112 protein-coding genes and 5 tRNA genes (1 of these 117 running past the window's edge) are annotated in these 115,343 nt (G+C 40.8%); 18 read left to right on the top strand and 99 right to left on the bottom strand.

Going from position 1 to position 115,343, the window contains the following annotated elements; all coding sequences use genetic code 11:
* The 22 genes from C7384_RS04000 to pepV all read right to left on the bottom strand — a co-directional run.
* Nucleotides 1-658: the 5' portion of a D-2-hydroxyacid dehydrogenase gene (locus C7384_RS04000; RefSeq protein ID WP_089938406.1), read on the bottom strand. It extends 338 nt beyond the left edge of the window; only the first 658 of its 996 coding nucleotides appear in the window; the start codon lies at nt 656-658; its stop codon lies off the left edge, out of view.
* Nucleotides 659-745: 87 nt separating this feature from the next.
* Nucleotides 746-1,348, bottom strand: a complete 603-nt coding sequence (locus tag C7384_RS03995) for an ATP-dependent Clp protease proteolytic subunit (RefSeq protein WP_089938410.1) — start codon at nt 1,346-1,348, stop codon at nt 746-748.
* Nucleotides 1,349-1,440: 92 nt separating this feature from the next.
* A complete protein-coding gene (gene whiA / locus C7384_RS03990) occupies nt 1,441-2,385 on the bottom strand; it encodes a DNA-binding protein WhiA (protein ID WP_089938412.1) in 945 nt (314 codons plus the stop codon).
* A 1-nt stretch (nt 2,386) separates the two neighbouring features.
* Nucleotides 2,387-3,352 carry a gluconeogenesis factor YvcK family protein gene (locus C7384_RS03985; RefSeq protein ID WP_089938413.1) on the bottom strand — a complete coding sequence of 322 codons (966 nt, stop codon included), beginning with the start codon at nt 3,350-3,352 and terminating at the stop codon, nt 2,387-2,389.
* A gap of 88 nt (nt 3,353-3,440) precedes the next feature.
* A complete protein-coding gene (locus C7384_RS03980) occupies nt 3,441-4,049 on the bottom strand; it encodes a JAB domain-containing protein (RefSeq protein WP_089938415.1) in 609 nt (202 codons plus the stop codon).
* A 34-nt stretch (nt 4,050-4,083) separates the two neighbouring features.
* Nucleotides 4,084-5,478: an MFS transporter gene (locus C7384_RS03975; RefSeq protein WP_089938417.1), complete on the bottom strand. Its 1,395-nt coding sequence runs from the start codon at nt 5,476-5,478 to the stop codon at nt 4,084-4,086.
* Entirely contained in the window at nt 5,457-6,650 is a 1,194-nt protein-coding gene (locus C7384_RS03970; protein WP_089938418.1) for a bifunctional folylpolyglutamate synthase/dihydrofolate synthase, read from the bottom strand. The genes C7384_RS03975 and C7384_RS03970 overlap by 22 nt, the downstream gene beginning before the upstream one ends.
* Before the next feature lie 56 nt (nt 6,651-6,706).
* Nucleotides 6,707-8,242: a degradosome RNA helicase CshA gene (gene cshA / locus C7384_RS03965; RefSeq protein WP_089938420.1), complete on the bottom strand. Its 1,536-nt coding sequence runs from the start codon at nt 8,240-8,242 to the stop codon at nt 6,707-6,709.
* Nucleotides 8,243-8,282: 40 nt separating this feature from the next.
* The gene (locus C7384_RS03960; RefSeq protein ID WP_089938422.1) at nt 8,283-9,461 is read right to left on the bottom strand and encodes a serine hydrolase domain-containing protein; all 1,179 of its coding nucleotides are present in this window, start codon (nt 9,459-9,461) and stop codon (nt 8,283-8,285) included.
* Nucleotides 9,462-9,472: 11 nt separating this feature from the next.
* The gene (locus C7384_RS03955; protein WP_089938424.1) at nt 9,473-10,810 is read right to left on the bottom strand and encodes a UDP-N-acetylmuramoyl-tripeptide--D-alanyl-D-alanine ligase; all 1,338 of its coding nucleotides are present in this window, start codon (nt 10,808-10,810) and stop codon (nt 9,473-9,475) included.
* Nucleotides 10,807-12,186 carry a 23S rRNA (uracil(1939)-C(5))-methyltransferase RlmD gene (gene rlmD / locus C7384_RS03950; protein WP_089938426.1) on the bottom strand — a complete coding sequence of 460 codons (1,380 nt, stop codon included), beginning with the start codon at nt 12,184-12,186 and terminating at the stop codon, nt 10,807-10,809. The genes C7384_RS03955 and rlmD overlap by 4 nt, the downstream gene beginning before the upstream one ends.
* A gap of 63 nt (nt 12,187-12,249) precedes the next feature.
* Entirely contained in the window at nt 12,250-12,507 is a 258-nt protein-coding gene (locus tag C7384_RS03945; protein WP_089938429.1) for a type B 50S ribosomal protein L31, read from the bottom strand.
* 91 nt (nt 12,508-12,598) lie between these two features.
* A complete protein-coding gene (locus C7384_RS03940) occupies nt 12,599-13,885 on the bottom strand; it encodes a UDP-N-acetylglucosamine 1-carboxyvinyltransferase (protein ID WP_089938430.1) in 1,287 nt (428 codons plus the stop codon).
* A gap of 75 nt (nt 13,886-13,960) precedes the next feature.
* Entirely contained in the window at nt 13,961-16,414 is a 2,454-nt protein-coding gene (pheT, locus tag C7384_RS03935; protein ID WP_089938433.1) for a phenylalanine--tRNA ligase subunit beta, read from the bottom strand.
* Between the two features lie 2 nt (nt 16,415-16,416).
* A complete protein-coding gene (gene pheS, locus C7384_RS03930) occupies nt 16,417-17,466 on the bottom strand; it encodes a phenylalanine--tRNA ligase subunit alpha (protein WP_089938435.1) in 1,050 nt (349 codons plus the stop codon).
* Nucleotides 17,467-17,745: 279 nt separating this feature from the next.
* Nucleotides 17,746-18,684, bottom strand: a complete 939-nt coding sequence (locus C7384_RS03925) for a phosphoglycerate dehydrogenase (RefSeq protein WP_089938436.1) — start codon at nt 18,682-18,684, stop codon at nt 17,746-17,748.
* 9 nt (nt 18,685-18,693) lie between these two features.
* Nucleotides 18,694-20,481 (bottom strand): oligoendopeptidase F, encoded by a 1,788-nt coding sequence (pepF, locus tag C7384_RS03920; protein WP_089938438.1) that lies wholly within the window; start codon nt 20,479-20,481, stop codon nt 18,694-18,696.
* A gap of 68 nt (nt 20,482-20,549) precedes the next feature.
* Nucleotides 20,550-21,554 carry a competence protein CoiA gene (locus C7384_RS03915; protein ID WP_089938440.1) on the bottom strand — a complete coding sequence of 335 codons (1,005 nt, stop codon included), beginning with the start codon at nt 21,552-21,554 and terminating at the stop codon, nt 20,550-20,552.
* 44 nt (nt 21,555-21,598) lie between these two features.
* Nucleotides 21,599-23,050, bottom strand: coding sequence for an ABC transporter substrate-binding protein/permease (locus tag C7384_RS03910; RefSeq protein WP_089938442.1), 1,452 nt, complete (start codon nt 23,048-23,050; stop codon nt 21,599-21,601).
* A 51-nt stretch (nt 23,051-23,101) separates the two neighbouring features.
* Nucleotides 23,102-23,851, bottom strand: a complete 750-nt coding sequence (locus tag C7384_RS03905) for an amino acid ABC transporter ATP-binding protein (protein WP_089938444.1) — start codon at nt 23,849-23,851, stop codon at nt 23,102-23,104.
* Nucleotides 23,848-25,260, bottom strand: coding sequence for an ABC transporter substrate-binding protein/permease (locus tag C7384_RS03900; RefSeq protein WP_243400711.1), 1,413 nt, complete (start codon nt 25,258-25,260; stop codon nt 23,848-23,850). Before C7384_RS03900 ends, C7384_RS03905 begins: the two co-directional genes overlap by 4 nt.
* A gap of 95 nt (nt 25,261-25,355) precedes the next feature.
* Nucleotides 25,356-26,804: a dipeptidase PepV gene (pepV, locus tag C7384_RS03895; protein WP_089938447.1), complete on the bottom strand. Its 1,449-nt coding sequence runs from the start codon at nt 26,802-26,804 to the stop codon at nt 25,356-25,358.
* A 140-nt stretch (nt 26,805-26,944) separates the two neighbouring features.
* Here pepV and C7384_RS03890 point away from each other — a divergent pair, with 140 nt between their 5' ends.
* Complete coding sequence (locus C7384_RS03890) at nt 26,945-27,934, top strand: sugar transferase (protein ID WP_089938449.1); 990 nt, start codon at nt 26,945-26,947, stop codon at nt 27,932-27,934.
* A 36-nt stretch (nt 27,935-27,970) separates the two neighbouring features.
* On the opposite strand, the gene C7384_RS03885 is transcribed toward C7384_RS03890, so the two are convergent.
* From C7384_RS03885 to C7384_RS03845, 9 genes are all read right to left on the bottom strand, one after another.
* Nucleotides 27,971-28,690 carry a DUF4352 domain-containing protein gene (locus C7384_RS03885; RefSeq protein ID WP_089938451.1) on the bottom strand — a complete coding sequence of 240 codons (720 nt, stop codon included), beginning with the start codon at nt 28,688-28,690 and terminating at the stop codon, nt 27,971-27,973.
* Nucleotides 28,691-28,701: 11 nt separating this feature from the next.
* Nucleotides 28,702-29,109 carry a hypothetical protein gene (locus C7384_RS03880; RefSeq protein ID WP_133240780.1) on the bottom strand — a complete coding sequence of 136 codons (408 nt, stop codon included), beginning with the start codon at nt 29,107-29,109 and terminating at the stop codon, nt 28,702-28,704.
* Between the two features lie 70 nt (nt 29,110-29,179).
* A complete protein-coding gene (locus C7384_RS03875) occupies nt 29,180-29,782 on the bottom strand; it encodes an ATP-binding cassette domain-containing protein (RefSeq protein WP_089938455.1) in 603 nt (200 codons plus the stop codon).
* A 37-nt stretch (nt 29,783-29,819) separates the two neighbouring features.
* Entirely contained in the window at nt 29,820-30,395 is a 576-nt protein-coding gene (locus C7384_RS03870; RefSeq protein ID WP_089938457.1) for a hypothetical protein, read from the bottom strand.
* Entirely contained in the window at nt 30,395-31,198 is an 804-nt protein-coding gene (locus C7384_RS03865) for a hypothetical protein (protein WP_089938459.1), read from the bottom strand. Before C7384_RS03865 ends, C7384_RS03870 begins: the two co-directional genes overlap by 1 nt.
* 57 nt (nt 31,199-31,255) lie before the next feature.
* Nucleotides 31,256-31,669: a hypothetical protein gene (locus C7384_RS03860; protein WP_089938461.1), complete on the bottom strand. Its 414-nt coding sequence runs from the start codon at nt 31,667-31,669 to the stop codon at nt 31,256-31,258.
* Nucleotides 31,670-32,134: 465 nt separating this feature from the next.
* The gene (locus C7384_RS03855) at nt 32,135-32,578 is read right to left on the bottom strand and encodes a chemotaxis protein (protein ID WP_089938463.1); all 444 of its coding nucleotides are present in this window, start codon (nt 32,576-32,578) and stop codon (nt 32,135-32,137) included.
* A gap of 6 nt (nt 32,579-32,584) precedes the next feature.
* Complete coding sequence (locus tag C7384_RS03850) at nt 32,585-35,245, bottom strand: calcium-translocating P-type ATPase, PMCA-type (protein WP_089938465.1); 2,661 nt, start codon at nt 35,243-35,245, stop codon at nt 32,585-32,587.
* A 233-nt stretch (nt 35,246-35,478) separates the two neighbouring features.
* On the bottom strand, nt 35,479-36,051 hold the full coding sequence (locus tag C7384_RS03845) for an SAP domain-containing protein (protein ID WP_089938467.1): 573 nt from the start codon (nt 36,049-36,051) through the stop codon (nt 35,479-35,481).
* Nucleotides 36,052-36,475: 424 nt separating this feature from the next.
* Between C7384_RS03845 and C7384_RS03840 the strand changes: the two genes are divergently transcribed.
* From C7384_RS03840 to C7384_RS03825, 4 genes are read left to right on the top strand one after another with little or no spacing between them, the layout of a single operon-like run.
* Nucleotides 36,476-37,315, top strand: coding sequence for a MetQ/NlpA family ABC transporter substrate-binding protein (locus C7384_RS03840; protein WP_089938468.1), 840 nt, complete (start codon nt 36,476-36,478; stop codon nt 37,313-37,315).
* Nucleotides 37,316-37,351: 36 nt separating this feature from the next.
* Complete coding sequence (locus tag C7384_RS03835; protein WP_089938470.1) at nt 37,352-38,677, top strand: M20/M25/M40 family metallo-hydrolase; 1,326 nt, start codon at nt 37,352-37,354, stop codon at nt 38,675-38,677.
* Nucleotides 38,678-38,713: 36 nt separating this feature from the next.
* Nucleotides 38,714-39,799 carry a methionine ABC transporter ATP-binding protein gene (locus C7384_RS03830; RefSeq protein ID WP_089938473.1) on the top strand — a complete coding sequence of 362 codons (1,086 nt, stop codon included), beginning with the start codon at nt 38,714-38,716 and terminating at the stop codon, nt 39,797-39,799.
* Complete coding sequence (locus tag C7384_RS03825) at nt 39,796-40,491, top strand: methionine ABC transporter permease (protein ID WP_089938475.1); 696 nt, start codon at nt 39,796-39,798, stop codon at nt 40,489-40,491. The genes C7384_RS03830 and C7384_RS03825 overlap by 4 nt, the downstream gene beginning before the upstream one ends.
* 30 nt (nt 40,492-40,521) lie before the next feature.
* On the opposite strand, the gene C7384_RS03820 is transcribed toward C7384_RS03825, so the two are convergent.
* Nucleotides 40,522-41,220, bottom strand: a complete 699-nt coding sequence (locus C7384_RS03820; RefSeq protein WP_089938477.1) for a GntR family transcriptional regulator — start codon at nt 41,218-41,220, stop codon at nt 40,522-40,524.
* 166 nt (nt 41,221-41,386) lie between these two features.
* Between C7384_RS03820 and C7384_RS03815 the strand changes: the two genes are divergently transcribed.
* Nucleotides 41,387-41,458 (top strand) — tRNA-Gln (locus tag C7384_RS03815).
* A gap of 58 nt (nt 41,459-41,516) precedes the next feature.
* Nucleotides 41,517-42,032, top strand: coding sequence for a GNAT family N-acetyltransferase (locus C7384_RS03810; protein ID WP_089938479.1), 516 nt, complete (start codon nt 41,517-41,519; stop codon nt 42,030-42,032).
* 13 nt (nt 42,033-42,045) lie between these two features.
* Here the strand turns inward: C7384_RS03810 and C7384_RS03805 are convergent, their stop codons facing one another.
* Nucleotides 42,046-42,513, bottom strand: coding sequence for a glutathione peroxidase (locus C7384_RS03805; RefSeq protein WP_089938481.1), 468 nt, complete (start codon nt 42,511-42,513; stop codon nt 42,046-42,048).
* 122 nt (nt 42,514-42,635) lie between these two features.
* Here C7384_RS03805 and C7384_RS03800 point away from each other — a divergent pair, with 122 nt between their 5' ends.
* The gene (locus C7384_RS03800; RefSeq protein ID WP_089938485.1) at nt 42,636-42,947 is read left to right on the top strand and encodes a hypothetical protein; all 312 of its coding nucleotides are present in this window, start codon (nt 42,636-42,638) and stop codon (nt 42,945-42,947) included.
* Nucleotides 42,948-43,038: 91 nt separating this feature from the next.
* On the opposite strand, the gene C7384_RS03795 is transcribed toward C7384_RS03800, so the two are convergent.
* The 12 genes from C7384_RS03795 to pth all read right to left on the bottom strand — a co-directional run bounded on the left by C7384_RS03795 (nt 43,039) and on the right by pth (nt 54,847).
* A tRNA-Thr gene (locus C7384_RS03795) sits at nt 43,039-43,111 on the bottom strand.
* 4 nt (nt 43,112-43,115) lie between these two features.
* Nucleotides 43,116-43,188: transfer RNA gene (locus tag C7384_RS03790), tRNA-Asn, on the bottom strand.
* Between the two features lie 119 nt (nt 43,189-43,307).
* Nucleotides 43,308-43,380, bottom strand: a tRNA-Asn gene (locus C7384_RS03785).
* 61 nt (nt 43,381-43,441) lie between these two features.
* Nucleotides 43,442-44,929 (bottom strand): lysine--tRNA ligase, encoded by a 1,488-nt coding sequence (gene lysS / locus C7384_RS03780; protein WP_089938487.1) that lies wholly within the window; start codon nt 44,927-44,929, stop codon nt 43,442-43,444.
* A gap of 82 nt (nt 44,930-45,011) precedes the next feature.
* On the bottom strand, nt 45,012-45,920 hold the full coding sequence (gene hslO / locus C7384_RS03775) for an Hsp33 family molecular chaperone HslO (protein ID WP_089938489.1): 909 nt from the start codon (nt 45,918-45,920) through the stop codon (nt 45,012-45,014).
* Between the two features lie 50 nt (nt 45,921-45,970).
* Entirely contained in the window at nt 45,971-48,064 is a 2,094-nt protein-coding gene (ftsH, locus tag C7384_RS03770) for an ATP-dependent zinc metalloprotease FtsH (RefSeq protein WP_089938491.1), read from the bottom strand.
* Nucleotides 48,065-48,100: 36 nt separating this feature from the next.
* The gene (gene hpt, locus C7384_RS03765) at nt 48,101-48,637 is read right to left on the bottom strand and encodes a hypoxanthine phosphoribosyltransferase (protein WP_089938493.1); all 537 of its coding nucleotides are present in this window, start codon (nt 48,635-48,637) and stop codon (nt 48,101-48,103) included.
* A 15-nt stretch (nt 48,638-48,652) separates the two neighbouring features.
* Nucleotides 48,653-49,945: a tRNA lysidine(34) synthetase TilS gene (gene tilS, locus C7384_RS03760; protein WP_089938495.1), complete on the bottom strand. Its 1,293-nt coding sequence runs from the start codon at nt 49,943-49,945 to the stop codon at nt 48,653-48,655.
* A 42-nt stretch (nt 49,946-49,987) separates the two neighbouring features.
* Entirely contained in the window at nt 49,988-50,386 is a 399-nt protein-coding gene (locus C7384_RS03755; protein WP_089938497.1) for an FtsB family cell division protein, read from the bottom strand.
* A gap of 85 nt (nt 50,387-50,471) precedes the next feature.
* Nucleotides 50,472-50,744 carry an RNA-binding S4 domain-containing protein gene (locus tag C7384_RS03750; protein ID WP_089938500.1) on the bottom strand — a complete coding sequence of 91 codons (273 nt, stop codon included), beginning with the start codon at nt 50,742-50,744 and terminating at the stop codon, nt 50,472-50,474.
* Nucleotides 50,745-54,278 (bottom strand): transcription-repair coupling factor, encoded by a 3,534-nt coding sequence (mfd, locus tag C7384_RS03745; protein ID WP_089938502.1) that lies wholly within the window; start codon nt 54,276-54,278, stop codon nt 50,745-50,747.
* Nucleotides 54,279-54,280: 2 nt separating this feature from the next.
* The gene (gene pth, locus C7384_RS03740) at nt 54,281-54,847 is read right to left on the bottom strand and encodes an aminoacyl-tRNA hydrolase (RefSeq protein ID WP_089938504.1); all 567 of its coding nucleotides are present in this window, start codon (nt 54,845-54,847) and stop codon (nt 54,281-54,283) included.
* A gap of 123 nt (nt 54,848-54,970) precedes the next feature.
* Here pth and cbpA point away from each other — a divergent pair, with 123 nt between their 5' ends.
* Entirely contained in the window at nt 54,971-55,618 is a 648-nt protein-coding gene (cbpA, locus tag C7384_RS03735) for a cyclic di-AMP binding protein CbpA (RefSeq protein WP_089938506.1), read from the top strand.
* A 35-nt stretch (nt 55,619-55,653) separates the two neighbouring features.
* On the opposite strand, the gene C7384_RS03730 is transcribed toward cbpA, so the two are convergent.
* From C7384_RS03730 to C7384_RS03705, 6 genes are all read right to left on the bottom strand, one after another.
* On the bottom strand, nt 55,654-56,541 hold the full coding sequence (locus tag C7384_RS03730) for a prenyltransferase (RefSeq protein ID WP_089938508.1): 888 nt from the start codon (nt 56,539-56,541) through the stop codon (nt 55,654-55,656).
* A gap of 22 nt (nt 56,542-56,563) precedes the next feature.
* Entirely contained in the window at nt 56,564-57,232 is a 669-nt protein-coding gene (locus C7384_RS03725) for a DUF421 domain-containing protein (protein ID WP_089938510.1), read from the bottom strand.
* Nucleotides 57,229-57,672 (bottom strand): DUF3290 domain-containing protein, encoded by a 444-nt coding sequence (locus tag C7384_RS03720; RefSeq protein ID WP_089938513.1) that lies wholly within the window; start codon nt 57,670-57,672, stop codon nt 57,229-57,231. The genes C7384_RS03725 and C7384_RS03720 overlap by 4 nt, the downstream gene beginning before the upstream one ends.
* Nucleotides 57,673-57,766: 94 nt before the next feature.
* Nucleotides 57,767-59,386, bottom strand: a complete 1,620-nt coding sequence (gene groL, locus C7384_RS03715; RefSeq protein WP_089938515.1) for a chaperonin GroEL — start codon at nt 59,384-59,386, stop codon at nt 57,767-57,769.
* Between the two features lie 101 nt (nt 59,387-59,487).
* On the bottom strand, nt 59,488-59,772 hold the full coding sequence (gene groES / locus C7384_RS03710; RefSeq protein ID WP_089938517.1) for a co-chaperone GroES: 285 nt from the start codon (nt 59,770-59,772) through the stop codon (nt 59,488-59,490).
* Nucleotides 59,773-59,872: 100 nt separating this feature from the next.
* Complete coding sequence (locus C7384_RS03705) at nt 59,873-60,616, bottom strand: nitroreductase family protein (protein ID WP_089938519.1); 744 nt, start codon at nt 60,614-60,616, stop codon at nt 59,873-59,875.
* A gap of 80 nt (nt 60,617-60,696) precedes the next feature.
* On the opposite strand from C7384_RS03705, the gene C7384_RS03700 reads away from it, so the two are divergent.
* Nucleotides 60,697-61,182, top strand: a complete 486-nt coding sequence (locus C7384_RS03700) for an FUSC family protein (protein WP_089938521.1) — start codon at nt 60,697-60,699, stop codon at nt 61,180-61,182.
* Nucleotides 61,183-61,191: 9 nt separating this feature from the next.
* Here C7384_RS03700 and C7384_RS03695 read toward each other — a convergent pair whose 3' ends face one another.
* The 13 genes from C7384_RS03695 to C7384_RS03635 form a co-directional block, all read right to left on the bottom strand.
* Nucleotides 61,192-62,016: a Cof-type HAD-IIB family hydrolase gene (locus C7384_RS03695; protein ID WP_089938523.1), complete on the bottom strand. Its 825-nt coding sequence runs from the start codon at nt 62,014-62,016 to the stop codon at nt 61,192-61,194.
* Between the two features lie 90 nt (nt 62,017-62,106).
* Nucleotides 62,107-63,144 carry a lipid II:glycine glycyltransferase FemX gene (locus C7384_RS03690; protein WP_089938525.1) on the bottom strand — a complete coding sequence of 346 codons (1,038 nt, stop codon included), beginning with the start codon at nt 63,142-63,144 and terminating at the stop codon, nt 62,107-62,109.
* A gap of 6 nt (nt 63,145-63,150) precedes the next feature.
* Nucleotides 63,151-63,801 (bottom strand): redox-sensing transcriptional repressor Rex, encoded by a 651-nt coding sequence (locus C7384_RS03685; protein ID WP_089938527.1) that lies wholly within the window; start codon nt 63,799-63,801, stop codon nt 63,151-63,153.
* 103 nt (nt 63,802-63,904) lie between these two features.
* Complete coding sequence (gene tsaD, locus C7384_RS03680; RefSeq protein WP_089938529.1) at nt 63,905-64,921, bottom strand: tRNA (adenosine(37)-N6)-threonylcarbamoyltransferase complex transferase subunit TsaD; 1,017 nt, start codon at nt 64,919-64,921, stop codon at nt 63,905-63,907.
* Complete coding sequence (locus C7384_RS03675) at nt 64,914-65,327, bottom strand: GNAT family N-acetyltransferase (protein ID WP_089938531.1); 414 nt, start codon at nt 65,325-65,327, stop codon at nt 64,914-64,916. The genes tsaD and C7384_RS03675 overlap by 8 nt, the downstream gene beginning before the upstream one ends.
* On the bottom strand, nt 65,317-65,862 hold the full coding sequence (gene rimI, locus C7384_RS03670; RefSeq protein WP_089938534.1) for a ribosomal protein S18-alanine N-acetyltransferase: 546 nt from the start codon (nt 65,860-65,862) through the stop codon (nt 65,317-65,319). Before rimI ends, C7384_RS03675 begins: the two co-directional genes overlap by 11 nt.
* Nucleotides 65,846-66,559, bottom strand: a complete 714-nt coding sequence (gene tsaB / locus C7384_RS03665) for a tRNA (adenosine(37)-N6)-threonylcarbamoyltransferase complex dimerization subunit type 1 TsaB (protein ID WP_089938537.1) — start codon at nt 66,557-66,559, stop codon at nt 65,846-65,848. Before tsaB ends, rimI begins: the two co-directional genes overlap by 17 nt.
* A gap of 89 nt (nt 66,560-66,648) precedes the next feature.
* A complete protein-coding gene (locus tag C7384_RS03660) occupies nt 66,649-66,918 on the bottom strand; it encodes a phosphocarrier protein HPr (protein ID WP_089938540.1) in 270 nt (89 codons plus the stop codon).
* Nucleotides 66,919-67,097: 179 nt separating this feature from the next.
* Nucleotides 67,098-67,661 carry an LOG family protein gene (locus C7384_RS03655; RefSeq protein ID WP_089938630.1) on the bottom strand — a complete coding sequence of 188 codons (564 nt, stop codon included), beginning with the start codon at nt 67,659-67,661 and terminating at the stop codon, nt 67,098-67,100.
* Nucleotides 67,662-67,680: 19 nt separating this feature from the next.
* Nucleotides 67,681-68,703 (bottom strand): L-threonylcarbamoyladenylate synthase, encoded by a 1,023-nt coding sequence (locus tag C7384_RS03650; RefSeq protein ID WP_089938542.1) that lies wholly within the window; start codon nt 68,701-68,703, stop codon nt 67,681-67,683.
* On the bottom strand, nt 68,693-69,595 hold the full coding sequence (prmC, locus tag C7384_RS03645) for a peptide chain release factor N(5)-glutamine methyltransferase (RefSeq protein ID WP_243400710.1): 903 nt from the start codon (nt 69,593-69,595) through the stop codon (nt 68,693-68,695). The genes C7384_RS03650 and prmC overlap by 11 nt, the downstream gene beginning before the upstream one ends.
* Nucleotides 69,595-70,671: a peptide chain release factor 1 gene (prfA, locus tag C7384_RS03640; protein WP_089938546.1), complete on the bottom strand. Its 1,077-nt coding sequence runs from the start codon at nt 70,669-70,671 to the stop codon at nt 69,595-69,597. The genes prmC and prfA overlap by 1 nt, the downstream gene beginning before the upstream one ends.
* An 8-nt stretch (nt 70,672-70,679) precedes the next feature.
* Nucleotides 70,680-71,273 (bottom strand): thymidine kinase, encoded by a 594-nt coding sequence (locus C7384_RS03635; RefSeq protein ID WP_089938548.1) that lies wholly within the window; start codon nt 71,271-71,273, stop codon nt 70,680-70,682.
* A 134-nt stretch (nt 71,274-71,407) separates the two neighbouring features.
* Here C7384_RS03635 and C7384_RS03630 point away from each other — a divergent pair, with 134 nt between their 5' ends.
* Nucleotides 71,408-72,766 carry a Mur ligase family protein gene (locus C7384_RS03630; protein ID WP_089938550.1) on the top strand — a complete coding sequence of 453 codons (1,359 nt, stop codon included), beginning with the start codon at nt 71,408-71,410 and terminating at the stop codon, nt 72,764-72,766.
* Nucleotides 72,766-73,497 carry a type 1 glutamine amidotransferase gene (locus C7384_RS03625; protein WP_089938553.1) on the top strand — a complete coding sequence of 244 codons (732 nt, stop codon included), beginning with the start codon at nt 72,766-72,768 and terminating at the stop codon, nt 73,495-73,497. The genes C7384_RS03630 and C7384_RS03625 overlap by 1 nt, the downstream gene beginning before the upstream one ends.
* 53 nt (nt 73,498-73,550) lie before the next feature.
* On the opposite strand, the gene C7384_RS08115 is transcribed toward C7384_RS03625, so the two are convergent.
* The 3 genes from C7384_RS08115 to C7384_RS03615 form a co-directional block, all read right to left on the bottom strand.
* Nucleotides 73,551-73,706 (bottom strand): hypothetical protein, encoded by a 156-nt coding sequence (locus tag C7384_RS08115; RefSeq protein ID WP_165806772.1) that lies wholly within the window; start codon nt 73,704-73,706, stop codon nt 73,551-73,553.
* A 23-nt stretch (nt 73,707-73,729) separates the two neighbouring features.
* Nucleotides 73,730-75,574, bottom strand: coding sequence for an APC family permease (locus C7384_RS03620; protein WP_089938554.1), 1,845 nt, complete (start codon nt 75,572-75,574; stop codon nt 73,730-73,732).
* Nucleotides 75,575-75,668: 94 nt separating this feature from the next.
* Complete coding sequence (locus C7384_RS03615) at nt 75,669-76,490, bottom strand: methylenetetrahydrofolate reductase (RefSeq protein ID WP_089938557.1); 822 nt, start codon at nt 76,488-76,490, stop codon at nt 75,669-75,671.
* An 86-nt stretch (nt 76,491-76,576) separates the two neighbouring features.
* Here C7384_RS03615 and C7384_RS03610 point away from each other — a divergent pair, with 86 nt between their 5' ends.
* Entirely contained in the window at nt 76,577-76,906 is a 330-nt protein-coding gene (locus tag C7384_RS03610) for a thioredoxin family protein (RefSeq protein WP_089938558.1), read from the top strand.
* Nucleotides 76,907-76,944: 38 nt separating this feature from the next.
* On the opposite strand, the gene C7384_RS03605 is transcribed toward C7384_RS03610, so the two are convergent.
* The 11 genes from C7384_RS03605 to C7384_RS03555 all read right to left on the bottom strand — a co-directional run bounded on the left by C7384_RS03605 (nt 76,945) and on the right by C7384_RS03555 (nt 86,324).
* A complete protein-coding gene (locus C7384_RS03605; protein ID WP_089938560.1) occupies nt 76,945-77,805 on the bottom strand; it encodes a S1C family serine protease in 861 nt (286 codons plus the stop codon).
* Nucleotides 77,806-77,821: 16 nt separating this feature from the next.
* Nucleotides 77,822-79,150 (bottom strand): sensor histidine kinase, encoded by a 1,329-nt coding sequence (locus C7384_RS03600; protein WP_089938561.1) that lies wholly within the window; start codon nt 79,148-79,150, stop codon nt 77,822-77,824.
* Nucleotides 79,116-79,832 (bottom strand): response regulator transcription factor, encoded by a 717-nt coding sequence (locus C7384_RS03595; protein ID WP_089938563.1) that lies wholly within the window; start codon nt 79,830-79,832, stop codon nt 79,116-79,118. The genes C7384_RS03600 and C7384_RS03595 overlap by 35 nt, the downstream gene beginning before the upstream one ends.
* A gap of 68 nt (nt 79,833-79,900) precedes the next feature.
* Nucleotides 79,901-80,266, bottom strand: a complete 366-nt coding sequence (locus tag C7384_RS03590; protein WP_089938565.1) for a type II toxin-antitoxin system PemK/MazF family toxin — start codon at nt 80,264-80,266, stop codon at nt 79,901-79,903.
* Between the two features lie 36 nt (nt 80,267-80,302).
* Nucleotides 80,303-81,430, bottom strand: a complete 1,128-nt coding sequence (gene alr, locus C7384_RS03585; RefSeq protein WP_089938567.1) for an alanine racemase — start codon at nt 81,428-81,430, stop codon at nt 80,303-80,305.
* A complete protein-coding gene (gene acpS, locus C7384_RS03580; protein ID WP_089938569.1) occupies nt 81,427-81,837 on the bottom strand; it encodes a holo-ACP synthase in 411 nt (136 codons plus the stop codon). Before acpS ends, alr begins: the two co-directional genes overlap by 4 nt.
* 62 nt (nt 81,838-81,899) lie before the next feature.
* A complete protein-coding gene (gene dltD, locus C7384_RS03575) occupies nt 81,900-83,186 on the bottom strand; it encodes a D-alanyl-lipoteichoic acid biosynthesis protein DltD (protein WP_089938571.1) in 1,287 nt (428 codons plus the stop codon).
* Between the two features lie 4 nt (nt 83,187-83,190).
* Nucleotides 83,191-83,427 (bottom strand): D-alanine--poly(phosphoribitol) ligase subunit DltC, encoded by a 237-nt coding sequence (gene dltC, locus C7384_RS03570; protein WP_089938573.1) that lies wholly within the window; start codon nt 83,425-83,427, stop codon nt 83,191-83,193.
* Nucleotides 83,428-83,443: 16 nt separating this feature from the next.
* Nucleotides 83,444-84,646, bottom strand: coding sequence for a D-alanyl-lipoteichoic acid biosynthesis protein DltB (gene dltB / locus C7384_RS03565; protein WP_089938575.1), 1,203 nt, complete (start codon nt 84,644-84,646; stop codon nt 83,444-83,446).
* The gene (dltA, locus tag C7384_RS03560; protein ID WP_089938577.1) at nt 84,639-86,168 is read right to left on the bottom strand and encodes a D-alanine--poly(phosphoribitol) ligase subunit DltA; all 1,530 of its coding nucleotides are present in this window, start codon (nt 86,166-86,168) and stop codon (nt 84,639-84,641) included. The genes dltB and dltA overlap by 8 nt, the downstream gene beginning before the upstream one ends.
* Before the next feature lie 15 nt (nt 86,169-86,183).
* A complete protein-coding gene (locus tag C7384_RS03555; RefSeq protein WP_089938579.1) occupies nt 86,184-86,324 on the bottom strand; it encodes a teichoic acid D-Ala incorporation-associated protein DltX in 141 nt (46 codons plus the stop codon).
* A gap of 385 nt (nt 86,325-86,709) precedes the next feature.
* Between C7384_RS03555 and C7384_RS03550 the strand changes: the two genes are divergently transcribed.
* From C7384_RS03550 to C7384_RS03535, 4 genes are all read left to right on the top strand, one after another.
* The gene (locus tag C7384_RS03550) at nt 86,710-87,675 is read left to right on the top strand and encodes a PTS sugar transporter subunit IIC (RefSeq protein ID WP_207771555.1); all 966 of its coding nucleotides are present in this window, start codon (nt 86,710-86,712) and stop codon (nt 87,673-87,675) included.
* Nucleotides 87,676-87,752: 77 nt separating this feature from the next.
* Nucleotides 87,753-88,526, top strand: coding sequence for an alpha/beta hydrolase (locus C7384_RS03545; RefSeq protein WP_089938632.1), 774 nt, complete (start codon nt 87,753-87,755; stop codon nt 88,524-88,526).
* A 33-nt stretch (nt 88,527-88,559) separates the two neighbouring features.
* The gene (locus tag C7384_RS03540) at nt 88,560-89,441 is read left to right on the top strand and encodes a TPM domain-containing protein (protein ID WP_089938582.1); all 882 of its coding nucleotides are present in this window, start codon (nt 88,560-88,562) and stop codon (nt 89,439-89,441) included.
* A 30-nt stretch (nt 89,442-89,471) separates the two neighbouring features.
* Nucleotides 89,472-90,098 carry a LemA family protein gene (locus C7384_RS03535; protein WP_089938584.1) on the top strand — a complete coding sequence of 209 codons (627 nt, stop codon included), beginning with the start codon at nt 89,472-89,474 and terminating at the stop codon, nt 90,096-90,098.
* Nucleotides 90,099-90,147: 49 nt separating this feature from the next.
* Here C7384_RS03535 and C7384_RS03530 read toward each other — a convergent pair whose 3' ends face one another.
* The 21 genes from C7384_RS03530 to C7384_RS03430 form a co-directional block, all read right to left on the bottom strand.
* Nucleotides 90,148-90,522 carry a hypothetical protein gene (locus C7384_RS03530; protein WP_089938586.1) on the bottom strand — a complete coding sequence of 125 codons (375 nt, stop codon included), beginning with the start codon at nt 90,520-90,522 and terminating at the stop codon, nt 90,148-90,150.
* On the bottom strand, nt 90,501-91,172 hold the full coding sequence (locus C7384_RS03525; protein WP_089938588.1) for a DUF6287 domain-containing protein: 672 nt from the start codon (nt 91,170-91,172) through the stop codon (nt 90,501-90,503). Before C7384_RS03525 ends, C7384_RS03530 begins: the two co-directional genes overlap by 22 nt.
* A 133-nt stretch (nt 91,173-91,305) precedes the next feature.
* Nucleotides 91,306-92,298, bottom strand: coding sequence for a hypothetical protein (locus C7384_RS03520; RefSeq protein WP_089938591.1), 993 nt, complete (start codon nt 92,296-92,298; stop codon nt 91,306-91,308).
* 125 nt (nt 92,299-92,423) lie between these two features.
* Nucleotides 92,424-93,974 carry a zinc ribbon domain-containing protein gene (locus tag C7384_RS03515; RefSeq protein WP_089938593.1) on the bottom strand — a complete coding sequence of 517 codons (1,551 nt, stop codon included), beginning with the start codon at nt 93,972-93,974 and terminating at the stop codon, nt 92,424-92,426.
* Nucleotides 93,975-93,980: 6 nt separating this feature from the next.
* Nucleotides 93,981-94,907, bottom strand: a complete 927-nt coding sequence (locus C7384_RS03510) for a hypothetical protein (protein ID WP_089938596.1) — start codon at nt 94,905-94,907, stop codon at nt 93,981-93,983.
* A gap of 217 nt (nt 94,908-95,124) precedes the next feature.
* A complete protein-coding gene (locus tag C7384_RS03505; RefSeq protein ID WP_089938599.1) occupies nt 95,125-96,285 on the bottom strand; it encodes a metal-dependent hydrolase family protein in 1,161 nt (386 codons plus the stop codon).
* Nucleotides 96,286-96,323: 38 nt separating this feature from the next.
* Entirely contained in the window at nt 96,324-97,505 is a 1,182-nt protein-coding gene (locus C7384_RS03500) for a hypothetical protein (protein ID WP_089938601.1), read from the bottom strand.
* A gap of 262 nt (nt 97,506-97,767) precedes the next feature.
* Nucleotides 97,768-97,851: transfer RNA gene (locus C7384_RS03495), tRNA-Leu, on the bottom strand.
* 145 nt (nt 97,852-97,996) lie between these two features.
* Complete coding sequence (locus C7384_RS03490; RefSeq protein WP_089938603.1) at nt 97,997-98,458, bottom strand: universal stress protein; 462 nt, start codon at nt 98,456-98,458, stop codon at nt 97,997-97,999.
* A gap of 9 nt (nt 98,459-98,467) precedes the next feature.
* Nucleotides 98,468-99,871, bottom strand: coding sequence for an Nramp family divalent metal transporter (locus C7384_RS03485; protein WP_089938605.1), 1,404 nt, complete (start codon nt 99,869-99,871; stop codon nt 98,468-98,470).
* Between the two features lie 350 nt (nt 99,872-100,221).
* The gene (locus C7384_RS03480) at nt 100,222-101,136 is read right to left on the bottom strand and encodes a cation diffusion facilitator family transporter (RefSeq protein WP_089938607.1); all 915 of its coding nucleotides are present in this window, start codon (nt 101,134-101,136) and stop codon (nt 100,222-100,224) included.
* 21 nt (nt 101,137-101,157) lie between these two features.
* Entirely contained in the window at nt 101,158-101,865 is a 708-nt protein-coding gene (locus tag C7384_RS03475; RefSeq protein ID WP_089938608.1) for an NAD-dependent protein deacylase, read from the bottom strand.
* A gap of 8 nt (nt 101,866-101,873) precedes the next feature.
* Complete coding sequence (locus C7384_RS03470; RefSeq protein WP_089938610.1) at nt 101,874-102,827, bottom strand: nitrate ABC transporter ATPase; 954 nt, start codon at nt 102,825-102,827, stop codon at nt 101,874-101,876.
* Nucleotides 102,817-104,049 (bottom strand): hydroxymethylglutaryl-CoA reductase, degradative, encoded by a 1,233-nt coding sequence (locus C7384_RS03465; protein ID WP_243400709.1) that lies wholly within the window; start codon nt 104,047-104,049, stop codon nt 102,817-102,819. Before C7384_RS03465 ends, C7384_RS03470 begins: the two co-directional genes overlap by 11 nt.
* Nucleotides 104,042-104,971, bottom strand: a complete 930-nt coding sequence (locus C7384_RS03460) for a Ppx/GppA family phosphatase (RefSeq protein ID WP_089938615.1) — start codon at nt 104,969-104,971, stop codon at nt 104,042-104,044. Before C7384_RS03460 ends, C7384_RS03465 begins: the two co-directional genes overlap by 8 nt.
* 80 nt (nt 104,972-105,051) lie before the next feature.
* The gene (locus tag C7384_RS03455; protein ID WP_089938617.1) at nt 105,052-106,233 is read right to left on the bottom strand and encodes an LCP family protein; all 1,182 of its coding nucleotides are present in this window, start codon (nt 106,231-106,233) and stop codon (nt 105,052-105,054) included.
* 106 nt (nt 106,234-106,339) lie between these two features.
* Nucleotides 106,340-108,322, bottom strand: coding sequence for an ABC transporter ATP-binding protein/permease (locus tag C7384_RS03450; RefSeq protein WP_089938618.1), 1,983 nt, complete (start codon nt 108,320-108,322; stop codon nt 106,340-106,342).
* Between the two features lie 205 nt (nt 108,323-108,527).
* A complete protein-coding gene (locus C7384_RS03445) occupies nt 108,528-109,328 on the bottom strand; it encodes a CAP domain-containing protein (protein WP_089938620.1) in 801 nt (266 codons plus the stop codon).
* 167 nt (nt 109,329-109,495) lie between these two features.
* Nucleotides 109,496-110,467 (bottom strand): beta-ketoacyl-ACP synthase III, encoded by a 972-nt coding sequence (locus tag C7384_RS03440; RefSeq protein ID WP_089938622.1) that lies wholly within the window; start codon nt 110,465-110,467, stop codon nt 109,496-109,498.
* Nucleotides 110,468-110,551: 84 nt separating this feature from the next.
* Nucleotides 110,552-113,233 carry a valine--tRNA ligase gene (locus C7384_RS03435; protein WP_089938624.1) on the bottom strand — a complete coding sequence of 894 codons (2,682 nt, stop codon included), beginning with the start codon at nt 113,231-113,233 and terminating at the stop codon, nt 110,552-110,554.
* Between the two features lie 254 nt (nt 113,234-113,487).
* On the bottom strand, nt 113,488-114,312 hold the full coding sequence (locus C7384_RS03430) for an NEAT domain-containing protein (protein WP_089938626.1): 825 nt from the start codon (nt 114,310-114,312) through the stop codon (nt 113,488-113,490).
* Between the two features lie 247 nt (nt 114,313-114,559).
* Here C7384_RS03430 and C7384_RS03425 point away from each other — a divergent pair, with 247 nt between their 5' ends.
* Complete coding sequence (locus C7384_RS03425) at nt 114,560-115,222, top strand: hypothetical protein (protein ID WP_089938628.1); 663 nt, start codon at nt 114,560-114,562, stop codon at nt 115,220-115,222.
* Nucleotides 115,223-115,343 lie beyond the last annotated feature (121 nt).

The following is a 115,343-nucleotide window of genomic DNA, read 5'->3' as shown; positions in this document are numbered from 1 at the left end:
AATCAGCGTTAATCAAATGCTGGTTTTCAGGAACACCAGGAACATAAAGTGAAATGGCATCAGCTTGGGCAAATAATTCATCCAAACTATCAACGTAAAGTCCTTCAGCTTGAAGCTCAGCATTAGGATACTTATCGTAAGCAATTACCTTAGCGCCAAAGCCCTTCAAAATATTGATTGCGACACGACCAATGTGGCCAGTTCCAATAATTCCAACTGTTTGCATCCGCATTTCACGACCAATAGTTGGAGCCCAACGCAAATCATGACGGGCCACCTTTTCATCCATTGGCTTAGTGCGACGTAGCAAACGAGAAAGCTGAATCATTGAGTGTTCAGCAATCGCATTTGGAGAATAAACTGGCACGTTTGAGATATTGAACTTTAATTCACGGGCAGCATCGAAATCAATGTTATCAGTTCCAACGTTACGCAATGACAAGTTCGTTACGCCAACAGCAGCCAAAGCTTCCAAAGTTTCGCGAGTATAGTCTAATTGTTGATAAACTACAGCTGAATCTGCCCCGGCAGCCAACTTAGCTGTTTCGGGTGTCAATAATTCTTGAGTATAATCAACCTCGATTTCAGGATTAGCAGCTTCCCAATCCTTCAAAGAAGGCTTCTCATCGTCACGAATTCCATAAGCAAAAATCTTCATTGTATCCTCCTGAGATAACGCAATATGAATCTTATTTCACAACATCATTATACGCCTGACAGCAGCAAAAAGCATCTATCAGATCGTTTACTTACTAATTGGATTTTGTCCTGATTTTTCTAAGATACCATCAATAAAACCATAGTCTAAGGTCTCTTGGGCGCTCATCCAATTGTCACGTTCAGTGTCGTGAGCAATCGTAGCCAAATCTTTACCAGAAGCATCGGCTAAAATCTTATTTAACTTAGCCCGCGTCTTAGTTAATTGTTCAGCGATGATGGCCATATCAGTTTGTTGCGTACCACCAGCAGCACCACCCATTGGTTGGTGAATCAAGTATTCCGCATTGGGCAACATGAAGCGATGACCCTTTTCACCTGATGCGGCAATAATGGTTCCCATGGAGGCAGCTAGGCCCATCACAATCGTCGTTACCGGCGCCTTAATAAAGTTCATGGTATCAGTAATTGATAGACCAGCGGTCACCGAACCACCAGGAGAATTGATATACATAGAAATTTCTTTATCTGGGTCTTGTGCTTCTAAGAATAGTAGCTGGGCTACGATTGAAGTAGCCATACCATCTTCAACCTCGCCTTGTACTAAAATAATTCGATCTTTTAACAAACGAGAAGGTAAATCATAACTTTCCCGTCCATTGGCAGTCTGTTCAATTACACCTGGCCACATAGTCTGTACTCCTTTTATTTCATGATTTAATCTGTCACATTAAACATTCATTATAACGTATTTTATTTAATTCCAACAATGATCCTGATGGTTTATAATTTCGACAAATCATACGACTGTCCGGTCTGAATTTTCTCGGCCAAATTAGTCAATTTACGCATTCGGTGGTTGGCACCCGACTTGCTAATTTCTAAAAGATTACCTAGTTCACCCAGTGATTCATCTGGATGTTGCCGACGCACTTTGGCTAGCGCTTCTAATTTGGGAGGCAAAAGACTTAAACTTCCCAATTCTTCTTCAATCAAAGCAATCTGAGCCAATTGTTTATTGGCCGCAATCGCTGTCTTTTGCATATTAGCCGTTTCCGCGTTAACTAAACGATTGACTGAATTACGCATATCCCGCATCATCCGAATATCTTCGTAACGTAACATCGACTGAGTTGCCCCAATGGTCGATAGGAAATCTACTATTTTTTCTGCGCGTTTGAGATAAACGATAAAACCAGTATGCCGGTCAATAATTTTAGCTGGTAAAGCAAACTCTTGCATCAAACTTAATAATTGTTCCACCAGGTCTTCATGGTTCGTGTAAATTTCCAAATGATAATTTGCTTTTTCGGGCGAATTTACCGAACCAGCAGCCAAAAAAGCCCCGCGTAAAAACGAACGCTTCTTTTTGGGTTGATTCAAGATCCGACTAGGAATTTCTTGATTAATACCAAAGGGGTCCACCCCTAAATCTGCTAGAATTTCATCAACTTGGGTACTTAATCGCACGCCAAAAGACTTATGCTGATTTAAATGTAATTGTTCTGTAACAGTCACTTCCACACTAGCCGTAGGATAAATTTGTTTCAAGAGCGTGTAGATTCGTCGGGCAATCGCAGCGTTTTCAGTTTGGATGTTGATGGCCTGGTTAGAACCTAGCTGATTTACCCCATTCATCCGCATTAACGCGGATAATTCTGCCTTGGCATTGCCGTTATCCACAATTAAACTAGTCAACTCTTTTTTTACTTCTGCGGCATATGACATATTACAACTCCAAAATTTTCATTAGTTCCGCACTCACCTTTTGACCATCATGAAAGGCTCCTGCATCGCGTAACTGTAAATAGTCGCCCGATAACGAAATGGCTCCTTGTTTTTTTACACCGATTGGATCTTGCACAACCTGTTGGGAAAGCTCGGTCCACTTTTGATAATCGACAAAATCGGCAGGAACCGGGCTGGCATTAGTTAAGAGATAGTTAATCACTGGCTGGCCAATGTGCCGATTCAAGGCTGCTAAATGCTGGGCATCAGTATAAGCATCGGTTTCACCCTTTTGGGTCATAATATTAGCAATATAGACTTGTTTAGCAGCGATCTGCTGTAGGGATTGACGTACTTCTGGCAAAACTACATTGGGTAAAATGGAAGTAAACAAGCTTCCTGGACCATAAACAATCATATCAGCGGCCAAAATGGCCTCCACCACATCTGGCGAGGCATGAACCGGGCGCTTGGCATCTTCATTGGTAACCCAGACTTCTTGGATGGCTTTATGAGCAGCTGTAATTTCAGCCTCACCGGTTAATTGCTGCCCATCATCAAAACGAGCATTTAACACCAGGGGCTCATTGGCTACTGGATAAATATGGCCCTTAATTTTTAAAAGAATTGATAACTTTTGTACCGCATCAAAGATATTGCCATACATTTCAGTCATAGCGGCAATTAATAAATTACCAACTGCATGCTGGGCAAAAAAATCGTCTTGGGAGTTAAAACGGTATTGGAAAATTTTCAAAATTTCTGGATCAACATCAGCCATAGCGGCTAAGATATTGCGAATATCCCCCGGTGGCACAATGTTAATATAATTGCGCAAAACGCCACTAGATCCACCATCATCGGCAACTGTCACAATGGCTGATAGATCGATATCATATTTAATTAAGGGGCGAATGATGACTGGTAAACCAGACCCTCCCCCAATGATTACAATTTTTGGTTTCATCGTATTTTCAGCTCTTTACTATATTCTTGTCGGTTCATGGTCATTTTACCATTTTTCAAACTGCTTAAAATAAAAAACGTTTAGCGATTTAAGCTAAACGTTCTAATTGCTGATTTTCGATCATACTCCAATAATCCTGTTGAGAAACAATGAAGGAATCTAAAAGCGGTAGGTTCATAGTTTTACCCAACTCAAATAATTTTTGAGAGAAAGATAAATCATGCGCTGAAGGATGAACATTGCCACTCGGGTGATTATGAACCATGATGATTGCATAGGCATTAGCCTTTAGAGCTCGTTGAAAAATTTCGCGGGGCGAGGCGGTAACCTGGGTTAAAGTCCCCACAAAAACTACCTCCCAGCCAATGACATTTAACTGTGTATCCACCATGGCTAGACAGAGCTGTTCTTGAGCTTGTCCACCGATTTCTTTTTGAGCAAAATGGCCAAAAGTTGCTGAGTGCTGAGCACTTAATAGGCTGGGCCGCCGTGCTTTGACCACTTGCTGTCCAATACTAATCCCAAGCAGTAAGGCCTGATTAGCGCTTGGATTATGGGCAATAAATGTCTGTGCTGTTTCATCATCAATTTCATTAAGACTATAGTCGTGGGGAAAATAACGTTGAAAAGTTGCCAATTCGTGGCGTGGCGGATGACCTAAACTTTCGTAAAATTGTTGTACTTGGGCTAATATCATAACTTGTTTTCTCCTGACAAGTCATAATACGTAATTAGTCTGTCTTTGTTCGATAACTATTGCGAATCGCGATAATCGAAAAGGCAAAGGCAAAAACCATCAAGAGCAAATCTAGCCGATAAGTCCAGCTAATAGCAGTTTCAGTCGCTTGGGCAATATTAGTCGATTGACTCTGAAAGGCCGAAATAATTCCGGCTGCTAAAGCAATCCCAATCGCTGCCGAGTAGTTATTACTAGCTGCAAAAATAGAATTACCAGCACTGTGGAATTTACGGGCTACATGACTAACGGCATTGGTCATGTTATTACCAAACCAGCAACCAGCGCCAAGTTGTACTAAACCAAATCCAAGCGTCATATTCAAAACGGTAAAGGGCATTAATACCATCCATAACATGCCAGCGCCAAATAAACTTAATCCCAGCGCATTGGGTAATTTAGCACCATAACGGTCGTATAAATTACCCGACAGAATTGACATAAAGGCAAAGCCAATTGCCCCAGGGAAAAGGGCAAAACCAGCGACCTGTGAACTTTGATGCAAAACCAATTGCAATCCCATTGGGATAGCATAATTAAAAGTCAAATTAATCGTTTGAATCGTAAAGGCTGCCGCAACCGCATAGGCAAAAATATTCGATTTAAAAATGGCTAAATCAAGTAAAGGATGCGTCTGCTTTCGAGCATACAGGCAGTAGCCAACCAAGCCCAATAACATAATTGTCAAGGTTACTAAGCTAACAGGATCGGTAAAGCCATGTGAACTAATGTGTTCAATGGCTAAAATACCAGACACAAAGAACGTACTAAGTAGAATCCAGCCAATTAAATCAAGCTTTTCTTTGACCAAAGGATCCAATTGTTTGATAGTAAACCATCCCAATCCTAGGGAGATAATTTGAACCGGCAAAACCACCCAAAAGACCATGTGCCAACCATAATGTTCGGTTAGAAACCCACCAAAAGCTGGTCCTAAAGCCGGTGCAAAAGAGACAATCAAGGAGGCTAAGCCAATCATGGTCCCCCGCTTACGCTCTGGTACCTGTTCAAACACCACATTGTTCATCAATGGTAAGCCAACCCCACCACCAATACCTTGCAAAAGTCGGCCAAATAAAATTAGCCAAAAACTATCACTAACGGCATCAATGGCAATCCCGATCACTGAAATAATACCAGCAACCATAAATTGACTGCGGTTAGTAAAGTTCTTTTTTAACCAGGGAGACAAAATAATGACTAAACTGGTTAGCAAAATAACTCCGGAAGTTAACCACTGCACCGTAGCTGAATTAACACTTAACTCAGTCATGATGGTTGGAAAACTAACATTTAAAGCCGTTTCAAGCATAATATCAGTAAATCCCAACAAGGCAATTGATAAAATGCTTAAAATTAAACGTGGCGTTAGTTGTTTTTCTGCTGCCATACAACACTCCTCACTTCACTTATAAAATACAAAGATCCGGTAAAAACGGTCAAATCTTTTACAGGGACCTGCAACAATGTAACCCAGTTATCAATCACCGTCAATCCCGATTGATGTCGGAACTGGTCTAGCGTTAAACCGGGCCGGTTATTGACCCCCTGAAAATTTACTAAAATAATTTCAAATTGATCATCATCGCTTAGCTGGGGTAAATATTCACTAATATTTTTATCTGCCAAACTACCAATCACTAGGCGAATTTTGCCAGGGTAACGTTGTTTTAAAGCTGCTACCAAGGCTGTTAATCCCGCAACATTATGGGCGCCATCAATTAAAATATTGGGGGCAATTTTTTCAAAACGACCGGGAAAATGGCTAGCTGTTAAACCACTTTCGATGACTGCTTTAGATAAATCCGGTTGAAAAGCGCGCACTGCGGCTACTGCAATCGCCGTATTTTCAATTTGATACTTTCCCGGTAATCCTGGTGCAAACTCACCAGCCTGTCCGATAATAATTGGCTGATGGTGCGCTTGAATAATTGGCAGAGTTTCTGGTGGTAAATTACCGACTACTACCTGCATATCATCATGGATAATCCCCGCCTTTTGATAGGCAATTTCGCTTAAGGTTTTACCTAAAATTTGACAATGATCGTACGCTAAACTGGTAATAACCGCAATCCGGCTAGTTGGTAACACATTGGTTGAATCATATAAGCCACCTAAACCAACTTCAACAACCGCCACATCTAAAGGTTGATTGGCAAAATATAAAATCATAATTGCCGTTAAAACTTCAAATTCCGTCGGTGCACCGGCTTGGCCTAACTTTTGTTCAACCGCTTTTACTGCTTGAGCTACCTTTTGGATATATGCCAGCAAAGCTGCTGGTTCAATCCATTGGTTATTTAACTGAATACGTTCACGAAAATCCACCACAAAGGGGGAAATAAAGAGTCCAGTTTGATAGCCAGCAGCAACTAAAATATGGCTAATCATCGTAGCGACTGAGCCCTTCCCATTAGTACCAGCCACATGAATAACAGCTGGCAATTGATCTTGGGGTTGCCCTAAGACGGCCAACAAACAGTGCATTCGTTTGAGCGTATTGGCTTGCCCATATTTAGGTCGACTATGAATATAATTGATTGCTTCAGCTACTGTTTTCATCGTTTTATATCCTAATGAAAACCGCCCAATAAATGGACGGTTTTAAGAAACACTAATTAACCCTTTTCACGAACAGTAAAGCCATGAGAAGAACTCTTGGAACGGTAGCCACCACTGCGGTTACCGCCACGGTCATTACGATCGCGACGATCACTATGATGTGATGAACCACCACGGGAACCACGATAGCCACCGCCGTTGCCACGACGACGCTTATCACCATAGCTACCACCGCCACCACGACGGTTAGAAGATGAACCACCACGACGACGAGGCAATGGACGCTCACGTGAAATTTCAACCGGAGCGTTTTGCTTGTCCAAACCAGCCAAATCAACCAACAAAGCGGCAGCTAATTGTTCAGCTGAGTATTCTTCCAACAATTGCTTGGTTTGATGCTGGATATCTTCTGTATTAACACTATGAATCAACTTACCAACTTCACCAACAGCGGTATTGATCCGACCAATCCGTGCTTCCTGTAAAGTAGCTGGGCGCAAAGGCTCCATGCGCTTTTTAGTTAATTCTTCAATGGCACGAAGGTAATCCATTTCATTTGGTGCTACCAAAGTGACAGAAGTTCCTTCTGCCCCGGCACGACCAGTACGGCCAATACGGTGCACGTAGCTTTCAGGATCTTGGGGAATATCGAAGTTATAGACATGAGTCACATCTTTAACATCTAATCCACGCGCAGCCACATCAGTGGCTACCAAAAGATTGATTTCGTGGTTTTTGAATTGATCCAAAACCCGTGAACGCATTTGCTGAGTTAAATCACCGTGCAAACCAGCAGCATGATAGCCACGTGCTTCCAAACCACGGGCTAGTTCTTCAACACGACGCTTAGTACGACCAAAGACAATTCCTAGCTTGGGAGCTTGCACATCAAAAATACGAGTTAATGTATCAAACTTTTCTTGCGGCCGAGTTCGAACAAAGTATTGTTCAACCAAATCAGTGGTCAACTGCTTAGCCTTAATTTGGACGTGTTCTGGATTAGTCATAAACTGCACACCAATCCGCTTAATAGCAGCTGGCATGGTAGCAGAGAATAACAATGTTTGGCGTTGAGCGGGTACTTCGGCAATAATTGCTTCAATATCGTCCAAAAATCCCATGTTAAGCATTTCATCGGCTTCATCCAAAACCAAAGTCTTAACATCACCCAACTTAACAGTATGACGCTTAATGTGGTCTAGTAAACGACCAGGGGTTCCCACCAAAATTTGAGGATGGGACTTTAACTGTTGAATTTGACGACGAATGTCAGAACCACCAAAGACAACTTGAACATTAACATGCTTATCGTGGCCTAATTTTTTTAATTCTTCGGCCGTCTGAATGGCTAATTCACGAGTTGGTGAAATAATAGCCGCCTGGATATTGGGATTATCTAAATCGATATTTTCCAAAATTGGCAAACCAAAGGCTGCTGTTTTTCCAGTTCCAGTTTGTGCTTGTCCGATAACATCACGACCGGCTAAAGTAAGCGGAATCGTCTTTTCTTGGATGGGCGTTGCTTCCACATAACCATGGGTAGCAATTGCATCTAAAATATCTTGGGACAAACCTAATTCACTAAATTTCAAAATTTTCTCCTTAAATGTGTACAAAGTGGTGTACACGCCATTACCTCGTTGATGAAGCACTTACTACTTCTTGGTAAAGATGATGGGACAATTCCTCAAAAGAATGGCCCTTGTAGTATTGATTACTCAATAATATGACGGCGTTTTGCCCATCATTACTAATCACTACCGAAGGCTCATAACCATTAAAAATACCATGAGCGGTCCGACAGTTATTGGGTTGCTGATACATGCCACTAGCATAGGTCGCCGGTGGCATAGTTTGCAACATTTGCTGAGGATGTTCTACCAATTTTTGATCGAAAACTAAGCGATAAAATCGGTACAACATACCTGTTGACATAGCAACGTTACCCGTCCCGGTTTCCCGTTGCTTTTCTACTAAACTCACCGCAACCGGTGAGTCCAGATTTTCCTGATACCCCAAAGACATTTTGGCATTGCGATTAAAATCTTGATAACCAACAATATCTAAATGATACTGATCATTAAAAATCTGATTGAAAACCGTGGAAAACTTACTGTGCGTTAACTGCATGACAATCCCAGCCAGCAATCGATAATTGACCGGTTGATATGACCAGGCCGCCCCATCGCCAGGACTAGCCACCTGATCAGCATGTCGAGCCGAATAAGCGACATTATCCGCTTGCGATTCAAATGATTGCGGCTGTTTTTCCTGTCGCAAACCACTAGTCATGGTTAATAATTGACGAATGGTAATCTTAGAGGCATTGACAACCCTAGGATAAAAGCGGCTCAGCTTGGTCTCATAGGTCAACTTACCAGCTTCGATTTGCTGGACAATTAGGGCCGCCGTCATGGCTTTTTCCAACGAGGCAATGTGATAAAGCGACTGAGCCGTATTGGGCCGATTTTTTTGATAATCGGCTTGACCATAACCGGCTTGTAAAACAATTTGACCATGACGCACAATCAAGGCCGTACCAATGTAATTAGCTTGTTTAAGCTGGTCATCTAAATGATGACTTAACTGACTAACCGGTTGCACAGTTTGTGAAAGACTTTGGACATAGTCGGCATCATGATTGACCGCTACTTTCATCTGGGTACTTAGCGCACCAGAGTTGACAAACCAAGGACTAAAAATCATTAATAAAACTGCCAAAGCCACCAATACACTGGCTTTGATCCAAGAACCACCAAACCATTTGGCTGGTAATTCAGCAGGGTATAAATCAACACGTTGCATTGACATTGCTCAACCCCTTATGAACTGGCATTCATCAAAGCTGCAACCACTCGCTCTAAATGAATACCATGACTACCCTTTAACAAAACTGCATCTTGGGTACCTAACTGTTGTTGTAGATCAACCAACAGTGGTTCAATGTTGGCTGTCAAATAACAGTGAACCCTTTTTGCACCTAATTGCTGAACTAAAACTGGCGCCAAATACTTGGTCATTAAATCCCCAACCAAGTAGATGTCCGTTAAGTCTGCCGCCAAGATAGCGGGGGCTAACTGAGCATGAAAGTCACCGGCTTGCTCCCCCAACTCTAACATATCACCTAAAACAGCATAGTGGTGATGAGCAGGAAGGTTTCCTAAGGCTTCTAAGGCAAGCTTAGTAGCCGTTGGATTAGCATTGTAAACATCACTTAGTACCGTTACCCCAGTTGGGCTAGTAAGATACTCTAAACGATTACTTGTCACCTGCAGATTAGCCAGCGCATTTTTGATTTTCGTGATCGAAATTTGAAAGAGCTGACCTATTTTTATTGCGGCCAGGGCATTCACAACATTATACAGACCTAAGAGCGGAATTGCAAATGACTCTCCTTGATAAACAAAATCTGTCGTCTGCTGTTGACTCACAATATTGGATACCCCACTACCAAAAGTTAGCACTGGCACGGATAGATTGGCTTTGGTCAACAGTGGTTCATCATCTGGAATTAGTAAAGGTCCCTTCGGTTTTAGACCATGAATAATTTCTAATTTAGCTTGGGCAATTTTATCGCGTGTTTTGAAAAATTCAATATGGGCCTCACCAATCATGGTAATTACCGCAATATCAGGCCGAACTAAATCAGATAACTGGGTTAATTGCCCCGGCCGATCCATCCCTAGCTCAACCACTAAGACTTCCGTGTCAACTGGCATCGCCAAAAGGGTCATTGGCACCCCAATTTCATTATTAAAATTTTCGGGCGTTTTAAAAGTCTTATACTGACTGGCTAAAATAGCAGCAGTCATATCTTTAGTAGTTGTCTTACCATTTGATCCAGTAATGGCTACTACTTTAGACTGGACATGTTGGAGCCACCCGCGGCCTAATTGCTGTAATCCGGCTAGCGTATCAGCGACAATCACCGCTGGAATTTGTTCTGCCAGTGGATGTTGTTGGTCAGCTAAGACCGCAACTGCGCCAGCTGCTAAGGCTTGATCAATATAACGATGTCCATCATTTTCCGCTACCAAAGCTACAAATAAATCACCTGGTTTAACCTGTCGGGAATCAAAGGTCACACCCGTTACGATGAGATCTGCTCCCTGACGATAGCCGCCAACCAAGTTGGTAATTTCTGATAGGGTCAATTTCATGGTACTAACCTTTCTAAAACAGTTATGGTTTCCACGTGAGAAGTTTGTGGAAATTGATCAACCGGAATAACCGGGCGGATAATTTGATAGCCTAATTCTGCTAATTGAGCGCAATCTCGACCAGCTGTGACCGGATTACAGCTGATATAAACCAGGCGCTGGGGTTGCATTTGTACCGTGGCTTCAATTAATTTATGCGTTAAGCCTCGACGAGGCGGATCAACGATGACTACATCCGGTTTAATCCCCTGAGCAGCCCAATCAACAAATTGATCTGGTGCATCCGCTAAAATATAGTCGGCATTGTTAATTTGGTTGATGGCCACGTTTTTCTTGGAATCAGCCACTGCTCCGGCAACAACTTCCACGCCAATCACCTGACGAACTTGGTCGGCGACACTAATACCAATTGTGCCAATCCCAGAATAGGCATCCACCACTAAATCACTTGGTTGTAGCTGAGCGGCTTGAGCAGCGAGTTGGTACAATTTTTCAGTCATCGGCGGATTAACTTGGTAAAAGGAATTGGGCCCAATTAGGAACCGATAGCCCAATAAGGAATCATAAATTGCCCCGCCCCCCCACAAAACTTGATTATGCGGACTTAATAAAACGTAGTCGGCTTTGGGACTAACATTTAAAATCAAACTCTTTAATTCTGGTAAGGCCGCTACAATCGCCTTTACCACTTCATCTAACTGGGGAATCGTTGTTTCATTACTAACTAAAACAACCATTAATTCATGACTGTAATAGCCCCGACGAACCATTAAATAGCGAAGAGCCCCTTCCTGTCGGTCAGGATCAAAGGCCGAAACCTGTAAATTAGCTAAAATTTGACGAACAGTTTCAATTGCTTGATCAATTTTAGGATCATTGACATAGTAATCGGTCATGGAAACTAGATGATGACTACCGCGTTGATAAAAACCAGTTAATAACTCACCGTCTTGCCATTTGAGGGGCACAATTGTTTTATTACGATAGTAAGTGGGCTGCTTCATCCCAACCGTTGGTTCAACATCAACTGTTAGACCAGCCTGTTGAAAAGCTAGACGAACTTGTTTATTTTTCCACCGGAGCTGGGCAGAATATTGCCAATTAACCAAGGGTGCTGTGCCAGCTTCAACCAAATACTGGCGATCTTGATTTTCCCGTTCTGGCGATGGCCTTAACCAACGTTGAATGCGTCCGTAGGCCGACTTTTTATCAACCTGGATAATTTCAACTTCGACTAGTTCACCTGGAATAGCATCGGCTACATAAATGGGATAATCAGCCTGCGCCCAGATGATGCCCATGCCGTTAAAGCGTAACGAGGCAACTTCTCCCTGGAACTTTTGATTGAGTTGTACCGGTAAAACTGTTTTAGCCATACTACTCCTTTTCAAACGAAAAGCGCCCACAAAAAAGTGAGCGCTCTAAAGTCGAAAACTAAATTAGTTATTCTTGAAACCAAAATTAGCAAACTTCTTGTTGAACTTGTCGACAGCACCATCAGCCTGAGTAAACTTCTGCTTACCAGTGTAGAATGGGTGTGAGTCTGAAGTAATATCCATACGAACTGCTGGATACTCTTGACCTTCAAATTCAACTGTAGTTTCTGAAGTCAACGTTGAAGCTGACAAGAACTTCTTACCAGTAGCAGCATCAATAAATACTACTTGGTGGTAATCGGGATGGATATCTTTTTTCATGTGAATTCTCCTTAGCGCCCTGAATGATTAAAAACAGAGTCAGTAATTAACTAGTACATAATAACACATCTGATAATCTAGATGCAATTGATTAAGGCATTAAATTAATTAAATCAATTCCTTCAATGGCAATATCAACTCCTAAGTCAGTCAACTTTTCTTGAATCCGATCATAGCCACGTAAAATATGGTCGGCATTGTTAATCACAGTTGTACCATCCGCCATGATACCGGCAATAATTAAGGCTGCCCCAGCTCGAATTTCAGCCGCTTCAACGGTAGTACCAACCAGTCGAGCCGAATGATTAATCTTAATTTCACCGGGCTTCAAAGAGCTAATGTCACCGCCCATTCGGCGTAATTCAGCAATATGACGAACTCGCTTAGGGTAAATCGTATCATAGATAGTACTCTCACCATCAGCTAAGAGTAAAAGCGGTGTGACTGGTTGTTGCAAATCAGTAGCAAAACCAGGATACGGCATGGTTTTAATGGCTACAGCTTGGAGCTCTTCAGAAGGATAAACATGAATGGTATCTTCGCCAATATCTAAGTTAACGCCCATTTCAATCAACTTGGAAGTAAAGGACTCCAAGTGTTCAGGAATCACATTTTTAATGGTTACACCATCCCCAAAAGCAGCCGCCATACTCATATAGGTCCCGGCTTCAATTCGGTCTGGGATGACTGTATGGGTGTTTCGAGCGATTAACTGATCAACCCCCATAATTCGGATTGTATCCGTTCCAACACCACGGATATTAGCCCCCATATTATTCAAAAAAGTGGCAATATCAATGATCTCTGGTTCTCGGGCGGCGTTTTCAATAATAGTCTGGCCCTTAGCTTTTACAGCGGCTAAAATAATGTTGATCGTCGCTCCCACCGAAACAGTGTCTAGGGCCACCCGTGCGCCAACTAGGCCGTGGTCACTGGCATCAATGTGAATGATGTCATTACTCTCAGTCACTGTGGCACCCAGCGCTTCAAAGCCCTTAATGTGCTGGTCAATCGGCCGACGACCTAAATTATCTCCACCAGGGAAGGTAACGGTTGCCCGACCAAAGCGACCTAGTAAAGCACCCATAAAATAATAAGAGGCTCGTAATGACTTAATGGCACCACTTGGTAAATCACTTTCTCGAATTTTGGTGGGATCAATGGCTAATTCACCGTTCTCAAAAACGGATGAGACATTCATCGCTTGTAATATTAATTGTAAATTTTTAACATCTAAAATTTGTGGCACAGTGTCAAATTTGACCGGAGAATCGGCCAAAATCGCCGCTGGAATCAAGGCAACTGTAGAGTTCTTAGCTCCGCCAATTGTCACTTCTCCATGAATGCGACGACCACCATTGATGATTATTTTTGCCATAAGTGAAATTATCCCGCTAACATTGCATTTTAATTAAAATTATATCTTTTTTTAAGGGCTAACTCAAATGTAAAATTAGCGAATTTCGGCTTGGAATTGGTCCTTAAGCTGCTCAATAATCCGTTCTACATCCTGATTAATATCTTCTTCAACAAGGGTTGCGTCGCGGTCTTGATAGGTTAATTGATAAGCCATTGACTTTTTATGGGCTGGTAAAGAGGCCCCTTGATAGAGGTCAAAAATATTTAATTGAACTAAGTGCCGTCCGGCAGTAACTTTGATAGCTTGTTCAATTTGTTGGTTACTAATGTTTTCATCAACCAAAAATGCTAAATCACGACTAATTTGTGGATAACGTGACACAGGGGTATAAGTTATCCCCTGCTCGCGTTGCATTAGTACCGCTTCTAAATCTAATTCAAAACCAAAAACTGGATTTAGCTTTTTAGCCTGAGTAATTTGCGGATGAATTTGTCCGACAAAGCCCAAATAAAGACCCTTAGCGTAGATATCGGCCGTTTGACCTGGATGCATGGCAGCATGACGATCAGTAGCTTGGAAAGTAATATCCGTTAAGCCAATCTCTTGACAATACTTGGTCACAATGCCCTTGATGTCGTAAAAATCAACCGGCTTTACATTTTTAGTTACCTGCCAACTGGAATGCTGCAAGTTACCAGTCAAAACACCCGCTAAATGTTCTTTTTCAGTTGGCTGCTGATTAACTTGATTGTTAACAAAAATTCGACCCTGCTCATAGAGAGCAACATTTTCAACCGAACGGGCGCTGTTGTAAGCAATATCATCAAGCAAGCCAGCCAACAGATTTTGTCGAACAACTCGCCGGTCTGAACTCATCGGATAATCTAAAGCCACCAATGATTCTTCACTTTCACTGGCAAATAAGCGAGCTTTTTCCGGTGTAGTTAGCGCATAAGAAATGGCCTGATTTAAGCCCATGGCTTCCATCAAACGGCGACTAGCCCGAATACCACGTTGGCGAATAGTCAACTTACCAGGTGTTGTAGGACCATTAATTGTCGCAGCTGGCAAATTATCATAACCATACAAGCGAGTAACTTCTTCAATTAAGTCGGCCGGAATGCTAATGTCTGGACGACGCCCCGGCACATTAACCGTAAATTCTTGGCCATCTAATTGATAGGGCAAGGCCAAGCGATCAAAAATATCAGCAACGGTTGCTGGGGATAAATCAGTTCCTAAAATTTGATTAATTCGAGCAACCGTAATGGTCACTACTGGATTGGCTGGAAGTTCTTGACTACCAATTAATTGACCTTGGGCAACCTGTCCAGCCGCTAAATCAGCAACCATGCTAGCAGCATGGTCTAACACAGTAAAGGTATTATCAGCATCAACGCCACGTTCAAAACGACCAGACGCTTCACTGTGAATCGTGTGACGCCGGGCTGCCGCCCGAACATGGCTAGCATCAAAAATAGCCCCTTCTAAGACTAGATTATGCGTATTTTGATCGACTTCAGCTAACTGACCGCCCATCACTCCGGCCAATACCAACGGCTGACCCGCACTAGCAATCACAATATCAGCTTGGGGCCGTAGTTGGCATTCTTGACCATCTAACAGGGTTAGTTTTTCATCATTTTGAGCCAAACGAACGTCTAATTGCTTAGCTGGTAATTTATCTAAGTCATAGGCGTGTAATGGTTGACCGTATAAAATCATCATATAGTTGGTAATATCGACAATATTATTAATCGGGCGAATACCAGCATTCCACAAGCGCCGTTGTAACCATAGTGGTGATTCCTGAACTTGGACATTATTAATAATCCGCAAGCCATATTTAGGAGCTAGCTGTTCATCAACAGTAACTGCCAATTGACTGGCAGCACTTTGTGAACCCTCTTTTAATTCAAAAGTTGGCAAGGTTACCTTTTGCTTTAAAATTGCCCCAAAATCATACGCAGCACCGACCATCGATAACATATCTGACCGATTAGGGGTTAAATCCGTATCAATAACTGGATCTAACATACCCAATATTTCTAGGGCATTGTCACCAGGCTTGGCCCCAGCCTGTTCATCAAAGATATAGATGCCTTCTTCCAAGCTATGAGGGGCAATCTTACTGTCAAAACCAATTTCTTGAAGGGCAACTAACATGCCAAATGATTCTTCACCACGGAGTTTAACGGCTTTAATTTCAACTAATTCACCGCTTTGACGATCAATGATGTGCGCACCCACCTGGGCCAAGATAACTAATTGATTCACGGCAACGTTAGGCGCACCGGTCACAATTTGAATCGGTTCTGCTTGACCAATTGATACCTGGGTAATGACCATATGGTCTGAATCAGGATGAGGTTCAACTGACAGCACCCTAGCCACCACCAAGCCATCTTGCTGTCCAGCTAAAGTACCAACCGAATCAACTTCCACACTAGTTCTTTCCAATGTTTCAGCTAGGTTTTGAACAGGCTGAGCGGCTAAATCAATTTTTTGATCAAGATATTCATTAAGCCAACGTAAATTTGTTTTCATCCTTATTCTCCCTTGCGATTAAATTGTTCTAGGAAACGAACATCATTTAAATAAAACTGACGAATATCTTCCACACCATATTTCAACATGGCAAACCGATCTGGTCCCAACCCGAAGGCAAAGGCCGAATACTTTTCAGGATCAACACCATCCATTTTTAAGACGTTCGGATGGGTCATCCCAGCACCCAAAACCTCAATCCACTTAATATCTTCAGGCTTAGTATCTGGGGTCACTGGATCCCAAGAAACATCAACCTCAACGGATGGTTCGGTAAATGGGAAATAAGACGGACGTAGTCGGATTTGATGCTTTTCACCAAAGAGCTCTTGCATGATAGCCAACAAAGTTCCCTTTAAATCAGCCATGGTAATATTTTCTCCCACGACCATTCCTTCCACTTGATGGAATTGATGGGAATGGGTTGCATCATCAGTATCTCGCCGGTAAACCTTACCTGGGGCAATCATTTTCAACGGTCCCTTGGAAAAATCATGCTTCTCTAAGGCCCGGGACTGCACTGGTGAAGTTTGGGTTCGCATCAAAATTTCAGGCGTGATATAAAAAGTGTCTTGCATATCACGGGCAGGGTGATCCTTGGGGAGGTTTTCCCGCTCAAAGTTATACTCATCGGTTTCAACTTCCGGAGAGTCAGTTGGATCGTCAATCACTTGAAAGCCCATTCCTAAGAAATGTTCTTCAATTTCATCAATAATTTGTTGTAAAACGTGCGGTTGCCCCTGAATTGGCTGACTACCTGGGAGGGTTACGTCAATTTTTTCAGCAGCCAAACGTGCGTTCATTTGTTCTTGTTCAACTTCAGCTTTACGCTGAGCTAACAAATCGGTAATGGCCGTACGAACTTCGTTACCAACTTGCCCGACGGTTTTCCGGTCACTAGGATCAAGATCCTTCATCCCCTTTAACAGCGAAGTTAAGTCCCCTTTACGGCCTAAAAATTCAATCCGTAATTGTTCTAAATCGGCATTTTGCGCTTCAATTGCCGCCAATGCTTTGATTTTTAATTGCTTTAAATCATCAACTAATGTCATCGTTAACCTTTCTTTGCTTAAAATCAATAAAAAAACCTTGCTACTTCAAAAGTAACAAGGGACGAATATTAACTATACGCGGTACCACCCACATTCTGGCTTAGCCAGCAGCTCTGATAGCCTTATCGCAGCTTAACGTTGGTGGTTAAACCAAACACTCCTGACTGAAATTCATAGCACCTTAATGACGGTCTTCCACTATTCACCGCTCGCTGACATCTGGTTACTATTACTAAGTCATTCAACGCAAATTAAGTATAACAAATTCAATACTTATCGTCAGCCCTTTTCGTTAACTGGATTCAAAGCTGTTTTACCAGCCAAAACTTGTAAAATATTTTGAGCAGCTAAAGTACCGACCTCATCTAAAGCTTCTTGGGAAACTGAGGCAACATGGGGAAGAACAAAGGCATTGGGTAAACTTAACAACTCATTATCGGCTCGAATTGGTTCTTGAGCCACCACATCCAAACCAGCCGAAGAAATTTCTCCAGTTTTTAAGGCTTGAATCAAAGCCGGTTCATCCACGACTGATCCACGACCGACATTAACCAAAACAGCCGTTGATTTCATCTTTTTAAAGGCTGCTTGATCAATCAAATTTTGGGTAGCAGCTGTTCCTGGAAGAGCCGAAACGACGTAATCAGCCGTGGTAAAAATTTCATCCAAGTTGGCCATGTGCCCGTTAACAACCGGATAATCATGGCGAGCATACACTAAAACTTTGGCGTTAAAACCAGTCAACATATGAGCAATCTTTTGACCGATGTGTCCAAATCCCAAAATACCAACAGTTTTATCTGAGAGTTGAATTCCTGGATGAGCTTGAGCATAATTTTTGGCCAATGGATCAGTAATTTGAGCTTGTCGACTGGCAAAAAAGCGCCCAGCCATCAACATCAAGGTAATCGCTGTTTCCGCAACGGCCGTAGCATTGGCTCCAGGAGTATTAGTGACCACAATTCCCCGCTCACTAGCCGCTTGGACATCAACATTGTCATATCCCACCCCAAAGCGAGCAATCACCTTTAAATTAGGTAGTTGGTCCATAATTTCAGCTGTAATGGGATGCATCATTAAAATCATGGCTTCAATATCGGGATAATCAGTAAAATCACGATCTTGATGTTGGGGACTGCTGACTACTTCCAAACCAGCGTCTTGTAAAGTTTGGACGGCTACCTGTGATACGCCATCAAATACTAGTACTTTTGTCATACGATCCTCCTAGTGTGATAGTAATGTTTCTAGTTCTGTTAAACGGGCTTCAAAGAGGGCAAAAGCCTGGTCTAGGTAGGCACTACTACGCATATCAACCCCAGCGGCTTGAATCACATCCAACGGATTAGCAGAAGAACCAGCTTTTAGGTAGGTCTTATAAGCCTTCGCACCATTTTGGTTTAAGATTTTATCCGACAAAGTCGTTGCGGCTGCTTCTCCGGTTGCATACTGATAAACATAGAAATTATAGTAAAAATGCGGAATTCGTGCCCATTCATAGGCAATTTGTTCATCTGGGAAAAGATCAGGTCCGTAAAACTTTTGATTTAATTGACCATAATATTCGCTCATCACATCGGCAGTTAAGGCTTGCCCAGCAGCATCTTGTTCATGCAACCACTGTTCAAACTCAGCAAATTGAGTTTGCCGGAAAACCGTCCCCTTAAATCCATCTAGGTATTGATTTAACACATAGGCTCTAAACTTTGGATCGGTGTGGGTTTGCAACAAATAATCGGTCAATAAACTCTCGTTAGTTGTTGAGGCAATTTCCGCCAAAAAGATTGGATAATCTCCATAATGATAGGGTTGATTATGACGAGTTAGATAGGAATGGACCGAATGACCCATTTCATGCACTAGAGTATATACATTATCCAAAGTATCCTGCCAGTTTAGCAAAATATATGGATGAGTATCATAAGAACCACCTGAGTAAGCCCCACTACGCTTTCCCTTATTTTCAACCACATCAATCCACCGCTGGGCAAAGGCCTTTTTAACAATTGCTATATAATCTTCACCCAAAGGCGCTAAGGCCTTTAAAGCAATTTCTTGGGCTTCTTGATAGGTAACCTTATAGTCAATTTCCTCAACTAAAGGCACGTACAAATCATAGGGATGAACGTCGTTTAACTTTAAAACTTGCTTTCGTAATGCCACAAAACGGTGTAATAGCGGCAAATGCTCATTAACACTGCTTGTCAAAGTATCGTAGACTTCTTCAGGAATCTGGTTGGGCGTCACTGCGGCTTGACGAGCTGACTGGTAATGACGAGTCTTAGCCAAAAAATTATGCGTTTTAACATTGGCTGACAAGGTTGAAGCAAAGGTGTTTTTCAAACCAATATAAGCATCATAGAGTTGGTCGAAAGCTTCCTGTCGGACTGAACCTTGTTGCGATTGCAATAAAATTGAGTACAAACCATTGGTCAATTCAACTTCTTGACCATTTTCATCAGTAACCGTTCCAAATTCAATATCGGCGTTATCTAACGCACCAAAGGTCTGTTGCGACGCATTAAAAATATCACTGGCACCAGCTAACAAGGCTTCTTGGTCAGCTGGTAAGGTGTGCTTTTTTTGCTGGAGAATAACTGCTAAGAAGTGCTGATATGGCTTTAAAGCTGGATCAGCTAGGTACTGGTCTAGCTTTTCATTAGGAATGGCTAAAATTTCGGGTTGAATAAAGGCCGTGGCCTGACTCACCTGAGCATATAGACTTTGCACCCGGGCATTTAAGGCTGCATATTGATCATTAGTTGTATCTTGATCATATTTTTGATGCGCGTAGACAAACACCTTTTCAAATTGACGCTCTAACTTTAAATCAGCTTGAAGGGCGGTTACTAAGGCAGTCGCACTCGTGCCGACCTGGCCTTGATATTGCTGCAAAGCTTCAGCTGCCTGCCCGACAGCTTGAAAGGCCAGTTCAAACTCATCGTCACTGGCAAAAATGGAAGCTAAATCCCAAGTTAATTCTTCCGGAACTGCTTGTCTTGTAATCTGTGCCATATAAATTTACTGTACAAATATCGTACAGTTCCTCCTTTATCTTTTCCTAATTTTATCACATCCCCAGCTTAATCCAGCCAGGCTGGTAAGTGAAAAACTTGAATTTTTCCATCCGATAAACCAATATACCCACCCTTTTGTAAATCAAGCAACACTGCTTTAACTGCTGGAAAAACTTGCTCGGGTCTTAAAATAAAGTAAGGTTGCAGGCGTTTAACTAAAGAAGCTACGGTCAGGACGGTTTGATCTTGAAAGGGAACCAATAACAGCCAAATGACCAATCGAAAATGCCAATTAGGCACCTTAAGGCCAAAGGTCGTCCCTAATAAAACCCAGTCAGGCACTTGGTCCAAGCGCCGGTGTTGCTGATACAAGTAGTCAATCAGGGCAGAATCAACTCGTTTTTGGAGCATTAATTGCTGTAATTTTTGACGTTGGTAATTGGCGTTTAAGTTAATTATCGGATTGGTAAAACTCTCCTTCCCCAACCTACTGACCTTTTTTTCACAATATTTTAAACGTTGAAAATCAGCTTTTAGCCAGTTCGATTGACAGTGTAAATAGTTATTTGAGGGTAAATAAAAATATAAAACGCCCGCCTGCATAAAACGTTGAATGGTTTGAGGTCGTAAACTTTTATGATAATATGCTGGTCCTAAAATCCAATACACGCTAATATCTTGAGATTGATAACCCTGATTGCGCTCCGCCAAGCGTTTAGTCGATATTGGACTGCACTGGTATTCAATGGCAATCATCCCCTTTTGGGGATGCTGCCATAATAAATCCGGCCGTTGATCAATTGCTGTTAAAACCGGCTCTAATTGAATCTTCCCCGGTTCCTTGAATAATTGATATAGAGCTAATTTACCCGCTAAATGGGTACTGGATTCCCCCTCGCTAAAGGCTTGGTCACAGGCAGACAAATCCCGATGAGCAAAATGAGCTACCTTATACTCCCCTCGCTTTAAAATGAGGGCTTGTCGACAGGCCGGACAAAAATACGATGCCGTGGTAGCTTGAGCCTGGTGAGCGCCAATATATCGATTATGATCATCAATTGCCATCAACATAAATAAAAAACCTCCACTTCGTTTTACGAAATGGGGGTTAATTTTTAACGAACTTTCTTTTCAACCCAATTACTTAACCAGGTCAACAAGGTAATAACAATTAGATAAATGGCCGCGACAATCGCCCAAACTCTAAATCCTTGCGAATTACGAGCAACAATCAAGGTTCCAGTTTGCGTTAATTCCAAAATACCAATTGCCGAAAGAATGGACGTATCCTTCAAGGTAATGATGAATTGGTTAATAAAACTTGGCACCATAATCTTAAGTCCTTGGGGCACAATCACCTTACGCATGGCTGATCCATAAGGTAATCCCAGACTCCGAGCGGCTTCCATTTGTCCCCTATCGACAGCTTCAAAACCACCCCGTACAAAGGCCCCAGTGTAGGCTCCCTCATTTAAAATCAAGGTAATCAAACCAGCAGTAAAGGCCGGAATCTTAACGCCAATTACACCTGGTAAGCCGATGTAAATAAAGAAGGCTAGAACCATCAATGGTAATCCACGGAAAGTATAAATAATTGTCGTTGCTAAACCACGGAAAAACTTATTTTGGCTGATGCCCATAATTCCTAGAATTAAACCCCAGAGGGAAGCAAAAACAATGCCAAACACAGTTAAGACAACGGTTTCCCACAAACCCTTAGCAAAAGCACTCTTATTGGAAGTTAGAATACCCCAAACGGAATTGTTATCCTTTTTATCACCAGCAAAAGTCGATTGCTTGGCATTTAAATACTTGGCAATAATTTTATCGTAAGTACCATCCTGCTTCATTTCAGCAAAGGCCTGGTTAAAATCAGCTAATAGTTGCGCATTTTCACCCTTTTTAACGAAGAAACCACAACCACCAGCATTTCCCAAGTCATTAGGGTTCATCACCTTTAACTTCATACCATTCTTGATAGCATAAGAAATAACTGGCATATCTTCAAAGGTTGCAGCTGAGTTCCCATTAACAACATCGTTATACATGGTGTCAGTATCATTAAAATACTTGATTTTAAAACCATACTTATCTTGCAAAGACTTACCGTAAGTTGCAGCAGCAGTACCAGTTTTTAGGGCAACGGTCTTACCCTTTAAATCCTCAAGGCTTTTAACCTTACTGCCGTCTTTAACCACCCAGGCAACCCCAGATTGATAATAAGGAACCGATACGTCATAAACTTGTTTACGCTCATCAGTAATCATCATTCCGGCAATAATCCCGTCAGCCTGACCGTTAGCAACCATTTGTGCAGCCGCATTAAAACTCATTGGCTTAAGCGTGTAGGTAAAGTGCTTTCGTTTAGCAACTTCTTTTAAGATATCCATGTCGATACCAACATATTGGTTATTCTTATCTTGGAAATCAAACGGCGCGTAAGTAGCATCAGTTGAAATAATATAATTGGGCTCATCGGCCGCGGCCGTCGGCTGACTAGCAAATTGCCACAAACCCAAAACCATAGCTACTGCTGCCAGTAGCGAAATGATTCCTCTTTTTTGCATTTCTTTTCCCTCATAAAAAGGTGGCAAATTGCCACCCTTTCCCTTTATTAATTATGCCTGCATTACTTTACTTAAGAACTCCTGTAAACGAGCATTCTTAGGGGCATTGAAAATTTGTTCTGGTTCACCAGACTCTTGAATCTTACCCGATTCAAAGAAAACAACTCGGTCGGCAACTTGCTTGGCAAAGCCCATTTCATGGGTCACGATAATCATTGTCATGCCTGACTTAGCTAGGTCTTTCATAACATCCAAAACATCGCCAACCATTTCAGGATCAAGGGCTGAAGTTGGTTCATCAAAAAGCATGATATCTGGATCCATCGCCAAGGCACGAGCGATTGCCACTCGCTGCTTTTGTCCACCAGACAAAGAACCCACTGACATGTCAGCCTTGTCAGCTAAACCAACCGTTTCTAGCAATTCACGAGCACGCTTTTCGGCTTCATCCTTGCCCATCTTACCTAATTGAACCGGTGCTAGCATTACATTTTGAATAACCGTGTAGTTATTAAACAAATTAAAGTTTTGGAAAACCATACCGATATTTTCACGAACCTTATTAATATCAGTTTTCTTATCCAAAATATCGTAACCATCAACTAAAATTGTACCGCTGTCAGGCATTTCTAGTTGATTAAGCATCCGCAAGAAAGTTGACTTTCCTGAACCAGAAGGGCCAATCATAACGACCACTTCATTAGGATGAACGTCTAATGAAATATCGCGTAATACGTGGTTACTACCATATGACTTGTTGACGTCTTCAACATGCACTTTTATTTGTTTCTGTTCACTCATGCCTTTGTCCTTTTTTCTACCCAATTACTTAACCATGTTAGTAACGTTATTACTACCAAGTATATCACAGCAATAATTGCCCAGACCTTGAAGCCCTGTGAATTTCGAGAAACAATCAGGGTTCCAGTTTGCGTTAATTCCAAGATACCGATGGCCGAAAGAATCGAAGTATCCTTCAAGGTGATAATAAACTGATTAATGAAGCTTGGCACCATAATTTTGATACCCTGTGGCATGATTACCTTACGCATGGCAACCCCGTAGGATAGCCCCAAACTACGAGCGGCTTCCATCTGTCCCCGCTCAACTGCTTCAAAGCCACCCCGAACAAAGGCTCCAGTATAGGCCCCTTCGTTTAAGATCAAGGTGATAACCCCAGCTACGAAGGCCGGAATCTTAAAGCCAATGGCAGTTGGCAAACCGATATAGATGAAGAAGGCCAAAACCATCATTGGTAAACCACGGAAGATATAAATAATCGTTGTGGCGGTACCACGCACCAACTTATTTTGGCTAATTCCCATAATACCAAGGATAATTCCCCAAATTGATGCTAGGAAAATTCCCATAACCGTTAGTAAGATGGTTTCAAACAAACCATCAAGAAAGGCCTTTTTATTTGAAGTTAAGATACCCCAAACTGTAGTACTATTAGCCTTATTTCCCGTAAAGGTGCTAGCCGAAGCATCTAGGTACTTGTTGACGATTTTGTCGTATGTACCATCTTTTTTAATTTCCGCAAAACCTTCATTGAAGGATGCTAATAACTTAGCGTTGCCACCCTTTTTAACTGCAAAGCCGTACTCACCGGCTTCAAAGGGATCCTTAGGATTCATGACTTTTAATTGGGTACCGTTTTTAATACTGTATTGCAAAACCGGTAAATCACCAAAAGTAGCCACCGAATTACCATTGATAACATCTCGGTAGAGGGTTTCAGAATCGTTGAAGTAAGTCACTTTAAAGCCGTACTTCTTTTGAACTGATAGGGCGTAATTAGCACCCGAAGTACCCGTCTTAATCGCTACGGTTTTACCACGCAAATCATCCAAGGACTTAACCTTAGAATCCTTACTTACCGCCCAAGCAATTCCAGACTTATAGTAAGGAGTACTAAAATCAAACACTTGACGACGCTCATCAGTAATTGACATTCCAGCAATGACCCCATCGGCCTGGTCAGAAGTTACTGACTGAGTCGCCGCATTAAAGCTCATTGGCTTAAGCGTGTAAGTGAACCCCTCGCGCTTAGCGATTTCTTTTAGGATATCTTGATCAATACCAACATATTGATTATTTTTATCCTGGAAATCAAAAGGCGGATAAGTTGCATCAGTTGTGATGACGTAGTTTGGCGTCGTATCAGCTGTAGCTGTCAAATCCTGGCCAACCATTACCAAACCAGCCATAAACGTTGTTATTAATAATAGTATTCTCTTCATAATATCCTAATTCTATCAAAAAAAAATGATTGGTCCCATAGCAATGTTAACTTTACTTACATTTAATCTAAATGATCAGATAGCCGGGCTAAACTTTCAGCAAAAATAGCTTGGGCGCGGCTGATATTATCGATGACCACATACTCATCCGCCTGGTGGCTGGTCATCTCTACATCTGGGAATTGTCCCCCAAAGGCAACGCTCCGATTAAACAAGCGAGCATAAGAACCACCGTTAGAAATATTATAACTAGGTTTTGTATTCGTTTGGTCGGCATAAACCTGTTCTAAAGTAGTCACAATTTCATCATCTAAATCGACTAGGTGGGGATGACTAATAAAATTATGATGGAGGTAAACTTTGGCATTCAACCCCCGCAAATGTCGTTGAACTTGGGTCATCATGGCCACTTTAGTGATACCTTCGGGATAGCGGAAATTAATATGAACCTCGCTGGGCTTTTTATCAGTAAAGTGCATTTGCCCTACATTCATCACCAAATCACCCATAATATCATTTTGGAAGCGTAGTCCGAGCTTGTCAGCATAGGGACTTTGGTGGTTTTGTTGGCCAATAAATTGTAAGAAGGCTTGCGCCTGCCCTTCAAATGGATATGAACTCAAAAAATTAGCTAGATAGGTTCCGGCATTTTGACCCAATTGCGGATAAGCACCATGGGCAGCAACCCCGTTTAACAACAAGTGCAAGGTCTGGTCATTGTCACTAGTGGTAGCTTCTCCACTTAAATCAGGATGGTTAGCCAAATAGTCCTCATAAGCGCGTAACATGATTTGCGTCTGATCTTGTGGTAAATGAATCAGTGCTTCCGCCCGGCCAGGAACCACATTGTCACGGTTACCCGCATCAAATTTAGTCAAAGTCCATGGCCCTTGATTATTAGCAGTAAAATCAATCGATAAGGTCAAAAAGCCCATCTCACCAGGAACGACTGGAAAAGCCCCATCTGGTGAAAAACTTACGGTTGGCTCAGGATTATCCACTAGATAATTGTCCATATCGCGCCAGTTACTCTCTTCATCACTCCCAATAATTAGTTCAATCCGGCGCTTGGGTTGAAATTGATTATCTCGTAACTGTTTAATAGCAAAGTAAGACGCCATTAAATCCGACTTCATGTCGTGAGTTCCCCGACCATAAAGGCGACCATCAACTATCTTGGGTTCAAAGGGCTGGGTAATCGTCCAATCGCTGCCACCCGGAACAACATCAGTATGGGCCAAAACCCCAACCGTTTGCGTAGCATCTTGGGGACCAAAAGAAATCACCGTCACCATATTTTTGGCCGTTCGTCGAACCTTGAAGCCATCCTGACGAGCCATGTTTTCTAAATAACTCAAAGCTTCTGACACACCAGCGCCTAGTGGTTGGTCGACATTAGCGGTTTGAGCATCGTATACGGAAGGAATGGCAATCAGTGCTTCCAGTCGTTTTAATAATTCTGCTTGGTATGTTTGGGCTTGTTTTAGCCATTGATTAGATTGATCTGCCATAATCTGATTCCCTTTCGCGTGGTTACTTGTTTTATTCTAGCATTATTCATTTTTTAATAATAAACAAATTAGTATTTTTTCATAAAAATCGCTTCATTACCTTATAAAATTCCTTTTTTATCCCATGCTATAATACTGACATGACTAGATTTATCACGCAAACAATTGAACCCTGGATGCCCTTGGGCGCCTTAAAGGCTAAAGGTGACTATGCCAAGATCGCCCAGTCAGCCGGCTGGCAAGTATTACCCATAGAGCGCTATAACGATCAACGTTTTGACGACCAAACTCGCCAAGAAAAAATCAATCAGTGGTTACAAAGGACTCAGCCAGGCGATACCGTCCTGCATCAGTTTCCAACCTACATGAGTGCTAGCTTTGAGCAAAGTTGGTTGGCCAGTTTAAAGGCCCGCCAACTAAGTAGTGTCCTATTAATTCATGATATCGAACCACTCCGACTCCATAAAGCCGACCCCTGGGAATTTGATTTATTAAAGGGCTATGATTTAATTATTACCCATTCCTCAGCCATGATAACAAGCTTAAAAGAACATGGGGTCACGGGGCCTTTTGTAGTACAGCCCTTCTTTGATTATTTAAGTGAATCGACAGCGCTAGCCCAGTATAGCCACACGGTTAATTTTGCCGGCACCTTTCAAAAATCCCCCTGGCTACAAGAATATAATGACTACCCGATTGAAGTTTTTGGTCATCAGCCTAAAAAATGGCAGGACTTGAGTTTACCAGAATCAATTCATCTACGCGGTAACTATGACCCAGACCAGTTAGCACAAGAGCTTAATAATGGCTTTGGGATACTCTGGGATGACGATTTTGATGACCGATATTATCGCCAATATACTCGCATTAATGCCCCGCACAAAGCCAGCCTCTACCTTAGTGCTGGCCTGCCACTAATCGCCTGGAAAAAAAGTGCAATTGGAAAGATTATTGCAGAAAATCAGATTGGTTTGACCATTAATCGTTTAGAAGAACTGCCACAGGTTCAAAATATTTCAGCCCAACAATATGAAAGCTGGCAAGCTAATCTAAGCCCCCTCCGAGAAAAAATTAACCGGGGTGGGTTTACTTTGGCAACTCTAGCACAAATTAAAAAGCAACTCGACTGAGTTGCTTTTTAATTTGGTTATATATGACCCTCATTTTTAATTCAATTGCACAATAAATGACGGTACTCTTTCTCGTAATTTAGCATCAGTTGGCTTTGTTCCGTATACTAACTGTACTTTACTATTTTCAGGCACTTCAGCATATAGATTAGCCGTCAGACTACTATCTACTGGGACTTCCCCTTCTTCTGCTAAGGCATTTGGTAGCTCTTGATCAGTCAGAAACGATACATTTTGGTCATTAGCTTGTAAGTGAAAAACGTCTCTGGTGTAGGGTAAGATTCCTTTTCCCGTTCCAAAATCTTTTTTAGTAAGATTCTTAATTGTTAACGAAATCGTTAATAATTTATTGCCCGGTTGAGCTACTCGATTACCAATGTTTTGAGTAAAATCAGCACTATTAACCCGATAATTATCGGTATCAATCGTCACATCTTGCCCAATTTTTAAAGGCTTGGCATCTGCTTTAAAATTCGCATGACTAAGCGCTATCTGATGAGCATGATGAAAACCTAATTGAACACATAGCGTAATGACAATGGCCAAGATAGATAAAAAACAAGTTAAATGTACTCGCCCTTTATTCCTATCCTGTTTCATTAATATTAGTATCATTCCCAGGAGCAGTCCTACTACTGCCAGTATTAGCCCAAATAAATTTACAAAAGGGACCCACGCTAGTAACCAGCCAAGGACCGAACAGGCAAGTGCAACAATGACAAGAACTTGATTTTCTTGTCCTTTATTTTCATTCATTTATTTCTCCTCTATAGAATCGTACAAAGTCCACGCAGTAATAGGAAGGTCACAGCGACAATGATGGTTGACCAGGTCCGATTAATATTTTTTACTGAAAGAACTATTAGTAATAACCACCAAGATATTCCAAATATAATTGTTGAAATTACCCCAATGCCCAAGTTAGCTAATAGACCCAAACTCTTAACGACCAAAAAAGCTAAAAAGTACCAATAAAAGTTCAGTAAATATACCCAGATTCTCCGACTAAGCGCTACTTGGCGAATTTGTAAAAAGGATTGCATCTGTAATAAACCTTGTAGCGGTAACATAACGGTTAAATAATCAAACCAGAAATAAAGTACTGACGACATCAGTAAATAGATATCATGCCCATTAAACATGTATAAAACCTGAGCATGCTGTAAGGCTGTCATTTTAGTTTCCTGCAACGGCAGCGTGAAAAAAACGAAAATAGCAGCTAAAAAATAAATCCAAACGCCTAGCTTAGTCTTCACTCCTCAACACTCCATCTTTTAGTCGATACTTAAAGTCATATTTAAGCCCCGCCTGAAAATCATGTGAAGCAATAACAACCAACTTATTATCGCTCCTCAACTGGTTCACTAACTGAACAAAGTGGGCCAAAGATTCTTGGTCAAGCCCTCGAGTTGGCTCGTCCAATAAAATAATATTTTGTTCTTCCATAATGGCCTGAATAATACCTAATTTTTGACGCATACCTAGCGAATATTTGGCAACGGAACGATTACTATTAGGATTTAAGCCAAAATCAGTCATTAATTGTTTAACTTTATTTTCATCGTAACGTTTATTTAGTTGTGCTAAAAATTTCAAATTGGTTAAACCCGATTCAAACTCTAAAAAACCAGGATTTTCAATTAAAGCCCCTATGACAGAATCTTCCGTCATTTGTACTTGACCAGCATCAGGCTTGATGATTTTAGCGATTATCTTAAAAATAGTCGACTTACCCGAACCATTTTCTCCACTAATATGAATCACTTGGCCTAACTGAACATCAAATGATGCATCCTCAAGAACTACTTTATGATTAAAACTTTTTTGTAAATGCGCTACTTTTAACATAATATCTCCAGTTTTTATTTTGGTATGAATTATCAAATTACCGGTTAAGATTAAATGCTTTCCATAGTGGATCATAGGTTTGGCTATACTGAATAAGTAAAAAATTCATTTCAATAACATAGTGATAAAAAAGATTAACGACCAAAACCCCCAGTAAAATCAATCCTGGATATGGGGCAGTATAGGTAGTAATCAGCAATAATCCTAAAAACCAAACCAAAACCATTCGGAGAACTAACATTAATATTCCTATAATGACAGGCCCTTTGCTAAAAATTGGATGACCCGTCAATAGATAGGAGCCATCAAATAAAATGAAATAACCAATAACCTCCATGGTCATAAGTTTTAATAAATTTTTTTGAATTACTTCATCTTTACCTCGGATTGCTACCAAAAAGCGAATCTTACGAAAAGAAACCACCTGCCAGGCAATCAAACATAGCAACAGGGTCTGAGTTAATAAAACTGGACCATGCCAGTGAATTGCCGCAAAAATAATATCTTCTTTGGCCGGTAAGACACGGTAATTTTGAATTGAAAGAAGACTTAGCACAATCACCAATAAGGCCGTAATCCATGAAGGTTTTAATAGCTTCATTTCTTTAAACATTAAACTGATTGCTCCTTTTGTTTCTTCCATAAATACATCGATAGCATAGCCAGGCCAAGATAAATGGCAACAGAATAAGGAAAATAGGAAACAGTGTGGTCAAGCGGAATCACTCGATATGTCACTGTACCCGGCACTAATAAGGTCGACAACTGGAAAGTGTAAAATAATCCCGCTAAAAAACCATTAAGTACCTGAGCCATCAGAGCTGGAACCATAAAAAGAACAACCCCCACAAGACTACCGGCCCCAATGGCTAGTGGTGTCTTCTTAATCCAGAGATTAATCGAAAACACAAAAATGGCATAAACACCCCAACCCAGTGCGGATAAGGTGCAAAATTGAACGGTTGACCATAGATTCCCATCATCAAAAAAAGCAATCGTATCGGCGATATATGATTGTATCGGTGTTACACTCAATGGCCGAATAAACAATGTTAACGTAATTAGATGGTAAAAGAACATCACCAATGCTAATCCAGCTCCTGTACAAAAAGAGGCAATCAGACCTTTTTTCAAAAAACGACGATAACCAATTCGTGAAATCAAACTATAAAACATTGCATTATTTTTCATATACACAAAGAGAAAACTACCACAAATTGTTAAAACGCATAACATAACGATGCTATATACCGGACTAGTTTGTCCAAGTTGTAAGAGGTAAAAAGTATTTGATGTAGTAATGGGATTGTTACCTGTTAAGTTGGCATCCTGACACTCCATCAGTGTAACTATCATCATAAAGGCTAGTAATCCGTTAATTATCATAAAAGTTACTATTGATAATTTTTTTGTCATAGAAATTCCTCCCTTAATGAAAAATACGGCCAATGACCGTATTTTTCAAAAACAATATTACATCCAATCAGCACTAAAATGCATTCTTGTATTAGTGGCATTATTTTCCCAACCACTGGAACGAATATCATTCCAATAATAATGTCTATAATAAGCACTACTATCAGCATGGGTTGTTTGATCTACCGCAACACCTACTCGCGTGCTCATACCAGTACCATTACTATTTACCAAACGAGAAGAGTACCCCAACCAAGCTGGTAATGAGTCCCCATTAAATGATGCATAATCATCTGCTGTCTGTTTCAAATTGGCTACTCCATCTGAACTCCAACGTCCAAAAGCACCAACACTTTGACCAGTAATTGTCCAATAACCAGATGCTGAAGCAAATACTGTTCCAGATAATGACAAAGCCATTACCGCACCTGTTCCCAAAATTACTTTCCCTAGAAAACTTTTTCTTGCCATTCAATTCTCCCTATTCGAAACACGTTGTTTCTTTTAATATTTTTATTGCAAAGCAACCATTTGATAGTATCATATTGATATCCTCTTAACAAAGGTACAAATTTTACCATTCATAAAAAATTAAAAATATTTAATTTAATCACTAGCCTCGTATTCAAATTAAATATATTAATAAACAACCATCCATAAAGTGCTATAAATCCCCTATTTCATAAGGTTTATAATCAATAAGGTCGCTCAGCCAAGAAACTAAATTTAAAAGTTGATGAATATTAAATTTTGTGAAAAAATTATGATTCCGTATGATTTAATTTTATTTATTTCTAATAAATTCTCTTTATTTTTAATAATAAAAATATTATTCCTATGAACCCCTATAAATTAGACGCAAATGAAAAGGACGAAAGCCAATCATGGCTTTCGTCCTTTTACCTTAATAAATTTTTCCTAATCCCTGCTACTGCATTAACCAGCAGTACCAAAAATCTTACCAACATTGGCCTGAACTTTAGCTAGGTAAGTTTGTTGGTCTTCTTCGGACTGACTAAACTTAACTTCATCAATGGTTTGCTGGTCAACGTCCAAAGCATTAGCCATCATAGCGGTTGCTTCAGCATACTTTTGATAGTTATTAGCCAAAGACTTGTTGACTCCTAACCAACGAACTGGTGCCTTTAGGTCAGCTAACTTGGTGGCGTTTTCTTGATAAATCGTCACAACATCATCAAATTCCGCCTTAATTTCAGCAAAATCAACTGCTGACATTTCGGCTAGTTGGTTGGCTTGACGAGCATCGTCTAACTTCACAAAGTAAGGTGACACATGGTTGGCAGCATCTTGGGTAGTCGACAAGATTTCTTGTAGGGCTTGAATGTAATGTTGAATTTGTTTGGGGTTAAATTTAGGCACGATATTTTATCCTTTATTAAATAGTGAACGTTGAATCCATTTTACCAGTTCAACAATTAAAATGATACTCATCCCCGCTAGGATGACCACCGCCCACTGATAGGCATCCAGATGGGAAACGTGGAAAATCGGATTTAGCGGTTCAATCAAAACTACAGCAGCCATCGCTAAGACTGAAAATAGCAAAGACCAGTTGAAGAATTTATTTTGGAAGGCATGACTGCCTAAGAGTGATCCATAGACGGATTTCACGTTAATAGCATTAAACATCTGCATCAAGCCCAGGGTCATAAAGGCCATCGTTAAGGCATCGGCATGAATCAATTGGCTACCACTATGATCTGGGAAAGCTAGCGCAAAGCCATAGACGCCTAAGACAATTGCCGCCTGTAAGAGTCCCTGCCAAATAATCGCTGGCCCCACTCCACCAGACAAGAAGCTAGCTTGGCGGCCTCGAGGTTTACGCTGCATGATACCTGGCTGGGCTGGCTCAACACCCAAAGCAATCGCTGGCAAGGTATCAGTTACTAAGTTAATCCACAAAATCATGACCGGCGCTAAGATATGCCAGCCTAAGAGGGTCATCACAAAGATGGCAACTACTTCGGCTAAGTTGGAAGCCAGCAAATACTGCAAGGCTTTTTGAATGTTGGAAAAGACCTTACGCCCTTCTTCAACGGCATTCACGATGGTCGCAAAATTATCATCGGCCAAGACCATATCGGCCGCGCCCTTAGAAACTTCGGTACCAGTAATACCCATAGCAATCCCAATATCAGCCGTTTTGAGGGCGGGGGCATCGTTGACACCATCGCCAGTCATGGCCACAACCTTGCCTCGTTTTTGCCAAGCTTTAACAATTTTAACCTTGTGTTCTGGTGCAACTCGGGCATAAACATTATATTTAGTAACTTGATCATCAAATTCCTGATCAGACATCGCATCTAAATCAGAGCCAGAAATAACGGCTTGATCAAGGTCTTTCGCATCTAAAATACCTAAACGCATGGCAATCGCAGCCGCTGTGTCACGATGATCTCCCGTAATCATAACTGGCCGAATACCAGCCGTTTTGGCGGCTTCAACAGCTTGGGCAACTTCGGGTCGTTCGGGATCAATCATCCCCACAAAGCCGATGAAAACTAAGTCATGTTCAACAGTGTCTGAAGTCATCTGCTGGGGTTCTTCTGGTAAAATTTGATAAGCAAAAGCCAGTACTCGTAGAGCCTGACGGGCCATGTCAGAGTTAAGCGCTAAAAGCTTTTCACGCATAGTTTCATCTAGGGGCTCGATATGTCCATTGATTTCAATTTGGCTGGCGCGCGCCAACAGCTCATCGGGTGCTCCCTTAGTGGTTACCAAATATCCTTCCGGTGCTGGATGAACAGTCGACATTAATTTTCGTTCGGAATCAAAAGGAATTTCATTAAGACGGGGCATTTCCGCAAATAAGCGGTCCAAATCACGTTGATGATTTTCATTAAAGGTAATTAAGGCCGTTTCGGTGGGGTCTCCAATCAGACCATCGTCGGTCCGTTTCGTATCATTATTAAGGGCCATAATATCGGCTAAACGTTGGGCCGATCCACTCAAATTGGCCGTATTAGCGGCATCTTCAATTTTTCCATCAATGACAATCTTTTCCACTGTCATTTTGTTTTGAGTTAAAGTACCGGTTTTATCTGAACCAATAATATCAGTCGAACCCAGGGTTTCAACTGCCGGTAATTTACGAACCAAAGCATGACGGGCAGCCATCCGAGTTGTTCCCAAGGCTAAGGTAATCGTGACAATCGCTGGTAAGCCTTCTGGAATAGCTGCTACTGCCAGAGAAATCGACGTCAACAACATGTCTACTAGGGATTCTTGCCCCCGAATCATGCCGACCACAAAGGTCAAGGCAGCAATCGCTAAAATCAAGTAGGTCAAAACGCGGCCCAGTTGCTTCAAGTTTTCCTGTAGGGGTGTTTTGGTTTCATCGGTGGTCTCTAAGGCTCCAGCAATATGACCGACTTCCGTCCCCATACCAGTTGCAATCACAACTCCCACACCACGACCATAGGTCACATTGGTATTCATAAAGGCTAAGTTAGTTCGATCCCCTAAGGGTAAATCGTCTTGGTCTAATTGAATAGCCACTTTATCAACCGGCACTGATTCACCGGTTAAAGCCGATTCTTCAATTTGTAAAGAAGCTGATTCTAACAAACGTAAATCAGCTGGCACTACATCCCCAGCCTCTAGTCGAACAATATCACCTACGACTAAGTCAGTTGAAGAAATTTCGGTATCCCGGCCAGCACGAATCACATTAGCTTTAGGTGTTGACATCTCTTTTAAAGCGTTAATCGCCCCTTCAGCCTTGGCTTCTTGAAAGACACCAAAGATAGCATTAATCACGACAATCGCCAGGATAAAAATCGCATCGGTCAATTCACCCGTAAAAGCGGCAATCAAAGCGGCTACCAATAAAATAATAATCATCAAGTCTTTGAATTGATCAATAAACTTTTGCCACAAAGTCGTTGATTTAGCAGCATTTAATTGATTAGGTCCGTTTGTATCTAACCGTTGCTGAGCCACTTGGGTCGATAAACCAGTCTGTTGATTACTATCCAGATTCTTGAGAATCTCAGTTGCACTTTGATTGTAAAATGGTTTTTCCATTCAGTCCTTCTCCTTTATTTTTACCGGTGAGTCCCTGCAGAAAAGCAAAAAGACCCATACCGGCGTCAAAAAAACACCCATATGAGTCTCACTGTTTAATGCCAAACCGGCGCCAAGCGCGATATAAAACATTGCTGTTTTGCTTTGACGATTTGGCCACGAATATTTCGTCAGTTACTCCCTCAGAAATTTACTATAACTTTATTCTATCAGATTGTTCGCCAATAAGACAATTATTTTTGTTGGGCTTGATACTGACGCCATAAATCACTGGTATAAGAATTCTCCTGCGGACGAGTCTTCACGAAATACCACAGCTGAGCCGCCAAACGCAAATTTTTTTCAACTGGCAAACTACTGTCAGCAAAAAAATCATGAACAAAATTATTCCATTGATAGCTAGCCTCATCTTCATCATTTAGGCTACCAAAACGCTTGCCTTCATAAATATCCATTAAATCAGAAACACAAATACTTGCATCCTGATTCTTTTGAGCTAAACGACGCAAGGTCGCCATTTGTTTAGTGAAATGAAAATTATCCACCTGATAATAATTAGTAAAGTAATCTCGTACCACTTGATTGAAGGAAAAGCCCGAATTAATCAGCGGCATTTCTGGTGAAATTTGGTCTACGGTTAGTTCTGCTTTATGGCTGGAGGTAATTTGATTGATTTCCTGTCTACCATCGGATTCAATGCGGGCTAAAAGTTGTGCTTTAGTCCCACTAGTAGGCCAACCATATTGGCGACAAATAGTCTGTAAATCAGTTTTATAATAATATTGATTCTCTTTTAAAATTGTCATTTACTAACCCTCAAACAGATATTATTAACTTTATTCTATAACTATTCTAAAAAATAATTTGACAATTTTAATAAATGTGATTAAGATGTACCTACATGTAACAAACAAGTTGAGCAGAAAAGTAACTAACCAACAAAAATCAGAAAGTCACCGGTTGATGAGAGATGACATGCGGGCGTTAGTGAAAATGATCTGTGATTGGCATGTGCGAATCGGTTTACCGTTTAGCATATGACGGATTGGCCCTCGTTACCCGGCACACCATTCGGCTAGGATCATCTCCCGATGCCCGATGGTTAGTGAGCAGTTGTTTGAGTAATCAGGCAGCGAAATCTCAGAATGGTAACGCGTAAATCGCTTCTGTATATCCTACAGGAGCGATTTTTTTGTTACCTAAGTTGTTTACTATTGAGGAGAAAAGAATATGAGCAAGAAATCTAAAATCATTACCAGTTTAGTAGTTATCTGTATCGCTATTGCCGGCTACTTCAGTTTTTTCAACCATCCCCAAGATGTTAATAAAACCGTCAAAATCGGGGTCATGGCCGGTGATCAAAGTGAAGATGAAATTTGGGACAGCGCCATCAAAACGGCCAAAGAAAAGTACGGCATTACTCTAAAAACAGTTAAGTTTAATGACTACTCTCAGCCTAACAAGGCATTGGCCAATCACGATATTGATTTAAACGCCTTCCAAAACTATCCTTTCTTGGAAAATTGGAATAAAGCTAACAAGTCTGACATCGTTTCCATCGGGGACACTTGGACCACACCTCTGCGCCTTTACTCTAGTAATTATAAGAACATCAATGATTTTAATAATGGTGATCAGATTGCCGTTGCCAACGATGTGACCAATGAAAATCGTGGCCTACACTTATTAGCCGAAGCCGGTTTGATTAAGTTAAAGGATACCAACAAGGCAACTACTCAAGATATTACCGAAAATCCTAAGAACTTGAAGATTACGGCCGTTGATGCCTCACAAACGGCTAAGTCATTGAAAGATCCCAAATTCGCCGGAGCAGTTATTAATACCAATTTCGCCAAGTCAGCTAAAATTGATTTCAACTCAGCCATTTACGTCGAAGGTTTGAATAAAAATACGACCCAGTTCTTCAATTTCATCGCTGCTAATAAAAAGGATGAAAACAACCAAACTTATAAAAATGTCGTTAAGTCCATTCAAACGGCCAAAACCAAGGAATTAGTCGAAAAGAACTACCATGGTGCCGAAGTAACCGTGTGGGATTATAAGAAGTAAATTGTAGTTTACGATTAAAGTAGCAGAAAGGTTCCTATGCCAACTATTCAAGATAAATACCTCCATTTATTAAAAGACTTAGTGGCCATTCCTTCGGTTTCCGCCCAGCGTCGCCACCTACCTGAAACTGCCCAATTAATTGCTCGGGCTTTTATTGAACTAGGTGGTCAAGTTGCAGTTGATAATACCTACTTCGCACCATTAGTGATTGCCCAATTTCACAGTCCTAAACCGGATGCGAAAACTTTATTGATTTATAACCATTATGATGTCCAACCGGCGGAACCACTAGATTTATGGGAAAGTGACCCTTGGCAGTTACGCCAAGCGGGTGATTTTCTCTTTGGCCGGGGCGTTAATGATGATAAGGGTAACCTAACCGCACGAATAACCGCTTTAGCCCAATACTTGGATGAATTCGATGTTCTCCCAGTTAATATAACTTTTATCGTTGAAGGTGCCGAAGAATCCGCTTCCTTACATTTAGATGATTATTTAGCTAAACATCCTGACTTACAGGCTGATTTAACCATTTGGGAATCGGGCAATAAAAATAGTCAGGGTCAGCTAGAAATTATTGGCGGTAATAAAGGCATTGTTACGTTTAATATCAGCAGTCAAACTGGTCAAGATGATCTCCATTCCTCCTGGGCCGGCATCATCAATTCAGCCACCTGGCGGTTGATTGCTGGGCTAAATTGCCTACGTGCTCAAACCGGACAGATTCAAATTCCAAACTTTAATCAAACTGCCCAAAAACCCAATCAACGTGAACTTGACTTAGTGAATCAAATTCCTTTCAATCGTCAGGAATTAGCCCAAAGTTTAGGCTTGGATGCTGGGCAATTAACTCAACTTTCTGATCAAGAATTAAAATACCGGCTCTATTTTGAACCAACTCTCAATATAGAAGGTTTTGCCAGTGGCTACCAAGGTCCCGGCGTTAAAACAATTCTACCCCACCAAGCTAGCGCCAAACTCGATGTTCGCTTAGTTCCAGGAATGACACCTCAAGTTGTCTTAGATCAAATCCGAACCCAGCTTAATCAAGCCGGCTTTACAGATTTAATTATCGAAGAAACCTTAAGCCAACTCGGTTATCGTAGTGATATGTCTAATGAAAATATTTTAAAGGTCATTGACCAGGCGCAAAATATTTATCCAACTCCCCCAGTGATTATGCCAACTTCAGCAGGAACTGGTCCGATGGCTTATGTCCATGATGCCATTCCAGCGCCGATTGTCGGTTTTGGTGTTGGTAATAGTCAATCCCGTGATCACGCGCCCAACGAAAATATTCGCCTAACTGATTATCAAGAACATATTCAATTAATGAAAGCGCTCATCGCTAGTTACCAATAACATGAAAGGAAAGTGCCCGCCGGCACATTTTATACTATGACTGAATCAATCATTTCTTTAAAAAATATTAATGTCACCTTCCGGCAAAAAAACAAAACCATCCAAGCCGTTCAAAATGTCTCCTTGGAGGTTGAACCCGGTGATATTTACGGGGTTGTCGGTTATTCTGGTGCTGGTAAATCAACCCTGGTTCGGACGGTTAATTTACTCCAAGTCCCTACTAGTGGCCAGGTAGTCGTTCAAAACAGTACTTTTTTTGACGGTCAAGATAATCAAAACCACGCCAAAATTATTAATAGTAATCAATTACGGCAAAAGCGTCGTAAAATTGGCATGATTTTCCAACATTTTAATCTGCTAAATGAGCGGACTGTCGCTGAAAACGTAGCCTTTGCTTTGGAACACGCCAAGTTATCAGATACCCAAAAGGCCGATAAGGTTGATGAACTCTTAAAGTTGGTCGAACTCAGCGACCGCTCACAACAATATCCTTCCCAACTTTCGGGTGGACAAAAACAACGGGTCGCCATTGCCCGGGCACTAGCCAATGATCCTGAAATTTTAATTTCCGATGAAGCTACTTCAGCCCTAGATCCTAAAACGACTAATCAAATTTTAGGTCTTTTAAAAAAATTAAACCAAGAATACGGTTTAACCATTCTCCTAATTACCCACGAAATGCAGGCCGTTAAGGAGATTGCCAATAAGGTTGCCGTTATGCAAAATGGGCAAATCATTGAGCGAGGCTCCCTACTAGATATCTTTGCCAATCCCCAAGAGCAATTAACCAAGGAATTTATCGAAACTGCCACTAACTTAGATCAGGCAATTGCCACGGTCAGCCAGCAAGCGCTGGTTCAAAACCTACAAGCAAACCAAATTTTTGCCCGACTAACCTACACTGGTAGTAATACAAACGAACCTTTAATCGCTGGATTATATCGACAGTACCAAATTATCGCCAATATTCTATATGGCGATATTGAAATTTTACAAGGAACCGAAGTTGGCTCCCTGCTAGTTATTTTAACTGGTGAGCAGGACAAATTAACCGCTGGTGTCGCTCAGTTAGCGCAGGCTGGGGTTAACGTAGAAATATTGAAAGGATCACATGCCCTATGAGTAATTGGATTTCACAAACCTTCCCCAATGTAATCTATCAAGGCTGGACTGGTGATACCGGTTGGTGGACCGCCATTGTTCAAACCATTTATATGACCTTTTGGTCAGCAATTTTTGGTGGTATTTTAGGCCTAATCTTTGGTATCGGTCTAATTGTAACTGCCCCTGATGGCATTACTCCTAACCGAACACTATACTGGATTTTGGATAAAGTTGTTTCCATTTTCCGAGCTGTCCCCTTTATTATTTTATTGGCTTTCATTGCACCAGTTACTAAAGCCATTGTCGGTACCCAGATTGGTACCGCGGCTGCCTTAGTACCACTATCCTTGGGGGTATTTCCCTTCTATGCCCGTCAAATTCAAGTTGCCCTTAGTGAAGTTGATCATGGTATTGTCGAAGCCGCTCAATCAATTGGGGCCACTTTTACTGACATTGTCTTTGGGGTTTATTTCCGTGAAGGTCGTTCAGAAATTATCCGAGTTTCGACCGTGACTTTAATTAGTCTGATTGGTTTGACTGCCATGGCCGGTGCCATTGGGGCTGGTGGTTTAGGAAACATGGCGATTTCCTACGGCTATAACCGCTTTGCAACCGATACAACCGTGGTAGCAACGCTATTAGTTCTAATCTTTGTGCTGATCGTCCAACTGGTTGGTGACTGGTTAGCCAAACGCTTAAATCATAAATAAAAAAAAGGCTGTGCATAAGCACAGCCTTTTTTATCGACTTAATTTAAATTCAAAACGCTCCCCAACGTAGTAGGAACGGACATATTCGAAAGGAACATCATTTTGATCATAAGAAACTTGACGGACGGATAAAATTGGATCGCCACGTTTAATTTGCAAGAAATCAGCCAAACGCTCAGTGGCCAAGCTAGCTGTCACTGTTTGGTCAGCATGTCCGGGTTGAATGCCCGCTTGAATTAAAGTGGCATACAATGATTCCGTCAAATCAGAACGGGTGAAATTATTGACTAACTTTACCGGTAAAGTAGTTTGCTCTAACAAGATGGGTGTGTCATCTCCCAAGCGCAAACGCTCCATTACCAGAACCTCATCCCCAGGATCTAGTTGCAAATGTTCAACCTCTGAAGCAGAGGCCATGGTGATTTTATAGCTCACCGTTACAGTTTGCGCGACGCGACCACTTTTAGCCATTAAATCAGTAAAACTAGTGACCCCTAGTACCCGCTCTGATATTTTTTTCTCAGCGACATAGGTACCAGAACCAACTTTTCGCTCCAAAATCCCTTCATCCACTAAGGTTTGAATGGCCTGACGCAAAGTCATTCGGGAAACATTAAATGATTCTGCTAAGTCCCTTTCAGCAGGTAAGCGTTGATTTTTTTGCCACTCGCCGGCAGTAATTCTAGCCAAAATTTCGTTGTGTATTTCAATATATCTTGGTAAAGACATAATCCTATCCCTCACAATTTAACTACTCTCTCAAAGTAGTCGTTACTTATTACACAATCCATTATAATTGGTCTAGTCTGCTTTGGCAAATAAGGACAGTTTGCCTAATTTCTAAAATTTACAGCTTGCAATTTAGCTAATTTTCGGGTAATATATATCAAGTAATTGCCCCTTGGCCAAGCGGTAAGGCGGTGGCTTCTGGTGCCACTATGCGCTGGTTCGAATCCAGCAGGGGCAATATTGAGGACGGTATCCATTGATATCGTCTTTTTTACTAAAAAAAGGAGCCTAAAATCATGAATATTCGTCCCTTAGAGAAAAAGGACCTCCCCCATCTATACCGTCAGCAAAATTCCCGACCGGTGATGGCCTTGTGGTTCGAGGAACCTTATACTTCCTTTGACGAATTGAGCATTCTCTACGATCGACACGTTTTAGATCAGTCCGAACGACGATTTGTGATTGAGGTTGAGGGTGATTTTGCCGGGATTGTGGAATTGGTTGAAATCGACACGATTCATCGCCACGCCGAAATTCAAATCATTGTTGATCCACAATATCAGGGACAGGGACTAGCCCAAGCGGGTATGCAATTAGGGATTGAATACGCATTTAATGTCTTGAACTTACACAAAATCTATCTATACGTGGATGTCGATAATTCAGCCGCCATTCACATTTATAAAAAATTAGGTTTTCAAGAAGAAGGTCAACTACGCCAGCATTATTTTGCGGAAGGTTGCTACCACGATAGTTTCCTAATGGGACTATTCTTTACCGAATTTATTACTAAAAAATCCAGCGCACAATAAGCTGGATTTTTTTCTAACTATTTAAAGCTTTTTGGATATCAGTTGTCATTTTAGCGGGGGCTGTAGTCGGCGCATAGCGATGAATCATCTGACCGTTGCGCCCAATTAAAAATTTCGTGTAATTCCATTTGATTCGCCCATGCCCTGCGGCCTGTTTGAGGTAGGTAAAAAGCGGATCCTCCCCTTCCCCATTGACCAGCACTGGTTGGGTCATAGGAAAAGTAACCCCATAATGTAGCTGACAATACTGACTTATTTCATCGGCAGCGATTTCTTGACGAAATTGATTGGAGGGCAAACCAAGGATTGCCAACCCTTGGGATTGATATTCCTGATATAAGGCTTCTAGGCCTTCTAATTGTGGTGCTAAGCCGCATTTACTGGCCGTATTTACAATCAGCAGGACTTTACCCCGGTACTGGTTAAAATCAATTGTTTGGCCACTCATTTCCTTTTCAGTAAAGCTATAAATTGAATCCATGCTAATTAGCTCCTTATTATAAATTCAGACATTTTAGGGTAACATTTTTATTTTAATCTTATTTATAACAGTTATACTAGTCCTTTAGGATAAAATATAAGTACCTTGAAAGGAGTTCGATAATGAGTGATTATCAAATTATTAAGGTCCGGGTCAAAAAGGGACTAACAGCTAAAGATGGTGACGAGGCTATTTTAATTGGGGCCGAAGTGACTGATCAAAATATGCATCACTATCTAGGATTAAATACCAACATCGTTAAGTCAGTCCAGCGGATTGCCATGGAAATTCAAAGGGGCAATCACTATTCCTATATTAATGCGAGCGGGGAAGAGATTCCGGTCATCCAAAACACGGCTGAAAGTGCGACTAGCATTGCTACTGATCCCAAATATCAAGAGCAGAATAGCTTACTCGATTTACCAAGATTTTAATGTACAAAGATTATTAAAATTAACACGCTCATAAAACAAATAAAAACGCCTATACAAAGGCGTTTTTTAATATTTCGTAATTTGTGCTAGATGCCGACGAAAGGATTTGAACCTTCGACCCCAGGTTTACGATACCCGTGCTCTACCAACTGAGCTACGTCGGCAATACTCCGACTGCCGGGCTCGAACCGGCGACAACCTGATTAACAGTCAGGTGCTCTACCAACTGAGCTAAGTCGGAATAATATTGTCTTTAAAACAACTATTACATTATGCCATGCTTAAATAAAAGTGTCAATCATTTTCATGATATTATCATACGAAAAAACCAGTAAACATTCAGCTTACTGGTTTGTAATACTCCGACTGCCGGGCTCGAACCGGCGACAACCTGATTAACAGTCAGGTGCTCTACCAACTGAGCTAAGTCGGAATTAAGTCGCTTACACAACTTAATTATTATACCCAATATATAACATTTTTGTCAACATTTTTTATTCAGGACGCATAGTTGGGAACAAAACCACGTCACGAATGGTAGTTGAATCGGTTAGCAACATGACCAAGCGATCAATGCCAATTCCCAAGCCTCCGGTAGGTGGCATACCGTACTCCAAGGCCTCAATGAAGTCTTCGTCGATTCCTTCGGCTTCATCGTTTCCTTCAACTCGTTCAGCCGCTTGAGCTTCAAAACGGGCCCGTTGATCGATTGGATCGTTCAACTCAGTGAAGGCATTGCCATACTCACTACCAAGGATAAAGACCTCAAATCGATCCGTAAAGCGTGAATCATCGGCATTCTTTTTAGCCAAAGGTGAAACTTCGACTGGGTGACCGTAAACAAAGGTTGGTTGAACCAATGTATCTTCAACAAACTCCTCGAAGAAGGCATTGATGATATGTCCAACTTGCCAATATTTCTCGTACTTAACATGATGTTGATCAGCTAGCTGTTGTGCCTCTTCGATGGTCATCGCCGGCCAGAAATCAACCCCAGTTGCTTCCTTAATCAAATCAACCATGTGCTTGCGAGCAAATGGCTTGTTTAAGTCAATCGCTGTCCCCTGATAGTTAATCTGTAGGTCATCGCTGACGACCCTAGCAGCCGCCTTAAAGATACCCTCAGTCTCGTCCATGACGTCTTTGAAATCAAAATAGGCAACATATGATTCCATCGTCGTAAACTCTGGATTGTGCTTGGCATCCATTCCTTCATTTCGGAAAATCCGGCCAATTTCATAGACCCGTTCCATACCACCGACAATCAAACGCTTGAGGTATAGCTCAGTGGCAATTCGCATGTACATATCAATATTTAAGGCATTGTGGTGGGTAATAAATGGACGTGCTGCGGCGCCACCCGCCTGCGTCTGCAAAATTGGTGTCTCAACTTCTAAGAAGCCTTGACCATCCATGTACTGACGAATAGCTGAAATGATTTTTGAACGTTGCTGGAACTTGTTCAGTGAATCTTCGTTAGCAATTAAGTCTAAATAACGCTTACGATAACGAGTTTCTACATCTGAAATACCATGATACTTATCTGGCATTGGCCGCAAGGCCTTTGACAAATGAGTCAAATGGGTTACCAAAACGGTTAACTCACCGGCTTCAGTCTTCATCATGATTCCTTTGATTCCCAAAAAATCACCTAAATCGGCGCGCTTGATAATTGGATAATTATCACCTAAATCATCACGACGAGCATAAATTTGAATCTTACCAGAGGCATCGCGGATATCAGCAAAAATAACCTTACCGGCACCACGCTTAGCAACCATACGACCGGCAATGATCACCTCATGCTGATTTTCCATCAAGTCATCGAGGCTACTTTGGTCATATTGGGCATGTAAGTCACCAGCCATTGAATCACGGTCAAAACGCTTTCCAAAGGGGTCTAAATCTAAATCATCAACCAAGGCCTTCATCTTTTGACGACGAGCAACCATTTGGTCATTTAGGGCTTTTTCTTCAGCCATATGTTTATCCTTCCTACAACACATTATTAATCTCTAACTTCAATCTTATCAAATCATAGGCTAGTGACAAAGCCTAAAATCACTAATCTTTATCTTCATCGAGATTACGAGCTAAGATATCTTCTAAAATTGCTTCTAGCTCACTTTGTTCAAAATAATGTCGCTTACCCGAGAACTTACCAATAATCTCAGCCCCACCATCCTCATCAATCATGGCTTGAACTTCCGTGGCTGGCAAGGTCGCCAACATCTTAGCGTATTCTTCTTTAGGCGGTTCAGCTGCTAAACCAACATTTAAATCGGCTAATTCCGTAAAACTATTTTCACCAAAAATATTATTAAGAATGGCCTCTGGTTCCGATCCCTGAGAAATCAATTCATTTAACGGGGTCATGGCCTTTAACTTATCTTCTAAATTGCTTAACTGCTCATCAGTAGCGCCAGGTAAAGCTTGAATCAAAAAGCCACTAGCCATGTCAACTAGGCCATCTTCGTCTAAGTGCACCCCGACACCAATCACAGATGGAATCTGCTCTGATTGAGCTAGATAGTAAGTAAAATCATCACCAATTTCACCACTTACAAGCTGACTTTGGCCAATATAAGGATCAGAATAGGGAGCAAATTTAGTAATTTGTAAGAAACCATTGTGCCCTACCGCCGTTCCAATCTGAAGTTGTTGATGATCATCTAAAGTGCCATCCAATTGTGCGTTGGTGACGTAACCTCGAACACTGCCCTTAGCATCAGCTTCGGTCACAATATTGCCAATCGGCCCACGACCAGCAATTTTAGCATTTAAACGTTCTTCCCCTTTTAGAGTTGCCTGGGCCAACAATTCAGTGGCCAATAAAGCCCGTCCTAAAATCACGGAAGCGATACGACTAGTTTCATGGGCCTGGCAAGCTTGGCGAACCAGGTTCGTCCCATTTAAAGCAAAGGCACGAAAGGCCTCATCTTTAGTAATAACTTTGATTAACTGATTGGTCATAAATTCCTTCTTTATTAAAAATAAAAAGTTGGCCTCAGCCAACTTTCTAATTATTTATTATCCGAATTCGGAGCATCGTCAGGCTTTTCCGGTGCATCATCTGGATTAGTTTCCAATGGTTGCTCTGGATTGGCTTCCCCCTTATCCACTCGTTCCTCAGCTTCAGATTCTTTTGCATCTAATTCAGCTTTGGTCTGTTCAAAGGACTTAGCGCCATCATTACTCTCATCCGGTCCCTTAGGAGTAAAAGTACCAGTATTATAGATATCTTTAATTTGTTGCTCATCCAAAGTTTCAACTTCAAGCAAGGCTTCTGCGATTGCTTGGAGCTTATCACGGTGATCAGCGATAATTTGCTTGGCATCTTCAAAGGCTTCGTGAGTTAATCGACGAACTTCTTCATCAATTAAGTTAGCCGTCTCATCGGAATAATTACGATTACCAGCTTGTTCACTATAGCCAACGCTAGCATTTCCTTCAAGTTGAACCATCCCCAACTTATCAGACATCCCATAGGCTGTAACCATTTGGCGGGCTAAACCAGTTGCCTGCTGGAAATCGTTAGCAGCCCCTGAACTAGCTTCGTTAAAGACTGAAATTTCGGCAGCCCGTCCACCCATCAAACCAGCCAATTGTTCCTTAGCTTCTGAATAACGGACATTATAACGATCAGCCTTTGGTGTCATCAAAGCATATCCACCAATACGGCCACGTGGCACAATCGTCACCTTACGAACAACTGAAGCATCCGAACGAACCAATCCAACCAAGGCGTGTCCAGCTTCGTGGTAAGCAGTGGTCTTACGCTCGATTTCAGACATTGAGCGGTTAGTTTTAGCTGGTCCTTGGAAAATCCGATCTTCAGCTTCATCAATATCAGCAGCATCAATCTCTTTTTTATCGCGACGAGCTGCTAACAAAGCTGATTCGTTCAACAAGTTTTCCAAGTCAGCCCCAACATAACCAGGAGTTTGTTGGGCAATAGCTTTCAAATCAACGTTCTTAGCCAATGGCTTATTCTTAGCATGCACACGAAGAATTGCTTCACGGCCCTTCACATCTGGTGCACCAACCATGATCTTACGATCAAATCGTCCTGAACGAAGCAAGGCCGGATCCAACACGTCAGAACGGTTGGTAGAAGCCAAAATAATGACTCCTTCAGAACCTTCGAATCCATCCATTTCAATCAAAATTTGATTCAAAGTCTGCTCACGTTCATCGTTACCACCACCGATACCAGAACCTCGACGGCGACCAACAGCATCAATTTCATCAATGAAAATAATTGCAGGAGCGGTTTTCTTTGCTTGTTCGAACAAATCACGAACACGGGAAGCACCGACACCGACAAACATTTCCACGAAGTCAGAACCGGACATAGAGAAGAATGGCACGCTGGCTTCACCGGCAACAGCCTTAGCTAACAAGGTTTTACCAGTTCCCGGAGGCCCCTCAAGTAAAACACCCTTTGGAATACGAGCACCCAAGTTAACAAACTTCTTCGGTGACTTTAAGAACTCAACCACTTCAACTAGTTCTTCTTTTTCTTCATCAGCACCGGCAACGTTGTCAAAACGAATCTTATTGTCTTTAGGATCTGATGGCTTAGCCTTAGACTTACCAAAGCCGCCCATCATACCACCTTGGCCACCCTTACCAGAAGACTGACTCATCATGATGTAAAAGACAGCAAAGACCAAAATCAAAGGCACAATTGAGATAATCAGGTTCAACCAGAAGCCAGATGATGGTGCTGGTTTAGTCGTCATATCAGTATTAGTGTCTTTAGCCTGCTGGCTAATATCTTTTAAGGAAGCATCGTTTGGTAGCACACTGGTAGTAAATTTGGTTGTCTTACTTTGGCTCTGTAAGATTGAATTCAAACCAGAACTGTTACTATCCTTTGATGATTTATCACTGTCACGGTAAGTTCCAGAAACCGTATAAACATCGCTTCCTGGTTGAACAGTAAAGGACTTAATATCCTTGTCGCCCAAGGCCTTAATAAATTGGCTTGAACTAATTGTTTTAGTGCCACCTTTGTCACCACCGACAAAGGAATAAATTCCAGCAATGATAGCTAGAAAGATAATGACGTAAAGAAAGCTGCTTCTAAAAAAGCCGCTGTTATTATTTTTCATTCGATATCCTCAATTCCTTTAGTTCAAGCCACTGGCTTAACTATAAATATCTTTCTTTAAAATACCGACATAAGGTAAATTACGATAAAGTTCCTTGTAATCTAGACCATAACCAACCACAAACTCATTCCGAACATCAAAACCGACATAGTCAGCTTTAATGTCGACTTTACGGCCGGCCTTCTTATCTAGTAAGGTTGCTACTCGAATTGACGATGCTCCTCGACTAGCCAAAAGCTCTTCCATAAACTGTAATGACTGACCAGTATCAACGATGTCTTCTAAAATAATTACATCGCGTCCACTGACATCTTGCCGAATATCCGTAATCAATTGAATGTCATTTGAACTAGCCACGCCTCCGTGATAACTCGAAATTTTAATAAATTCCAAATCCACGTAGAGGTCAATTTCACGTATCAGATCGGCTGTCCAAAGATAGGCACCCTTTAAAACTGATAAAACTAACGGTCGCCGACCAGCGTAATCTTCTGTAATTTGCTGGCCTAGCTGTCGTGCAGACTCTTGAATTGCCGCTTGATCAAACAATATCTCTTCTATGTCGTTATTCACCTAGATTTCCTCAATTCACCATACTAGCCAAGTCGAATCTTGATTCGCTTGAGCGGAGGAATCTTGACTCATTTGCCACTTACCGTTTGGTAAGCGCAACCCCAGAATTTTATTATCGTTGGCCGTTAAAACTAAGGCATGATGACGATTTTCTAAAGGTATTTTAGCATCAATCAGTACTCTACGAACTGCCTTTGATCCACCTTTAATAACTAACCGATCAGCACTTCTAAACGGTCGTAAGAACAAATGATTAACCCCCGGTAAGCCCGGTAATTTAATCACATGCTCGTAACCCTCGGGTTGCTGGTTGCTCCAGCAAAGTGGCTTATCAGTCAAAAAATTCCATTGGTTTAATTCTAACATAACTGATAAATTTTCTTGGGGTTTCTTTGGCTTTTTAGCCTTTTTTTTCAAGCAAATTTTTTGGTAAATCTTATGGAATTGCCAGTCGCCGCCTAAATCAATGTAACCGCTTGGTTTTTGCCGATTTTTTAACAAATGATCAATCGCTATCAATTGTTGATTTTTCACACGATAAAAGCCTTTATCGGTTAACCAACGTTTTAAAGTCGGATTTAACCAATCCTCAGGTACCTTGGTCCAATCCTCTTCTAACTGTGGTAAAAAAAGTTGAATTTGTTGGTTCATCAATTGCTCTTGCCTAGCTATTTGATTAGCAAAATCCAAAATATGCCGTTTGGCTCCTGAATTTAATGCTGATAAGGCCGGCAAAATATTTTGGCGAATCGCATTACGAGCTGTATAACTAGGATCAAAATTGGTTTCATCTTCCCGCCAGCTGAGGTGATGCTCTTGAGCGTAGTCAAACAAATCCTGACGATAATAATTAAGGAAGGGTCGAAGAACTTTGTCACGTACTGCAGACATGCCAGTTAATTGATTGAGTTGTCCGCCACGAATCAGATTAAGTAAAATGGTTTCGACTTGATCATCAGCATGATGGGCGACCAAGACAGTTTGGCTATGGTATTGCTGCGCTAATTCTTCAAAAAATTTATAACGAAAATCGCGCGCTCGGCCTTCAATTCCGCTAGAAGCCTGATTGTGGAAATCTTTAATAACTAGCTGAGCTTGATATTTTTCGGCTAATTGTGCCACAAAGGCAGCATCTCCATCACTTTCAGCCCGTAAGTGATAATTAACATGGGCAATGACAATGGTCTGTTGCGGATGACTTTGGTAAAGGGCATCCAACAGGACAACTGAATCTATTCCTCCAGAAACCGCAATAATGACGGGAGTATCCCAATGATATTTTTTTAAAGTTTCAATAATTTTTGACATAATATGATAAAAAAACACCCAAAATTGGGCGTCTTTCCTTTTCTAGGCATAATTGTGTTCGGGTAGATTGTAAATCGTCTCACCCGATTTTGCATAGCCGTACTTCTCCCGCAAAACTTGCTCTAAGTATGCCGGATCATTTAACTGTTTAGCATCTTTTTTAAGTTCAGTATTACTTTTTTGAACACCTGTTAATTTTTGTTGAGACACTGTCAAACCCTTATTAGCGTCATGCAAACGGACTTGACTCATCAATAATTGGATTAAAAAAATGGCCATCGCCGCTATACCAATCCACTTGATTCGCTTGATTCGCCGGGCATGAACCTGCCGATAATGGCGGGCTGCTGCATCACGGCGCTTCCCTGCTGCTTCAATTTGGTAGGCAATCCGCGCGTTTAACGGGGTAATATTTGGTTGTAAGCGACTGTAATTGGCCATGGCGTCCTCACTCCTAAGAATTATTCTGTCACAATCTCCCTAGCCATGCAAGGTTTTTCATTAAAATTAGCCTATAATCATTAAATTATTCTTGACTAAAATCACGTTCATAGCTTTCACTAATCACTTCGTACAAATCACTAGCCTCATCTTTTTTCACCAATTCAGCTAATTTCAAGACCTTAACGGTTAGAATTTTATTACCAAAATGAATAGTGATTAAATCGCCAGTTCCTACATTAGCAGAAGACTTAGCAACTTTTTGGTTAATTTCAATTCGTCCTTGATCGGCAATTTCTTTGGCAATTGTCCGTCGTTTTACCAAACGAGAAATTTTTAAATATTTATCTAAACGCATTTATTTCTCCATTTCCTGCTGTTGCATTTCAATAATAACTAGTAAGAAATTACGCAATATGTTTAACCAGATACTACTTTCTTGACGGTCGTCAATAGTTAAAGTCACTTTTAACTGTTGATCGGGTGCGCCAACCACGGCTTTTAAGGGTACATCTTTTAAAGCTTCAAAAATTTTTACCCCAGCCAATTGTTTCGTAGCTTCGGCATTAAATTGAATCGATAATTCTTTTTTCTGCCGGCGAATTTGCGTAACTTGAGCTTGGTCAGCCGCACTCTTAATTCGACCAACCAACAATAGTCGGGCTACTGGATCGGGTAGATCACCAAATCGGTCAATTAGGTTCTCTTCGACCTGTTCAAAATCTTCATCTGTCACTGCCAAACGAATTTGTGTATACAGGTCAATTTTCTGGGCATTATCAGGAATATAATCTTCGGGCAAATAGGCCAAAACCCCTAAAATTAACTCGGCATCGGATTTAACCACCGGAGCATCAACTACTTTCCCCTGTTTTTTAGCAACTGTATCTTTAAGCATTTGGGTATACATATCATAACCAACTGAATCGATAAAGCCATGCTGTTGCTTTCCCAGTAAGTCACCAGCTCCACGAATACTCAAATCGCGCATGGCAATCCGGAAACCAGAGCCTAATTCAGTAAAGTCTCGAATCGCCTCTAACCGCTTTTCGGCTTCCGGGCTTGGTGTCCTAGAAAAAGGATAAGTAAAGTAAGCATAGGCTAAGCGGGCAGATCGGCCAACTCGGCCCCGTAGTTGGTACAACTGGGACAAGCCCATGTGATCGGCATTATCAACAATCAAAGTATTTGCATTAGGAATGTCAACGCCCGTTTCAATGATAGTTGTCGTAACCAAAACATCGTACTGCCGGTTTAAAAAGTCGTACAACACCCCTTCTAACTGAGTTTCACTCATTTGCCCATGAATCACAGCCACCCGACTATCTGGTACCATTTCTTCAATTTGGGCGGCAATCCGATCTAAATCACTAACTCGATTATGCAAATAGAAAACCTGTCCGTCACGGGCTAATTCTTTTTCAATTGCGGCCCGGACCACTGCCCAATCAAATTCTAAGACATAGGTCTGAATGGGGAAACGATTAGCCGGGGGCGTTTCAATCACCGATAAATCGCGCGCGCCAACCATCGCCATGTTTAGAGTTCTTGGAATCGGAGTAGCCGTTAAGGTCAGGACATCAACATTAGTTTTCAACGCCTTTAAACGTTCCTTATGCTTGACACCAAAACGCTGTTCCTCATCAATAATTAGCAACCCTAAATCAACAAAAGTAACATCTTTACTTAACAAACGATGGGTGCCAACGACTACATCAAGCTGATGATCTTCCAATTCCTTAATAGTTTGTCGATTCTGTGCATTGGTTTGAAAACGACTTAGCGTACCAATTTTAATTTCAGGAAAATCAGCAAAACGGGCCAAGAGGGTTTCATAGTGCTGCTGAACTAAAATAGTAGTTGGTGCCAAAAAAGCTACCTGTTTACCAGCATGGGCCGCTTTAAATACAGCCCGCAAAGCCACTTCAGTTTTTCCAAAACCAACATCCCCCACCAACAACCGATCCATTAGTTGAATTTTTTGCATATCAACTTTAATTTCTTCGATACTACGAATCTGGTCGGGTGTTTCTGGATAACCAAAACTAGTGTCAAATTTTAGCTGGGCAACATCATCTGGTGGAAAGGCGTAGCCAGATTGCGCTTCACGTTGGGCATACAGGTTCAGGAGATCATCGGCAATATCTTCAATTTTAGCAGCTACTTGGCGCTTAGTTTTATGCCATTCACTGCCACCTAATTTATTTAAACGTGGGGCCTTAGCGGCATCGGAAGCGCCAATATATTTTTGAATTAAATTCAATTGATTAACTGGTACAAAAATTTTGGCATTTTTTTGATAGGCGATTTCCAGATAATCTTGCTTACCGCCGTCAACATCTAAGGTTTGTAGTCCTTGATACTGACCAATTCCATGGTTAATGTGAACAACATAATCACCGACTTCCAGCTCATTGTAGCTCTTTAAACGTTCGGCATTAGCCATGGTTTTTTGAACTCGACGGACTGGCTGCCGGGCATGAGTAAAGAGCTCTCGTTCAGTTAAAACAACCAAATGATCTTGTACCCACTCAAAACCATTACTCAAGCTCCCCAGCATAATTTGAACTTGATTGGCTTGAATTTCACGGCTGACTGGAATTGGCGTTTCAAAATCCGCTAATGATTGCTGAAAATGTTCAATCCGACTCGCATTGCTAATTAGCATCACCACTGTTAAGCCCTTTTCTTGGGCATAGAGCAGGTCATTTTTTAAGGCTGGTAACTGACCAAAATACTGGGTTGCTGGTCGGGTTGTTACTTCAGCAATATTAGTAAAATGAATGCGATTTAATCCCCGCTGAAAATTAGCTAAGTATAATTCTGGCCGGTGTTGACCAGCTAAAATTTTAGTTAATGGCATTGGTAAAGTTACACTCGGTAGTAACTGATAACTTTTAACCTGTTGGGCCAGCCATTCTTGATCTCGCTGTAATTGATTAAGGCCAAATTCCTCTAAGCGCGTCCACTCGTCCAAGACTACCAAGGCATTATCAGCCAAATAATCAAGCACAGTTGTTGCTTGTGGATAGAAAAAAGACAGGTAAGGCTGAATAACACCTTGACGACTTTGTTCATTTAACGCTACTTGTGTTGTTGAAAAACCATCGGTAGCATGCTTTTTTTCCACACCAGTTAACTGACTTCGGTAGTCCCTAAAAGCTGTTTCAACTGCCTGTTTCCCGGCCTCATATTGATCAACATCAATAATTAAATCTGAGGCCGGTTGAATAACCACCTGTTTTAACTTAGCCATACTCTTTTGATTCATTGGATCAAATTGCTTAATTTGATCTAATTCATCATCAAAGAAATCTAACCGAATTGGCTGTTCCAAAAAAGGCGAATAAATATCAAAAATAGCGCCCCGCTGTGCAAATTCACCCGGATTTTCCACCAATTGAGTCGCTTGATAGCCCATTTCCAATAAATCATTCTTTAACTGGTTAAAATCATAACTTTGCCCAACTGATAAATTTAGGGTAGCTTTTTTTAATTGCTCGGGATTTGGCAACAATCGGCTAAAACCAGCTAAATTAGTAACCAAAATTAATGGTTGGCCACTCAAAAGCGCGGTCAAAGCGGCTACCCGCTGTAAATTAAAATCAGCCGAATGAACTGCCAAATCAGTTGCCAAGCTTTCTTCAGCCGGAAAAGTATAAAGCACCTGCTCATCGACCAGTTGGGAAAGATCTTGATACAAATTATCCAAATGGGCCTGGGTATCGGTCACAATCACCATTTGTTGGGGATTAGCAGCATAAAGAGCGGCCAAGCTGGCCGCCTTGGCGGTTCCATTGATGCCCAACAAAAGCTGCTTAGATTTAGGTTTAAGCTGCTCTTGAATCGTTTGAATAGTACTATTGTTTTTTAAAAAATTCGTCAGTGTCATATTTATCCGTTATAGCGATTACTTAAATCACTTACTGAAGCGCCAGCAATCCAGTCATCAATGGCCTGACTACTACGATCTAATAAGTCATTAACCGTCGTCATATCTTCAGCCTTAAATTTCCCTAATACATATTTAATGACTGCTTCTTGGGTATGCTGGGGATGTCCCAAACCAAATTTTAACCGTAAGAAACTTTGTGAATTAGTATGCGCCATGATACTTTTCAACCCATTATGCCCGCCGGCTGAACCCTTAGCCCGGAAACGTAACTTACCAAAAGGCATGTCCATATCATCAACGAGTACTAAGACATCTTCGATTTCTCCAGCATAAAAATCCAAAAAAGCCCGCACGGCTTGCCCGGAATCATTCATATAAGTAGTGGGTTTTACTAATAAAACTTTTTCCCCATCCACAGTAATCTTAGCTACCTGAGCAAATAACTTGGTGCCCGTAAATGTCGCTTGATGAAGTTGAGCGTAATGATCTACGGCCATAAAGCCAATGTTATGTCGGGTATTTTCATATTTAACGCCGATATTACCAAGTCCAAATATAAATTTCATGCCTGCAATCCTTACTCTTCCTATTGATTAGTATCAGTGAAATATTATACCACTCCTCTCGGGCATGAATGTGTTATTATAAGTGTGCTTATATCTATTATGAAAATATAATTAGAGGATTCTATGTTCCCAAAATCATTAGTAATACCAAAATCAAAATTAACGACCATTACTGAAAATACGACGATTCAAGAAGTTTACGATCTCTTTAATACGCCCGATGAAGCGCATACTAGAACTTTTCCAATTCTGGATCAGTCTGGTCAACTATTCCGGGGTAATGTTTATAAACAACACGTTTTAGAACACATTGCCCACCAGCGGGATATGTCACTACCTGCAACTGCCATCATGCGCAATTCGACCAAGTTTATTTACACCAATAGTAAGTTCTATGATGTCTTTTTTGCCATTCGAGATCTTCCGTTCATCGCTGTCTTAGATGAAAATCACTATTTTTATGGCATTTTTACCCACGATGCCCTGATGAATGTCTTATCTCAAAGCTGGTCGGTTGAACGCGGTGGCGTAGCGATTGGCGTTGAAGATCGTTTGCAACGTGGTGATTTAAGTAAAATGTCTAAAATTATTACTCGTTTTACCAATATTGAATCGGTAGTTTCCTTGCAATCCGAAAAAGATACCCCGCTAACCGTGATGTTTACCCTACCGATTTCTAGCAGCAGTGATTTACTAAAACAAATTATTACAAAATTAGAAAGAAAAGATTTTCATGTCATTAGCATTGAAAATCTAGACCAATTCAAATAAAAAACAAGACTGAGCTCTCCTCAAGTCTTGTTTTTTTATAACCAAAAACCAATAATGATACTAATCGCCATGGTTACCATTAAAATAACCAAATTTTGAATAGCCAACACGAAAGTTTTGGATTTAATCGGCTGATCAATAAAACGCTGAGTATTCTGCCAAACTAAGGGGATCAAAGCCCAAGTTGCCAGAGCAGTTAGTGGTAACCAGCCGCAAATAACTACCACGACAATTTCCGTATAGGCTAGGATAACCCAGGCACAGTACAATTTTTTAGCATTGGCTAACCCTAAGTAATGCACAATCGTATGGCGCTGATTTTCCTCATCTTCTTCATGATCAGCGATGTTATTGGCTAACATAATGTTGGCAATTAATAGCACTAAGGGCAAAGAAACAAAAAACCACTGCAACAAAATCATCGGACTTAGCGAAATCATCGTATTGACATATACTTGAGCAACAAAAATAAAATAACCCATCGTTATGCCCGATACAAATTCACCAAAGGGCGTATTGGTAATTGGTTTTGGTCCGGCCGAATAAAGATAACCAATTAAAAACGATAGAATCCCAATAATCCAAGTCACATAGGAAGTGCGCCAAGCCACTATAATACCAGCCAATGCTGCCAGCAAACCTAAAACAACGGCTACAATTAAGACCGAATGATCAGTTAAATCTTTTTTAGCGCTCGTTTCGCGTAAGTATTGGCTACTGACCTGCCGTTTATGGTCTTCATATCGGTTAAAGGTGTTAACCGCTAAATGAACACTAACTGCGGCAATAATCAATAAAATGGTATTCCCCCAGTTCACCAAATGATAACGCCACTGACTATAGGCTAATCCTACCAAAAGTGGTGCTAAACTGGGAATCACTACCTTAATTTCTACTAAGTCCAAAAACTGTCGAACGGTCACAACGGATTCCTTTCTGCATGTACTATTTTTTCAACTTAATCTTTGTGTTTAAGTCAGTTTGATCATACGGCGTTAACCGAATCTGACCCTCAATATATTCACCCACAAAAATGCTGCGAATATTAGTATAGCCTTGTTTTTGGACTTGAACAAGCAACCAATCGGCATCTTGATCAATGGCATCTAGCACTTCCATGTTAGCCTGTCCATCATAAATAATGGGATATTTAGGACTTTGGTCCCCATATTCAATCAATGTTAGCTGGCCATTTTGTTCTAGCACTGCCCTTTTAACCTTAGAAACATCATAAATATTTTGTTCCCGTAACTTAAACATCAAATCACTGGCTGAGAGACCGGCCAAAATCACCTTACCGGCATCAATTCGGCCATTTTCAATCACAATCACTGGCTGTCCATCAATCACTGCTTTAGCCAAACGACTATGTTCCTTAAGGAACTTTAAAATCATAACCAACAAGGTCCACATAATTAACACAACCATGAATTGAAAAACAGTAATCGTATCAGAGTAAATCGTACCACCAATAATGCCACCCAAAACATAGTTTTGAACCTGATCTAGGGCATTAGAAGGGGCTAAATTCCCCTTTCCCATAATGTTAATTTGAATAATTAGGGCAATCAGACCAATCGCTAATTTATAAAGAATTGGTAAATAAATATTCATTGGACCACCTCAACCTTTTCATTAAATAGATATACTCGGGTCAAACTATAAGCTTTCTGGTCCTTACTTAGGGTTATGCTGTAGTACTTTTTTCCTTCTTTAACCAACATTCCATCCGTTAATGTCGTCGAATTAAAATATACCTTTTTAGACGATACATTTTGATTTTCCGCAAATTGGGTCGCAAAGGTTCCCATCTGTGACTGTTGGGAATTTTTCGTTACCATCGTTTGGTAATCTGTATATTGAATTCCTGCAAAAAACAAAAAACTCAACAAAGCAATAATTGTCAAATCACGATAACGCGTATTAAGGCGATGACGCATAGTCGCCACTAAGCCAACTGCCATTAAGACAAAAGTTATCAACAACATCACAATCCCCAAAGTACTGGTAACATTGGCCTGTTGTGATAAATAATCGGCACTATAAAAAGTCATGAATCACTCCTCCAATAATGGTTATTTTATCATAGCTTTTATAAAATACCCTGCCAAAATAAAAACAGCCCTAAGGCTGTTGTTTAAAAGAAAATTACATCATTCCTGGCATACCACCCTGTGGCATCGCAGCCGGTGCATCTTCTTTAGGTTGCTCGGCAACAACTGCTTCAGTTGTTAACAACAAAGCTGAAACTGAAGCTGCGTTTTGCAAGGCTGAACGAGTAACCTTGGTTGGATCAACAATTCCAGCTGCAATCATATCTACCCACTCATCAGTGGCGGCATTATAACCGAAGCCTTCCTTTTGTTCCTTTAACTTATTAACAATGACAGACCCTTCCAAACCAGCATTTTCAGCGATTTGACGAACTGGCGCCTCCAAAGCCTTAACAACTGTTTTCACACCAGTCAAAACATCACCTTGGGCTTTAACAGCTGAAGCCGCATCAATGGCATTGACCAAGGCTGTTCCACCACCGGCAACGAAACCTTCTTCAACAGCGGCACGGGTAGCGTTCAAAGCATCCTCAATCCGGTACTTACGTTCTTTAAGTTCGGTTTCAGTTGCAGCACCAACATTAATCACAGCTACACCACCAGCTAACTTAGCCAAACGTTCTTGCAACTTTTCACGATCAAATTCTGAAGTGGTTTCAGCAATTTGTTGCTTCAAAGTTTCTACTCGAGTAGCCACATCAGCCTTATTACCAGCACCTTCAACAATGGTTGTACTGTCCTTGGTAACATTAATCTTGTTGGCCTGTCCTAATTGCTCAAGGGTTACATCCTTTAAGCTCAAGCCCAAATCATCAGTAATCACAGCCCCACCAGTTAAGATAGCAATATCTTCTAGTTGTGCCTTACGACGATCACCGAAGCCAGGAGCCTTGACTGCGACAACGTTGAAAGTTCCCCGCATTTTATTCAAAACCAAGGTTGGCAAAGCTTCCCCGATAATGTCATCTGCAATAATCAACATCGAACGCCCTTGTTCAACGACTTGTTGCAAAACGGGCAAAATATCTTGAATATTACCAATCTTTTTGTCCGTAATCAAAACATAGGGATTGTCCAAATTAGCTTCCATTTTATCGTTATCAGTCACCATGTACTGTGACATGTAACCGCGATCAAACTGCATTCCTTCCACAACGTTCAAGGTTGTTTCAATTCCCTTAGACTCTTCAATGGTGATAACGCCGTCGTTACCAACCTTTTCCATAGCTTCGGCAATCAAAGCCCCAACTTCTTCACTAGCAGCTGAAATGGAAGCGATTTGGGCGATTTCATCTTTGGTGCTAACTGTATGTGACATTTCATGTAACTTAGCAACGGCAGCAGCAGTAGCCTTTTCAATTCCAGCTCGAATACCAACTGGGTTAGCCCCAGCCGTCACATTCTTTAATCCTTCACCGACAATAGCTTGCGCTAAAACGGTCGCCGTTGTGGTACCGTCACCAGCAATATCGTTGGTCTTTGAAGCAACTTCGGCGACCAACTTGGCCCCCATATCTTCAAAGTGATCTTCTAATTCAACGGCCTTAGCAATGGTTACCCCATCGTTGGTGATAGTAGGAGAACCAAATGATTGCTCCAAGACAACATTTCGTCCTTTAGGCCCAATTGTTGTCTTAACCGTATTAGCAAGCTTGTCCACGCCGACCTTCATTTTTGCCCGAGCGTCTTCTGAAAACTTAATATCTTTTGCCATTATATGCTCCTTATTTTTATAAATTTATTAAAAAACTTTCCGTAAAGAAAGCACTTAGTAACCAATCAAATCAATGGATTGATAATTTAAATATTATTAATTTACTGGATAATAGCAACAATGTCTTTTTCATGTAAGACAAGGTAGTCTTGACCTTCAAAGGATACTTCTTGACCAGCATACTTATCAAACAAAACTTCATCGCCTGACTTAACTGTTAATTCATGCTTACTACCATCTGTAGCAACCAAGCCTGTTCCAACGGCAACAACTTTACCAGTAACAGGCTTCTCGTTAGCTGAGCTAGCTAACACAATTCCACCAACCGTCTTTTCGCCTTCATCAGCTACTTCAATAATTACACGATCACCTAATGGCTTTAACATTGGGTATACCTCCAATAATTTCTTTTTAGCACTCTTTTATATCGAGTGCTAACCTACATCAATAAGTATAGCATTAGTCTGCTACATGTCAATAGAGATTTTAGTTTAAATCAAAGCCTTTCGCCTGGGGATAAGCACTTAAACCAGGATTAGTTGTTAACTTACCAAACAATTTAATGTTGTGCTGCGTCCAATCACTATCAATCCCACGTTTAGCAAAGTATTGTCGCATGGTTTCATTATAATCAGCGACTGCTTGGGCCATTTGTGCTGGACGATAATAGTCTTTCATGAGGCTACCAGCTAATGGTAATTTGGGCTTAACCCCTGGGTTTTGGTCAGGATAGCCGAGTGAAAAGCCCATAATTGGCTTAACGTAAGCTGGTAACTTTAACCGTTCTTCATATAATTCATAAGCCCCCATCGCACCAGCCATCGTCACGGTACCCAACCCAAGCGATTCTGCTGCAATTTGCGCTCGACCTAAGGCAATTGAGGCACTAATAACCCCGCCTTCAAAAAATTGATAGCTTTTTAATTTTTCAATAACTAAGGCTTGTTGCTCAGCATCCAACCCAATTAAATCCTTGCTATAGTCAACTGCTACTACAAAAAAGCGCGTGGCCGTTTCAATATATTTCATCCCCACTACTTGTGTTATTTCAGCTTTCAACGCCTGATCGGTAATTTCAATAAAAGTGACGGGTTGGAAATTTTGAATATTAGGTCCCGCTAAAGCAGCCGTTAAAATGGTATCAATTTGTTCTTGAGATACCGGTTGATCAGTAAATGCTCGAATGGATTGATGGTCATTCATTAAATCTAAAATAGTATTTCTTAACATAAGTTAAACATTCCTTTCATTTCAAAAAAAAACAATAAACTATATGATAACCTATAAACTAAGATTACAGGAGATAGTAAATGCATTTTGGACAATTTCGCTTAGGGTTGCGTACTCTTAAAACTGGTGTTTCAGTTATGCTCATCATTGTTATCTTCCATTTTTTTCAACGGCCACCTTTTATTGCGGCCCTATCGTGCATTTTTGCTTTACGAGAAACTTGGGATAACACCATTCATTTTTCTAAAATACGGCTAATGTCCAATACTGTTGGTGGTGCTTTTGCCTTGCTGTTTTTTTGGTCCCGTCAGGCCACTCATAATGCTCCTTGGGTTTCAATGGTACTCTTACCAATTTTTGTCATGGCCGTGATTGTAATTTTAGATGCGATGAACTACAACAAGGGAGTTATCGGTGGATTAGCCGCCCTCTTAATGATTTCATTAACTATCCCCTTAAACGCCACCACTAATTATGTCTTTCAACGGATTACTGATACCTTTATCGGCGTCATTTTTGCAATCGCTGTGAACCGTTATCATGTACCAAAAAAACAAGCCGAATAGGCTTGTTTTTTAAATATCCAAATTTAACTCTTTAATAATAGTTTTAATGACACCATTCTCAGTATTAGGCGCAACGGCCTTTTGAGTAATTTTCTCTTTCATAAAGTCATCCGCATTAGGCATCAAGTAATGATGCGGATACTTTTGCAACATTTCTAAATCATTGGTATTGTCACCAAACACCATGATTTCATCATCCAAGATATTATAGTAATCCTGTAGGACTTCTAAAGCAGTTGCTTTGTTAACCCCTTTAGGCAAAATATCAACTGAGCCAAAGCCCGAACCAGTGGCATGTAGCTCATCACCAAATATTTTTTCCAAGGCCTCAGCGTGCTCACGAACCTCTTCATGTGGCCAAACAAAAGTAACGCCGATGATTTTATCATCAATTGCCATTAATTTTTCAACCTGGTGGACATTGGGATAAAACATTTCAACCATTTCTTTAACCTGACCAGTGGCATGATTCGAAATATAGGTCCCTTGATTTCCAGATAAAATAATTAGGTTATCAGCCGAATCTGGATTAGCAGCATTCCAGTCAATAACCTTTTGAATTTGAGCTGCTGATAGATATACAGAGTATAAATCCTGTTCATGCGTAGCGACAATCGATCCGTTAGAGGCAACGTAATCAATCTGTCCTCCCCGTTCAATAACCGGCTTAAATAAGGTCCGCAAATTAGCAATTTGCCTTCCCGAAGCGGCTACAAAACGAATCTCTCTTTTTTGCAGGGCCGCCAGTACTTTTTCAGAATAGTCGATATCATAATTATCGTCACTCTTTAAAAAGGTACCATCCATATCGGTGGCAATCATTTTAATTGTCATCTGTTCCTCCTTCCACTCACATTAAAAATCCATTTAATGCTGCTGTGGGATTGGTTTGATAAAGAAAAAGACGGCCAACGCAGCTTTTCATTATTGAAACTGCTTCAAGTATTCTTGATAGCCTTGCTCATCAATTACCCAGTCCAACTCACCAATATATTCGGCGTGCGGATCGTGGTACGCAAAGCCATGTTTAAACTTGTAGAGCCCGTCGGTTGGTACAAAATCACCAACGCCGCCAAAATCATACTCAGTTTTGCCTAAAGCTAGACCCCACTTTAGCATTTCCCACTGTACGGCATAGGGAGCATAGTGTTTAGCATATTGACGATTGGAACCAGCATACATATACCAAATCTCATCACCATAACTAAAACCAATACCACTAGCCACCACTTGATTGTCAAAGTGAGCTAAAAATACTTTAAAGAAACCTGTTCCCTGCCAAAGCTGCTGCATACGCAAGAAATAACTAAGCGGGCGATGGGTTATTTGTTGGGCTTTGGCCATTAAAACATAGGTATCAAAAAAGGCTTCCACATCGGCTTGGCTGTCACCACTAGTAACCACCACGCCATCTTTAGCAGCACGACGAATTTGATTGCGGTAGTCTCGCTTAAAATGCTTCATCAAGCTTTCTTCATCGGTGATTTTTTGAGCGCCTTCACCCCGACCATCATAGTAGAGTACGACGTTTTTACGAGGTTGAATGTTCCCGTGCATGTGCTCAATTTGACGATTACGCGTAATGAACCCAGCTTGACGGTACCGAGCATCCAGTTCGTCTGAGTAAGGCACTTCAGGATCTAAACGTAAGAGAAATACATTATCCGGTAAAGCTGCCAGAGCTTCTTTGATTAACGCCTTAATTAAATCAATATCATCTAGATTGGCAATCGGTCCACGGCCACTATAGGCTAAAAGCTTACCAGGTACCGCTTCAACAGTTAAGACCGTCATGACCGCATCAATTTGACCGTTGGTTTCATGGTATACGTAAACATGGCCCCAATTAGCCTTTAGGTCGCCCCACAAAGGGTCTTGTGTCACCTGTCCGCGTGGATCCGTTCGTACAAAGTTTTGATATTCGGCTACCTTTTTTTGATCATCTAAATTTAAAAGTGGCATTCCGTTTTAATTCCCCGTTGTAATTGAACCGTAGTTTTGAATAAAGTAAACCAATGTTTGTAATTCGTTAGTTAAATCAACGTTTTGAACTCGTACACCGGTTGGTACCGTTACTCGTAATGGCGTAAAGTTCAAAATCCCTTTTACCCCAGCCGCTACCAATTGGTCGGTTATTTCTTGGGCCACTTCTTGTGGTACCGTCAAAATTGCAATATTAATACGTTGAACAGCAATTTGTTCTTGTAAATCTTCCATGCTATAAATCGGTACACCGGAAAAAACGTGACCAATCCGTTCTGAATCGACATCAAAGGCTGCCGCAATCCGCATATTAGAAGATTGATGAAAATTAAAGTTTAAGAGGGCCTGTCCCAAATGACCAACCCCAATTAAAGCCACATTGATTAAGCTATTTTGATCCAAGACATTCGCAAAAAATTCTAACAAGGCCTCAACATCGTAACCGTACCCACGCTTACCTAGAGCACCAAAGTAAGAAAAATCACGACGAATCGTAGCCGCATCAAATTTAGTAGCATCGCTTAACTCAGCTGATGAAATCCGCTGAGTCCCAGCATCATTTAAAAAAGTTAAATATCGATAATAAATTGGCAATCGCTTAGCGGTTGCCCGAGGTATTTTCGGTTGTTCTGGCATGATTAACTCCTGTGTTTAATAAAGTTTGTGAAATACACACTTATTCAGTATACCACAAAATAGAGGCTTTCCTATATTACACCTCTAATCTTTCACAATGTTTTTAAAACTCCCCCAACTCAAAATCTAATCCAGGATTAGTATTTAAGTCTAGACCAGCAAAAACATGGTCTTGATAGTTCCAAAAACCTGCTGCACCAATCATTGCTGCATTATCACCGCTGTATTGAATGGGCACTGGAATATAGGTTGTCTCAGGGAATTCGGTTAACATTGTTTGCAAAGCTTCCCGTAATTGTGAATTAGCAGCGACACCACCGGCTAAAATAAAGCTACGAACCGGATAATTAGCCAAAGCCTTTTGCGTACGGCCAACCAAGGCGTCAACCACTGCATTCTGAAAAGCACAGGCCAAATTATCAGCATTAATTGTTTCATTTTTTTGCTGAGCATGATGCACATAATTAATGACCGCGCTTTTTAAACCTGAAAAACTAAAATCATAATTATCTTCATGAGCCATGGCTGTTGGGAATTTCATTTGTGCTGTACCGCGATGAGCCATTTCATCAATTTCTTTACCAGCTGGATAGGCTAGACCTAACAAACGGCCAACTTTATCAAAGCTTTCTCCAGCCGCATCATCACGAGTTTCACCAAGAACTTGGAATTGATTTTGTTTTGGCATTAAGACCAACTCAGTATGTCCCCCCGAAACCATTAAGGCTAGCGCTGGATATTGAATTGGCTGATTAAAATTCGCAGCCGCAATATGACCAGCCAAATGGTTCACCGGAATAATTGGTAAATCATGGGCTAAAGCAAAAGTTTTCGCCCCCATTAATCCCACTAAGAGTGAGCCGACTAAACCTGGTCCGTAAGTAACGGCAACAGCATCTAATTCATCAGGTTTTACCTGGGCTTGATCTAAAGCGTCATCTAAAACACGACTAATCCATTCAATATGATGCCGGCTAGCAACTTCCGGCACAATCCCCCCAAAACGTTGATGGGAATTAATCTGAGTAGCCACACTATTACTCAACACTGTGTGGCCATCTTCTACAATAGCCACACTGGTCTCATCAGCACTAGATTCAAATGCAATTATTTTAGTCATTAATCTTCTCCATCATGATGGCATCTTCTCCATTTCGATAGTACGCACGCCGTCGATAATACTCTGAAAAACCCAATTTTCGATATAAGGCTTGAGCCACCACATTATCAGCGGCAACTTCCAATAAAAAACGATGAACACCGCTCAAAGCTAAGACTGCTTCTAGCAGTGCCCTTCCTTGGCCTTGGCCTTGCTGTTTGGGATCAACGGCCAAATAGTTGATTTCCAACTCATCTAGGATATGTGTAACGCCAACAAAACCTGAAGAACTGATGAAATAGCTAGCCCGAGGGCTAGCTATTTCATGTTCAATGACACTTAAAGGTAACTGTTCCGTACCAAATGCAGCTAAGCCAATTTGATAAATTATTTGAGCATCTTTTATTTGCGCTAATTTAACGATCAATATTTAACACCATCGACAGGGCATCCTCGTGATTATCACGATAATATTCTTTAATTATCGCAATCGTCTGATACCCGATTTTTTCATATAAATGACGAGCAATATGATTAGAAGCCCGTACCTCTAAAGAAGTAGCTGGTAAATTTAATTCTTCTCCTAATTTTTGAACCATCTTCAATAAAAAGGCGCCAATCCCATGACCTTGCCAAATTGGTAAGACGGCTAAATTGGTAATATGTAAGTCATGATACCAAGCCCGCTGAACTAAACCAATAAAAGCAACTAAGCGGTTTTCGTGCTCAACAACCAGATAAATTCTATCTTCCGGATGACGTAGTTCAAAAGAAAAATCAGCTGCTTGCCAAGGACTATATCCATCATAGACGGCCTCTTGAATTGCTACCATTTGCTCAATATCAGTAGCTTGGGCATAACGAATAGTAAACCAGTTTTCTCTAATAACTACCGTCTGCGATTCAAACACTTGAAAAGGCATGAGTGGATGATTACTGCGACCGTTAGACTTCGAAAACATAATCTTCCGGACGATCCTCTCCTGGATGTTGCGCCAGCCAATTTAATTCGGCCTGCGTTTTACGGAGATAGTTAGGGTTAAAATCAGCAATATTTTCTACTGGCGTCTGCTTCAAGCCTATTCGAATAATTCCATCCCCATTAGGCAAACTGTCTTCCGGCGCTAAAATTGTGACGACCTGATCCTTTAGTTGATCCATAATTAAATCAGCAAAATTTTGAGCATCACCTAAAAAAGTTACGGCAGTTGACTTTTGTCCCAAGAAATCCAAGACAGTTTGAATTGGATAATGACCATCAGCCAAGAGATTATCACCGTTTTGATAAACACCGGTAAAAACGTTTTGGTTACGGGCGTCAAAAATCGGTACAACCAGACTATCACCTGGTATTTGAGCAGCTAAAATAGCCAGACTAGATACCCCTACTAACGGAATATTTAAGGTATCAGCTAAAACTTTTCCTACCGTAACGCCGATTCGCAGCCCGGTAAAAGATCCAGGTCCTTGAGCTACGACAATTCGGTCTAAATCAGTTAACTGCCAGTCCTGCTCTTGTAGTAGCTGTTTAATCGCTGGTAACAGCTGAATCGAATGACTCCGGGGTTGGTTGGTTTCATATTGTTGTACAACCTCTGTGTCCTGCGCTAAAGTCACAACCAGGGGTTGGTTACTAGTATCAAATGCTAAAATCTTCATAGTTTTTATTTTACCACAGCCAAACCAGCGGAAAAACAATAAAAAAAGCCGCTCAAGGCGACAATCATTATTGTAATCACTTAACTGATTTACTTGGCAAGGCCCTCATCAACCATAACCTTAGTAATCACTTCTAATGCTTCTTTTTCATCCGCACCATTAGCCTTAATGGTTACGTCGGCACCATGACCAACACCCAAAGACATCACACCCATGATGGACTTCAAGTTAACTTCCTTACCTTGATAAGCAAGGGTCACATCAGAAACGAACTTAGAAGCTGCTTGAACCAACAATGTAGCAGGGCGAGCATGAATTCCAGCCTCTGCAATAATATTAAAACTCTTAGTCTCTGCCATGATAAAAATCTCCTTTTAGTTATCGTAACTATCCTTCTACAGTTTAGCAAAGCGCTTACAAAATTTCAAGCGAAAAGCTTTTGAAGTCCTGCTACTACTATGTTAATACCGATTATAGCACCTCTGTTAAGGGTTAGCGGGATTTATCTGTGAAATTAAATGCAAATTATCGCATTCGGCTAATATTTCCTAATTTCTGGGGTTTGATAATCTTGCATAAAATCCCAAATTTCAGCTAAAGAATCTGAGAAAAATAGAGCCGCACGATTATTTTTAGAAAGGAAACCAGCTTGAACCATTTCATCAAAAAACTTTTCTAATACATCAAAATAACCAGCCACATTGTAAAAAATACAAGGATTAGCGTTATCGCCCAAAAGTGCCCAGGAAAATGCTTCTGCAATTTCTTCTAGGGTACCCGGGCCACCTGGTAAAGCGATACAAGCATCGGCTTTAGCCAGCATTGTTTTTTTACGAGTGGACATGTCTGCCACCACGGTTAGATCTTTTAGTTGAGGAAGGGCCGTTCCACGATCATATAACTCTTGCGGGATTACGCCAGGTACATGGCCACCCAGCGCTAAGACAGTGCTACCCAAAATACCCATTAAACCAAAACCGCCCCCACCATAGACCAGAGCCAAGTGATTGTTAACTAACCATTGTGCCAACTCTTTTGTCGCTGTTTGGTAACTAACTTTGTTACCAGTTGAAGCACCACAATAGACGGCAATTGATTCAATTTGTTTCATTGCAGCTCTCCTATCCTTCCTTTGGTATAAAAAATTGATTGCCCGCTGCTTTGGATAATCGATTGTTAAATGCTCGACCGAGACCCATTTCTGGCATCCGTTCCACATAAATTGTTTGGACGCTATCCCGGTCGTCAAAATAACGTAAGCCGGCAAATAATTGCTCACTAGCATTCATTATAGACGAGCCTAAAGACCAAGTTTGCTGACCAGGTAAAGCCAAAATATCCAATTCCTCTTCTAAGGCTAATACAACGTCAGCTGGCTTTAAAGCCAACTTTAACTCCGCAATATCCAAAGGATCAAACACAACAACCGGCTTATCCGGTGCATAATGGCGATATTTCATGCCCGGTGCTTTAGGTGTCTGATTATCCGCGATTGCTTTGGCACTAGTAGCATCAATCACGCTTTGGCCCAAGGCCTGACTCAACTCTTCTTGCGTGACGGCGCCGGTTCTAAGAATGGTTGGCTGACTGGTTGACAGGTCGATCACCGTTGATTCAACCCCGACTGTTGTTGGTCCATCATCAACAATCCCCGCAATTTTACCCTGCATATCATGCCAAACATGGGCCGCTGTGGTCGGTGAAGGTTTACCAGAAGTATTAGCACTAGGCCCTACGATTGGCGTACCAGCCAAACGAATTAGCTCCTGGGTCGCTTGATTATCTGGCAACCGAAAAGCCGCCGTATCTAATCCACCGGTAACCAAAGGTGACACTTTACCGATTTGAATTGGCAAAATAATCGTTAAAGAACCCGGCCAAAATTGATCCATTAACTGGCGGGCTGTCGGTGAAATCACAGCTAAATCGGCTACCTGATCAATTTGATCAACAGTAATAATCAAGGGATTATCGGCTGGACGGCCCTTAGCCGTAAAGACTTTTTGTACGGCAGTTTCATCTAGGGCATTGGCCCCCAATCCATATACCGTTTCAGTTGGAAAAGCCACTACTTGACCCTGTTGAATTAGTTGAGCCGCAGCTTGCAAATCGGCTGGTAAAGTTGTAAATTTTTTAGTTTCCATGACGTTTTACTCTAATCATCCGGTCTAAACCGGAAAAATCTTGTTTTAAGGTAACTTCGGCATCCGGCACTGCTGCCTGAAAAAGTTCCACCAAAGTCGGTCCCTGATCATAGCCAATTTCAAAATAAGCCCGACCATTTGCCGTTAGATGTTGTCCTAAATCCTGGGCAATCGTTTGATAAATAGCTAAGCCCTGATTATTAGCGTATAAGGCCAAATCAGGTTCATAATCTTTAACACTTTGATCCATTTTAGCCTGCTGGTTAACATCAATATAAGGGGGATTGGACACAATAATGTCAAATTGGGCCTGTTGATCTAAATTCTGCCAAACATCAGATTGGATGAAGCTAATATGGGCTACATTTAGGCGTTGAGCATTACGCTGAGCCACATTTAAAGCCGCTTCTGAGATATCCAAGGCCATTCCCTGCAAACGTGCATCAGCCAACAACAGTGTTTCAATAATTGCCCCGCTACCGGTACCAATATCAAGCACTTTAAGCGTATCCATCCCCGGTTTTAAATCTTTTAAAATCCACTCAACTAACTGTTCGGTTTCAGGACGCGGGATTAACACCCGTTCATCAACCATAAATTCATGGCCATAAAAAGGAGCTAAACCAAGTAAATATTGTGGGGGCCGCCGATTAATCAGTCCAGCGATCCATTGTGGCCAAACCTGACTAATATTTTCAGGTAGCATTCGCGTTATATTGGCACGCAGCATACCATAATTGATACCTAGTGCCCCGGTCAGCAAAAAATCAATATTATCAGCTGACTCACTTTCATCTAAACCAGCTGCCGTTAACTCTGTTAAAGCCCATTTTCGAGCTTCTAAAATTGAAATTTTAACTGGCTGACTTTTCCCGGCATTATTATTTATCATCATTGATTCAGCGCCGCTAATTTAGCTGTTTGTTCGGCCAAGACTAAGGCATCAATAATATCAGCTAATTCTCCGTTCATGATTCGGTCTAATTTATTTAATGTCAAACCAATTCGATGATCGGTCACTCGATTTTGCGGATAATTATAAGTCCGAATTCGTTCGGAACGATCACCCGAACCCACTGCGTTTTTACGTTGGGCAGCATACTGGGCTTCATTTTGTTGCGCAAAATGATCATAAACACGAGCGTTTAGAATTTTCCAGGCGCGGGCACGGTTTTGCTGCTGGGAGCGTTCATCTTGCATGGCAACGGTAATACCGGTCGGTTCGTGGGTCAAGCGGATGGCTGAACTAGTCTTATTGACGTGCTGTCCTCCAGCACCACTGGAACGGTAAACGTCTTCACGAACATCTTTAGGATCAATCAATCCATCCATTTCAACTTCTTCAAATTCAGGCATAACCCCTACCGTAGCTGTACTAGTATGCACTCGTCCCTGGGTTTCCGTGGTTGGAATTCTTTGCACGCGATGGGCACCACTTTCAAATTTCAACTTGGAAAAGACCTGCGTACCACTAATCATCAAGACGACTTCTTTATAACCGCCAACTTCTGTCGTACTTTCATCAACGATTTCAACTGACCAGTTTTGACTTTCAGCATAACGACGATACATGTTTAATAAATCCCCAGCAAATAGCGAAGATTCATCCCCACCGGCGGCTCCTCGAATTTCCATAATGATGTTTTTATCATCATTAGGATCTTTGGGTAACATTAAGACCTTCAACGTTTCTTCAAGGTTTTCTTTTTGCGGACGTAGTTGAGCTAGATCTTCCTTGGCCAAATCAGCCATTTCATCATCACTAAGTAGTTCCTGGGCATCGGCAATTTCTTGAACAACTCGTTCATATTCTTTAAATTTTTCCACAGTCTCCCGCAAACCACCGGCTTCTTTAGAAAGAGCCATATAATTTTGAGAATCATTCATAACTTCGGGATCGGCCAACATTTGATTTAACTCATCATAACGATCAACCACTGTTTGTAACTGGGCAAAAATATTATCCATAACCGTACTTATTCCTCCGTCCTAATTTTTTCAATGATTGGATGATACCAGTGGTAACGGCAGGTTGGCATATACGTACTATCCCCACCAATCAAGACTTGTTGCCCAGAATACTGAGGCTTTCCATTAACGATTCGTAACTGGGTGGTTGCTTTTTTACCACAAAAAGAACAAATTGTTTTCATTTCTTCTAATTTATCAGCCACTTCCAGTAAACGCTTAGACCCTTCAAAAAGTTGGTTAAAGGCATCCTGCTTTAGACCAAAAGTCATCACCGGCAATTTTAATCGATCAACCACATAGGCCAGCTGGTCGACTTGGGCAGCAGTCAAAAACTGGGCTTCATCAATTAAAACCGCAGCCAAATTAGGATTTTGTTTGGCTGAAATTGTTGCAAACAAATCTTCTTTTGGGTCGATAACCTGAGCTGTCCGTGACAAGCCAATCCGACTTGTTACTTTACCAACCCCATAGCGATCATCAACCAAGGGCGTCATTAATAAAACTTCCCGTCCCTGTAACTCGTAATTATGAGTCACTTTTAAAATCTCAATTGATTTACCAGAACCCATTGCTCCATATTCAAAATACAACTGCGCCATTTAATACATCCTTTTGTCTATAATCCTTACATATTATAACAATACGACTTCTAAATGGCGACTCAAACACCAGTTGCCATCCTGTAGAATCTAGCAAAACGTGGTAGAATAGTAGCCATGAAAGTGGGGATATCATGACCATTAAGAGTACTTTAGCTAAATTCAGCGCCAAAAGCAGTCACTGGTTTTTACGTGACATTTTGCATCGAGGTGGCACTAGTTTACCAGGTAAACTAGCCGTTGCCATTGATCCCGATATTTTACACAAACTATCTAATGATTTTGATTTGGTAATTGTCACTGGCACCAACGGAAAAACACTAACCACGGCCTTAATTACCCGAGTACTAGAAGCCGGTGGATATTCGGTTATTACGAATCCGTCTGGTTCCAACATGGTCCAGGGAATCACAGGTACTTTACTAACCACGCCAATTAAGCCATCGCCCAACGGCAAGAAGCCGGTGGCCGTACTAGAAGTTGATGAGGCCAACGTGGAACGAATTGCCCAAGCGATTCCACCCAAGATGTTTGTCTTAACCAATATTTTCAGAGACCAGCTAGACCGCTACGGCGAAATTTACACAACCTACCTCAAAATTGTTGCTGGAATTCGCAAGGCACCCGATGCCGTGGTCTTAACCAACGCTGATTCACCAATTTTTGCCCGTGGTAATTTCAATAATCATCGTATTTTCTATGGCCTTGATAATGTTGCGCCAGCCGATTATCAAGATATTAAGGCGCCCAACAACACCGACGGGATTCTTTCACCAACTGATAACTCGGTGTTACACTACAATTTCATTACTTACGCCAATTTAGGTAAATATTTTAGTGTTACCGATAATTTTGTCCGTCCTCAGTTGGACTACCGAGTGACCAGTGTTGATCAGCTCAATCCTAAATTTTCTGAATTTTCGATTGACAATACGCCTTTACGAATTGAAATTGGCGGGCTTTACAACATCTATAACGCCCTAGCCGCCTATGCGGTTGGTCGAGAATTTGATGTTAAACCCAGTGACATCAAAACTGCTTTTGAATCAAATGCGCAAATTTTTGGCCGGCAAGAATCTATTCAGGTCAAGGATAAAGATGTCACCATTTTACTCATTAAAAATCCAGTGGGTACTAACTCGGTGATTGACATGATGATGACTGACCCCGAGCCATTTTCGCTCATTACCCTATTGAATGCTAATTATGCCGATGGAATTGATACGAGTTGGATTTGGGATGCTGAGTTTGAAAACTTGCATAACGCTAAATTAACCGCAGTAGCTACTGGTGGACAACGCTATCAAGACATTACCGTTCGTTTAAAGATGGCTGATTTTCACTTAGAGGGAACTTATCCTGATCTAAGTAAAATTACCGAAGCAATTACTAAAATGCCAACTAAAAAAGTTTATATTGCCGCTACTTATACAGCAATGTTACAATTACGCGAACAATTACGAGCACAAGGATACATTAAGGAGGAATTCTAATGGCCGACTATACCCTGAACATCGCTCACTTATACGGTGATTTAATGAACACCTATGGCGATTACGGCAATATTATTGCCCTCAAGTATTACGCCAAACAAATTGGGGTCCAAATTAATGTTGAATTAGTTTCTCTTAATGATGATTTTGACGGCCACAACTATGATTTTGTCCTCTTTGGGGGTGGGCAAGATTATGAGGAAACGATTGTTGCTCACGATTTAAAAAATAAAGCCGGTCAAATTAAAGACTACATTGAAAATGATGGTCCTCTGCTAGCTGTTTGTGGCGGATTCCAATTGCTAGGCCATTACATGGAAATGGCCGATGGTTCCAAGGTCGATGGTATCGGTGTTATGGACCACTACACCACTAACATGACGGCTGATGAAGTGCAGACCTTAAAAGGGCAGCGCCTAACTGGTGACATTACCATTAAAAACGATGAAACTGGTGAGACCTACCATGGTTTTGAAAATCATCAGGGTCGCACCTTCTTAGGTAAAGGTGAGCGGGCTTTAGGCCAAGTCACCAAGGGCCAAGGAAATAACGGTATGGATCAGAGTGAAGGCGTTATTTACCACAACGTCTACGGTTCATACTTCCATGGACCGATTTTCACTCGCAACGGTAACTTAGCCAAGCGGGTCTTGGCAACCGCCCTATCTCGTAAATATCCTGACATCGATTGGAAAGAAAAATTAGCGACAGTTCCAGCCGAAAGTTTCTAAGTTTAATACTAAAAGCTCGATTGGCGTAAACACCAATCGAGCTTTTTACTGTTCTATTTATTTTGACTATCGTTTTTATCGTTTAACTCCTGCGCTTTTTTTACCTTCGCAACTTCCCGGTAATACCAACGCATAATTAGTATTAGACCAACGGTAGAAACTGTCATGGCAAAAATCACCCATAAGAAAAATAATATCCATTTGTCCATTTATCTCTCCTACTGCTAACAATTTATTCTGATAAATGATAATAATAAGTTGCAATGGAAATGCCATCCATTGTGGAAAGTGCAGTCCGCAACCGCAATGAGCTTTGGTTATGCAAAATATTTTGCCAAGGCTTTTTCGGTACAAATTGTGGCACCACGACCGTCACCGAATGATTAACAGTTTTCGCCCGCTTCGAAACTTTATCAACAAAGCCTACCACCGGCCGAATGATTGACCGATAAGAACTATGAACGTCAACATAACGAACGTCTGGGAAATCATCCTTAAACTGTTTAGCCGTCTTTTCTTCCTTAGCCGGATTAACATCAAAACTTACGTGCATAGCGACCACCCGATCACCAATCGATTGCGCATAATCAATGGCTTCAGAAGTCACCCGAGTCATATTAGAAACCAAAACAATTACCGTTGCACCATCATACTTATGACGTAGTTCATCAGTATTATTAACATACTGTAGTCGTAACTGATGGCCAATACTATCATAGTGATTGCGAATCTTTAAGAACATACTCAAGATAAGGGGCATGATGATTAAATAAGGCCAAACATGATTCATCCGAGTGACGAACAAAACAATTACCAAAGCAGCCGACATGAAGGCCCCAATAAAATTAATCGTAGCCTTACCAAACCAAAACTTAGGACGCAAGCGCATCCAGTGAATAATCATACCGGATTGTGACAGGGTAAACGGCACGAAGACACCCACTGCATACAGTGGAATCAAATCATCAGTAGATCCATGGAAAATTAAAGTTACTAAGATTGCCCCAAAAGCCAATGACAAAATACCATTAGAATAGCCAAGACGATCTCCACGGTCCATGTACAAGTGTGGTAAATATTTGTCGCGTGCCAGATTCAAAGCCAACATCGGAAAGGCCGAAAAACCGGTATTAGCGGCCACAGCTAAAATTAGGGCCGTTGCTAATTGCACCGTGTAAAAACCAAGGTTGTGCCCACCAAAGGTGATAGCAGCAATTTGAGACAAAACTGTTGATCCACTAGCCGGCCGAACGCCAAACCAATAGCTCAAGAAGGTAATACCACCAAAGAAGGCTGCCAAAATGATGGCCATCAAGCCCAAGGTACTAGCAGCATTTTTTTCTTTGGGTTCCGTGAAATTTGGCACGGCATTGGAAATGGCTTCCACCCCAGTTAATGAGGAAGAACCACTAGAGAAAGCTCGTAAGAAGAAAATAATGGTCAAACCGCTAAAATCAGTACCAATTCGGGCGGCTGCATGATAAGGTAACTGACCTGTCAAGGCCTGGAAGACACCCCAAGCAACCATAACAGCGATGACTACAATAAAGAAGTAGACGGGTATCATTAAGAAATTAGCACTTTCCCGTAAACCACGTAAATTCATAGCCGTTAGTAATAAAATAATTAAAATCGAAAGAGCCACTGAAAATGGTAATAATTGGGGAATAGCCGCGGTAATGGCATCGGCAGCCGCCGATGCCGAAACGGCAACCGTTAGCATGTAATCAACTAATAGAGAACCACCAGCTACCAAACCAGCCTTGGAACCCCAATTTTCACTGGCAACGGCATAAGCGCCCCCACCCGAAGGATAGGCGTGAATAATTTGTCGATAACTTAAAACAATGGCACCCAAAAGGACCAAAATAATCAAGGCAATTGGAATCTGGAGCCATAAAGCTACCGCCCCAGCTGATAACAAAACAGCGGTGATTGATTCAGTTCCATACGCCACTGACGACAGGGCATCAGAAGAAAGCAAAGCCAAGGCTTTCGACTTAGACAGCGACTGACCGCCCTCCTCCAAGGTCTTGAGCGGCTTTCCAATTAAAAGGCGCTTAATATTACGAAGCATGTGAATTCTCCCTATAACTTTGTTCTAATACCCACACATTTTACGCTTTTTTTACCTAGAAAAAAAGAATCAAAGCCAGACTAATCAGTTAGATTTAATAAGCGATATCCATTAATTCTTTGATAAAGTCAATATCTATTCCTGCAAAAAAATGAACGCCGGCCGGACCAGTAAGTAGCAGCTCTTTCAACCAGCCACACCAATACTGTTTTAACTGCGGATCAGCTGGCAACGTCATTAAGCGCCTAGTCAAAGTTACTGGCAAACCTTGGCCCAAATTATTCTCAATCCACTGGCCTTGCTTAACCGTCATAACTGGAAAAACACCAGCAATTAAGGGTATTTGAGGATAACGTTGCTGAAGTGCTTCTTGCAGCTGCTTGAATAAACCCAGATCAAAGAAAATCTGAGTAATTAAAAATTCAGCACCAGCCGCAATCTTAGTATCAATTTCACTCAATAAAGCTGGTAAGCCAAGCGTGGCAATTTTATTAGGATCAACCGTGGCCCCTAAATCAAAATTAAATGCCGATTTATTAATATCTTTTAAGAGGCTGGTGGCACTATGATAGTTAGCGGCTGGAGCGACTCGATCTCCCCGCATGATTAGGAGATGGTCTAACTGATTTTCTTGTAATGCAATTAATTTTTGTTGTATCTGAGACTCAGCGATAGTACCAGCTGGCAAATGTAATAGTAAGGGACGCTGGGTTCTCATTTGTAAGGCCTGTCCGGCCGTCAGTAATTCCTGCCATTCTTGATCATTTTTTGTATGATTAACCAAACTCAAATATTGAAGGTTAGTTAGTTGATTTATTTTTTTTACGGTATCCTGTCGTTTCAAATCAGCCACGGTAACTTCCATAGAAAAAATCAACTGGTTTTGATAAAGATTGTTTTTTAAGTGATTGGACATACTAACCTGCTTTCATTCATTTCAACATGACAACTAAACCAATTTTAAATTATGATATAATCAGACCAATAATTAAGGAGGCTTTTATGTACGAACCAAGTCATAATTCTGATAGTGTCGTCCAGGCCAATATTGATAAGCCCGGTCGCAATCTGATGTTCTTATCTGCCGATTGGTGTGGTGATTGTAAAATCATTAAGCCTTTTGTTCAAGGCATCAAGGACGAAGTAAGTCAAACTGCCAATTGGTTTGATGCCGACCGCGATGATAATCTTGAAGTCGCTAAAAAATACGGCCTCCGAGGGATTCCCGCCTTTGTTCTCTTTAAAGACGGTCAAAAAGTTGATCAAATTGGGCATGGTGAAAGATTAACGCCTAACCAAATCATTGAGTGGTACCGAACTACTCTATCATAAAACCAAAAAGGAAACCGACTTACCTGACGGTTTCCTTTTTATTTTTCATTTTGATTGATAAAGTTTTGAACGATATCAGCCGGAATGGCAAAACCAATCCCTTCCACACTGGTACCATCCGATGAAGCTGAAATTTTAGCCGAATTAATACCAATTACTTGACCATCCAAATTAACTAATGCTCCCCCAGAGTTCCCAGGGTTGATAGCTGCATCAGTTTGAATCGTTGTCAAAGCCGTCCCACCGGTATCCTTACTGGATAGTTCCCGTCTAGGAGCGGAAATAATGCCACTAGTCATTGTGGAAGCGTAAGCCGAGCCTAAAGGAGAACCAATCGCCAAAACGGACTGTCCCGCTTTTAATTTATCAACAGCACCAAAAGTAGCGGCTGTCTTTAAAATATCGGTCTTGGCTTTTACAATCGCTAAATCTTTGCCGGCATCCGTTCCAACCACTTCAGCTTGGATCTTTTGACCATCGGCATTAATGAGCTGAATCGCCGCTGAGCCATCAACCACATGATTGTTAGTAATAATATAAGCATAGCCATCACTAATCTTGTAAACAACCCCCGACCCTTCCGAAGCGGTTTCAAGGTTGTCGTTATTCTGGGATTTATTTTGATTTAAGAAAGCTTCAATTCCCTGTGAAAGAGAAGCTTTCTTTTGTAAATTTTGAACCGTGACCACACTGGCTTTGACCTTATCATAGGCCTGCGTAGCCGGATCATTACTCACATAAGCCGTTTTTGCCACGGTAGTTGTCCCAGCTGAATCATGATGGGCTGACTGACTTAAACTCATTTGATACCAAGAGTTGGGCTGCAAACCACTATAAACGACACCCGCACCAATTCCAGCGGCTAAAATAGCTATTCCCAGCAATTCTTTATTTTTCATGAACATCTCCTAGTGATTAAAGCGGTAAGCTCACCTTAAAAATAGTTCCTTGCGGCTGATTATCACTGACAATAATCCGACCATTATGTGCCTGAACAATCCACTCAGCAATCGATAACCCCAGACCCGTTCCGCCAGTTTCACGATTCCCCGTTTTATCTTCGCGGTAGAAACGATCAAATATATGCTTTTTAGCTTCATTACTAATACCTCGACCAGTATCAGCAACAGTCAAGACTAACCGCTTTTTTTCAATCACAGCCGACACTTTTACGGTGGCCCCAGTGTCAGAATACTTCAACGCATTATCTAACAATAGCACTAGCAATTGATGAATTCGCTTCCGATCAAGCGCGACAGAACGATCAACATTAACGTCTAATTCGACCAACTTGCCTTCTAAATCACCCATTTCACGGTAAGGCGTCATAATCTTATTTAAAAAGGAGGCCACATCAGTGGGTTCTTTTTCAATCTTAGTCATATTTGACCCAGTTTTAGCCAAAGTCAACATGTTATTAGTTAACGAATTTAAACGACGAACTTCTGATAAGGACAAAATAATGGCCTCAGATTGGTCACGTACCGTTGAATCCGGCTTAGTCAACATCGTTTCTAACTTACCCTGAATAACTGACATCGGCGTCCGCAATTCATGAGCAGCGTTATTAACAAAGTCTTGTTGCTGCTGCCAAGCCTTTAAAATTGGCTTCATATTATGACGACTAATAACAAAAGCAAACATTACGGCTAGTCCAAAGGCAAAAGCAAAGGACCAAATAATCAAGTCTTGGAAGTGGCGTAAATTAATAACTGTGTCTGTTGCATCCACAAAGACATAGGCATACTTAGCATAGGTCATTTGATTATCACTACCACTGGGTACCATCAAAGTATTGTCTTTAAATTTAATGGCCTGAGCCCGGATATAACCCTTGCTAGTCTTAACCGTTTGAGGCGGTAAGTCTAAGTCCAACGAATCAAAGGCCACATTCATCTTAAAGGTTGGCGCTGAGGCCGATTGAGCCAGGGTGTCGACATTCTCACTAATAATCTGTTTTTGATTTTTATCATAGTAAAGCAATTTACCACGAAAATCATCAAAAGAGCCTACCGGACTGCCGTGCTGGTCTTTTTTGTTATTGGATAGCGTTGGTTGTGATAACAAATTCGTCTGACGATAATAATTAACATACTGCTCTAAAACTTTATCGCTATTAGAATAAATTGAATTAGAGTAATTCCAAAAAATCACACCGGCCAAAATAGCAAAAATTGCCATAAAGCTTAGGGCCAAAAAGGTAAAACCTTCAATTTGTTTCTTTCGATTGATTATCTTGGGCATCAGGTACCTCTAATATAAAGCCAATATTACGCAGCGTTTTAATTAATCCACTTTGTCCTACTGCTTCTAACTTTCGACGCAAATTGTTCAAATAGATATTCACTACATTAATCGTGGTATCAGAATCAATTCCCCAAATTCGGTCAAAAATTTGATCACGAGTAACAATAATATTTTTATTTTGACTAAGATAAGTTAGAATATCAAATTCTTTACCGACTAATTTAACCGGCTTACCATGCACTTGAACGCCTCGATTTTCTAAGTTGATCAAGACATCGCCCACCGCAATGGTGTTATCTTCTGAGTAAACCCCTGAACGTCGTAAGAGAGCCTTAACCCGCACCAATAATTCTTCCCGATGAAAGGGCTTGGTGAGGTAATCATCCGCCCCGACATTAAATCCTTCGATCTTATCATCCAAGGAAGTCTTAGCGGTTAAAATCAATACTGGCGTTTCAATATGATTATCTCGAATGTTTTTAATTAATTCCAAGCCACTTTCACCAGGCAGCATCAAATCTGAAACAATTAGGTCATAGGGGGCTTCTTGGGCTTCAAATTCGCCATCTAAACCATCCGCAACGACCGTTACATCAGCGAAGTCTTGTAAAAAACCAACAATGTTATCGGATAAGTTTACATCATCTTCAATTAGTAGTATTTTAATTGCCTTAACCATCTCAATCTCCTCGTAACGTTTTAACTCACTATATTAGTTCCAGATTAACAGTAAATTAAATAACCAGCCTAACGCAGGCTAATACTAATTTTTAACGCTTGAGCCACCTGTTGCATTTCAGCGCAGGCTGCCTCTAAATGAGCAATTCGGTCTCTTAATCGTCGCCGATCAATCGTTCGAATTTGTTCGGTGAGAATAATTGAATCGCGTTTCATTCCCCCCATGTGGTCTGGTAAAAGAACATGGGTTGGTAATTTCGGCTTACTGATTTTGGAGGTGATTGCCACCACAATCGTTGTCGGCGAATTACGATTGCCCACATCATTTTGTACTACTAAGACCGGTCGGATTCCTGATTGTTCCGAACCAACTCCTTGTTTTAAATCCGCGTAAAAAATATCACCACGTCGGATGTTTTCATTATCTATTGTCATTATTTTACCTAATATGTACGTGCCAAAAACAAGGCATCATGAGCGATAGCAACGTGGAACCCGAGCACTAAACTCGGTTAAGAGTTCGTGTGGAATCGTTTCCGCATAATCTGCTAACGCTTCAATGGTAATTTGATTTTGGCCACTTTTACCTAAAAGTACCACAGGTGTTCCCACTGGTTCATTTTGATGCAAAGTGATAATAATTTGATCCATAGTCACCCGGCCAATAACTTGTTCAACTTGACCATTTACTAAAACATTCATGCCCCCTAAACGGCGATTATAACCATCGGCATAACCAATCGGTAAAGTTGCAACCCACTGGGGGTGCTCAGCCTGATAAGTTGCACCGTAACTAACTGATTGACCAGCCTGTAATTGATGCACTGCTCCAATTTCACTATAGAGACTAGCCGCCGGCTTAAGCGCAATTGGACTAGTTAATAGTGGTGCTCCAGGATTATAACCGTACAGAACTGAACCAACGCGAATAGTATGGGTTGGAATTTGCTGCGCATGAAAAAGTGCTGACCCAGAATTAGCCAAATGCCAATATTCCTCTGGAATACCAGCCGTTTGAACCCAACTCATGAACTTTTGAAGCTGACTATCATAGTAGTTTTGATTAAGATCATCAGCCGTTGCAAAGTGGGTAAAAACCCCCGCCAAATAAAGGGACGCATCCGCTTCAATATAACTATATAGTTCTTGTAATTCCGATAAACTTTCAGCGCCCATGCGTCCCATGCCTGTATCAACAGCCAATTGAACGCCCAGCACTTGTCCCGAATTAAGATGCGATTTAGCAACCTTCAACCAATCTAAATCACCCACAGCTGGTTGTAGATGATATTGAGCCATTATATCAGCATGCTCGGCAGGCTGTACGCCTAATAAACTAATCTTAATATCGGTTGCTACTAAGCCCTGGCGCAACTCAATGCCTTCCCCTACTGTTGCTACGGCAAAATCTTTAACACCAATGTCATATAGAGCCTGGCCAACGCGCACAGCCCCATGACCGTAAGCATTAGCTTTCACCACAGCTATCAAGCGCTTAGCACCAGTAGTCTGCATAATGGCCTGGGCATTAGCCTGAATGGCCGATAAATCAACTTCCAACCAGGTTGGTCGTAATTTTAAACGTTCCTCTTGTTTCATTGTAAGACTCCACGTCCCCCAGTTAAACTGAGTTTTAATTTTTCCAACCAAGATAATTTTTCAATTATCACAGTCGTATTTACAAAATCACCACTGTGGGTTATGGCGACCCGAACTGTGTAAGGAAATTTCTTAACAGTAATAATTGGCCGGCCATTATCAGCATTTAAAATAACAATATCATGCCAGTGGACTTCTTGACCAATCCCATAACCAGTAGCTTTGGAAAACGCCTCTTTAGCTGAAAAACGACCAGCAACAAATTCAGCATAGTGCTTACCATGTCGTTGTTGGGCAGCCTGCACTTCTTCCTTGGTTAAAATCATATCCAAAAAAGCCGGCTGACGTTCTAGTACCTGTGCAACCCGTGTAATCGATTCTAAATCATTACCAATTCCTACTATCATGGCTTAATTTTATCAAAAAAAAACTAACCTAACACATTAATGTGTTGAGTTAGTTAATTTTACTATGAAAAAGATTCTACATTTTGCTTGGAAGAATCAAACTTTTGCCAATCTGTTGATAAGAAACGATCATTAATCTGGTAATTAACATCTTGATAATCACTCGATAAGAACGGATTGATGTACTGATCAGCTTCAAGCCAACCACGCCAACCAATATGAATGGTATCTTGCATAAAGTACTTCTCACCACCACGATGAGACAAATCAGCAATATTATTGAAACCTTGTGATTGCAATTGATACTTGATTTTATCAACACTTTGATAGTACATCTCACGACTTAAGCCAGTATAATCTGACCAGCGTTGGTTAACCGGTGCAATCACAAAGAGTACATCCGTATGTTCCTGAGCAAATTGATCCAAGACAGCCTGCATATAGCTATATTCAACTGATTCTCGATAGTTAAACTTAACTTGAGATCCCTTGAGGCGCTTTTCTTGAGGGACAATTCGTTGCTTATAAAACGAATTCTTAATCAAGAAATGGTTTGAATTAGAAGACTTCTCAGCCTGCTTAGTAACAACTGAATCTAAGTCAGCACTATTATAATCATCTGGCAAAGACTGCATATTTTTCACAACCTTATTTTGCCAGTCATTACTTCCAACATAGTTCGAGAAGAGTTGGTCTTCGCGTGACAAAATCCGGTGTTCTAAACGCAACCGACCAATTTCAGCAGTGGATAGCGCCTGTCCATTTTCAATTTTTGTCACCAAACCAGCGTATAAATTACTCTGACTAACCACTGATTGATTCAACAAAGACTTAGCCATAAACTGGTCAGTCGGTGTAATCTTTTGAATATTTAACAACCAATCAACTAACTGTAGTGGTGAATAAAAATTCGAGAAGAAGACATTAACACCTTTTTTCGTGAACCATTGCGGTGACACAATAAATACCGCTTTTTTATGATTTAGCGCCGGCCGCATCTCTTGCATGCTCATGTAGTGAATCATTGACTCGGTACCAGCTTGACCCATCATAAAAGGTTGGTAATCGCGATGATACTTGGCCGCCAAAACCGAAGGGTGCATAGAATCAAAACGAGTTAATTCACTAGAACCAAAAAATGGTACATAGTTCGTTTGTTTATTATTGAAAGCAGCCTTCTTGACTGCTTCCCCCTTAATGATATTACTTGCAAAGGAAACAGAAGATTCACGAATCGCTTGTTGACTGAGATGGCTCAACGGAAACGGCAATAAAAATAACAAACCAATTAAGGCAAATGCCGCAAGCACCGGTCCGAAAATCTGCCATAATTTCTTTTTGTTCGTCATGATTTTATCCGATCAGGCTTTTTACCTTAGCAATAATTTTATTAGGTGTATCCCACTCGTCTCGATTAAATTCGGAAACTGGGGCTTGGATGCTGAACTTATTTTCTAAATCCAATAGCAATTCAACCGTGGCCATTGAATCCAACAACCCTGAATCAAACAAATTTTCGTCCATTTGATCTGAAATATCTTCACCAATAATGCCATTCAATACTTCAATTACTTCTGCTTGTACGTCCATTGTATTTCTCCTTTAATTAATGGTGGAACCAGAATTTATCTAGGAAACCACAGAATATTAACAAACTAAACATTACCACGTTTAAGGTCAAGAAAATGGCAAAATACTCGGTAAATTTATTGTGTGGTACCTTATGCTTTTTCTTATAACGTAGCCAGGCATCGTTAACCACCAGACCAACGCCATGGAAAAGACCATACACAATATAATACCAGGTCAAACCGTGCCAGAATCCCATGATCAACATGTTAACGATATAAGCTACATTAGAAGTGGTAATCCGACTTTTAAAGACCTTATTTTTCATCATGGTAAAGACTAAACGCATAAATACGAAGTCACGGAACCAAAATGATAAAGTAATGTGCCAACGATTCCAGAAATCCTTCAAGTTCTTAGAACGGAAAGGTTGTTTGAAGTTCATTGGTACATCAAAGCCCATCACATACCCTGTTGCTACGGCAAAGAGTGAATAACCAGCAAAGTCAAAGAATAAATAGAAACCATACGAATAACCGACACCGATTAGCCACCAAGACCAACCCTGATTAACATCAGCCATGGCCATATTTTGGGTGTAACTATACAATTGTTCAAAACCATAGGCCAAAATAAACTTATATAAGAAACCTAAAAAGAAATACCGGACGGCTTTACCTAGAAAATCAATATATTTATCTCGACTTGGGGCCACCGTAGCATCTTGATTAAAGTGACGGTAACGATCAATCGGACCCGAAGATAAGGTGGGCATAAAGAGCACAAAACGCAAAAACAAGGGTAAGCTAAAATCCTTGATTGAGCCATCACGCGTTTCAATAATAGTGCCAACAGTTCGAAAAGTTAAATAGGAAATTCCTAGAAAACCTAGTAAGGTCAATTGGGCTTTAAACAGGCCTGTATCGCCAATTCGAACTGCTAGGATTGGCAGAATCGATAGAACAGTTGTGATATAAAAGACCCAACTATTATTGGCGCGCTTGCGGTAACTGGTATACCAGGCAACCAGGGCGGTTTCCCAAAGCATGTAGATAATTAAGGCAATTCCTTGCTGGATGTAGCGGCCTGAATCAAAAATCAAGAAAATAAATAATAGGGAGACAACTACTTCATACCAGACAAAACGTTTCCCATAGTACAAACCGATTGCCAATGGAACCAAGGCCAGTAATAGGTAAATAAAATAGGTAGGATCCGCATAAGGCTGTAAATTAAGCATTGCCATTCACCTCAGCAATTAGACCCTTAAGATCAATTTTACCGTTAGGAGTCAATGGCATTGCCTCACGATACATAAAACGACCTGGCATCATATATGGCATCATGATGTTAGCTAAATCATCCTTAATAGCGTTGGTTAATTCGATTGGCTTAGCAAAATCATTGGGTTTAGCGACTACTACAGCCAAAAGTTGTTTAACTTTACCATCTGCATCGTAGCGAGGTACCGCTACGGCCTGTTCAACCCACTGACTTTGTTGTAGTTGCTGGGCAACTTCTTCTAATTCAATCCGGAAACCATGTAACTTAATTTGGAAATCCGTCCGACCCTTATAGTGCAAAATACCCTGAGCATCCATTGTGGCTAGATCCCCAGTGTGATAAGCTTGCAAACCTTGATACTGACTAAAGGCGGCCTCGGTCTTAACTGGGTTATTTAAGTAACCCTTAGAAACAGAAGGCCCAGCAATGATAATTTCACCCGCTTGATCATGATCAAGTATCTGACCGTCTTCATCTTGGATAAGTACGGTTGTATCATCCTTAACCTGTCCAATCGGCATCTTATCAAATTCAGCAATTGTTTCGGCTGTAATTTTAATACCTGACACCGCTACAGTTGCTTCGGTTGGCCCGTAGGTATTATAAATTGCGGCTTGTGGAAAACGCTCCAGTAATTTTTTAGCAGTGGTACTCGTTAATACCTCTCCACAAAACAAGAAAGTTTTCAAATTTGGATGATTGTCACCCTTAAATTCGGGATCCAACAAGGCTACATCAGCAAAAGATGGTGTCGAAACCCACACATCCAAGTTCAACTTTGGTAAAGCGGCAAAAAGCTCTTTAAAATTATCCGCCACTTGCTTGGGTAAGGCTTTTAAAGTACCACCAGAAGCCAGTGCCGGTGCCCAATCCATCACGGATAGGTCAAAGGAATAAGGCGGTTGAGACAAGAAATTTTGTGCAGACTGCAAGTTAAAGTCATCACTCAGCATCCAGTTCACAAAACTTAGTAAGTTAGTATGTGAAATTTGAACACCCTTTGGTTTTCCAGTTGTACCAGAAGTAAAGATAATATAGTAATTATCATCCCCACTTACCGGATGAGTAAGTTCATATGCCAGTTTTTGCTCAAAAACCGTTTGTAATTGAGCAGCATCATAGACTGGTAATCCTGTTAAACTAATGGGCAAGTCATCAACAGCAATGACGGCGGCTGGCTTGCCGATTTCGACAATATCAAGTAAGCGCTCATCAGCTGAATTGACATCAACTGGAATATAAGCATGTCCACTCTTAACCGCAGCTAGGAAGGCTGCTATCATTTCAAATTGCTGCCCACCGTACACCATGATTGGTGCTTTTTCTGGTAGATTTTGTTGGTCTAAAAAGGCCGCTAAGCTATCTGAGGTGGCTTTTAAATCGGCATAAGTATGCTGGATACCCATTTCATCATAAGCAATGGTTGATCCCGCTTCCTGAGCGAAATTATCGATTTGGTTAATGATGTTTTCAATCATGAATGAAGTTCCCCATTAAAATTCGTTATAAATAAAATGACCGCCGGTTACACCGGAATAACTATAAAGATAAATTAAGGCCAAAATAATCAAAAAATAAAAAATCGTGCGCAGGACAAAAGTTGTAACGGGTCGCTGCAAAAAATGTTTGAACATGAGGTAATCTCCCCGCACATGGTATAGATAGTGTATAATCACCAACGTGCTTAATAATATCTGAATTAGATTATCCCACATATTGTATCATATGCTTTGAAACATGTTAACGACAGTAACTGAGACTTTGAGGTGAACCAAAATCAAAATACTGAATAGAATTACTTACGCCTTTTTAAATTTCGACCAACGATTTATACATACTAAAATCATCCAAAGCTTATATCAAAGTTTTCGAGAAAGCCTACCGGTGATATCCTTAGCAGTTTATTTTCGGCTATTTGATCGCTTATTTTTAAATCCCGGTAGCCTTTTCCCCACCATTTTTAATTATAAGCCCCCTCATTTGGTGGACCCTCAAATTATTACAGCCATCTCCAATAGTTTGGACTACTGCGTTATTTTAATTTTAACGATTGCGATTACTAAGAATTATTTAACCATTAAAGGCGTCACTGATCCGACCTTTCCTCTGATTATTAACTTCAGCATATCTTTCTTGCTAATCATCTTAAATTTCCAATGGCAATCACGCCCGATTATTCATTTCATTATCTTTTTTATTACCATTATTTTAATCAGTGAAAGTTACTATTGGTTAGATCATTTCTTCCATAAAAAAATTGCTCCCTATGGGTATATTCACTTAGGTTGGGCAACTTTAATCATTTTGCTGACAATCGGTGTTAACATGGCCTTGCCATTGCAAGCGCTACAAGGATCTTATCTAGACTTTTTCTCATCTAGTTTTTTCGTACATTTCCTGGGCATTATGTTAGTTGCAGTATTAATACCGATTCTACCTTGGCTAGGAATTAGTATTCCAACTGAAATGTACAACAATATGACGGACTTAATTCCGATTTCAACGAATTTAAATGCCATCTATCAATCGGTCAATGCGACAGTGCCCTACCCCGAAAACCTATATAGTGTTTTTGCAACTTTCTCATACTTGGGTGGCGCTGGTAGCACCTTGGCTATAAGTATCTGGCTACTATTTAATCAGCGGAAAAAATATCAAAAATTAGGCTGGTTTTCAATTATTCCAAGTATATTTAATAATAATCAACTCCTATTATTTGGCTTACCAATCATGCTGCGACCAATCATGCTCCTACCAATGATTTTATCCTCAACAATAGGAAGCCTGATCGGTTTTACTGCCATTAAATTAAATATCCTAAAACCCGCAATTTTCAACGTGCCAATGAATTCGCCGCGACTTTTATTAGGCTTTTTAGCCAGTCAAAATCATTGGCCTAGTTTACTAGCAGTTTTACTAGTCTTTGCAGTCACTTTATTGATATATCAACCATTTCTAAAATACGTGACTAAGGAGGTTAACTGACCGTGCGAACCAGTAAATTTATTCTATTCCTTAGCACTATATTACTAATTGTCATTGGTATTTTTAGCTCAATTTGGATGACCAAACAACACCACAACGACCATGCCATCCAAACAGCCAAAATTTCACCGGTCATCTTCATTCCTGGTTCAAGTGCAACCATTAATCGGTTTGACGACTTGTTTACTTCAATTAACAAACAAAGTAAAGGCACCCCAGCGACACCAGTTTTGAAACTCCAAGTAAATAAAGATGGCTCTTTTACATATAATGGTAAATTAGCAACCAATAACCGGCAGCCTTTTATTGTAATTGGCTTTGAGGATAACTCCGATAGTTATGACAATATCAAACGTCAAGCCAAATGGCTGGCTTCAGCGATGAATGCTTTGCAACAGACCTATCATTTCCGTGACTTCTCAGCGATTGGGCATTCTAATGGCGGCCTTGATTGGACTGAATACCTAGAAAATTACTACAATATTAACGATTTTCACATTAAAACTTTGATGACTTTGGGTACACCCTATAATTTCTCTGAATCTTCAACCACTAAACAAACTGCCATGCTAACAGATTTAATGGATAATAGTGATAATTTACCGACCGACTTAACCGTTTACTCAGTTGCCGGCAGTGAAGACTATAGCGACGATGGAATCGTGCCAGTTCAAAGCGTCCTTTCTGGAAAATATATTTTCCAAAAACAGGTTAAGAAGTATACTCAAATTACCGTTTCCGGTGATAATGCCGAACATTCCAATCTACCTGAAAATCCGGAAGTTGTGCAATTAATTCAGGAATATATTTTAAATAATAAAAGTAATGACAACCATTCACGGCGCCGCTAGATAGTAATCAGTCATTAGCAGATAGGAGGTAAAATGTCATCTATTAAAATTAATATTTTCAACATCCGACTGGCACTAATCATCAGCCTAAGTGTGCTACTGGGATTGATTACCTTCATAGCCAATCCCATCGCCCGGGCAGAAAACCCAGATGCCCTAAAGCCGAGCCAGTCATATGTTGTCAACGATTATGCCAACATTTTAAGTGATAGCAGCCAGCAACATATCATTGACCAGGCCAAGCGTTTTCAAGCGACCAAATCACAACCCCAAGTGGTGGTCATCACAGTGAATAATACTGATGGTATGGACATGAAAAGTTTTACCAATGAACTAACCTTAAGACAAGTTTGGCAGGCTGGTAAAAAGGGCCAAGACAACGGTGTTTTAATCGTTTTTGCCAAAAATAACGGCCAAAACAATGTTCGAGTAGCCACTGGTACAGGGGTTGAATCGAGTCTACCAGATGGTAAAATAAGTCAATTGTTAAATGAAAATCGTAGCCAGCTTAAGTCTAGTGATAATACTCAGATTAATCAGGGCTTGATGAAGTTATTTGATGAAGTTTGCCAAAATATTCCCACCGATGGTCAAGCTAAGGCAAGCAGTAAAGCTACTAAGGGACTGAGTTTGGGATGGATTTTACTGCTGGTCATCCTTTTTCCGTTACTATCTATTTTTCTCATTAACAAGCTAATGCGGCGTAACAAAAATTACGCTAGTAATGGTCATTCTTCCGTTAGCGGTCAGTCATCATGGTGGCAGTGGTTACTGCTAGGTTCCCTACTAAATTCTGATAGTGGTAATCGACATGACTCTTGGTCAGACAGCGACTCCAATGGTTTTGGTGGAGGCGACAATTTCACCGATTCCGGTGGTGGTGGCGACTTTGGTGGCGGTGGTTCTGATTTTTAAATTTAATGCTCATTTTGAAAGGTGAATTTTATGAACGTAATTAACAACTCTCAACCCTTCTATAAGAAGAAGTCGGTGATTATCAGTACCGTTATTGGCCTAGTTCTGGTAATTTTACTAGGATCATTTATTGGTTCTTCTAACGGGCTGAATCGTTCTCAGCAAGACGTCGATGAGGCTACCGGTTCTGTGCAAACGGCCCTCCAAAATCGAGCCGATTTGATTCCTAATTTAGTAAATGCTATTAAGGGAAGTCAAGCTCAGGAAAGTGCCGTCTATGGCAAAATTGCCGAAGCTCGTACCCAGTACAACCAGGCAAAAAGCAACTACCAAAACGCTAACAGTCAGGACCAAAAGACCACCGCTATGGAAGGTCAAGAACGGGCGTTAAACGTCATGGTATCAGCCATCAATGAAAACTACCCCAACTTAAAGTCCGGTGACCAAGTTAGCACGCTAATGTCTCAAATTGAGGGTGCCGATAACCGGGTAACCTATCAACGACTTAAGTACAATAAGGCTGTTCGTGCTTACAACGATAAGGTTGTATCTTTCCCCAGTTCGATAGTAGCCGGGATGACCAATCATCAAAAGTTAAAGTATTTCCAAGCAGATTCAGCAGCCCAGAGTAATCCGGTGGTTGATTTTAGCAAGTAAAAATAAAAGGGCGTTATCCGTGTCATGACACGGGTAATGCCCTTTTGTATTAATCAGTAACTAAATTTTTCATCTCTTTAAACTTATTATTGTTTTTATACTGCTCATATAAACTCTGCAAACTTTGGGTTCCTAGTTGCTGAGCGTGTTCATCTTGTTCTTTTCCCTGCAGACGCCGTCCTTGATTCTTATAGGTAATCGTATCTCCGTCGATGATGAAGTATCCTTCAGTATAAGTCAGATTATCTATCTTTTCAGGAACCGTCTTCAAGCGAACCAAATTCTTATTATCACGATGTTCGATATTAATACCATTAAAGTTAACCGTCGTCATCTTTTGACCATGTTCGTCAAGTGCATTACTACCAACATCAGATTTACCCGCAAAAATCATGTCAGTGGTTAAATTACCAAAATCTGACATAAAGCCATCGGGGGTAGAGCGAGCAAAGCTAAGGCTTCCTTGTCATGTTGTGACAGATCGTCAGTATTACTTTTACCTTCTGCCTTAGTGGCTGTCTTTTGGCGAATGTAGATATTATTTTCACCCATTTGTTGACCAGAAAAAATTCGGTCTTGATCATTATCGGTGGAACCGGCAAAGTCCACCCCCTTTGGGATGAAATTAAAAGGTACCAAGGCTGAAGGAGCATCCCCCGTTGGTAGTGGATTAGTACCAAGCTTAGCTTGGAGGACGCCAGCTTCAATTTTCGAATTAATTGGGAAATCATTATCCCCGGCCTTCAAGCTACCACTGTCAGTATAAATTTTCATACTAGTGGTGCTAGTGCCATTCATAGTGGCTGAAGATAAGCCTTTTTTGTCAAATACCAAAGTGTTGCCGGCTGAATTTTTCCAAGTTCCAGCGACACTGGTATAATCCCCCGCCTGAATGGCCTTTAAATCCATGGCATCATTTGCTGACGCACTACTTTTATCAGCTGTACTACTGGTTTGTTTTTTAACCTTGGTAGTTTCTTTGTTGGTACTGTGATGGCTATTTAATGCGTACACCCCAGCACCTGCTGCTAATACAAGTATTACTAGGACACCATATACAATTTTTTTATTCAAAACTAAATCCCTTCCTCTCAAAAATAAAAGCATAGACTACTTATCTATGCTTTTATTGTATTTAAGGTGTTTTTAAACATTAATATCTTCAAATAACGTTGAATATATGTGATATTGAATTTAAAAATACTAATCAGTTCTTTTTATAAACAAAGAATACTGAAACAGTAGCAATGGTAAGACCAACGAGAGCCTCTAAGTTAATATTTTCCTTGTCTTGTTTACCAGTTACAGGTAAATTAGAGCTTTTCTGACCCGATGTAGCAATACTTGTTTTTGAAGTATTACCGGTAACAGATTCTACCTGGGCTGGTACATTAGTAGCAATTTTAGTAGTTACAACCGGATTAGTCTCAGCTTGAATATTTTTTGTATTCACCGGCACACTGCTATTATTAGTATTGGCCTTTGGAACATTATTACCGCTGTTAGTTGGTACATTAACGTGATTATCATTAGCCTTAGGTGTTGTATGCCCGCCATTGTCTGGGACAACGTTACTAGGGATGTTAGCTTTAGGCGTATTATTAGCCGGCACATCGTCATTAGGCGTGTTATTAGCTGGGGCATCAGCACTAGGAGTATTAGTATTGTCCTGAGGAACGTCATTACCACCATTAGTTGGCGTCTTTTGCTTAACATCACTAATATAAGAAACACCTGCCTTAGGTGTTTCAGTCAATGTTTGTGTTGGATTCTCTCCACCTTTATTTGCCAACTCATTAGTCAATGAAGGTTGATGAATAGAAACTTCCTTAGAACCTTGGGGTTCCACATATTCTGGCTGAACTAGCCCATACTGACTGCGGTTATCATACACCGGTTCTTTAGCGTTGCCAGTATAACGATCAGTAAGATAATAGTAACTCCAAACACTATCTCTCGTCCGAGCTACTTGTGTACCCGCCGGAAATTCAGCATGTAATGAACCTGTGTCAAGATACAAAGGACGATTAGTAATCCCATAACGTACAACTTGGGTGTCATTGCTTTCATCAGCACTAGCAGATACTGTACTAAAATTAGTTAAACCAACTTCATCGCTTACTGCAACACCCCCCGAAATTAAGGCTGACATAGCCAGTCCAACCACTATGGAATGTTTCATTTCTTTTTTCGCATTCATAAATATATTCTCCTCCGAATATAATAATATTATCATAATTACAAGTATATTCATGGATCAAATAACCACATAAAAACGATTCCGCCTCTCCAGGTAGAATCGTTTTCTTTTACTACTTATCAAATTTAACGAACATCATCTGATTCAGACAACTTCTTTTGGTTAGAATCAATACTCTCAACCAACCATTTCTTGGAATCTGAATCATAAGCCATATGGGCAATTAACAAATAACGTTGACGCAAACGACCCGAACTTTGCTTATCGGAGTCAGTTTTAGAAGAATAATTGAAATCCTCTTGAATTTCAAAAGTTACATCAGCCTTATTCTTACCAGTACTATCAACATTTTTAACCTTAACATCCCCAAAATCGATATCGTCAGCGTTGCGCTTAGCTGAATGCAGGTTATGGTCAATCATTTCGCAGAAATCACGATAGGCATGGTTACTAGTACCATCCAAGAAGGCAGAAGAAACATCCGAGCTATTTTTCTCCTTATGGGCGTAATAAGTTAGCACATCAGCCATGGTAGCCAGCGTCTTTTGGGCATCATCATTCGTTAACATGCCCTTGGCATTCAAGGTAATCTCGTCACCATTACTAATGGAAGATAGCTTCTTGTGGCTAGATTCAACCTTATTCCCATTACTAGTCTTCTTCACATAAACTTCAGCCCCAGAACTAACTGGAATATCAGTCAGATTAGCTTTCCCATCTACGATAGTACCTACAGCTGTATCGCCGACGTAAACCTTGGCATCGTTTAGGTTACTTCGAACAGTAAAACTTAACGTTTCAATGTCTAGATCAACACTTTCCGTGGTACGGCCACCAAAATAATTATTGACACTGGTTTTCACTGTCCGACCGTTTAGACTCCCCTGGGCCGTAAAGCTATACAGTCCCGGTGCCTGATGGCGAATAAGTTTTTCGTAAGAAGAATCAGTGTCACTAGTCAAAGTTTGGCCATTCACCGTTACTTTTAAGTTTGATTGATTGGTCGTCACTCGTAAATTAACTGGTTGTAGTTTAATCACATAACGGGGGAACAGCAGCCAGTTACTACCATCTTGGGCAAAAGAAACACCAGCAGAATCATTCTTAAGTAAACTTTTCAATTCACTTTGATTTAACTGCTTATCAGCTACATAGTCAGCTAAGGGCTTTAATTCATCCTTGGTGAGCTTTTTATTACTATCAGACCAGCTAGCCATCTTTTGATACTCAGCTGGATTATGACTAGCTAGAAGCTTCAGCGCCCGCTGATAACTAGCATCATAAGAATAATAGTGATAGCCAAAGCCGATCCCGCCCAGTAAGGCTAGCGCTAGGACAATGCCAGTAGTCCAGATAACCAGTTGTTTTTTAGACTTAGGCTGTGTTCTGGTAACCTTTTTAACTGTTTTAGCTGGCTTAGTTGATGGTATTGCAACAGCTTTAGCTCTAGGTTGATCCAGACCATTTTTATGCCCTTGTACCTCATCGATACTTGGTTGACGACCGTTTTCTTTAGTAAAAGTCGCAACCCATTCCTTGAGCTGTTGGTTATCTGTAGAATTTTTTTGAGGTTTTTCCGATTTAAAACCATTATTTTTAGCCTGAATAAATTCTTCAGGACTAGGCTGACGGCCGTTTTCTTTAATAAAATTATCTAACCATTGTTTCTTATCCATCAGAGTTTACCAACTTGTTGAAGATAGGCTGCTAATGCCATTCGTAACAAAAGAATTAAACATTGGCACAATCACAAAACTGATTGCAAACCACAAAACTACGCTCGTCCCAATAATTTGGGCCAATTGCCACCAAATTAAATCCACTTTCGTATCTTGTAAATGCGTTTTTTGAACCAAGAAGTAACTACCCAAACTCATAATAGTAATTGCCAACCCTGGCAACAACAATAGTGGACTATAAGCCACGGTAAAAAAAGAAGTCAATGATGAAATATCACTCATTTGACTAGTCGATGGTAGTGGTGCCACAAAAGAATATAGAAAACCTAATAGGGCAAAAATCATGGCCGTTGGGAACCAACCCAGATATTTCGTCAAGGTTTCTTTTGGTTGGTAGTGCCCCCGCGTAATTAGCAATAAACTAGGCAACCCAACCATGAAGATAATCGCCATGGCCACAAAGGCAAAGAAGAAAACTGGCGGTAAAATTCGACCACCGATATCAGGAACTGTTCCAGTACTACCGGTATAACCTTTATAAACAGCAAGCACGGCATCAATCACGCGCCGTACAATATTCCAAAAAATCCCAGCCGTTAATAATACTGTCATGACATAACTTACCCAGAGATAAGTTGTATTTTCAGCCGTTTGCGCTTCGATGAACTTTGTTGGGTTAAGGGCCCGTTCCTTGAACCACTTGAAGTAGCTCCCAGTGTGCTTCTTAACCTTATTGTAAGCTTCATTGACCTGTTCTTTTGTCTCTGAAAAGTCTTTTTCAACGGTCTTGGATTCTGCTTCAATGGCTGTTTTAACAGTATCCTCTGTCGTAAAGGCCCCAGCTTTTTGTGCCTCAGCATATTCTTCAGCGGTTGGTTTACGATCATTTAGTAGTTCAAAGTACTCTTCCCATTCAGTTTTAGTTGTCATTTCCCTCTCCTTCATCTCCTGCATAGTTATATTAAACAAACATAAAAATCATACCAAAAATGGCATGATTAGTCTAAAGATCTTTATATATGCCCAAGAGCATTAATTTTTATATTTTCCACAATCATAAGAGCATTCATACACAATCGTTAAATCAGTAGTGGAATCTTTACCAGTCAAAATATTCAACTACTGATTGAATGATATTGCCTTTAAATTACGAATACTTTACTAGCTGTGCCTTTTTGTATACCGTTTTTTCTCCCTGTACTGCTTTAATATCTGCTAGCGGATCTTCATTTAATATAATAAAATCGGCTAATTTGTCCGGTTCAATACTCCCCACCTGTTCATCTACATGCAACAACATAGCGCCATTCATTGTTGCTGCTTTCAATACATCAATTGCTGACATACCAGCTTCAACCATTAACTGTAATTCAAATGCCGACCCATTTTCAAAATCATTAAATGGTGTTCCCGCATCAGTTCCCATAGCAATTTTTACACCTGCATCATAAGATTCCTTCAAACTTTGCTGTAATGGTTTTGTAATAGCTAATGATTTATCCACCATAAAGTTTGGTAATTGCTTGGCATGACTATTAATGGCCCACGGAGCAATCATGGTGGGCACTAAATAGGTACCGAACTTGAGCATCATTTGAATACTTTCCTTATCCATAAAAATACCGTGTTCAATCGAATCCACACCAGCTTTAATAGCATTTTTAATGCCCTGATTGCCTTGTGCATGGGCTGCTGCTGTATACCCTTTATGATGAGCTTCTTCCACGGCTACTCTCATTTCCTCGACGCCTAATTGGACATCATGGGGCGTTTCTCCGGAATTACTAACGCCACCAGTAGCCATCAATTTAATATTGCGAGCGCCCTTTTTAATATTTATTCGTGATTGTTTACGAATATCATCTGGTCCGTCCGTTTCAATCCCTAGTCGTCTCCCATGCCCACCAGTCATCATAATGGCTCCACCCGAACCAATAATACCTGGAATGAATAGTTCATTTTCTTGTTCTAATTTAGAAAGAATCAAATCAATATCAAAAGTTGAACCCACATCGCGAATATAAGTAACGCCATGGGCTAAAAGTCGTTTCAAATTTTGAATAGCGATTACTGTATCATGAACAGCAGTAAAATGATTATTAAATTCAAACATGGCATCCAAAATAATGTGAGTATGAGCATTAATCATCCCAGGCATCACAAATTTACCAGTTAAATCAATCGTTTTATCAAACAATTCACCATCAATAAAATATCCCGTATCCGTATCCATACAAAATGTTTGCTGGGTAAAAGAAGTATTTTTACCAGTAAATACCCGAGCATTTTCAAATTTTATTTTAACCATTTTTTATCTCCTTAATTATCCAATACCGATTACATTACCTAAATTAACTTTAAAAAAATTGAAACAACAAACACTGATGCTATCGATACCGTTGCAAAACCACCCACTAACATTTTAGGTAGCATATTATCCAAAAGAAATTCTTGTTCGTTGATATCAGCGGTTAAATTTTTAACAACATCATCAGTTAAAATATAGTCGGCTGGAAAGCCACATAAAGCCGTTAAGGCACAAGCAAATGCCATTTCCTTATGCATGCCCATTGGTTTGGCTAAAAGTATAGAAACTAGGAACATACCCATTAATCCCAAAACAATTAAAGTGATAATTGGTAAGAATATCCGAATCAGTGTTTGGGGCGTAGTAGAGTTTAAACCCGCTAAAATATAAGCTATTAAGCCATACATCAACCAGTTAAAGGCACCAGCTTTGTGTAAGACATTGTCAGGTAAAAATCCAATTGTATGGGCAACAACCCCAAACAATAAACATAATATATTTACATTAATTGCATTATGTAAAACATGTCCAATCCAAAAACTAACAATGGCGATGACGGTTACTTTGAAAATCAAAAATGCTGGCGTATCATATTGCCCGTCCAGCATAGCCAAACGTCTATGCTGCTTTTTATCACACAATTTTTCAGAACTGATTGATTGTTGAGTTGACTTTGGATCTGCCGCATAAACACTTTGTAATCGCCGGCCTTCTTTTTTTAACATAACTGAAATCAGCGGGAAACTCACAATATGATGAATGATAAACATCACAACTGGATAAGAAACAATTGCCGTAATTCCGGCCGCCTGTAATCCTTGTGTCATCAATGCAGCTCCGACTAAACCTCCAGTTAAGGTGGGCACAGTGGCAAACACTGTCGCATGTCCAAAAAAATATAAACCAATGGTTAGAGTAAATATTAGACTCCCCATCATTCCTAAGACGGCAATACATACTGCTTTCCATTGTTTAAGCAATTTTTTAACACTCATCAATGTTCCTAGATGGACTAATAGCAAACCAATGCAAATAGTAATAAAAGATTTACTGTAGGATGCTTGTTCAATCAGATTTTTCGGAAAAAATGTCCAATATCCAATCAAAAACATCAATGCGGTCACCAACATAGAGGGTATCCATGACTTAGTTGCCCTAGATACCCATTCACCCAAAAAGATAGCGAACATGACATAGAATAAACATATTAAATTTCCCATATAGTTGATTCCTCCCTTATAATCGGGATTTAATAAGTTTATTCTAATTTATTTTTTAATAATAAGCAATTTTTATAATTTATTTATAATTTTTAAAGGTTTGATTCCTTGATAGTACCCTTAAAATTTAATTTACCAAACAGCACATAACTTTCTTTCCGAGACATGACAATCATTGAATACAAACATAAAATATAATGAAAAAAGTGATATTCAGTAAAATGCTAATCCATTTTACTAAATATCACTTTTTCATCGTTTATGCCGCCGGTGGGAGTCGAACCCACACGGTGTTACCACCACTGGATTTTGAGTCCAGCGCGTCTGCCAATTCCGCCACAGCGGCAACAAATCACAACTACATTAGTTTACTAAATATTCCAGTTTAGGTCAATCTATTTTTGAAGAAAATTCTCTTTTTATACAATTTATTTAAATTGCAAAAACATCCCGCCGATTATAATCGGCGGGATGTTTTTTATAATAAACAATTATTGACGAACAATTAAAGTTGAAATAGAAGCGTTACGAGCAATATAAGCAGCTTGAGAACCAATTGATCGCCAGAAACCACGATGAGAGTGAGCCCCAACAACAATTAAATCAGCCTTTACTTCGGGGGCAATATCTTCGACCAAAGTTTCTCCAGCCTTAGCACCATCATCAAAGAAAACTTCGACATTAGTAACACCACGCGCTTCGGCGTACTTACGGTACTTTTCTAAGTTACTTTCTAGTTGTTCGCGCTTAGCCTTAATAGCATCCAAATGCATAGCATCAATGGTTGACAAATCACCCATTTCTAAAATAGTGGCAATAATTAAGTGAGAATCATCCTCACTGGCTTGGTGAATAGCATTCGTCAAGGCAAAATAACCTTGTTCGGATTCATCAACACCAACCAAAATCCGCTTAAAGCGCTTTGGCTCGATATCCATATTCAATGTATCCATAACTCCTCCTTATTTCAGACCAAACATACCAGTAATTGAATTATAAACAATCCAAATGTTAATGATGGTTAAAGTAACAAAACTAATCCAACCCAGCCAAGTAATCCACTTAGGGTTAGCAAATTCACCCATCACCTTCTTTGATGAAGTGAAGTAGATTAATGGGGCCATTGAGAATGGCAAGACAATTGAAAGAAAGACCTGAGAATTAGTCAACAGTGAATCCAATTGAGCTTCATCACCACCGTAGTAAATAGTAGCAGCAACAACTGGCAACAAGGCCAAACCACGAGTTACCACACGCCGTAGCCACATTGGAATACGTAAGTGCAAGAATCCTTCCATGACGATTTCACCAGTCAAAGTACCTGTAATGGTTGAGTTTTGACCAGAAGCCAACAAGGCAACCGCAAACAAAGTTGAAAGGAATGGTGAGGCAATCGCCCCAGCAATACTATTATCTTGCAAAGCACGGTACATCGCACCGAAAGATCCCAAATCAGCACCGTGTCCATAGAACAAAGCGGCACCCAAAATCAAAAGCAATGAGTTAATTACAAAGGCTAAAGTTAACTGAATATTAGAATCCCAAGTCATCAAACGCACAGCATCGCGAACTTCTTCGTGATCCTCATGGTTAACCTTACGTGTTTGTGAAATAGATGAATGCAAGTAAAGGTTGTGAGGCATAACAGTCGCACCAATAATACCAGCAGTCAAAGTTAATGGAGAATCCAAACCTGAAACTTGATGAGTTGAAAGAACATGAGGTTGTGGCATGTATCCAGCCAAAACACCAAACCAATCAGGATGTGATAGGGCAACCAAGTAAACGTAAACAACCAAGATTGTCAAAATCAAAGTTGCCACAATGGCTTCGATCTTGCGGAAACCAAACTTCATCAAAAGCAATAGCAACACAACATCAAAGGCAGTTAACAAAACAGTCACAATCATTGGCCAGCCAAACAACAAGTGCAGGGCAATGGCACCACCGATAACTTCGGCGATATCAGTGGCCATCAAGGCTAATTCGGTAAAGACCCAAAGGGTATAACGACCCAATCGATTAGTACGGCTAGCGGTTGCTTGAGCCAAATCTTCTTGCTTAACAATTCCAAGCTTTCCAGCCATGTACTGCAACAGCATGGCAATCAAAGATGAAATCAAAACAATTGACAAAAGCAAGTAACGGTAACCGGCACCACCGGCCACAGATGTCACCCAGTTACCGGGATCCATATAACCAACAGCAACCAAGGCTCCTGGACCTGAAAAGGCTAGCAGACGGCGCCAAAAGGAACCATTTTTAGGAATCTCAATGGTACCGTTAACCTCTTCCAAACTTTTTTCGCCTGTGTGCTCAATCAGGCTATGTTTCTTGCGGGGACTTCCCTGTGTAGAATTATCCATATTCTTCTCCTTTGGAATTCTCCTCAGGACCAAGACAGACAGAAAAACACACGGTACTGCATTAATCATCGCAAACCTTTCTAGTAAGAAAAAAGCCGCAACAAAAAGATACAATTCCGGTGCTAAATAATTTTCATAAAGAATTTCATTCAACTTGGCTGTTGAAAGCTTATGAAAGCTACCTAACCCATCTATCAGTGCCTAAGTACATCTATAATCATACACAAGTTTACGCTTGCGTCAAGTAAAGGAAGGCGCAACATTTATCTAATGATAAATTACAATATTACATTCTTAATAAAATTAAGCTATTAAAGAGTATTTATTAAAATAAAATAATTTTTTTAAAACTAAATCGAATTACAATTTGTTTCATGCCAAGGTCCTTCGATTTGAATCGTAACATGCGAAATATGGTAGTGACTACGCAACTGGTCGGTTACGTCCTCTAAAATATTTTGAGCATCGGCTGGATTTTCCACTGCCAAATGAACGGTCAAAGCCGATTCAGTTGTCGATAATGGCCAAATGTGCAAATCATGTAATTCTTGAATTCCCGCATGCTGATTCAAATATTGATAAATTTCTTCCTCATCAACATTATCTGGCACACCATTAATAGCTAAATTAAAAGTCGACTTCATCACTGGCCAGGCTGTTACCAAAATAATCACACCAATAATTAATGACACGATTGGATCAATAATCTGCCAACCAGTCATTTGGATTAGCCATCCGGCCAAAATAACCCCAACAGAAACGCCGGCATCAGCCAGTAAATGTAAGTACGCTGTTTTAGCATTTAGATCTTGGCCATGGTGATGGCCATGCTCATCTGGCGCTCCAGAAATTTTAAAGAGCATCGCTGTGGAAAAGTTCACCACAATTCCAATAGCAGCCACAACGGTCACAATCCAACCAGTTGTATGTTCTGGTGTAACAAAAAAGAGGTCTCGAATACCTTCATAAAAAATTGTTACCACAGCCCCTAGCAGTAATAGGGCATTGAAAATACTGGCTAAAATCGAAACGTTATGCCAGCCATAAGTATGTTGCTTAGTCGCCCGTAAACCAAAAACGACCACAGCTAGCCAAGCAATTACCAAAGCCAAAACATCACTCAAATTATGAAAGGCATCCGCAAATAATGCTGTTGAATGCGCAATTTGAGCAAAAACAATCTCTGCTAAAACAAACACTAAATTAATTACAATTCCGATAATATACGGCTTTTGTTTCACCGCATTATCATGTGTGTCACTCATAAACTCCTCCTACATCCCCTTTTAAATCTGTAATTCTTGGAAAAACTCACCAGCATCCCCGACAACCTGTTCAACCTGCAAAGGCGCATTAATCAATTCTAAATTAACTGACATCAGGGTCGCTTGTGGATTAGCATATTGTAATAGACCAGCAAATGGATAAACCTTGAAACTGGTTCCAACAACCACGATTAAATCTGCCGCTGCAACCCATTGGGCTGATTCATTAACCCCAAAAGGCATTTCCTCATAAAAGGTAATCCGTGGTCGTAACTTGGCCCCATCACTAGGCCGATACATGGATTTTAAATACTGCTGAAATGGTACCGGTTGGTTATCAATTGGCGCATAGACTTCATAGAGACTGCCATGAAAACGAATTAACCGTTGAGCATCACTATTAGCCTTCACGTGCAAATCATCAACATTTTGCGTAATAATTCGAGCACGTTTGGCTTGCGTGAGCGCCGCCATTTTATCATGGATAATATTGGGCTGAGCATCTGGAAAGTACATATTATCAATCATAAATTGATATTGCTTTTCAGGTTCACGCTCAAAAGCAGTTGCACTCAAAAGGTACTCCGGCTGTAGTTTTACCCCATCATAAATCCCATTTTTAGAACGATAATCAGGAATCCCTGATAAGGTTGAAATACCGGCGCCAGTCATAAAAAGAATATTTTGGGCTTGGTCAAATTTAGCCTGAATAGCTGGTGTTACTAACATATATTAATTCACCCCCTTTCTATGTATGGCAAAGCCAATTGTTTAAATAAGTCTTGTACCGGCAAAGCATATAGTTGCTGGAAAAATGCCGGTCGATCGGCTTCATTTTGTGGTGGGGTAATGACAAAACTATTTTGCTGATCACCCTTGTTAAGGCCTACATAAGCAGTTTCTTTGGTTTGAAAATCAAGCATTTCTGTGTGAAAGATATCAAATACTTGCCGAACTGGTAAACTCAACTGCCTTTTCGATAGGACACTGGTTAGCGTTACATACTCGCGGGCATTAACCGTTGGTAACTGCCAGTTATACAAGGCTTTATCCACAGCATCAAACACTCTTACCATTTGCTTTCTGGTCTGTCGTGGCTGCTTGAAGTCAACTGACCAAAATGGCCTAACGATTGCTTGAGCAGCCGCAAATGCTCGTGGATAATTAGCTTTTAAGTCGTCGAAAAAGGCTTGATTATCATTTAAAGTGTGGCCAAACACTAAAGCATCCATGAGCACTAATAGCCGCCACAAGGTTTCTGGATCTTGTTGCTCAGTCTCTGGACTTAGCTCTTCGTGCACACCAGCTAAGTATTCCGAAACCGTTTCCACAGTGATAATACCATGCTGGTTTAATTCCGGATAAGTAATCGTATGCACCACCACCCGGTGCATCCGCGTAGCAATCTGAATTAACTGATTATCAAGTTGTTCATTATCAAAAGTAACAGCAAAAAAAATCTGTGGTATAGCACCATTTAAGGTTAATAGCATTTTTAACAGCTCATTGCCCAAAAGAAAGTCAGCCGCTGTACTATCAGCTAATTCAATTAAAATCCGACCGGCCAAGGTAGACTGGCTGACTCGGTCTAAATGTAATCGACCATCATGTTCTTGACCAACTCGGGTTATAACTTGACCTGGATAAACTTGGTTAACTTGGTCTAAAAGGGTTTGAATTTTAGGATTCATGACGACGTATCTCCTCTAATATTTGACTAGCTAGCTGGGTATCAACTGTTTTTTGTGTACTCAAACGCTGTGCTAAGGGCAGCACTTCATGTGGTTGAGCACCAACTTGAAGAGCTAAAGCCCGGTATTGCATTCGCATATGCCCAGCCTGAATTCCTTCACTGGCAATCGCTTTAAGGGCCGCTAAATTTTGTGCTAAACCAACACCAGCAATAATTTCACGTAAGGTTTGAACGGATGGTTGTTCTAATAAGGCTAAATTGCGTTGGGCCTGGGGCAAGGCCGTGATAGCACCACCAATACTACCAATTGGCAACGGTAAGACTAGCTCACCCACTAACTGCTGCTGATTGGCATCAATTGACCACTGACTCAAGCTCTGGTATGAACCCAATTGACTAGCATAGGCATGCCCGGCGGCTTCGACAGCTCGCCAGTCATTTCCAGTGGCCAATACCACGGCGCCCACCCCGTTAAAAATCCCCTTATTTTCTGTAACCGCCCGGTAGGAATCCACTTTGGCAAACCGGCTAAGCGCTGCGATTTTGTGTGCTACTACTTCCCCGCCAAGCACGGCAAAGGGAACCCTTCCTTGAACCTTGGTTAAATTATTGCGCCCATCATTACTCAAGATTGCGCCCAAACACTGCTGTATAAAGGGATGAAAGAATTCTTTTTCGGCCGCTAAAATTGTATTAACAATGTTGGCTCCCATTGCCTCTTTGGTGTCAATTAAAAAGTCAACACTTACCAGTTTTTGACTTAACTCACGTAGTTGAACCTTGACTAGACCCCCACCGCGTTTTACGATTGACGGCTTAGCTTGATCAGCTACTCGTTGAATTTCAGCTGTATATTGATCAATAAATTCATGTAAAGCAGTAACATTGACATCCTCAAATAGTAACTGTCCAAGCGTCAACGCTGCTGACTGTATTTTTTCAGTAAAAATGCCACCATTAAAATTAAGCATTCGAGCGCCATTATTAGCTGCTGCGATTACACTAGGTTCTTCAATGGCCATAGGTACCGTATAAAAATGGCCATCAACCTGTAAACGCTGCAAAACCCCTTCGGGTTCACGAAAATCAGTAATATAATTTTCGACTATCGCTGCATTCACTAAATTTTGTTCAGCGGCAAAATCCTGACGCAATTCTGCCGTTAGGGATAATTGGTTCAATCGTTCTGTCGGCGTTTTTTCATAAAACTTCTTAGTCATCGAGTTTACATACTCTTTCGGCAATGATACCTTCTCTAACACCACTTTCGGAGAAAATAACCTGGGGGGCATCAATTGCTTTCATTAAATTAAGGAGGGGAAGTAATCCACTAATGATAATATCAGCTCGTGATTTTTCTAATCCTGCTATTTTTTCACGACCAGCTCGATTCGTTTGTCGAATTTGGTCAAATAGCTGTTCCACTAAGGTCCGTGACATTGTAAAGCCATGGATATTGTTAATTTGGCGTTCACCATTAAAGGCACGTGCTACACGAGCTAGGGAACGATTGGCGCCACCGAGCAAGATAACCGAATCATTTTTAAAATTATCCAACCATTTTAGCTCTTGGTACTGCTGATTAATTGAAGCACAAGCGGCTTCAATATTAGCTTGTTGAACATCATCAGCTAATTGATATTTTTCAGATAGATTCACTGCCCCAAAAGGTAGGCTAATTTCATGCTGTTCTTGTCGATTTTTAAAGCCAATTAATTCAACCGATGCACCACCGGTATCTAAAATAACCCCATTTTGAATGTCACTTAAGGTCGCCATCACACCCAAGTAATCATAATGTGCTTCCTGGGTACCAGTCAAAACTTCAAATTCAATACCAACTTCTTGTTGTACTAAATTCAGGAATTCGGCTTGATTTTTTGCCGTACGGACTGCCGCCGTGGTGATTGCTTTGGTGGCTAAGGGTCCATACTGATCCAAATGTGCCTTAAACTCCTTTAGTACGGCAATGGTTCGACGAATTGGCTCCGGTTGTAACATCAATGACGAACCCATATTTTGTGCAATCCGAGTGTCAGTTTTCTCCCGTAGAATCTCAGTATAACTACCATCCGGATGCAAATCCTCAATAACCATTCGAGCGGAATTGCTCCCTAAATCAATAATACCCAAATATGCCATTTCTATGCCTTATCCTTAGCTTTTTTCCAGTATAACACGAATTTTACGAATCAAAAAAAGCGCCGAAGCGCTTTAATATTCTACTCATTAGGTAAATATTGTTCCCCAATCAGCGCTAGATTATCACTAGCGATTCGAGCCCCATAGGATGGTACTTGTCCACCAAATTGGGTACCAGTATCTTTGGGCTCTAATGCTAACTGGTTACGGATTTTATCAGTTATCCGTTGCTTTTCAGTTTTAGGTACCATTTGATAAGAAATACCGCCATACATGTCCAGCTGCCCTTGAAGGTTATCAGAAACTTGATTTTTCGTAGCAACTCGATAAGTGGTAATTAATTTCAGGACATTATCAAAGGAGATGTCAGTTTGGGCATTTTTAGAAACGGTCTTAATGAACTTAGGATTAGTCAAATTCTTAAGGTTAACTGCCTTTTTCATAAGAGCCTTTAAGACCAAACGTTGTCGCAATTGACGACCATAATCGCCATCAGGATCATCATAACGCATTCGTGAAAAGGCTAAAGCGGCATCGCCGTCCATCACAGTTTTACTCTTAGACCAGGTTTTACCATTATCATCAGAATGCTCATAACGAGAACTTCCTTTGTGGAATCGATACAAATTTGGTCCCTCAGCGTGAGCTGTTTCTTGACTATATTGGAAATCAAGCGGTGAATCTACCGAAACCCCACCCACCTGATCAACTAAGCTTTCTAAGCCCTTCATATTGACCAAAACATAGAAGTCAATTGGCACATTCAAATAATTTTGTACAGTCTGCATGGTTGCTCCAACCCCTTCAATGGGATAGGCGGCATTCATTTTTTGCGGGAAGGTTTCTTCAGCACCGACAATTGATACCATAATATCACGTGGAATCGAAGTCATCGTGACTTCTTGTTTAGTTGGATTTACCGTCAAAATCATCATTGAATCCGTCAAACCATCACGATCACGGTTCAACTCGCCCACATCGGTTCCCAAGACCAAAACTGAAAATGGCTTACCTTCTTTGACCAATTGGTTAACATCCCGCGCTTTAGTAATTTTAGCCGAATGTTGCATGCTTTCAACTGAACTTTTAAATTCAGCGAAGAAAAAAGCACTTACGCCAATCGCGGCCACTAGCAAGATTAATAAAGTCCAGCCAAGCCAGCGTGTCCGACGCCGACGGTGCGGCCGACGCGGCCCTTTCTCGTCAAAATTAGCCTCCTCTTCTTTACGGCGCGAAGAGCGACTGTAGTTATTTTCGTCCATGGTCTGTCTACTCCAATATTTAGATACAAATATTATACCTTAAACATTATCACGTTGCGAATAGCTCAACTAACAACAAAAAGACCTCCGAGGAGATCTTTTAATCTTAATCATTTGCAAGCGCTTCAATTGTATTTAAGCGAGCCGCTTTACGTGATGGCACAAAGCTAGCTGCTAAGGTAATCACGATACTAATGGCCACTGCTTCTAAGACATTAACAGCAGAAATATGAACAATATTATAAGTAATCAGTGAATATAGAAGCTTATTCATGACCGCTTGACCGATAAAGGCTAAAATAATACCGATAATCGCAGCGACAATCGCCATCAACAAAGATTCATTGGTAAAGAGATACTTAATATCACTTTGACGAGCACCTAAGGCCCGCAAAACCCCAATTTCCTTCGTTCGTTCGGCAACTGACATATACGTGGTCACAATAATCATAATGGCTGAAACCAATAATGAAATACCAGAAATGGCCGCCAAAACATAGGTTGCTAAATTAGTAATACGATAAATTGTTTCTAAGACATCATCCATGGAAGCAGCAACGAAAGCTTGCATACCATTAATTTTGATTGAATTAATTTTTCGAACAGCTTCTTTAACGTTGGTAGTTTTATCTATTTTAACCGCCACAAAGTTTGGATCGGTCAACGCTCCGGCTGCAGCCAATTCAGCTTTCATTTCATCATGTGAAACCGCAAAAACTTCAGCCGCCTGATTACCGTCGGTAATACCCACAACTTTTAACTTAGCCGTAACGTTGACAGGGTTATTATCGGCATCGACAGCCACATATTCAGCCTCAATCTCCTTGCCTATTGCCTTAGTCCAATTCGAACCAATTTTGCTAGCAAAGTTCTTGGAAACAACAATTTCACCTGAATGCAGGGGCTTACGGCCCTTTTTAAGTAATTCAGTTGATAGGTTGGGGGCCCAAGAACGGAAATTTGATCCAACCTTAACATCATGATAACTAAAATTAGCTGTGGCCAACATGTAAGCCGGATAAATATTTTTCACATGTTGCGACTTACTTAATTTATCCAAGTAATCCGAATTAATGGTTGTACTAGCATAGTTAGTCGCCATCACTTTTTGCGTGTTATCAATTTGCTCAACCGCGTTAAGTTTACTATCCTTGGATAAATTACGATAAACAGTTGGATAATCAGGGTTAGCTAACTGCCCAACCTGTTGATTAATATACCCTTGAACACCATTTCCTAATCCTAAGAATAGAATTACCGAGAAAACACCAATCGCTGATCCCAAAATGATTAACAAGCTTTGCAGCCAGTTATAGCGCAAATGTTCATAGGCCATTGACCAAATTGTTGCTGGTGATAACGGCCGTGATGTTAAATGGTACATCGGATTTTGAATCCGATGATGTTCATTTAAGCTCCGATCCCGGGCAATATGCCCATTTTCCATGTATAGAATACGGCTACTATGATCAGCAACTTCCTTTGAATGGGTCACCATTATGACCAACTTACCCTCTTCGGCAATTTGGCGTAGTAAAACCAACACTTCACCGGTGTTAACAGAGTCTAAGGCACCGGTTGGCTCATCGGCAATGATCACATCTGGATCACCAGCTAAAGCACGAGCGATGGCAACACGTTGTTTTTGTCCCCCTGATAGTTGAGAAGGATATTTATGAACATGCTCTCCTAAACCAACTTTTCGAAGCAGTAACTCTGCTCGTTCATGACGTTCCGTAGCGCTCAAGGTGGTCATGTTCAAAGAGGTTTCGACGTTTTGCAAATTAGTCTGATAATTAATCAAATTGAAACTTTGAAAAATATAACCAATTGTTTGTCGGCGATAATTATCTAGTTGTCCGGCTTGATGATGGTCTAGAAGATGCCCATCAACTACCACTTCTCCCTGGAAATTACGATCCAGACCACCAATTATATTCATTAAGGTGGATTTCCCACCACCAGATTCCCCTAAAATTGAAACAAATTCACCTTTTTCAAAAGATAAATCAATCCCTTTTAAAACGGGAAATTCTTGTTTTCCTAAGTAATAGGATTTGGTAATTTTATGTAGTTCTAAAAATGCCATTAGCCCGTCACAATCTCACTTTCGACAGCTGCTTTATCATATTAAATCGGCTAAATTGTGATGAAAATAAGCCCTCTTTACATACCAATTCATTATAAACTACTAAGGAAACCTGTCAACATTAGGAATGTTTTTTAGGAAAGTTTTTAATATCACAAAAAAAGCTACCGCATAAGCGGTAGCTTTAAATAAAGTTTTCTAATAATTAACCAGCGATTCCAACGATAGTTGAACCAACTACGGCAAAACCAACACGGCTAAATGATGCGTTAGTTACCCACAAACGGTGACTAGGAGTACCATTAGTAATCATGTTTGTTTCGTTGTACCATGCATCAACAACTGATGATGGGTCAAAGCCGATAGCAACAACTTCAGGACCGGCAACTTGTTGGAAATGACCACTTGGCAAGCCATCGTTAGCAGCAGCTTCTTGTGCACGAGCTTGAGCAGTAGCAGCCAAGCTAGCATCGTAACGAACTGGGGCCAAACCAAGAGCAGCACGCTTAGCATTCATAGAATCAACCATAGCTTGGATTGAACCATCAGCACCAGCTGAGTAACTAGCATCAACACTAGCAGTACTTGGTGTTGCAGCCGCAGTCTGTTGACTAGCAGCAGTTGAAGCGCTAGCAGGTTGTTGTGCTGCAGCTGGGGCAGTTGATTCAGAAGTAGTAGCACTTTGAGCTTCTACAGCTTGACTAGTTGCAGCTTGAGCTGCTGGAGTAGTTGAGGCTGCAGGAGCAGCAACGGCTGGCGTTGCTGACTTCTTAGCAGCTGAACCATCAACCTTCAAAGTATCACCAGCAAAAATCAAATCCTTGTTAGCAATACCATTCAAATCAGCAAGGGCATCAGCAGTAGTGTTGTTGTCAACAGCTAACTGTGACAAAGTATCACCAGCTTTAATAGTAACGTCATCAGCTGATGCTGAAACACCAGCTGCAGTAAAGGTAGCGGCACCGGCAGCGGTAGCCAAAATCGTATTCTTGATATGTTTCTTCATGAGAATAATATACTCCGTTTTGTTTGTTTTCTACTTATTATCTTGTACCACAAGTTAAAGTCTTAACCTTTGGACATTTCACATTCTACCGATAATATATAACAAATATTTTTCTAATATGTTGCTATAATATTTCAAATATTTCTTAAATATTACAATAACTTGAGTTATAAGTTTAATAAAAGGCTGCCATAGGTGAATCCTGCGCCAAATCCTGTTAGTAGTACTTTTTTACCTGTAAGATCCTCTCGTTGATTAAGCTGATCAAAGGCCATGGCAATGCCCGCTGAAGAACTATTGCCATATTGCTGCACATTACAAATGAATTTTTCAATCGGTTGCTGTAAACTTTCAGCAATTTTTTCAATAATACGTAAATTAGCCTGATGAACAATGTAGTAATCCACATCATCTGGTTTCAGATAATCTTTTCGTAAAAAGGTCCGAATGTGATCTGGGATTAGTCCGGTAACCTCTTGATAAACCAACCGACCTTCTTGGGCAAAGGCATCGATCTTCGGATAATTATCCGCTGAGAGACTTTGAAGTGGCATAATCCGACCAGAGTGAACGACATGGTCATTTCCAGCAGTATGCAATTCTTCCCTTACTACCTGTTGGCCGTTAGGATCAGCTTGCAAAACTACAGCACCAGCGCCATCCCCAAAGAAAACAGTACTAGCTCGATCTTTAAAATCCATCATCTTAGAATTTACTTCAGCAGCAATTACTAATCCATATTCACCACTACCGGCTTGCAAAAGCTTATCCGCGGTACTTAAGCCAAATACAAAACCCGCACAGGCCGTTGATAAATCATATCCCCAGGCATTAGTAGCTCCCAAGTTACGTTGAACTAAAGCAGCTGTTGACGGAGCCAAACCATCTGGCGTAAATGTGGTCACGATGATAAAGGCCAGTTTTTCTGGACTAAGATTAGCACGCTGCAAAGCAATTTGAGCTGCTTTAGTCGCTAAGTCACTGGTATTTTCACCCTGTAAGGAGACCCGGCGCTCCTTAATGCCTGTATGGCTTTGAATCCATTCATCAGTAGTATCAATTAATTGCGCCAAGTCATGATTGGTCACTATATCTTCAGGGACATAATGTCCACTGGCTATTATCCTAGTTCCTGGCATGTTCTTCCCTTACATTTATAATTTATCCATCAATTATAAAAACTAATATTAATCTAACATAAAAAGCCCCTGCGGGCTTTCTTTTTATGAGTTGGCTTTCAAAGTAGCTACTCGTTGTTGAGTGGCAGCCAATTTACTTTGCCAATCAGCCAATTTTTCACGTTCACCATTTACGACCTTGGCAGGAGCAGAGTTAACGAACTTTTCGTTACTTAGCTTACCTTGAGCTCGTTGTACTTCCTTAGTGAAGCGATCAATTTCACCTTCTAAACGGTCAATTTCAGCACTAATATCAATTAAGCCAGCAAGTGGCACGTATACTTCAGCCCCCGTGATAACCTGTGACATGGCCAAGTGCGGTACTTCAACATTTTCATCAATAATTAATGACTGTGGATGAACAAAGCGATTAATATAATCAGCATTTTCATTGAAAATTTCTTTCAATTTTACATCATTAATTTTGATTAAGACGTCAATTCCCTTAGACATTGGTGCATTGGCTTCGGCACGAATGTTCCGAACCGCAACAATCAAGTCCTGGAGAGACTTGAAAGCTTCTTCAGCTGCTGGATTAGCTAATTGCGCCTGAGCAGTTGGGTAGGCTGAGATAGCCAAATCAGCGTCCTGACCAGCCTGTTGTGGCATTTCTTGCCAAATTGCTTCAGCCATAAAGGGCATGATTGGCTGCAACAAGCGTAGCGTTTGGTCCAAAACATAGGCCAAAGTTTGTTGAACGGCAGTCTTATCACCTTCACCATTCAAAGTTTCTTTGGTCATTTCAATGTACCAATCCGCAAAATCAGACCAGATGAAGTTGTATAATTCTCGACCAGCTTCACCAAATTCAAACTTATCAAAATTACGGGTTACCTTAATTACTACACTATTCAAACGAGACAAAATCCATTGATCAGCTAAACTTTGTTGATCAGCAGCTGGAACCTTAGCCTCAGTATCATCATCCAAATTCATAATGACATATCGAGCAGCATTCCAAATTTTATTGATAAAGTTCCAAGCCGCGTCCATCTTTTCATAAGTAAAGCGAACGTCTTGTCCTGGCGTAGAACCAGTAGCTAGGAACCAGCGCAAGGCATCAGCCCCATACTTTTCAATGACATCCATTGGATCAACCCCGTTACCAAGGGACTTGGACATCTTACGACCCTCACCATCTCGAATCAAACCATGAATCAAGACATTTTTAAATGGCCGTTGGCCGGTAAACTCTTTTCCTTGGAACATCATTCGAGCAACCCAGAAGAAAATAATGTCATAACCGGTTACTAAAGTATCAGTTGGATAATACTTCTTGAAGTCCCCCTCCAAATCATTAGGCCAGCCCATTGTTGAAAATGGCCAAAGTGCGGAAGAAAACCAAGTATCTAAGACATCAGGATCGCGTTCCCAGTCAGCTCCAGGAGCCTCCTCTCCGACATAAAGCTCTTCTTGAGCCGTTCCTTTATTCTTATACCAAGCTGGAATTTGATGTCCCCACCATAGTTGACGGGAAATAACCCAATCACGGATATTTTCCATCCAACGGGTAAAGGTATCTTCAAAACGACCCGGCACAAAATTAACCTTTTCATCAGGATTTTGCTGCATAGCCAATATCTGTTTGGCCAAAGGTTCCATTTTAACAAACCACTGCGTTGACAAGCGCGATTCAATTGGAACCCCAGTTCGCTCTGAATGACCAACCGAATGGGTCAAAGGATCAACCTTTAACATGTAGCCATCATCTTCTAAGTCCTTGACAATCGCTTTACGAGCTTCAAAACGTTCCATACCAGCATATTTACCAGCATTTTCATTTAGATGCGCATCTTCAGTCATCGTGTTAATACGTTCCAAATTATGACGATTACCTACCTGAAAATCATTAGGATCATGGGCTGGTGTAATTTTAACCATCCCCGTTCCAAAGTCTTTTTCAACATATTCATCGGCAATGATTGGCACAACGCGGTCAACCAAGGGCACCTTAACTTGCTTACCAATTAAGTCCTTGTAACGCTCATCAGTTGGATTAACCGCAATCGCTACATCTCCAAACATGGTTTCTGGACGAGTAGTAGCAATTTCAATATAATCTTTACCATCAAAAGTCGTACCATCAACAAAGGGGTACTTCACATGATAGAAAGCCCCTTGATCGTCTTGATAAATAACTTCAATATCAGACAGAGCCGTTCGAGCTTGTGGATCCCAGTTGATAATATATTCACCGCGGTAGATCAGCCCTTTATTATAGAGATCAATGAAAACTTTATTAACAGCTTGGTTTAAACCTTCATCTAAGGTAAAACGCTCACGACCATAATCCAAAGAAAGCCCTAACTTACCCCATTGCTTTTTAATGGTGCTAGCATACTCATTTTTCCAGGACCAAACCTGTTCAACGAATTTATCGCGGCCCAAGTCGTAACGACTAATACCCTCACCACGCAAGCGTTGCTCCACCTTAGCTTGGGTAGCAATACCGGCATGGTCCATTCCAGGTAACCACAAAGTATCAAAACCCTGCATCCGTTTTTGACGAATAATCATATCTTGCAAAGTAGTATCCCAAGCATGACCTAAATGTAACTTTCCAGTTACATTAGGTGGTGGAATTACCACGGAATAAGGCTCAGGCTCATTCCCCTGAATGGCTTGATTAGCTTCCGGAGCAAATAGTTTTTTACTAAGCCAATGCTGGTAGCGCCCATTTTCAACTGCATTAGGATCATATTTGGTTGACATATTAACTTCACGCATATAAATTCTCCTCCTTCTAATAAAAGCGCCCTAATCAACTAAGATTAGGACGCTTACACGTGGTACCACCTAAATTGTCATCACCTGGATGACCACTTAAATCTATTTTTAATTAATCAAAGCCCTTAGCAACCTTCAGCAGTGCCCTAACTGGTTTACACCAACCACCAGTTCTCTACAATAGGAACATTTGCTTACTCCTCTAAGATGCTTTCAATCTTATACAAATAACTAAACTGCGTCAAGCCTTAAATTTATTCATCCGACTGGCCTTTACCAAAACGGAAACGGAATTCAGATATAATCCCGATTATCACTGCTACCCCGACGATTAAAGCAAAGGGCCACCATGGTAAGGGTTTATTAGCTGCTTTATCCTTCTTATCTTTTTTAATAGCTGCTTTCGGCGTTACTTGGGGCTTATTTACCTCAGAAACAACCGAAGAGCGGCTCTCTTGAATTGACATAGATTCTTGACTACTTTGCGCGCTAGCACTAGCCTGATCACCAGTCATTACATCACTACTATTACTGTTATCGCCCTTGTTATTATTCACACCGGCATTAGCATTATTGGCGTCATTTTGACTCGTAGCAGACTTATTATCTTTTTTATCACCACCAGGGACAGGAATACCATTACTATTAAATTCAATATCAAAGGCATACACGTGGTCGTAACGAATGGCCGGGATATTAACTGACATATGTCCAGTTAAACGTTGGCTCAAAGATGTCGCCGTAAATGTAAATTGATATAAATCTGTGTTGTCTTGGGTACTCTTTGAAACCGATGGCGTCTGTCCATTAAACTCGGTTACCGTAACCGGAAATAACCCCAAGCTATGATCAGTTTTAACAACCAGGGTTACCTCATAGTGGTCACCAACCAAAGTAGCACGACCCGGCTTTACAAAATATTGGTCCGCCATTGAAGTACCCGTACTACCATTTTTGATGACTCGATAAGAAACACTAAAATCTTCTCCATCAGCTGCTGCAGAGTTAGAAAATAATAAGCAAAAAGCACTACTGAGCAGTACAAGGAACCCAATCCCCCACAATTTATTTAACTTCATAATTCCCCCGGTGTAAGATATTTATTCAGATATTTTCCAAACTAAACCAATTTAAAAATCATCCTATTTATTAGCCAACGTGAAAAAGGCATAAACGCCCTAATACCGACTATTTTAAATTTTTAACACTGTGAATGCAACCTGAAAATCAAGGACTACTTTATTACGAACCAAAGCGATTCATATCGGTAAAGCTATGATAAGATAAAGCTAATAAGTATAAACCAAATCAAGCAGGGAGATAGATATGAACAAGAAAGTAATGGTTGTTACGCTAGTAGCTGTCCTATCCGGTGGGGTAATTTATGGTGTTAGCGCCCAAACTGGTGTCTTCCATCACGCTACTACTAGTAAAGTAAGTTCTAGTAGTAAGGACAGTGCTAAAGACAGTGATAGCCAAACAACAACTAGTCAAGCTGATAGTACCAGTTCTGCTAAAAGTAAAGCTGGATCAAGTAGTAGCATGACCAGTCAAGCCAAAGATAAGACAAAAGCAACGCCATCTACCAGCCAGGCCAGTCAAATGACCTATTACTACAATGGTCTTAACCTACCAAAGTCAGTTACATTAACCGATATAAACGGTGCTAATCCAAATATCAGCTTTGCTAGCGCAAGCTATGCCAGTCAAAATACTGATCCCATGTCCTTTAGTGCTCAAGTCAGCAGCATCAGCGGTAAAACAGTTCGAGTCTTTAGTGCCACTGATAATTCAGTTCAAACCGTCCAGGCCATTCAGCAAATTAGCGTTGGAAAACAAATTGCTGGTCCAAGTGCCGGTCCTGATATGGCGCATGCTACTTTTTACATGGTAAAAGATAGTAGCGGTGCTACTCATCTAGCATCTCCTAATTTTGCTGGTAATGTCAGTGATGATCAACGCGACGTTATGATTGAGCTAGCTCAATAAATTAAAACAAAAAAGCAAGCTACGGCTGAAGTGCGCCCCCTAGATTGGAGAAATCCAAACTAGGGGGCGCCTTTTATCATGGCGAAATATTCACTGGCAACTAAATTAAAAGCAATTGACC

This window comes from Convivina intestini, assembly GCF_003096575.1.
Taxonomy (GTDB): domain Bacteria; phylum Bacillota; class Bacilli; order Lactobacillales; family Lactobacillaceae; genus Convivina; species Convivina intestini.
Note: the sequence above shows the minus strand (reverse complement) of the source record. Positions and strands in the feature narration are given on the sequence as shown.

Bases quoted from the DNA above. Each gene is read 5' to 3' on its own strand.
- C7384_RS03905 (WP_089938444.1), bottom strand. From the start codon at position 23,851: ATGAGTGAACAGAAACAAATAAAAGTGCATGTTGAAGACGTCAACAAG.
- pheS (WP_089938435.1), bottom strand. From the start codon at position 17,466: ATGACATTAGTTGATGATTTAAAGCAATTAAAAATCAAAGCATTGGCG.
- C7384_RS03480 (WP_089938607.1), bottom strand. From the start codon at position 101,136: ATGAGTGACACACATGATAATGCGGTGAAACAAAAGCCGTATATTATC.
- C7384_RS03850 (WP_089938465.1), bottom strand. From the start codon at position 35,245: ATGGAAAAACCATTTTACAATCAAAGTGCAACTGAGATTCTCAAGAAT.
- C7384_RS03435 (WP_089938624.1), bottom strand. From the start codon at position 113,233: ATGCGTGAAGTTAATATGTCAACCAAATATGATCCTAATGCAGTTGAA.
- C7384_RS03615 (WP_089938557.1), bottom strand. From the start codon at position 76,490: ATGTCCAATCACTTAAAAAACAATCTTTATCAAAACCAGTTGATTTTT.
- acpS (WP_089938569.1), bottom strand. From the start codon at position 81,837: ATGATAGTAGGAATTGGTAATGATTTAGAATCGATTACACGGGTTGCA.
- C7384_RS03865 (WP_089938459.1), bottom strand. From the start codon at position 31,198: ATGACAAAAAAATTATCAATAGTAACTTTTATGATAATTAACGGATTA.
- C7384_RS03595 (WP_089938563.1), bottom strand. From the start codon at position 79,832: ATGGTTAAGGCAATTAAAATACTACTAATTGAAGATGATGTAAACTTA.
- C7384_RS03725 (WP_089938510.1), bottom strand. From the start codon at position 57,232: ATGAATATTTATTTACCAATTCTTTATAAATTAGCGATTGGTCTGATT.
- C7384_RS03475 (WP_089938608.1), bottom strand. From the start codon at position 101,865: ATGTTAGTAACACCAGCTATTCAGGCTAAATTTGACCAAGCCCAAAAT.
- alr (WP_089938567.1), bottom strand. From the start codon at position 81,430: ATGAAACAAGAGGAACGTTTAAAATTACGACCAACCTGGTTGGAAGTT.
- C7384_RS03835 (WP_089938470.1), top strand. From the start codon at position 37,352: ATGCCAACTATTCAAGATAAATACCTCCATTTATTAAAAGACTTAGTG.
- dltC (WP_089938573.1), bottom strand. From the start codon at position 83,427: ATGGACGTACAAGCAGAAGTAATTGAAGTATTGAATGGCATTATTGGT.
- dltD (WP_089938571.1), bottom strand. From the start codon at position 83,186: ATGACGAACAAAAAGAAATTATGGCAGATTTTCGGACCGGTGCTTGCG.
- C7384_RS03925 (WP_089938436.1), bottom strand. From the start codon at position 18,684: ATGACAAAAGTACTAGTATTTGATGGCGTATCACAGGTAGCCGTCCAA.
- C7384_RS03805 (WP_089938481.1), bottom strand. From the start codon at position 42,513: ATGGATTCAATTTATAGCTTTACTGAAAAGGAAATGAGTGGCCAAACA.
- C7384_RS03860 (WP_089938461.1), bottom strand. From the start codon at position 31,669: ATGGCAAGAAAAAGTTTTCTAGGGAAAGTAATTTTGGGAACAGGTGCG.
- prfA (WP_089938546.1), bottom strand. From the start codon at position 70,671: ATGGATAATATTTTTGCCCAGTTACAAACAGTGGTTGATCGTTATGAT.
- C7384_RS03545 (WP_089938632.1), top strand. From the start codon at position 87,753: ATGACCAAACAACACCACAACGACCATGCCATCCAAACAGCCAAAATT.
- C7384_RS03840 (WP_089938468.1), top strand. From the start codon at position 36,476: ATGAGCAAGAAATCTAAAATCATTACCAGTTTAGTAGTTATCTGTATC.
- C7384_RS03630 (WP_089938550.1), top strand. From the start codon at position 71,408: ATGACCATTAAGAGTACTTTAGCTAAATTCAGCGCCAAAAGCAGTCAC.
- pth (WP_089938504.1), bottom strand. From the start codon at position 54,847: ATGAAATTTATATTTGGACTTGGTAATATCGGCGTTAAATATGAAAAT.
- prmC (WP_243400710.1), bottom strand. From the start codon at position 69,595: ATGATAAATAATAATGCCGGGAAAAGTCAGCCAGTTAAAATTTCAATT.
- C7384_RS03810 (WP_089938479.1), top strand. From the start codon at position 41,517: ATGAATATTCGTCCCTTAGAGAAAAAGGACCTCCCCCATCTATACCGT.
- ftsH (WP_089938491.1), bottom strand. From the start codon at position 48,064: ATGAAAAATAATAACAGCGGCTTTTTTAGAAGCAGCTTTCTTTACGTC.
- tilS (WP_089938495.1), bottom strand. From the start codon at position 49,945: ATGTCAAAAATTATTGAAACTTTAAAAAAATATCATTGGGATACTCCC.
- C7384_RS03455 (WP_089938617.1), bottom strand. From the start codon at position 106,233: ATGGACGAAAATAACTACAGTCGCTCTTCGCGCCGTAAAGAAGAGGAG.
- C7384_RS03685 (WP_089938527.1), bottom strand. From the start codon at position 63,801: ATGCCAGAACAACCGAAAATACCTCGGGCAACCGCTAAGCGATTGCCA.
- C7384_RS03600 (WP_089938561.1), bottom strand. From the start codon at position 79,150: ATGCCCAAGATAATCAATCGAAAGAAACAAATTGAAGGTTTTACCTTT.
- C7384_RS03440 (WP_089938622.1), bottom strand. From the start codon at position 110,467: ATGCCAGGAACTAGGATAATAGCCAGTGGACATTATGTCCCTGAAGAT.
- dltB (WP_089938575.1), bottom strand. From the start codon at position 84,646: ATGCTTAATTTACAGCCTTATGCGGATCCTACCTATTTTATTTACCTA.
- C7384_RS03460 (WP_089938615.1), bottom strand. From the start codon at position 104,971: ATGGCATATTTGGGTATTATTGATTTAGGGAGCAATTCCGCTCGAATG.
- C7384_RS03985 (WP_089938413.1), bottom strand. From the start codon at position 3,352: ATGAAACCAAAAATTGTAATCATTGGGGGAGGGTCTGGTTTACCAGTC.
- C7384_RS03520 (WP_089938591.1), bottom strand. From the start codon at position 92,298: ATGAATGCGAAAAAAGAAATGAAACATTCCATAGTGGTTGGACTGGCT.
- C7384_RS03995 (WP_089938410.1), bottom strand. From the start codon at position 1,348: ATGTGGCCAGGTGTAATTGAACAGACTGCCAATGGACGGGAAAGTTAT.
- pepF (WP_089938438.1), bottom strand. From the start codon at position 20,481: ATGGCACAGATTACAAGACAAGCAGTTCCGGAAGAATTAACTTGGGAT.
- C7384_RS03845 (WP_089938467.1), bottom strand. From the start codon at position 36,051: ATGACAATTTTAAAAGAGAATCAATATTATTATAAAACTGATTTACAG.
- C7384_RS03500 (WP_089938601.1), bottom strand. From the start codon at position 97,505: ATGGGAAATTTAATATGTTTATTCTATGTCATGTTCGCTATCTTTTTG.
- C7384_RS03690 (WP_089938525.1), bottom strand. From the start codon at position 63,144: ATGCCACTTTTAAATTTAGATGATCAAAAAAAGGTAGCCGAATATCAA.
- C7384_RS03445 (WP_089938620.1), bottom strand. From the start codon at position 109,328: ATGAAGAAACATATCAAGAATACGATTTTGGCTACCGCTGCCGGTGCC.
- C7384_RS03625 (WP_089938553.1), top strand. From the start codon at position 72,766: ATGGCCGACTATACCCTGAACATCGCTCACTTATACGGTGATTTAATG.
- C7384_RS03450 (WP_089938618.1), bottom strand. From the start codon at position 108,322: ATGGCATTTTTAGAACTACATAAAATTACCAAATCCTATTACTTAGGA.
- C7384_RS03510 (WP_089938596.1), bottom strand. From the start codon at position 94,907: ATGACAACTAAAACTGAATGGGAAGAGTACTTTGAACTACTAAATGAT.
- C7384_RS03700 (WP_089938521.1), top strand. From the start codon at position 60,697: ATGCATTTTGGACAATTTCGCTTAGGGTTGCGTACTCTTAAAACTGGT.
- C7384_RS03720 (WP_089938513.1), bottom strand. From the start codon at position 57,672: ATGACTTTTTATAGTGCCGATTATTTATCACAACAGGCCAATGTTACC.
- C7384_RS03515 (WP_089938593.1), bottom strand. From the start codon at position 93,974: ATGGATAAGAAACAATGGTTAGATAATTTTATTAAAGAAAACGGCCGT.
- C7384_RS03490 (WP_089938603.1), bottom strand. From the start codon at position 98,458: ATGGATACATTGAATATGGATATCGAGCCAAAGCGCTTTAAGCGGATT.
- C7384_RS03635 (WP_089938548.1), bottom strand. From the start codon at position 71,273: ATGGCGCAGTTGTATTTTGAATATGGAGCAATGGGTTCTGGTAAATCA.
- C7384_RS03530 (WP_089938586.1), bottom strand. From the start codon at position 90,522: ATGTCAGATTTTGGTAATTTAACCACTGACATGATTTTTGCGGGTAAA.
- rlmD (WP_089938426.1), bottom strand. From the start codon at position 12,186: ATGGCTAAAACAGTTTTACCGGTACAACTCAATCAAAAGTTCCAGGGA.
- C7384_RS03535 (WP_089938584.1), top strand. From the start codon at position 89,472: ATGAACGTAATTAACAACTCTCAACCCTTCTATAAGAAGAAGTCGGTG.
- C7384_RS03820 (WP_089938477.1), bottom strand. From the start codon at position 41,220: ATGTCTTTACCAAGATATATTGAAATACACAACGAAATTTTGGCTAGA.
- cbpA (WP_089938506.1), top strand. From the start codon at position 54,971: ATGTTCCCAAAATCATTAGTAATACCAAAATCAAAATTAACGACCATT.
- C7384_RS03705 (WP_089938519.1), bottom strand. From the start codon at position 60,616: ATGTTAAGAAATACTATTTTAGATTTAATGAATGACCATCAATCCATT.
- C7384_RS03945 (WP_089938429.1), bottom strand. From the start codon at position 12,507: ATGAAAAAAGATATCCATCCCGATTACCACCAAGTAGTATTTATTGAT.
- C7384_RS03970 (WP_089938418.1), bottom strand. From the start codon at position 6,650: ATGAAAACAGTAGCTGAAGCAATCAATTATATTCATAGTCGACCTAAA.
- C7384_RS03660 (WP_089938540.1), bottom strand. From the start codon at position 66,918: ATGGCAGAGACTAAGAGTTTTAATATTATTGCAGAGGCTGGAATTCAT.
- mfd (WP_089938502.1), bottom strand. From the start codon at position 54,278: ATGACACTGACGAATTTTTTAAAAAACAATAGTACTATTCAAACGATT.
- C7384_RS03900 (WP_243400711.1), bottom strand. From the start codon at position 25,260: ATGGCTGGTTTGGTAATGGTTGGCCAGGATTTGACAGCTACAGCTGAT.
- lysS (WP_089938487.1), bottom strand. From the start codon at position 44,929: ATGGCTGAAGAAAAAGCCCTAAATGACCAAATGGTTGCTCGTCGTCAA.
- C7384_RS03465 (WP_243400709.1), bottom strand. From the start codon at position 104,049: ATGACTAAGAAGTTTTATGAAAAAACGCCGACAGAACGATTGAACCAA.
- C7384_RS03910 (WP_089938442.1), bottom strand. From the start codon at position 23,050: ATGCAAAAAAGAGGAATCATTTCGCTACTGGCAGCAGTAGCTATGGTT.
- tsaB (WP_089938537.1), bottom strand. From the start codon at position 66,559: ATGAAGATTTTAGCATTTGATACTAGTAACCAACCCCTGGTTGTGACT.
- tsaD (WP_089938529.1), bottom strand. From the start codon at position 64,921: ATGACTAAAATAATTGCATTTGAATCTAGTGCTGATGAGACCAGTGTG.
- C7384_RS03875 (WP_089938455.1), bottom strand. From the start codon at position 29,782: ATGTTAAAAGTAGCGCATTTACAAAAAAGTTTTAATCATAAAGTAGTT.
- C7384_RS03610 (WP_089938558.1), top strand. From the start codon at position 76,577: ATGTACGAACCAAGTCATAATTCTGATAGTGTCGTCCAGGCCAATATT.
- pheT (WP_089938433.1), bottom strand. From the start codon at position 16,414: ATGAAAACAAATTTACGTTGGCTTAATGAATATCTTGATCAAAAAATT.
- dltA (WP_089938577.1), bottom strand. From the start codon at position 86,168: ATGATTGAAAACATCATTAACCAAATCGATAATTTCGCTCAGGAAGCG.
- C7384_RS03650 (WP_089938542.1), bottom strand. From the start codon at position 68,703: ATGGAAACTAAAAAATTTACAACTTTACCAGCCGATTTGCAAGCTGCG.
- C7384_RS03430 (WP_089938626.1), bottom strand. From the start codon at position 114,312: ATGAAGTTAAATAAATTGTGGGGGATTGGGTTCCTTGTACTGCTCAGT.
- pepV (WP_089938447.1), bottom strand. From the start codon at position 26,804: ATGGCAGATCAATCTAATCAATGGCTAAAACAAGCCCAAACATACCAA.
- groL (WP_089938515.1), bottom strand. From the start codon at position 59,386: ATGGCAAAAGATATTAAGTTTTCAGAAGACGCTCGGGCAAAAATGAAG.
- C7384_RS03485 (WP_089938605.1), bottom strand. From the start codon at position 99,871: ATGGATAATTCTACACAGGGAAGTCCCCGCAAGAAACATAGCCTGATT.
- C7384_RS03980 (WP_089938415.1), bottom strand. From the start codon at position 4,049: ATGATATTAGCCCAAGTACAACAATTTTACGAAAGTTTAGGTCATCCG.
- C7384_RS03540 (WP_089938582.1), top strand. From the start codon at position 88,560: ATGTCATCTATTAAAATTAATATTTTCAACATCCGACTGGCACTAATC.
- C7384_RS03800 (WP_089938485.1), top strand. From the start codon at position 42,636: ATGAGTGATTATCAAATTATTAAGGTCCGGGTCAAAAAGGGACTAACA.
- C7384_RS03960 (WP_089938422.1), bottom strand. From the start codon at position 9,461: ATGTCAATGCAACGTGTTGATTTATACCCTGCTGAATTACCAGCCAAA.
- C7384_RS03750 (WP_089938500.1), bottom strand. From the start codon at position 50,744: ATGCGTTTAGATAAATATTTAAAAATTTCTCGTTTGGTAAAACGACGG.
- groES (WP_089938517.1), bottom strand. From the start codon at position 59,772: ATGTTAAAGCCATTAGGTGATCGTGTAATTATTGAAGTAGCTGATGAA.
- C7384_RS03825 (WP_089938475.1), top strand. From the start codon at position 39,796: ATGAGTAATTGGATTTCACAAACCTTCCCCAATGTAATCTATCAAGGC.
- C7384_RS03605 (WP_089938560.1), bottom strand. From the start codon at position 77,805: ATGAAAAATAAAGAATTGCTGGGAATAGCTATTTTAGCCGCTGGAATT.
- C7384_RS03425 (WP_089938628.1), top strand. From the start codon at position 114,560: ATGAACAAGAAAGTAATGGTTGTTACGCTAGTAGCTGTCCTATCCGGT.
- C7384_RS03870 (WP_089938457.1), bottom strand. From the start codon at position 30,395: ATGTTTAAAGAAATGAAGCTATTAAAACCTTCATGGATTACGGCCTTA.
- C7384_RS03470 (WP_089938610.1), bottom strand. From the start codon at position 102,827: ATGAATCCTAAAATTCAAACCCTTTTAGACCAAGTTAACCAAGTTTAT.
- C7384_RS03695 (WP_089938523.1), bottom strand. From the start codon at position 62,016: ATGACAATTAAAATGATTGCCACCGATATGGATGGTACCTTTTTAAAG.
- C7384_RS03830 (WP_089938473.1), top strand. From the start codon at position 38,714: ATGACTGAATCAATCATTTCTTTAAAAAATATTAATGTCACCTTCCGG.
- C7384_RS08115 (WP_165806772.1), bottom strand. From the start codon at position 73,706: ATGGACAAATGGATATTATTTTTCTTATGGGTGATTTTTGCCATGACA.
- C7384_RS03975 (WP_089938417.1), bottom strand. From the start codon at position 5,478: ATGGCAGCAGAAAAACAACTAACGCCACGTTTAATTTTAAGCATTTTA.
- hslO (WP_089938489.1), bottom strand. From the start codon at position 45,920: ATGACCAATCAGTTAATCAAAGTTATTACTAAAGATGAGGCCTTTCGT.
- C7384_RS03880 (WP_133240780.1), bottom strand. From the start codon at position 29,109: ATGACAGCCTTACAGCATGCTCAGGTTTTATACATGTTTAATGGGCAT.
- C7384_RS03505 (WP_089938599.1), bottom strand. From the start codon at position 96,285: ATGGTTAAAATAAAATTTGAAAATGCTCGGGTATTTACTGGTAAAAAT.
- C7384_RS03590 (WP_089938565.1), bottom strand. From the start codon at position 80,266: ATGACAATAGATAATGAAAACATCCGACGTGGTGATATTTTTTACGCG.
- C7384_RS03940 (WP_089938430.1), bottom strand. From the start codon at position 13,885: ATGGCAAAAATAATCATCAATGGTGGTCGTCGCATTCATGGAGAAGTG.
- C7384_RS03915 (WP_089938440.1), bottom strand. From the start codon at position 21,554: ATGTTGATGGCAATTGATGATCATAATCGATATATTGGCGCTCACCAG.
- C7384_RS03555 (WP_089938579.1), bottom strand. From the start codon at position 86,324: ATGTTCAAACATTTTTTGCAGCGACCCGTTACAACTTTTGTCCTGCGC.
- C7384_RS03885 (WP_089938451.1), bottom strand. From the start codon at position 28,690: ATGAATGAAAATAAAGGACAAGAAAATCAAGTTCTTGTCATTGTTGCA.
- C7384_RS03620 (WP_089938554.1), bottom strand. From the start codon at position 75,574: ATGCTTCGTAATATTAAGCGCCTTTTAATTGGAAAGCCGCTCAAGACC.
- C7384_RS03755 (WP_089938497.1), bottom strand. From the start codon at position 50,386: ATGGCCAATTACAGTCGCTTACAACCAAATATTACCCCGTTAAACGCG.
- C7384_RS03890 (WP_089938449.1), top strand. From the start codon at position 26,945: ATGACTAGATTTATCACGCAAACAATTGAACCCTGGATGCCCTTGGGC.
- C7384_RS03955 (WP_089938424.1), bottom strand. From the start codon at position 10,810: ATGAAATTGACCCTATCAGAAATTACCAACTTGGTTGGCGGCTATCGT.
- rimI (WP_089938534.1), bottom strand. From the start codon at position 65,862: ATGTTTTCGAAGTCTAACGGTCGCAGTAATCATCCACTCATGCCTTTT.
- whiA (WP_089938412.1), bottom strand. From the start codon at position 2,385: ATGTCATATGCCGCAGAAGTAAAAAAAGAGTTGACTAGTTTAATTGTG.